103 protein-coding genes, 3 tRNA genes and 1 pseudogene are annotated in these 113871 nt (G+C 66.8%); 64 read left to right on the top strand and 43 right to left on the bottom strand.

The window, feature by feature from the left end:
- Positions 1-165: 165 nt before the first annotated feature.
- The 6 genes from QM682_RS08565 to QM682_RS08540 form a co-directional block, all read right to left on the bottom strand.
- The gene (locus tag QM682_RS08565) at positions 166-573 is read right to left on the bottom strand and encodes a plasmid mobilization protein (RefSeq protein WP_415128733.1); all 408 of its coding nucleotides are present in this window, start codon (positions 571-573) and stop codon (positions 166-168) included.
- Entirely contained in the window at positions 563-1330 is a 768-nt protein-coding gene (locus QM682_RS08560) for a helix-turn-helix domain-containing protein (protein ID WP_415128731.1), read from the bottom strand. Before QM682_RS08560 ends, QM682_RS08565 begins: the two co-directional genes overlap by 11 nt.
- Before the next feature lie 67 nt (positions 1331-1397).
- On the bottom strand, positions 1398-1613 hold the full coding sequence (locus QM682_RS08555; RefSeq protein WP_415128730.1) for a MerR family transcriptional regulator: 216 nt from the start codon (positions 1611-1613) through the stop codon (positions 1398-1400).
- 143 nt (positions 1614-1756) lie between these two features.
- The gene (locus QM682_RS08550; RefSeq protein WP_415128728.1) at positions 1757-2560 is read right to left on the bottom strand and encodes a hypothetical protein; all 804 of its coding nucleotides are present in this window, start codon (positions 2558-2560) and stop codon (positions 1757-1759) included.
- Positions 2520-3716 carry a tyrosine-type recombinase/integrase gene (locus tag QM682_RS08545; protein ID WP_415128726.1) on the bottom strand — a complete coding sequence of 399 codons (1197 nt, stop codon included), beginning with the start codon at positions 3714-3716 and terminating at the stop codon, positions 2520-2522. The genes QM682_RS08550 and QM682_RS08545 overlap by 41 nt, the downstream gene beginning before the upstream one ends.
- Before the next feature lie 155 nt (positions 3717-3871).
- Positions 3872-3961: transfer RNA gene (locus tag QM682_RS08540), tRNA-Ser, on the bottom strand.
- A gap of 141 nt (positions 3962-4102) precedes the next feature.
- Here QM682_RS08540 and QM682_RS08535 point away from each other — a divergent pair.
- The 3 genes from QM682_RS08535 (at position 4103) to QM682_RS08525 (ending at position 8761) form a co-directional block, all read left to right on the top strand.
- Positions 4103-5179 (top strand): NUDIX domain-containing protein, encoded by a 1077-nt coding sequence (locus QM682_RS08535; protein WP_415128724.1) that lies wholly within the window; start codon positions 4103-4105, stop codon positions 5177-5179.
- A gap of 78 nt (positions 5180-5257) precedes the next feature.
- Positions 5258-6289 carry a cysteine synthase A gene (locus tag QM682_RS08530; RefSeq protein WP_415128722.1) on the top strand — a complete coding sequence of 344 codons (1032 nt, stop codon included), beginning with the start codon at positions 5258-5260 and terminating at the stop codon, positions 6287-6289.
- Positions 6290-6298: 9 nt separating this feature from the next.
- Entirely contained in the window at positions 6299-8761 is a 2463-nt protein-coding gene (locus QM682_RS08525; protein ID WP_415128720.1) for a DUF3772 domain-containing protein, read from the top strand.
- A 24-nt stretch (positions 8762-8785) separates the two neighbouring features.
- Here QM682_RS08525 and QM682_RS08520 read toward each other — a convergent pair whose 3' ends face one another.
- From QM682_RS08520 to QM682_RS08505, 4 genes are all read right to left on the bottom strand, one after another.
- Positions 8786-9853 (bottom strand): AI-2E family transporter, encoded by a 1068-nt coding sequence (locus tag QM682_RS08520; protein ID WP_415128718.1) that lies wholly within the window; start codon positions 9851-9853, stop codon positions 8786-8788.
- A gap of 63 nt (positions 9854-9916) precedes the next feature.
- Positions 9917-12664 (bottom strand): DNA gyrase subunit A, encoded by a 2748-nt coding sequence (gene gyrA / locus QM682_RS08515; protein WP_415128716.1) that lies wholly within the window; start codon positions 12662-12664, stop codon positions 9917-9919.
- 106 nt (positions 12665-12770) lie between these two features.
- Complete coding sequence (locus QM682_RS08510; protein WP_415128714.1) at positions 12771-13256, bottom strand: disulfide bond formation protein B; 486 nt, start codon at positions 13254-13256, stop codon at positions 12771-12773.
- A gap of 61 nt (positions 13257-13317) precedes the next feature.
- Positions 13318-13914 (bottom strand): DedA family protein, encoded by a 597-nt coding sequence (locus tag QM682_RS08505; RefSeq protein ID WP_415128712.1) that lies wholly within the window; start codon positions 13912-13914, stop codon positions 13318-13320.
- A 143-nt stretch (positions 13915-14057) separates the two neighbouring features.
- Between QM682_RS08505 and QM682_RS08500 the strand changes: the two genes are divergently transcribed.
- On the top strand, positions 14058-14906 hold the full coding sequence (locus tag QM682_RS08500; RefSeq protein ID WP_415128710.1) for a neutral zinc metallopeptidase: 849 nt from the start codon (positions 14058-14060) through the stop codon (positions 14904-14906).
- Positions 14907-14942: 36 nt separating this feature from the next.
- On the opposite strand, the gene QM682_RS08495 is transcribed toward QM682_RS08500, so the two are convergent.
- The gene (locus tag QM682_RS08495) at positions 14943-15131 is read right to left on the bottom strand and encodes a hypothetical protein (protein WP_415128708.1); all 189 of its coding nucleotides are present in this window, start codon (positions 15129-15131) and stop codon (positions 14943-14945) included.
- Positions 15132-15187: 56 nt separating this feature from the next.
- Here QM682_RS08495 and QM682_RS08490 point away from each other — a divergent pair, with 56 nt between their 5' ends.
- Positions 15188-15646, top strand: a complete 459-nt coding sequence (locus tag QM682_RS08490) for a type II toxin-antitoxin system RatA family toxin (protein ID WP_415128706.1) — start codon at positions 15188-15190, stop codon at positions 15644-15646.
- A gap of 32 nt (positions 15647-15678) precedes the next feature.
- Here QM682_RS08490 and QM682_RS08485 read toward each other — a convergent pair whose 3' ends face one another.
- A complete protein-coding gene (locus QM682_RS08485) occupies positions 15679-16281 on the bottom strand; it encodes a gamma-glutamyl kinase (RefSeq protein ID WP_415128704.1) in 603 nt (200 codons plus the stop codon).
- 262 nt (positions 16282-16543) lie between these two features.
- Positions 16544-17833 (bottom strand): crotonyl-CoA carboxylase/reductase, encoded by a 1290-nt coding sequence (gene ccrA / locus QM682_RS08480; RefSeq protein WP_415128702.1) that lies wholly within the window; start codon positions 17831-17833, stop codon positions 16544-16546.
- Between the two features lie 244 nt (positions 17834-18077).
- On the opposite strand from ccrA, the gene QM682_RS08475 reads away from it, so the two are divergent.
- Positions 18078-19136, top strand: coding sequence for an acyltransferase family protein (locus tag QM682_RS08475; RefSeq protein WP_415128700.1), 1059 nt, complete (start codon positions 18078-18080; stop codon positions 19134-19136).
- Here QM682_RS08475 and QM682_RS08470 read toward each other — a convergent pair.
- Positions 19133-20023 carry an alpha/beta hydrolase fold domain-containing protein gene (locus QM682_RS08470; RefSeq protein ID WP_415128698.1) on the bottom strand — a complete coding sequence of 297 codons (891 nt, stop codon included), beginning with the start codon at positions 20021-20023 and terminating at the stop codon, positions 19133-19135. The genes QM682_RS08475 and QM682_RS08470 overlap by 4 nt on opposite strands.
- A 224-nt stretch (positions 20024-20247) precedes the next feature.
- Here QM682_RS08470 and QM682_RS08465 point away from each other — a divergent pair, with 224 nt between their 5' ends.
- Complete coding sequence (locus QM682_RS08465) at positions 20248-22206, top strand: methylmalonyl-CoA mutase family protein (RefSeq protein ID WP_415128696.1); 1959 nt, start codon at positions 20248-20250, stop codon at positions 22204-22206.
- A gap of 102 nt (positions 22207-22308) precedes the next feature.
- Here the strand turns inward: QM682_RS08465 and QM682_RS08460 are convergent, their stop codons facing one another.
- Both QM682_RS08460 and QM682_RS08455 read right to left on the bottom strand, forming a co-directional pair.
- Positions 22309-23154 (bottom strand): DMT family transporter, encoded by an 846-nt coding sequence (locus QM682_RS08460; protein WP_415128747.1) that lies wholly within the window; start codon positions 23152-23154, stop codon positions 22309-22311.
- Between the two features lie 74 nt (positions 23155-23228).
- Complete coding sequence (locus QM682_RS08455) at positions 23229-23798, bottom strand: peroxidase-related enzyme (RefSeq protein ID WP_415128694.1); 570 nt, start codon at positions 23796-23798, stop codon at positions 23229-23231.
- A 242-nt stretch (positions 23799-24040) separates the two neighbouring features.
- Here QM682_RS08455 and ffh point away from each other — a divergent pair, with 242 nt between their 5' ends.
- The 8 genes from ffh to rpmE all read left to right on the top strand — a co-directional run bounded on the left by ffh (position 24041) and on the right by rpmE (position 28833).
- Positions 24041-25537: a signal recognition particle protein gene (ffh, locus tag QM682_RS08450; protein ID WP_415128692.1), complete on the top strand. Its 1497-nt coding sequence runs from the start codon at positions 24041-24043 to the stop codon at positions 25535-25537.
- Positions 25537-26079, top strand: a complete 543-nt coding sequence (locus QM682_RS08445) for a GNAT family N-acetyltransferase (protein WP_415128690.1) — start codon at positions 25537-25539, stop codon at positions 26077-26079. Before ffh ends, QM682_RS08445 begins: the two co-directional genes overlap by 1 nt.
- Before the next feature lie 88 nt (positions 26080-26167).
- The gene (locus QM682_RS08440; protein ID WP_415128688.1) at positions 26168-26464 is read left to right on the top strand and encodes a chorismate mutase; all 297 of its coding nucleotides are present in this window, start codon (positions 26168-26170) and stop codon (positions 26462-26464) included.
- A gap of 37 nt (positions 26465-26501) precedes the next feature.
- Positions 26502-26864: a 30S ribosomal protein S16 gene (gene rpsP / locus QM682_RS08435; RefSeq protein WP_415128686.1), complete on the top strand. Its 363-nt coding sequence runs from the start codon at positions 26502-26504 to the stop codon at positions 26862-26864.
- A 6-nt stretch (positions 26865-26870) separates the two neighbouring features.
- Positions 26871-27377, top strand: a complete 507-nt coding sequence (rimM, locus tag QM682_RS08430; RefSeq protein WP_415128684.1) for a ribosome maturation factor RimM — start codon at positions 26871-26873, stop codon at positions 27375-27377.
- Complete coding sequence (gene trmD / locus QM682_RS08425) at positions 27374-28207, top strand: tRNA (guanosine(37)-N1)-methyltransferase TrmD (RefSeq protein ID WP_415128682.1); 834 nt, start codon at positions 27374-27376, stop codon at positions 28205-28207. The genes rimM and trmD overlap by 4 nt, the downstream gene beginning before the upstream one ends.
- Positions 28208-28219: 12 nt before the next feature.
- Positions 28220-28600: a 50S ribosomal protein L19 gene (gene rplS, locus QM682_RS08420; RefSeq protein ID WP_415128681.1), complete on the top strand. Its 381-nt coding sequence runs from the start codon at positions 28220-28222 to the stop codon at positions 28598-28600.
- 11 nt (positions 28601-28611) lie between these two features.
- On the top strand, positions 28612-28833 hold the full coding sequence (gene rpmE, locus QM682_RS08415; RefSeq protein WP_415128679.1) for a 50S ribosomal protein L31: 222 nt from the start codon (positions 28612-28614) through the stop codon (positions 28831-28833).
- A 125-nt stretch (positions 28834-28958) separates the two neighbouring features.
- Here rpmE and QM682_RS08410 read toward each other — a convergent pair whose 3' ends face one another.
- The gene (locus QM682_RS08410) at positions 28959-29186 is read right to left on the bottom strand and encodes a hypothetical protein (protein WP_415128677.1); all 228 of its coding nucleotides are present in this window, start codon (positions 29184-29186) and stop codon (positions 28959-28961) included.
- On the bottom strand, positions 29183-29407 hold the full coding sequence (locus QM682_RS08405; protein WP_415128675.1) for a hypothetical protein: 225 nt from the start codon (positions 29405-29407) through the stop codon (positions 29183-29185). Before QM682_RS08405 ends, QM682_RS08410 begins: the two co-directional genes overlap by 4 nt.
- A 236-nt stretch (positions 29408-29643) precedes the next feature.
- On the opposite strand from QM682_RS08405, the gene QM682_RS08400 reads away from it, so the two are divergent.
- The 3 genes from QM682_RS08400 (at position 29644) to QM682_RS08390 (ending at position 34727) form a co-directional block, all read left to right on the top strand.
- Entirely contained in the window at positions 29644-30420 is a 777-nt protein-coding gene (locus QM682_RS08400) for a division plane positioning ATPase MipZ (protein ID WP_415128674.1), read from the top strand.
- 63 nt (positions 30421-30483) lie between these two features.
- Positions 30484-31677 carry an efflux RND transporter periplasmic adaptor subunit gene (locus tag QM682_RS08395; RefSeq protein WP_415128672.1) on the top strand — a complete coding sequence of 398 codons (1194 nt, stop codon included), beginning with the start codon at positions 30484-30486 and terminating at the stop codon, positions 31675-31677.
- Positions 31674-34727 carry an efflux RND transporter permease subunit gene (locus QM682_RS08390; RefSeq protein ID WP_415128670.1) on the top strand — a complete coding sequence of 1018 codons (3054 nt, stop codon included), beginning with the start codon at positions 31674-31676 and terminating at the stop codon, positions 34725-34727. Before QM682_RS08395 ends, QM682_RS08390 begins: the two co-directional genes overlap by 4 nt.
- Positions 34728-34879: 152 nt before the next feature.
- Here the strand turns inward: QM682_RS08390 and QM682_RS08385 are convergent, their stop codons facing one another.
- The 4 genes from QM682_RS08385 to QM682_RS08370 all read right to left on the bottom strand — a co-directional run bounded on the left by QM682_RS08385 (position 34880) and on the right by QM682_RS08370 (position 39034).
- Positions 34880-36187: a pyruvate dehydrogenase complex dihydrolipoamide acetyltransferase gene (locus tag QM682_RS08385; protein ID WP_415128668.1), complete on the bottom strand. Its 1308-nt coding sequence runs from the start codon at positions 36185-36187 to the stop codon at positions 34880-34882.
- A gap of 12 nt (positions 36188-36199) precedes the next feature.
- Positions 36200-37570, bottom strand: a complete 1371-nt coding sequence (locus QM682_RS08380; RefSeq protein ID WP_415128667.1) for a pyruvate dehydrogenase complex E1 component subunit beta — start codon at positions 37568-37570, stop codon at positions 36200-36202.
- 14 nt (positions 37571-37584) lie between these two features.
- The gene (gene pdhA, locus QM682_RS08375) at positions 37585-38592 is read right to left on the bottom strand and encodes a pyruvate dehydrogenase (acetyl-transferring) E1 component subunit alpha (RefSeq protein WP_415128665.1); all 1008 of its coding nucleotides are present in this window, start codon (positions 38590-38592) and stop codon (positions 37585-37587) included.
- Between the two features lie 148 nt (positions 38593-38740).
- Positions 38741-39034, bottom strand: coding sequence for an FtsB family cell division protein (locus QM682_RS08370; RefSeq protein ID WP_415128663.1), 294 nt, complete (start codon positions 39032-39034; stop codon positions 38741-38743).
- A gap of 156 nt (positions 39035-39190) precedes the next feature.
- On the opposite strand from QM682_RS08370, the gene QM682_RS08365 reads away from it, so the two are divergent.
- Genes QM682_RS08365 through QM682_RS08350 form a run of 4 tightly spaced genes read left to right on the top strand, consistent with a single transcriptional unit; the run spans position 39191 to position 43494 of the window.
- Positions 39191-39472 (top strand): hypothetical protein, encoded by a 282-nt coding sequence (locus QM682_RS08365; RefSeq protein ID WP_415128661.1) that lies wholly within the window; start codon positions 39191-39193, stop codon positions 39470-39472.
- 9 nt (positions 39473-39481) lie between these two features.
- Positions 39482-40135: a DUF1523 family protein gene (locus QM682_RS08360; protein WP_415128659.1), complete on the top strand. Its 654-nt coding sequence runs from the start codon at positions 39482-39484 to the stop codon at positions 40133-40135.
- A 54-nt stretch (positions 40136-40189) separates the two neighbouring features.
- On the top strand, positions 40190-41152 hold the full coding sequence (deoC, locus tag QM682_RS08355) for a deoxyribose-phosphate aldolase (protein ID WP_415128657.1): 963 nt from the start codon (positions 40190-40192) through the stop codon (positions 41150-41152).
- 2 nt (positions 41153-41154) lie between these two features.
- Positions 41155-43494: an aldehyde dehydrogenase family protein gene (locus QM682_RS08350; RefSeq protein ID WP_415128655.1), complete on the top strand. Its 2340-nt coding sequence runs from the start codon at positions 41155-41157 to the stop codon at positions 43492-43494.
- A gap of 637 nt (positions 43495-44131) precedes the next feature.
- Here QM682_RS08350 and QM682_RS08345 read toward each other — a convergent pair.
- Together QM682_RS08345 and QM682_RS08340 are read right to left on the bottom strand one after the other, a co-directional pair.
- Entirely contained in the window at positions 44132-44887 is a 756-nt protein-coding gene (locus tag QM682_RS08345) for a hydroxypyruvate isomerase family protein (protein WP_415128653.1), read from the bottom strand.
- A 3-nt stretch (positions 44888-44890) separates the two neighbouring features.
- Positions 44891-45439 carry a DUF1285 domain-containing protein gene (locus QM682_RS08340; RefSeq protein ID WP_415128651.1) on the bottom strand — a complete coding sequence of 183 codons (549 nt, stop codon included), beginning with the start codon at positions 45437-45439 and terminating at the stop codon, positions 44891-44893.
- A gap of 63 nt (positions 45440-45502) precedes the next feature.
- Between QM682_RS08340 and QM682_RS08335 the strand changes: the two genes are divergently transcribed.
- The 9 genes from QM682_RS08335 (at position 45503) to lpxB (ending at position 55660) form a co-directional block, all read left to right on the top strand.
- A complete protein-coding gene (locus QM682_RS08335) occupies positions 45503-46504 on the top strand; it encodes an AAA family ATPase (RefSeq protein WP_415128649.1) in 1002 nt (333 codons plus the stop codon).
- Entirely contained in the window at positions 46501-47370 is an 870-nt protein-coding gene (locus QM682_RS08330; RefSeq protein ID WP_415128647.1) for a DUF58 domain-containing protein, read from the top strand. Before QM682_RS08335 ends, QM682_RS08330 begins: the two co-directional genes overlap by 4 nt.
- Entirely contained in the window at positions 47370-49352 is a 1983-nt protein-coding gene (locus tag QM682_RS08325; RefSeq protein WP_415128645.1) for a BatA domain-containing protein, read from the top strand. The genes QM682_RS08330 and QM682_RS08325 overlap by 1 nt, the downstream gene beginning before the upstream one ends.
- Positions 49349-50182, top strand: coding sequence for a DUF4159 domain-containing protein (locus QM682_RS08320; RefSeq protein ID WP_415128643.1), 834 nt, complete (start codon positions 49349-49351; stop codon positions 50180-50182). Before QM682_RS08325 ends, QM682_RS08320 begins: the two co-directional genes overlap by 4 nt.
- A complete protein-coding gene (locus QM682_RS08315) occupies positions 50179-52284 on the top strand; it encodes a hypothetical protein (RefSeq protein ID WP_415128641.1) in 2106 nt (701 codons plus the stop codon). Before QM682_RS08320 ends, QM682_RS08315 begins: the two co-directional genes overlap by 4 nt.
- A 93-nt stretch (positions 52285-52377) precedes the next feature.
- Positions 52378-52854 (top strand): 3-hydroxyacyl-ACP dehydratase FabZ, encoded by a 477-nt coding sequence (fabZ, locus tag QM682_RS08310; protein ID WP_415128639.1) that lies wholly within the window; start codon positions 52378-52380, stop codon positions 52852-52854.
- Positions 52847-53632, top strand: a complete 786-nt coding sequence (gene lpxA, locus QM682_RS08305) for an acyl-ACP--UDP-N-acetylglucosamine O-acyltransferase (protein WP_415128745.1) — start codon at positions 52847-52849, stop codon at positions 53630-53632. The genes fabZ and lpxA overlap by 8 nt, the downstream gene beginning before the upstream one ends.
- Positions 53629-54426, top strand: coding sequence for an LpxI family protein (locus tag QM682_RS08300; protein ID WP_415128637.1), 798 nt, complete (start codon positions 53629-53631; stop codon positions 54424-54426). Before lpxA ends, QM682_RS08300 begins: the two co-directional genes overlap by 4 nt.
- A 79-nt stretch (positions 54427-54505) precedes the next feature.
- Positions 54506-55660 carry a lipid-A-disaccharide synthase gene (gene lpxB / locus QM682_RS08295; RefSeq protein WP_415128635.1) on the top strand — a complete coding sequence of 385 codons (1155 nt, stop codon included), beginning with the start codon at positions 54506-54508 and terminating at the stop codon, positions 55658-55660.
- Here lpxB and QM682_RS08290 read toward each other — a convergent pair.
- Positions 55644-55991: a RidA family protein gene (locus tag QM682_RS08290; RefSeq protein ID WP_415128633.1), complete on the bottom strand. Its 348-nt coding sequence runs from the start codon at positions 55989-55991 to the stop codon at positions 55644-55646. The two genes, lpxB and QM682_RS08290, sit on opposite strands and share 17 nt — an antisense overlap.
- Positions 55992-56325: 334 nt before the next feature.
- Here QM682_RS08290 and QM682_RS08285 point away from each other — a divergent pair, with 334 nt between their 5' ends.
- The 3 genes from QM682_RS08285 (at position 56326) to zapE (ending at position 59471) form a co-directional block, all read left to right on the top strand.
- Complete coding sequence (locus QM682_RS08285; protein ID WP_415128632.1) at positions 56326-56721, top strand: hypothetical protein; 396 nt, start codon at positions 56326-56328, stop codon at positions 56719-56721.
- 232 nt (positions 56722-56953) lie between these two features.
- Positions 56954-58267, top strand: a complete 1314-nt coding sequence (locus QM682_RS08280) for an MFS transporter (protein WP_415128630.1) — start codon at positions 56954-56956, stop codon at positions 58265-58267.
- An 88-nt stretch (positions 58268-58355) separates the two neighbouring features.
- Positions 58356-59471: a cell division protein ZapE gene (zapE, locus tag QM682_RS08275; protein WP_415128628.1), complete on the top strand. Its 1116-nt coding sequence runs from the start codon at positions 58356-58358 to the stop codon at positions 59469-59471.
- On the opposite strand, the gene QM682_RS08270 is transcribed toward zapE, so the two are convergent.
- Entirely contained in the window at positions 59468-60739 is a 1272-nt protein-coding gene (locus QM682_RS08270; protein ID WP_415128626.1) for a bifunctional folylpolyglutamate synthase/dihydrofolate synthase, read from the bottom strand. The two genes, zapE and QM682_RS08270, sit on opposite strands and share 4 nt — an antisense overlap.
- 6 nt (positions 60740-60745) lie before the next feature.
- Entirely contained in the window at positions 60746-61681 is a 936-nt protein-coding gene (accD, locus tag QM682_RS08265; protein WP_415128624.1) for an acetyl-CoA carboxylase, carboxyltransferase subunit beta, read from the bottom strand.
- A gap of 44 nt (positions 61682-61725) precedes the next feature.
- Between accD and cls the strand changes: the two genes are divergently transcribed.
- The 4 genes from cls to QM682_RS08245 all read left to right on the top strand — a co-directional run bounded on the left by cls (position 61726) and on the right by QM682_RS08245 (position 64841).
- Positions 61726-63198, top strand: a complete 1473-nt coding sequence (gene cls / locus QM682_RS08260) for a cardiolipin synthase (RefSeq protein ID WP_415128622.1) — start codon at positions 61726-61728, stop codon at positions 63196-63198.
- Between the two features lie 18 nt (positions 63199-63216).
- Positions 63217-63534: a 4a-hydroxytetrahydrobiopterin dehydratase gene (locus QM682_RS08255; protein ID WP_415128620.1), complete on the top strand. Its 318-nt coding sequence runs from the start codon at positions 63217-63219 to the stop codon at positions 63532-63534.
- Positions 63535-63657: 123 nt separating this feature from the next.
- Positions 63658-64443 carry a DUF6478 family protein gene (locus QM682_RS08250; protein ID WP_415128618.1) on the top strand — a complete coding sequence of 262 codons (786 nt, stop codon included), beginning with the start codon at positions 63658-63660 and terminating at the stop codon, positions 64441-64443.
- 11 nt (positions 64444-64454) lie between these two features.
- Positions 64455-64841: a hypothetical protein gene (locus QM682_RS08245; RefSeq protein ID WP_415128616.1), complete on the top strand. Its 387-nt coding sequence runs from the start codon at positions 64455-64457 to the stop codon at positions 64839-64841.
- A gap of 72 nt (positions 64842-64913) precedes the next feature.
- Here QM682_RS08245 and QM682_RS08240 read toward each other — a convergent pair whose 3' ends face one another.
- Together QM682_RS08240 and QM682_RS08235 are read right to left on the bottom strand one after the other, a co-directional pair.
- Positions 64914-65630, bottom strand: a complete 717-nt coding sequence (locus QM682_RS08240) for a GNAT family N-acetyltransferase (RefSeq protein WP_415128614.1) — start codon at positions 65628-65630, stop codon at positions 64914-64916.
- Positions 65627-66367 carry a competence/damage-inducible protein A gene (locus tag QM682_RS08235; RefSeq protein WP_415128612.1) on the bottom strand — a complete coding sequence of 247 codons (741 nt, stop codon included), beginning with the start codon at positions 66365-66367 and terminating at the stop codon, positions 65627-65629. The genes QM682_RS08240 and QM682_RS08235 overlap by 4 nt, the downstream gene beginning before the upstream one ends.
- Before the next feature lie 143 nt (positions 66368-66510).
- Here QM682_RS08235 and map point away from each other — a divergent pair, with 143 nt between their 5' ends.
- Positions 66511-67314, top strand: a complete 804-nt coding sequence (map, locus tag QM682_RS08230) for a type I methionyl aminopeptidase (RefSeq protein WP_415128610.1) — start codon at positions 66511-66513, stop codon at positions 67312-67314.
- A 50-nt stretch (positions 67315-67364) separates the two neighbouring features.
- Here the strand turns inward: map and QM682_RS08225 are convergent, their stop codons facing one another.
- Entirely contained in the window at positions 67365-68384 is a 1020-nt protein-coding gene (locus tag QM682_RS08225) for a LacI family DNA-binding transcriptional regulator (protein WP_415128608.1), read from the bottom strand.
- Between the two features lie 145 nt (positions 68385-68529).
- Here QM682_RS08225 and QM682_RS08220 point away from each other — a divergent pair.
- Positions 68530-68606, top strand: a tRNA-Arg gene (locus tag QM682_RS08220).
- A gap of 18 nt (positions 68607-68624) precedes the next feature.
- On the opposite strand, the gene QM682_RS08215 is transcribed toward QM682_RS08220, so the two are convergent.
- A complete protein-coding gene (locus tag QM682_RS08215) occupies positions 68625-68978 on the bottom strand; it encodes a tyrosine-type recombinase/integrase (protein ID WP_415128743.1) in 354 nt (117 codons plus the stop codon).
- Between QM682_RS08215 and QM682_RS08210 the strand changes: the two genes are divergently transcribed.
- Positions 68922-69059 (top strand): DUF3768 domain-containing protein, encoded by a 138-nt coding sequence (locus tag QM682_RS08210; protein ID WP_415128741.1) that lies wholly within the window; start codon positions 68922-68924, stop codon positions 69057-69059. The two genes, QM682_RS08215 and QM682_RS08210, sit on opposite strands and share 57 nt — an antisense overlap.
- Positions 69060-69092: 33 nt before the next feature.
- Here QM682_RS08210 and QM682_RS08205 read toward each other — a convergent pair.
- Positions 69093-69206, bottom strand: a pseudogene (locus tag QM682_RS08205) (IS5/IS1182 family transposase); the annotation flags it as partial.
- Between the two features lie 36 nt (positions 69207-69242).
- On the opposite strand from QM682_RS08205, the gene QM682_RS08200 reads away from it, so the two are divergent.
- Positions 69243-69497 (top strand): addiction module antidote protein, encoded by a 255-nt coding sequence (locus QM682_RS08200; protein ID WP_415128606.1) that lies wholly within the window; start codon positions 69243-69245, stop codon positions 69495-69497.
- 184 nt (positions 69498-69681) lie between these two features.
- On the opposite strand, the gene QM682_RS08195 is transcribed toward QM682_RS08200, so the two are convergent.
- The 3 genes from QM682_RS08195 to QM682_RS08185 form a co-directional block, all read right to left on the bottom strand.
- Positions 69682-70224, bottom strand: coding sequence for a GNAT family N-acetyltransferase (locus QM682_RS08195; RefSeq protein ID WP_415128604.1), 543 nt, complete (start codon positions 70222-70224; stop codon positions 69682-69684).
- 138 nt (positions 70225-70362) lie between these two features.
- A tRNA-Arg gene (locus QM682_RS08190) sits at positions 70363-70439 on the bottom strand.
- A 92-nt stretch (positions 70440-70531) separates the two neighbouring features.
- A complete protein-coding gene (locus tag QM682_RS08185) occupies positions 70532-71962 on the bottom strand; it encodes a sensor histidine kinase (RefSeq protein ID WP_415128602.1) in 1431 nt (476 codons plus the stop codon).
- 261 nt (positions 71963-72223) lie between these two features.
- On the opposite strand from QM682_RS08185, the gene rpmH reads away from it, so the two are divergent.
- The 11 genes from rpmH to QM682_RS08130 all read left to right on the top strand — a co-directional run bounded on the left by rpmH (position 72224) and on the right by QM682_RS08130 (position 82705).
- A complete protein-coding gene (gene rpmH / locus QM682_RS08180) occupies positions 72224-72361 on the top strand; it encodes a 50S ribosomal protein L34 (RefSeq protein WP_036742148.1) in 138 nt (45 codons plus the stop codon).
- Positions 72362-72393: 32 nt separating this feature from the next.
- Positions 72394-72831, top strand: a complete 438-nt coding sequence (gene rnpA, locus QM682_RS08175) for a ribonuclease P protein component (RefSeq protein ID WP_415128599.1) — start codon at positions 72394-72396, stop codon at positions 72829-72831.
- Positions 72828-73055: a membrane protein insertion efficiency factor YidD gene (gene yidD, locus QM682_RS08170; protein ID WP_415128597.1), complete on the top strand. Its 228-nt coding sequence runs from the start codon at positions 72828-72830 to the stop codon at positions 73053-73055. The genes rnpA and yidD overlap by 4 nt, the downstream gene beginning before the upstream one ends.
- 54 nt (positions 73056-73109) lie before the next feature.
- Positions 73110-74009, top strand: a complete 900-nt coding sequence (gene ttcA / locus QM682_RS08165; RefSeq protein ID WP_415128595.1) for a tRNA 2-thiocytidine(32) synthetase TtcA — start codon at positions 73110-73112, stop codon at positions 74007-74009.
- Between the two features lie 60 nt (positions 74010-74069).
- Positions 74070-75353 carry an EAL domain-containing protein gene (locus QM682_RS08160; protein ID WP_415128593.1) on the top strand — a complete coding sequence of 428 codons (1284 nt, stop codon included), beginning with the start codon at positions 74070-74072 and terminating at the stop codon, positions 75351-75353.
- Positions 75354-76764: 1411 nt separating this feature from the next.
- The gene (gene yidC / locus QM682_RS08155) at positions 76765-78672 is read left to right on the top strand and encodes a membrane protein insertase YidC (RefSeq protein WP_415128591.1); all 1908 of its coding nucleotides are present in this window, start codon (positions 76765-76767) and stop codon (positions 78670-78672) included.
- Complete coding sequence (locus tag QM682_RS08150) at positions 78669-79433, top strand: MOSC domain-containing protein (protein ID WP_415128589.1); 765 nt, start codon at positions 78669-78671, stop codon at positions 79431-79433. Before yidC ends, QM682_RS08150 begins: the two co-directional genes overlap by 4 nt.
- A complete protein-coding gene (yihA, locus tag QM682_RS08145) occupies positions 79430-80080 on the top strand; it encodes a ribosome biogenesis GTP-binding protein YihA/YsxC (protein WP_415128587.1) in 651 nt (216 codons plus the stop codon). Before QM682_RS08150 ends, yihA begins: the two co-directional genes overlap by 4 nt.
- Positions 80081-80171: 91 nt before the next feature.
- Positions 80172-81071, top strand: a complete 900-nt coding sequence (argB, locus tag QM682_RS08140) for an acetylglutamate kinase (protein ID WP_415128739.1) — start codon at positions 80172-80174, stop codon at positions 81069-81071.
- An 87-nt stretch (positions 81072-81158) separates the two neighbouring features.
- Positions 81159-81677 carry a SixA phosphatase family protein gene (locus tag QM682_RS08135; RefSeq protein WP_415128585.1) on the top strand — a complete coding sequence of 173 codons (519 nt, stop codon included), beginning with the start codon at positions 81159-81161 and terminating at the stop codon, positions 81675-81677.
- A gap of 110 nt (positions 81678-81787) precedes the next feature.
- Positions 81788-82705, top strand: coding sequence for a class I SAM-dependent methyltransferase (locus QM682_RS08130; RefSeq protein ID WP_415128583.1), 918 nt, complete (start codon positions 81788-81790; stop codon positions 82703-82705).
- Between the two features lie 33 nt (positions 82706-82738).
- Here QM682_RS08130 and QM682_RS08125 read toward each other — a convergent pair whose 3' ends face one another.
- The 5 genes from QM682_RS08125 to glgB all read right to left on the bottom strand — a co-directional run bounded on the left by QM682_RS08125 (position 82739) and on the right by glgB (position 92431).
- Positions 82739-85129, bottom strand: a complete 2391-nt coding sequence (locus QM682_RS08125) for a glycogen/starch/alpha-glucan phosphorylase (RefSeq protein ID WP_415128581.1) — start codon at positions 85127-85129, stop codon at positions 82739-82741.
- A 226-nt stretch (positions 85130-85355) separates the two neighbouring features.
- Positions 85356-87431: a glycogen debranching protein GlgX gene (gene glgX / locus QM682_RS08120; RefSeq protein ID WP_415128579.1), complete on the bottom strand. Its 2076-nt coding sequence runs from the start codon at positions 87429-87431 to the stop codon at positions 85356-85358.
- Positions 87428-88858: a glycogen synthase GlgA gene (gene glgA / locus QM682_RS08115; protein ID WP_415128737.1), complete on the bottom strand. Its 1431-nt coding sequence runs from the start codon at positions 88856-88858 to the stop codon at positions 87428-87430. Before glgA ends, glgX begins: the two co-directional genes overlap by 4 nt.
- 100 nt (positions 88859-88958) lie before the next feature.
- Positions 88959-90218, bottom strand: coding sequence for a glucose-1-phosphate adenylyltransferase (gene glgC / locus QM682_RS08110; RefSeq protein ID WP_415128577.1), 1260 nt, complete (start codon positions 90216-90218; stop codon positions 88959-88961).
- Positions 90219-90244: 26 nt separating this feature from the next.
- Positions 90245-92431, bottom strand: coding sequence for a 1,4-alpha-glucan branching protein GlgB (gene glgB / locus QM682_RS08105; RefSeq protein WP_415128575.1), 2187 nt, complete (start codon positions 92429-92431; stop codon positions 90245-90247).
- 121 nt (positions 92432-92552) lie between these two features.
- Between glgB and QM682_RS08100 the strand changes: the two genes are divergently transcribed.
- Positions 92553-94160: an alpha-glucosidase gene (locus QM682_RS08100; RefSeq protein ID WP_415128573.1), complete on the top strand. Its 1608-nt coding sequence runs from the start codon at positions 92553-92555 to the stop codon at positions 94158-94160.
- A gap of 600 nt (positions 94161-94760) precedes the next feature.
- Here QM682_RS08100 and edd read toward each other — a convergent pair.
- Positions 94761-96563, bottom strand: a complete 1803-nt coding sequence (edd, locus tag QM682_RS08095) for a phosphogluconate dehydratase (RefSeq protein ID WP_415128571.1) — start codon at positions 96561-96563, stop codon at positions 94761-94763.
- Between the two features lie 117 nt (positions 96564-96680).
- Here edd and QM682_RS08090 point away from each other — a divergent pair, with 117 nt between their 5' ends.
- The 6 genes from QM682_RS08090 to QM682_RS08065 all read left to right on the top strand — a co-directional run bounded on the left by QM682_RS08090 (position 96681) and on the right by QM682_RS08065 (position 103951).
- Positions 96681-97877: an RSP_2647 family RNA methyltransferase gene (locus QM682_RS08090; protein WP_415128569.1), complete on the top strand. Its 1197-nt coding sequence runs from the start codon at positions 96681-96683 to the stop codon at positions 97875-97877.
- On the top strand, positions 97874-98419 hold the full coding sequence (locus QM682_RS08085) for an RSP_2648 family PIN domain-containing protein (protein ID WP_415128567.1): 546 nt from the start codon (positions 97874-97876) through the stop codon (positions 98417-98419). Before QM682_RS08090 ends, QM682_RS08085 begins: the two co-directional genes overlap by 4 nt.
- Positions 98420-98491: 72 nt before the next feature.
- Positions 98492-99943, top strand: coding sequence for a glucose-6-phosphate dehydrogenase (gene zwf, locus QM682_RS08080; protein WP_415128565.1), 1452 nt, complete (start codon positions 98492-98494; stop codon positions 99941-99943).
- Positions 99944-99945: 2 nt separating this feature from the next.
- Positions 99946-100617: a 6-phosphogluconolactonase gene (gene pgl, locus QM682_RS08075; protein ID WP_415128735.1), complete on the top strand. Its 672-nt coding sequence runs from the start codon at positions 99946-99948 to the stop codon at positions 100615-100617.
- A 5-nt stretch (positions 100618-100622) separates the two neighbouring features.
- Entirely contained in the window at positions 100623-102227 is a 1605-nt protein-coding gene (gene pgi, locus QM682_RS08070; RefSeq protein WP_415128563.1) for a glucose-6-phosphate isomerase, read from the top strand.
- Positions 102228-102664: 437 nt separating this feature from the next.
- Entirely contained in the window at positions 102665-103951 is a 1287-nt protein-coding gene (locus tag QM682_RS08065; protein WP_415128561.1) for an O-acetylhomoserine aminocarboxypropyltransferase/cysteine synthase family protein, read from the top strand.
- An 82-nt stretch (positions 103952-104033) separates the two neighbouring features.
- Here the strand turns inward: QM682_RS08065 and QM682_RS08060 are convergent, their stop codons facing one another.
- Positions 104034-104861, bottom strand: a complete 828-nt coding sequence (locus tag QM682_RS08060) for an SIMPL domain-containing protein (RefSeq protein ID WP_415128559.1) — start codon at positions 104859-104861, stop codon at positions 104034-104036.
- Positions 104862-105054: 193 nt separating this feature from the next.
- On the opposite strand from QM682_RS08060, the gene QM682_RS08055 reads away from it, so the two are divergent.
- From QM682_RS08055 to gatB, 3 genes are all read left to right on the top strand, one after another.
- A complete protein-coding gene (locus tag QM682_RS08055; protein WP_415128557.1) occupies positions 105055-108396 on the top strand; it encodes a hypothetical protein in 3342 nt (1113 codons plus the stop codon).
- A gap of 12 nt (positions 108397-108408) precedes the next feature.
- Positions 108409-110331, top strand: coding sequence for a cation:proton antiporter (locus QM682_RS08050; RefSeq protein WP_415128555.1), 1923 nt, complete (start codon positions 108409-108411; stop codon positions 110329-110331).
- Positions 110332-110483: 152 nt separating this feature from the next.
- On the top strand, positions 110484-111995 hold the full coding sequence (gene gatB, locus QM682_RS08045) for an Asp-tRNA(Asn)/Glu-tRNA(Gln) amidotransferase subunit GatB (RefSeq protein WP_415128553.1): 1512 nt from the start codon (positions 110484-110486) through the stop codon (positions 111993-111995).
- A gap of 170 nt (positions 111996-112165) precedes the next feature.
- Here the strand turns inward: gatB and QM682_RS08040 are convergent, their stop codons facing one another.
- Positions 112166-112927: an AraC family transcriptional regulator gene (locus QM682_RS08040; protein ID WP_415128551.1), complete on the bottom strand. Its 762-nt coding sequence runs from the start codon at positions 112925-112927 to the stop codon at positions 112166-112168.
- Positions 112928-113025: 98 nt separating this feature from the next.
- On the opposite strand from QM682_RS08040, the gene QM682_RS08035 reads away from it, so the two are divergent.
- Entirely contained in the window at positions 113026-113766 is a 741-nt protein-coding gene (locus QM682_RS08035) for a sulfite exporter TauE/SafE family protein (RefSeq protein WP_415128549.1), read from the top strand.
- The last annotated feature ends 105 nt before the right edge of the window (positions 113767-113871 follow it).

Raw genomic sequence — 113871 nt, 5'->3', positions numbered from 1 at the left:
TGGAGAAGGGCAAGGGCCTCAAGCTGGTCCCCAAGGTCATCCATGACCGCGTGGAACTGGTCTTGCCCCTGATCGAGCCTCGCAAGAAAGGAACCCGCAAATGAACGCCCAATCTCCCAACGTCGCCCTGCGGGCTGCCCTCTACCTGCGCGTCTCGACTGCCCGTCAGGCCTGCGCAACCCGAACCGCGTCGAACCCCTCAACCTCGCCCGCGAGGGCGTTGCGGTTCAACACGCGGGCGATCTGGTTGAGATTGCCACCGATGCGGCCAAGCTCACGGATCAGCGCCGGGTCGGCCTTTGGCACCGGCTTGCGGCGGCGGGCATCGGTCAGGCCAAGCGCCTCGCGCAGCAAGATGGCAGACGGCACACCGGCCAGCGCGGCCTGATCCCGCAGCCGGGCCTTCTCGGCGGTGGTGCAGCGGAAAACAAAGGTTTCCGAGCGGACTTCTTTGGCGCGGGCTTTGCCCGTGGCGGTGGGGTTCGAAGGGGAGGCTTGCCACCCCTCGCAAGGCTCCCGGTCAGAAGCGCCAGCGTATGACAGGGGTCGCCTTGCTCTTTCCTCAGAGCACATGACGGTCATCCGCTTTGCGCTGGCTTTCTTGGTATTGACTGCCCAATCTGGAAAGCTGTTCCTTCCATAGCGGGCTGTCCTTTCTGGCGGGCCAAAGGTTTGGCAGCAGGAATCCAGCTTTTCCGCCCGTGACATTGGGCGTCATCCAGCGCTCGATATGTGGCAGGCCGAAGTCTTCGAGACGTTCATTCCACATTTTCATGGGAAAGGACTTCAAAGCGACAAAGGCTGGCTCCCCGAGAGCCGCCCCCTGCGCCTTGCCGGATGGCCTTTCATCCGGAAATGACGGCATGGTGGCAGGTGTCGCATTCGCGCGCGCCTTCTTTTCTTTTATCTCATTTCTATAGAAAGCTCCGCGTTTTTGCGGGGTATTGCCGGGCAGATTTGCGGAATAATCGCCGCAGATTTGCGGGGTATCTTGTTCCGCAGATTTGCCGGGTGCTCGCCGCCGCGCTTGCGCAGCCTGCCATGCCTGCGCGGACATCGAATAATGGGTCGGACGTGACCAACGGCCACGTTTGACGCTTAGAAGGCCCGACTGCTCGATGCAGGCCACAGCGCGGCTTACTGTGTCGGCACTGCATCCCAAACTCGACGCAAGGGTGTTATCGTCAACATGGCATGTGCCATCTGCCCAGTTCAGGCGATGAACGATCAGGTGGATTAGAAGCCGAAACGCCTTGTCGCTAAGTCCGGCTTGCTCGGCTGCAAGCTCGATGACCTGCAGGCGCAGCTGTGCAAATCTGTAATTGGACATGCCGCCTCCGCGCGGCGTGACGCGAAGCGTCCGCCGGCTATCGGGGATCAAAATTTGGGAAGTTCGATCAGTGTGCGTTTGCCGGATATGTCACGACCCGGTTCGCCTCGATCCATGCATTGAGGTCCGCGCCGTGATATTTCACGCGGCGCCCCATTTTCAGATAATTCGGCCCGACACGCCTGTGACGCCATTGCGCCCGCTTGCCGCGCGGTGCGATCAGATCAAGTTCCGTATCCGCGTCGTCATAGATGCGTTCGCTTTCGAAGACTTCCGCTGCCATGCCTTCACCTCTCTATGCGTGTAGAAGTTTGCATAGAGCTCACGGAGTTCTCGCGGGGCCTGCAAGTTTTTAACCCATCCAAACTCGGTCAACACAAGCGGGTGCTGAGTTTGGTTGGTTGGATTTTCCTTTAACATCAATTTTTAGCGGTGCAGGTTGGAATCGTCGTCGGGGGTCTTGCGCGCCTTCGCCGCGTAATGGTGCAAGGTCGCATCGATCTCCAGCGCGCGGTAAACGCCATCGAGGGCACGCATGAACGGGGCTTTTGGCAAACCCGTGACGTCATAACGCGCCGTACTGACCTCATATTGTGGGAAGGAAAGTACCGGATCGCCTGGGCGCATCTGAGCAACCGTAATCGGATACTCCGTATAGTGTTCGACGACTGCACGCAGCGCCAGCGCAACATCGTAGGCCCGCCTGTTCTCGCGCGGCCGATGACGTGCCGCCGATAGTTCGATCTGGCGCTTGTAATCTTTCAGATAGGCTATCGCTTGAACCTGAGTTTCTGCTTCTAGGGCGTCTTTGATGCGATAATTAGCCAACTCAGGTAAGCGCCTGCGTGGCATTGAAATCTTTGGCGGCCACTGTTCTTCGGTCAGGTGGATGAGGGATTCAAGATCTTCAATAACTTCCGTGAGAAGCTTCGCGCCCTGCTTACCCTTGGCCACCGGCAGCACATCCCCCTCGTGATCGCACAGGACCCTCGCGGCACGCCATTCCTCGCCGTACGAGAAAAAGGTTTCTCCCGGAGTATAATCGCTCGGAGCCAGCGCCGCGCTCAACGCCTCCTCGACGTCATACCGCTGGACTGCAAGTCGTCGCCAGTATTGAGCGAATGGTCCGTCATCGAGGCTAAGGACGTCGAACAGAGTCAGCTCGTCCGCAGCCGAGCGGTTTTCTGGCTTAGGCTTCGGACGAAGCAGCCGCCATGTCGGATGCCACATAGTCAGACCACCTTTCCATCAGCCCACGCTGCTTCTCGATCAAATCCGAACGCGCATAGGCCCGCTCTACCTCGTTGCCGACTTTGTGGCCGAGGCTCAGCTCGGCGACCTCGCGCGAGACGTTGCCCTCCTCTGATGCCCAATCCCGGAAGGCCGAGCGGAATCCGTGCACGGTCACGTTATCGATGCCCATCCGGCGCAGAAGCATCAGCATCGACATGTTGGACAGGGGCTTGTGCCGTTGTTGCCCCTCGAACACCGCTTTGGAGCGCAGCGCTTTGAGTGGCTCAAGAACGGCCAGCATCTGATTGGTCAGGGGCACACGGTGGACGGTATCGGTTTTGGTGCGCTCGTCCGGGATCACCCAGAGGCGGGCGTCAAAATCGAACTCCTCCCAAACCGCTTGCAGCACCTCGCTCGTGCGGCATCCCGTCAGGCAGGTGAACATCAGCGCCTTCGACGCCATGCCGCTCTGATCGGCCAATTTGGCGTAGAAGGCGGGCACCTCGCGCCAATCCATCGCGTCATGGTGTTTGACCTTGGCCTTCACGCGCGGCAGCACGCGGGCGTTCTGCACGATAGCGACTGGATTTTCGCCTTCACGGTAGCCATGTGAGTGCGCAACATCGAGGACGGCTTTGATCCGCTGCGCCACGCGCCGCGCCGTTTCATGCTTGGTGGTCCAGATCGGTGAAAGGATCTGCATCACCTCGCGCTGACCGATATCCGAGACAGGCATCCGCCCGATCTTTGGGAAGGCATAGTCTTCGAGTGTGTTGATCCACTGCTGGCCGTGCTTGGGGTTCTTCCATGTCGGCATACGCTCAACATGGACCTGCCGCGCGATATCCTCGAAGCAGGGGATTTCCTGTTCGCGGTGAAACTTGGGATTCAGCCCTTGTCGCGCCATACGCTGATGCTCAAGCGCCCGATCCCGCGCTGTGGTCAGCGTGACGACATTCGCGCCGTCAAGGCCGAAGTCGGTGCGCAGCGGTTTGCCCTCGCGGTTGCGTTGCCCTCTTACAGTCACAGGCACAATCCAGCGCCTGGCACCCGAGGGATCAACAACAAGATAGAGGCCGCCGCCATCGCAGTGCCTGCCGGGGCCGAGCGTGCGAACAAGGTTCTTCGTCAGTTTTCCTGAAGCGTAGCCCATAGTTCGTACCACCGTTCATACCACAAAATGAACAGAGCCGGGCGCAATCGAAGCGAAACGAATGGAAACAGCGAACGCAAATCAGCGCATAAGTTCAGTGGCTTATACGCTAGGATGCGATGATTCGCAGGTCAACAAAAATGACAAATGACAAATGGCGGAGAGGGTGGGATTCGAACCCACGGAACCCGTGAAGGCTCAACGGTTTTCGAGACCGCCCCGTTCGACCACTCCGGCACCTCTCCGCGCTTTTTGGGTGGTGGCGGGGATTTAGACGGGCCGGGGTTGAAGCGCAAGGGGCTTTGCGTGAAAAAGCATCGAAAGTTTCGGATCGTCCCAATCCTGGCGGGTGGGGCGTCCGGGTCGCGAAGCGCAAGGGGATGCGAATGCCGTTCTTGATCGGGCCTCTGGCCCATGCCGGGCTGCGCGGGTTGCTGGTGCCCGAGGCTCGGCCCGCGCCGCCGCTAAGCGGGCGCCTGCTGGGCGGGGCCGGGGCCGGGGTGCTGCGCGACGGCTTTCCGATGCTGGCGCCGGGAAGCGAGGCGTTGCCCCTGTGGCAAGCCGATTGGACAGATGAACTGCGCCGCTATGCCGAAATCTTCGACCTGCATCCCGTCATGATCGATGGATGCGAGATCCTGGGCCTGGCCTTGGCGGCGACCGCTTCCGCGCAGCCCTGGCAGCCCGACCTGGCCATCGCCATGGCGCGCCACCTACTGACCTTGCCGCAGCATCCCGCGCAGATCCGGCAGCGCCTGCCTCAGATCGCGACATGGATCTCGGCCCGGCTGCGCGCGGCGCGGGATACGGCCGGCCTGCCCGGTCTTGGTCCCGAAGGTGCCGCGCGCTGGCGGCCGATCGCCCGGACCGAACCTTACGCCGGCTATTTCTCGGTCGAGGAAATCACGCTGCGTCACCGCCGCTATCGGGGTGGCTGGACCCCGGACGTGCTGCGCGCGGTCTTCGTCTCGGGCGATGCGACGGTGGTGCTGCCCTGGGACCCCCAGCGTGACCGGGTGCTGCTGATCGACCAGTTTCGCGCCGCCCCGGCTGCTCGGGACGACCGCCAGCCCTGGATATATGAGACCGTCGCGGGCCGCGTCGACGCGGACGAGACGCCCGAGCAGGCGGCGCGGCGCGAGGCGAGGGAAGAGGCCGGCCTGACCATCAGCCGGCTGATCCCCGGACCGCACCACTATCCCAGCCCCGGCGCGGTTGCCGAATTCCTATACCTTTACGTCGGCATCGCCGACCTGCCCGACGGGACGGCGGGTCTGGGCGGCCTTGACAGCGAGGACGAGGATATTCGCAGCCATGTGATCGCGCGCGAGGAGCTGACGCGGATGGCGCTCTCGGGTCAGATTCGCAACGGACCGCTTCTGAGCCTGGCGCTGTGGCTTGAACTCTCACAAGAAAAGATTCGTATGGAACTTGCGCTGGAAAGGAACGGTTTGATCCCCTGACCGGGCACCGGCCGGGGTTGCCGCCATCCGGCGCCCCCGTGTAGACCGGAGAGGATCCATTCGCGAAAGGCCACGCCCATGCGCATCTGCCCCGACCTTGCCTCTGCCATCGGAAACACGCCGCTGATCCGGCTCAAGCGCGCCTCTGAAGAGACCGGCTGCGAGATCCTGGGCAAGGCCGAGTTCATGAATCCCGGCCAGTCGGTCAAGGACCGGGCCGCGCTATATATCATCCGGGACGCGGTGGCGCGGGGCGCGCTGAAGCCCGGCGGCACCATCGTCGAGGGCACGGCGGGCAATACCGGGATCGGGCTGGCGCTGGTCGGGGCCTCGATGGGATTTCGCAGCGTGATCGTCATCCCCGAGACGCAGAGCCAGGAAAAGAAGGACATGCTGCGTCTGGCCGGGGCCGAACTGGTCGAGGTGCCGGCCGCGCCCTACAAGAATCCGAACAATTACGTCCGCTATTCCGGTCGCCTGGCCGAGGCGCTGGCCCGGACCGAGCCCAATGGCGCGATCTGGGCGAACCAGTTCGACAATGTGGCGAACCGCCAGGCCCATGTCGAGACCACCGGCCCCGAGATCTGGGAGCAGACCGGCGGCAAGGTGGACGGCTTCATCTGCGCGGTCGGCTCGGGCGGGACGCTGGCGGGCGTGGCCGAGGCGCTGCAACCCAAGGGCGTCAAGATCGGCCTGGCCGACCCCGAGGGCGCGGCGCTTTACAGCTTCTATACCGAAGGGACCTTCGACAGCCCCGGCTCGTCCATCACCGAAGGCATCGGCCAGGGCCGGATCACCGCGAACCTGGACGGCTTCACCCCCGATTTCGCCTATCGTATCCCGGATGCCGAGGCGCTGCCGGTGATCTTCGACCTGCTGGAGCATGAGGGGCTTTGCCTGGGCGGATCCTCGGGGGTCAATGTCGCCGGGGCGATCCGCATGGCGCGCGAACTGGGGCCTGGCCATACCATCGTCACCGTGCTTTGCGATTACGGCACGCGCTACCAGACCAAGCTTTTCAACCCGGAATTCCTGCGCGCCAAAGGTCTGCCGGTGCCGGCATGGATGGTGCGCAAGGCGGCCGAACTGCCCGAAGCCTACGAGGATTAAACGACCCGGATGTCACGCCTTACTGCCCTGATCGCGGCGTTTTTCGTCGTCCTGTCCCTGGCCTTCGCCGCGCCGGTCGCGGCCCAGGACCCTCAGGCCCCGAATTACGATTCCTGGACCAAGCTGGCCCAGCAGGCCGAGCAGATCCTGCAATCGAACGAGGCGAACGATGCCCGCCTGCAATCCATCCGCGAGCAGGTGGTCCGATGGCGCGACCAGTTCGAGGAGGCCGAGGGGACCAACAGCACCCGCATCGCGACGCTGAAGGACCAGATCGCGGCCCTTCCCACGGCTCTGCCCGACGGGCAGACCGAAAGCCAGGACATCGCCGACCGGCGCAAGGCGCTGAACGAGGAACTGTCCCAGGTCCAGGCGCCGGGGCTTCAGGCGGTCGAGGCATTCGGCCGCGCCGATGGCATCGTCCAGCAGATCGACCTGACCCTGCGGCAGCGCCAGACCTATGCGCTGATCCGCAAGACGCCGACGCCGCTGAACCCCGCGAACTGGGCGTCCGCTTTGGGCGAGGCGGCGGATGTGGGGGTCAATGTCTGGCACGAGGTGCGCGACCATTGGCGCGAATACGGCACCGGGCCTGACGCGGCCTCGCGTATTCTGGTGACGCTGGGGATCATCCTGGCGGGGATGCTGCTGCTGTCGCAGGGCCGGCGATGGGTCGATGGCATGCCGGGGCGGCTGTCGGCACGCGCCAGCGAGCGTTCCCGCGCGGCGCTGGTCTTCGGTGTCTCGCTGGGCCAGATCGCCATTCCCTTCATCGGCATCATGCTGGGGGTCGCCGCGCTGGTCGCGACCGATCTGTTCAGTAGCTGGGGCAGGCCGCTTCTGCTTTCGATCCCGCGGGCGGGGCTGTGCTTCTTTGGCGGGTTGTGGCTGACGCGGCGGGTTTTTCCTGGCACGGGTCCGGTATCCTCGCCGTTGCCGCTGACGCAAGTGCTGGCCGATCAGGCCGCCTTCCGCGCCAAGATGCTGGCGCTGGCGCTGGCGCTGCATCAGTTCTTCGCCCGCAGCGTGCTGCCGCTTTCGGGCTTTCATGCCCAGTCCTCGGCGCTGACCGACCCCCTTCCCGAGCCTTTGTCCGAGGCATCGGCGGGGGTCTGGCATTTCCCGATCATCCTGCTGGGCGCCTTCTTCCTGTTCCGATTGTGCAGCATCCTGCGCAGGCTGCGCCCCTCCGATGTCTCGGAGGCACCCGATTACCGCGTCCGCGTCGTGAGCTTCCTGGGAGGGGTCGGACGGCTGATCGCGCTGGCCGCGCCCATCGCGGCGGCGGGGGGGTATGTGACGCTGGCGAACGCGGTGCTCTGGGCCTATGTGCTGACGCTTGCGCTGGTCGGGTTGCTGATCGTCTTGCAGGATTTCATCGGCGATTTCTACGCCATGGCCAAGGGGGGCGATCAATCCGCGCGGGACGCGCTGATGCCGGTGCTGATCGGCTTTGCGCTGGTCGTGATGGCGCTGCCGCTGTTCGTGCTGATCTGGGGCGCGCGCGCCAGCGATCTGGTCGAGGCATGGAGCCGGGCGCAGCAGGGCTTCAGCCTGGGCGGCGTCACGCTGTCGCCGATGGCGGCCCTGACCTTCATCATCGTCTTCGCCCTTGGCTATTTCCTGACCAACTTCATCCAGGGCGCGCTGCGCAGCTCGATCCTGCCCAAGACGCGGATGGATGTGGGCGGCCAAAGCGCCGTCGCTTCGATGATCGGCTATGTGGGGATCGCGCTGGCGGCGGTCTTCGCGATCACGGCGGCGGGGATCAACCTTACCTCGCTTGCCTTCGTCGCCGGTGCCCTCTCGGTCGGCATCGGTTTCGGCATGCAGCAGGTCGTCTCGAACTTCGTCTCGGGGATCATCCTTCTGGTCGAGCGGCCGATCGCGGTCGGCGACTGGATCGAGGTCGGCGGTCAGCAGGGCATCGTCAAGAAGATGGCGGTGCGCGCGACGCAGATCCAGACCTTCGACCGCAATGACATCATCGTGCCGAACTCGAACCTGATCACGCAGCCGGTGACGAACTGGACGCGGGGCAGCCTGTCGGGGCGCATCATCGTGCCGCTGACAGTGGGCGTCACCGCCGACAGCCGCGAGGTGACGCGCATCCTCAAGGAGGTCGCCGAGGATCAGCCGACCGTGATGATCAGCCCCGCGCCGGTGGTATTCCTGCGCAACATCACCCCCACCGGATTGAATTTCGAACTGCGCGCCGTGGTCTCGGACATCAATGGCAGCACCGGCGTCGTCTCGGAGATCAACCACCAGATCCTGAAGCGCATGGCCGAGGCGGGGATCGGTCTGCCCGGCAGCGCCCGCGGGGCAAGCGATGTCTATCTGCACCGGGTCGATGACGCCCCCGCCGGTCCGCCCGCCAAGCCGCTCGCCGAGACCGCCGAACAGGAGGAACCCGCCTCGGGCACCGTCACCGTCGGGCCGGACGGGCCGGAGGGCACGCCCAGGGCCTGACGGACCCTCTGGCCTGATCCCGGCCTAGCCGCGCAGGCGGGTGCGCGGCTCCTGCTCGGGGATGCCTTCCTGCGACATCAGGATGGCGGCGGGGCGCAGCCAGTGGAACTGCGCGCAGACGATCATGATCGCGACCATGATCGGCACGGCAAGGAAGGTTCCGGCGATGCCCCAGACCGCGCCCCAGAAGGCCAGCGACAGCACGATCCCGAACGACGACAGACGCAGGGTCTGGCCCAGCAGCATCGGGTCCAGCACGTTGCCGATCAGGAAGTGGACGCCGGTGATGATGCCGCCCACGACCAGCGTGGTCGCGGGATCGCCGGTCTGCGCCAGTGCCACGGCCACCGCGATCACCGTCGCGATGATCGAACCCAGCGTCGGGATGAAGTTCAGGATGAAGGTCAGCATCGCTACCGCCCCGGCAAGCTCCAGCCCGCCGATGCGGAATATCATCCAGATCAGCGCGGCGGTGACGGCGCTGATCCCGGCCTTGACCACCAGATAGCGGTTTACCCGGCGCATGATGCTGTGGACGATAGCCAGCACCTCGGCCGCGCGCTCGGGGTCGCCGGTCAGCTTCTCGATCTTGATCGGAAACCACAGCCGTTCCGAGAACATGAAACCCACGAAGGTCAGCGTCAGCACCGTTCCCGAGATCAGGTTGGTCGTTTGTCCCGCGGCCGAGCGCAGCCAGCCCGCGAAATCGATATTGCCCAAGAAGGTGGTGATCGATTCCTGCACCTTCGGTCCCCATCGTTGGCTCAGGCTCGACAGCACCGCCTGCGCCCGGTCGGCATAGGCGATCGAGGTCGAGACGACCTCGTTCAACTGCGCGACGATGGTTGTCGCCGCCCAAAGCGATCCGATGGCGATGGCGATCAGCGCCAGCGTGGTTGCCAGCCAATTGGGCACCTTGAGCCGCGCAAAGGCAGAGATCGCATCGCTGGTCAGGGAAAAGATGATGATGGCGAAGGCAAGGCAGATCAGCATGAACCGGGCCTGGACCAACAGGAACAGAATCAGCGCGAAGGCGATGACGCCCAGAAAGCCGGTTTGCAGCCGCTCGCTCAGCGGATTACGCGACTCCAATCGACTTCCTCGCGCGGTTCGGGGCAGGGCGGGGCGGCGCCAGGCCGCCGCGCCCTGCCGGGATCAGGTTTCAGGCTCATCCTCGCCATTCTCGGCGATGCGGGCAACAGAAACCACCGTCTCGCCCGCGCCGGTGTTGAAGACGCGCACGCCCCCGGCGGAGCGCGAGCGGAAGCTGATGCCCTCGACCGGCACCCGGATCGACTGGCCGGTCGAGGTGGCCAGCATGATCTGGTCGTCGCGCTCGACCGGGAAGGACGCGACCAGTGGGCCGCCGCGCATCGCCTTGTCCATGGCGGTGACGCCCTGGCCGCCGCGCCCGCGCAGCGGATAGTCGAAGCTGGAACTGATCTTGCCCGAGCCCTTGGCGGTGATGGTCAGGATCAGATCCTCGGCCGCCGACATCTCGGCATAGCGTTCCTGGCTGATCGCGGCCTCGGCCCCGGCGGCATCCTCGTCCTCGTCGGCCTCGGCGCCGTCGTCCAGCGCCCCCTCGACGGCGCGGCGCATCTTCAGATAGGCGGCGCGCTCGTCCGAGTCGGTCTCGAAATGGCGGATGACGGACATGCCGACCACGCGGTCGCCCTGGTTCACCAGACGGATGCCGCGCACGCCGGTCGAATCGCGGCCCTTGAAGATCCGCACATCCGTCGTCTGGAAGCGGATCGCCCGGCCCGAGGCGGTGATCAGCATCACATCGTCGCTTTCGGTCGCCAGCCGCACCCCGATCAGTTCCACCCCCTCGGGCAGCTTCATCGCGATCTTGCCGTTCGACTTGATGTTGGTGAAGTCCGACAGCGCGTTGCGGCGCACATCGCCCTCGGATGTGGCGAAGACGACCTGGTAATCGTCCCAATCCTTTTCGGGGGCGTCCATGGGCAGCAGCGCCGCGATCGAGACGCCCTGCTGGATCGGCAGGATGTTGATGATGGCCTTGCCCTTGGCCGTCCGCCCGCCCAGCGGCAGGCGCCAGGTCTTCAGCCGATAGACCATGCCGTCCGTGGTGAAGAACAGCAGTTCCGTGTGGGTGTTGGCGACGAACAGCGTCGTCACCACATCGTCTTCCTTGGTGGCCATGCTGGACAGGCCCTTGCCGCCGCGCCGCTGGCTGCGGAACTCGGCCAGCGCGGTGCGCTTGATATAGCCGCCCGAGGTGATGGTGACGACCATATCCTCGCGCTCGATCAGGTCCTCGTCGTCCATGTCGCCGGCCCAGTCCGAAATCTCGGTGCGGCGGGGGACGGCGAACAGGGCGCGGATCTCGGCCAGTTCGGCCGAGATGATGCCCATGATCCGCTCGCGCGAGGCCAGGATCGCCAGAAGCTCGCGGATCGACTCGGCCAGGGATTTCAACTCGTCGGTGACTTCCTGCACGCCAAGCTGGGTCAGCCGTTGCAGGCGCAGTTCCAGGATGGCGCGGGCCTGGGTTTCGGACAGGTTATAGGTGCCGTCCTCGTTGACCGGGTGCAGCGGGTCGTCGATCAGGCGCAGGTATTCGACGATCTCATGCGCGGGCCAGCGCCGTTCCATCAGCCGCGCCCGCGCCTCGGCGGCATCGGCCGAACTGCGGATGGTCGCCACCACCTCATCGACGTTCGAGACGGCGACGGCCAGGCCGCACAGCACATGCGCGCGTTCGCGGGCCTTGCGCAACTCATAGGCGGTGCGGCGGGCGACGACCTCCTCGCGGAAGGTCAGGAAATGGGTCAGGAAGTCGCGCAGCGTCAGCTGTTCGGGGCGGCCGCCGTTCAGCGCCAGCATGTTGCAGCCGAAGCTGGTCTGCATGGGGGTAAAGCGGAAAAGCTGGTTCAGCACCACCTCGGCCGTCGCGTCGCGTTTCAGTTCCACCACCACGCGGACGCCCACGCGGTCGGATTCGTCCTGCACATGGGCGATGCCCTCGATCCGCTTTTCCTTGGCAAGCTCGGCGATCTTCTCGATCAGCGTGGCCTTGTTCACCTGATAGGGGATCTCGTCCAGCACGATCAACTGGCGCCCGTTGCGGCCTTCCTCGATCCGGGTCTTGGCGCGGATGATGACGCTGCCGCGCCCTTCCAGATAGGCTTTGCGCGCGCCCGAGCGGCCCAGGATGATGCCGCCGGTCGGAAAGTCGGGGCCGGGCACGATCTCCAGCAGCCGCTCGGTCGGCAGGTCGGGGTTCTCGATCAGGGCCAGGGTCGCGTCGATCACCTCGCCCAGGTTGTGGGGGGGGATGTTCGTCGCCATGCCGACGGCGATGCCGCCCGCGCCATTGACCAGCATGTTCGGGAAACGCGCGGGCAGGACGGTCGGCTCGCGGTCCTTGCCGTCGTAGTTGTCCTGAAACTCGACCGTATCCTTTTCGATGTCGGCCAGCAGATAGGCCGAGGGCTTGTCCATCCGCACCTCGGTATAGCGCATCGCCGCCGCGCTATCACCGTCCATGGACCCGAAATTGCCCTGGCCGTCCAGCAGCGGCAGCGACATGGAAAAGTCCTGCGCCATCCGCACCAGCGCGTCATAGATCGCCGCGTCGCCATGCGGGTGGTATTTCCCCATCACGTCGCCCACCGGCCGCGCCGATTTGCGATAGGGCTTGTCATGGGTGTTTCCGGTCTCGTGCATGGCGAACAGGATGCGCCGATGCACCGGCTTCAGCCCGTCGCGCAGGTCCGGGATCGCCCGGCTGACGATGACCGACATGGCATAGTCCAGATAGGACGAACGCATCTCGTGCGCGATGTCGATCACCGGGCCGTCATGGGCCATCACCGCGCGGGCCGCGCCGCCGTTCTCGGTTCCGTCATCGTCGTTTTCGGGGGTGTCAGCCACGGGGTTCGCCTCAACATCTTGTTGAGATGCGGTCTATCCCATACCAGCCGGGGGTGCAATCTTTAGGGGCCGAAAAGCCCCCGCCGCGCCCGTTTTCAGGCTGGTTTCAGGCCCTGCCCATGACCCGCGCGCGCCCCCGCGCCGAGGCCGCCCAAAGCGCCACCAGAACCGCCGAGCAGATCGCGTTCCAGCCCGCCATGGAAATTCCCATCAGCGACCAGACCACCGCGTCACAGCGCACCACCGGCGCCGCCTGGATCGCCGCCATAAGGTCCTGCGTCGACATCGAGGCCATCCCCGAGACCCCGCCCGAGCAATGCTGCGGCCCGGCCCAGATCTTCATCTCGACCCCGGCGTGATAGACGGCGAAGCCGAAGGCCGCGGCGGCCGCCAGCAGCCCCATCACCGCCAGCCAGCGCCGCCAGCCCAGGACGGCGATCAGGCCGCCCAGGATCGCGGCGGCGAGATGCGGCCAGCGTTGCAGGATGCAAAGCTCGCAAGGGGCATAGCCCATGGCCTGAAAGGACAGGGCCGCCGCCAGCAGCAGCCCCGAGCCGGCCCCGGCCAATACACCCAAACGCTTGTATGTCATCTGCATCATGGGCTTGGGTTAGGCCCGGCGACAAGGCGCGGCAAATGTCTTTTGCGTGATCCTAATGCGGCTTCCAGCGGATCACCCGCCACACATAGATCGCCACCACCGCCAGGATCACCAGCTTGGACAGCGGATCGACGTAATCGGCGACGCGGGCATAGTTCTCGTGCAGGATCAGGCCGGCGCAGGTCAGGACGCTGGTCCAGATCGCCGAGCCGAGCACGGTGAAGGCCAGGAATTTCCAGAAGGGCAGGTCCGACAGCCCCGCCGGGACCGAGATCAGCGTGCGGATCGCCGGGATCATCCGGCCGAAGAACACCGCCGCCGCGCCATGGCGGTTGAACCAGGTCCGCGCATTGTCGATATCCGAGGGCGAAAGCGTCAGGAGCCGCCCGTGCCGCGCCGCGATCCGCTTCAGCCGCGCTTCGCCGAAGGCGCGCCCGATCCAATACCAGATCATCGTCCCCAGGACCGAGCCGGCCGTGCCGATCAGGATGGTCAGCCACAGCGACAGATCGCCCCGCGCCGCCAGAAAGCCCGCCAGGGGCATGATCACCTCGGAGGGGATCGGCGGAAAGACATGCTCGGCCACCATCAGCAGGAACACCCCCAGATAGCCCCAGCTTTCGATTGTCGAGACCACCCAGTCGAACATTGCCAACCCTTCCCACTTTAACCGTATCGCAGCCGGACCTTGCTGGACAGCGGGTGGGGAACTGTCAACCCCGCGACATAGTTGCAGCCTGACGGATTTCGGACCATTCTGCTTGCAGTTTGGTTCTTCGCGAGGGTGGCTTCATGGAATGGCGCGGCAGGCGAGGCAGTCGCAACGTCGAGGATCGGCGCGGCATGGGACGGGCCGGGGCGGGGGGCGTGGGCGTCGTCGGCATGCTGGCGATCCTGGCGGTCGGGTATTTCTTCGGCATCGACATATCGCCCATCGTGGGCGCGCTGGATGGCGGCGGCCAGTCGGGCCAGAGCCGCGAACTGAGCCAGACCCAGAAGGACAGCGGGCAGTTCGTCTCGGTCGTGCTGGCCGATACCGAAGAAGTCTGGCGCCGGGTCCTGCCCGATCAGACGGGGGTGGCTTACGTCGACCCGAAGCTGGTGATGTTTTCGGGCGCGGTGCAATCGGCCTGCGGCGGGGCGCAATCGGCGATGGGGCCGTTCTATTGCCCGAACGACCAGAAGATCTATCTGGACACGGATTTCTTCGCCACCATGCAGCGGCAGATGGGGGCGGGGGGCGATTTCGCCTATGCCTATGTGATCGCGCATGAGGTCGGCCACCACGTCCAGAACGTTCTGGGCATCCTGGGCCAGACCATGCAGGCACGCCAGCGGACAAGCGAGGTGATGGCCAACCGCATCTCGGTCGCGACCGAGCTTCAGGCGGATTGCTTTGCCGGCGTCTGGGCGCGCCATGCCAGCCAGCAGTTCAACAGCATCGACGACCAGGACATCGCCGAGGCGATCAACGCCGCCGCCGCCGTGGGCGACGACACGCTGATGAAGAAGGCGGGCCGGGCGCCGATGCCCGATGCCTTCACCCATGGCTCATCGGCGGACCGCCAGACCTGGTTCAAGCGCGGCTTTGCCTCGGGCGAACTGGGGCAATGCGACACGTTCAAGGCGGCGGGGCTTTAGCCCCGGCAACCGGGTCGGGGCCAGATCAAGGCCAGATCAGGGGCGGGGCAGGTGCATGCCCCGGCCGCGCTCCAGCACCGCCCATTCCGGCCAAAGCCCGAAATGCTCCAGGCCGACCAGAAGCAGGCATAGCGCGACCACCGCCAGCACCAGCTTGACGCGGCCCGCGCTGGGCGGATTTTGCAGCCAGCGCCGCGCCCGGATCAGCCAGATGAGGTTGTTCATGTGCCCATTCCTTTGCTAGGGATCGCCGAAACGGAACTCCGCCTCGGGACCAAGTCTTGCCTCAGCACAGCGACAGCCGCATCCTGCCCTATACCGCCGACCAGATGTATGCGCTGGTGGCCGATGTCGAAAGCTATCCCGAGTTCCTGCCCTGGAACAGTGCCGCCCGCATCCGTGCGCGCCGCCCCGGACCGGCGCCCTGCTCGGAGGTGGTCGAGGCCGATCTGGTGATCAGCTTCAAGGTCTTTCGCGAACGCTTCGGCTCACGCGTGACGCTTTGGCCCGAGGCGCGGCGCATCGACACCGAATATCTGGACGGGCCGTTCAAATATCTGAAAAGCGGCTGGAGCTTCGCGGATATTCCCGGCACCGGCTGCAAGGTCGATTTCTTCGTCGATTTCGAGTTCCGCAACGCCATCCTGGGCAAGGTGATCGGCGTCGTCTTCGGCGAGGCCATGACCCGTATCGTCCGCGCCTTCGAGGAACGCGCCAAGATCCTTTACGGCCAGGGCTGAATTTTCCGGGAAGGGCTGGTTGTCGGTCGGGGCTAGGCGGTTCGCGCCGCTTCCCAGGCGGCATATTCCGCGGCCAGGGCGGCGCGGGCGCGGGTCTCGGCCTGGGGGGAAAGATCCGTGTCCTTGCGGGGCGATACATTCGCGCGGGGCAGTTCGATCCGCCTGTCCAGGCGCGCCTCCAGGAAGGCCAGCAGCGCCCCCATCGCCTCGTAGCGGAAGACGTGCTCGACGGCGGGCCTGCCTTCGGCGTCCAGCAAGAACTCGCTTTGCCGCCCCAGCCTCGCATGGGCCGGGCGCCGGCCCTGCGCGAGGTAATCGGTCAGGAACCGCTCGAAGCTGATGGCGGCGGTGCTGTTCGGGCGCCCGATCAACTCGTCGCGGGCGCGGAAACGATACCAGCTTCGCAGCCAGTCCAGCGGCTCGCGCAGAACCGCCACGCTTTCGAAGGGCGGCCCGCCCAGCGGCGCCAGCAGCGGCTTGATCCGGTTCATGTATTGGCGCTGGTTCAGATGCTTGATCTCGGGGCGCGAGCGGAAGACGATCTCGGCCTGGGGCGCGAGCGCCTGTTCCAGCGCCGTGGTCCCGGTCTTGGGGACCGAGAGCAGGACGAGGCGTGGGCGAAGAAAGATCAGCATGTCATTCCGGGCGGTCGGGCTTGGCAACGGCTTAGCCCGGCGCGGTGGCGTGGTTCAACCGGAAATGGAGGGGCCGGGCCGGACGAGGTATGCGGAACCGCCGCAGGCCCGAGGCGCGCGGGGGGCGAGTGCTGGGCCGGCGGCGGCGTTTTTTGGGTATTTGGGAAACGAAGAGGGCGCGCGGGCGCGGCTTTCCCTGGGCGGCGGGGGGTCCGGTCCCATGACGGGGCCGGGCGGTGACGGGGCTGCGCGCGGGCCGGGGCTAGGCTTGGCCGGCTTCGAGCGCGTCCTCGAAGGTGCGCAGGCCGGTCGTCGGGGACTGGACCAGGACCGCCATGTTGCCGGGCTTGTGCTGGTTGCGATACATCTTCATATGCGCGGCCGGGATTTCGGCCCAGGGGAAGACCTCGGACATGCAGGGGTCGATGCGGCGTTCCAGCATCAGCCTGTTCGCCGCCGCCGCTTGTTTCAGATGCGCGAAATGGCTGCCTTGCAGGCGCTTCTGGTGCATCCACATGTAGCGCACGTCGAAGGTGCAGTTGAAGCCCGTCGTGCCGGCGCAGATCACCACCATGCCGCCCTTTTTGCAGACCAGGGTGGAAACGGGAAAGGTCGCCTCGCCGGGATGTTCGAAGACGATGTCCACGTTGTTGCCCTTGCCGGTGATGTCCCAGATCGCCTTGCCGAAGCGGCGTGCCTCGGCGAACCATTCCTTGTATTCGGGCGTGTTCACCTTGGGTAGTTGCCCCCAGCATTTGAAGTCCTTGCGGTTGATGACCCCCTTGGCGCCCAGGGACATGACGAAATCGCGCTTGTCCTCTTCGGAGATGACGCCGATCGCATTGCCGCCCGCCGCGTTGATCAACTGGATCGCGAAGGACCCCAGCCCGCCCGAGGCGCCCCAGACCAGCACGTTCATGCCCGGCTTCAGCTCATGCGGCTCGTGCCCGAAAAGCATGCGGTAGGCGGTGGCCAGCGTCAGCGTGTAGCAGGCCGATTCCTCCCATGTCAGGTGCCGGGGGCGTTTCATCAACTGCTGGGCCTGGACGCGGGTGAACTGGGCGAAGCTGCCGTCCGGGGTCTCGTAGCCCCAGATGCGCTGGCTGGGCGAGAACATCGGATCGCCGCCGTTGCATTCCTCGTCATTGCCGTCGTCCTGGTTGCAGTGGATGACGACCTGATCGCCGACCTTCCAGTTCTTGACCCTGTCGCCGACCGCCCAGACGATCCCCGAGGCGTCCGAACCGGCGATGTGATATTCCGCGCCATGGCCGTCGAAGGGGCTGATCGGCACGCCGAGACCCGCCCAGATGCCGTTGTAGTTCACGCCGGCCGCCATCACCATCACCAGGACCTCGTTGCTGTCGATGGCCGGGGTATCCACCACCTCGACCTGCATGGCCTTGTCCGGCTCGCCGTGCCGTTCGCGACGGATCGCCCAAGCATACATCTGCTTGGGGACATGGCCCAGGGGCGGCATCTCGCCGATCTCGTAAAGATCCTTTTCCGGCGCGTCATAGGGCGCGATCTGGGTCGGTGCGTCGAGGGGCATCTGCGTCTCCTGCCTTGCCGCGCCGCAGAATCAGCGCGAAGTGATCGGCTATGGTTAGCATGGAAGAGTAACATTGCAATCAGTTTAACGTCGTATACGCAACAATATGTCTCGCCTTGTGGGGTGCTCCGCCGCCGCCTAGCCGCGGCGCAGAATAAAGGCGCTCAATTTGGAGGAATCGGAGGTTTTCCCCCGGTTCGCCTTCGCCTATGCTCGGGGTGTTTAAGATTGCCGAGGTTTCATCATGCCTTCCCTTTTTCGGGGCGCCGCGCCGCTTCGTCCGGGCCATCTGCCCATCGAGACGGTCCGCGCCATCGCCATCATTCTTTTGGTCAGCTTCCACGTCATCGGCGGTGCCGAGCAGCAGCGCGGGTTGGGCGTCTCATATCCGCATCCGCTGCGCTATTATGCCGATCTGCTGGTCGACCTGCGCATGCCGCTTTTCGCCTTCGTGGCGGGCGTGGTCTATGGGCTGAAGCCGGTCCAGCCCGAGAAGCTGGGTGCCTTCCTGAAGGGCAAGCTGCGCCGCCTGGCCCTGCCGGGTATTACGGCCATCACCGTCTTCATGCTGATGGCGCGCGCCATGGGCGCGCCCGACGGGCAGATCCTAAGCCATCCCTGGGATGCCTATCTGCGGCATTACACCATCTTCTGGTTCCTTCAGGTGATGCTGGTCATCTTCGCGACCTATGGCACGCTGGACGTGCTGACGCGGGGGCGCGTGCTGATGCCGGTGCTGGCGCTGTCGCTTCTGGCCGTGGCCATGGGCTGGGGTTTTGAAAGCGACATCATGGCACTGAACCGGATCACGCATCTTCTGGCCTATTTCCTGCTGGGCCTGGCCTTCATCCGGCATCTGGACTGGATCGGCGCCCATCGCGGCGCGGTGGCGCTGAGCGGGCTGGCGATGCTGGGCCTGGGCCTGGCGATGAACCTGCACATCCTGCACCAGACCGGGGCGTTCTCGGACCAGCGGCTGGACCTGCAAAGCCTGCTTTTCGGCGCGGGGGCGGCCATCGCGGGCTTTCTGCTGCTGCCTCGCCTGAGCTGGCTGCAATGGCTGGGGGCCTATTCGCTGACGATCTATCTTTACCATATCCTTGCGACCTCGATGTCGCGGCGGGTGCTGGAAAAGCTAGGGATCGAATCGCCCTGGCTGCTGGTCCTGGGCGGGACCGCGCTGGGGATAGGCCTGCCGGTCCTGCTGCATCTGCTGAGCAGCCGCTTCGCCCTGACCCGGCTGCTGGTGCTGGGCCTGCGCGACAAGTCCGCGCCGCGCCAAGGCGCCGCGGTCCCGGCCTAGCCCGCGACCGGCTTCAGGTGGCGCGTCAGGAACCGCGCCATGTCGCCCAGCACTTCCGCGCCGCCGAAGGCGCGGGTGCCGTGCCCTTCGGATTTCAGCAGCTTGAAATCGATCTCGGTCCTGGGGTCGACGCGGCGCCAGGCTCGGCGCAGATGCTCGGCCTGGCCCGCCGAGACGATGCTGTCCATCAGCCCGTGCCGGATCATCAGCGGCGGTAGCGCCAGGCCATCGGCCATCGCGTCCAGCCGGCCCACCGGCCCCATGGCGCTCGCCTCGTGCCGGCGCGCGCCCACGGCATAGCCGATCAGCAGCGATTCCACGCTTTGCGGCGAATCGGCCGGTGGGCGCTTGACCGGCATCCCCAGCCGCGCCATGTCGGCATCCATGCTGCCGAAATCCATCGGACCGTAGAAATCGACCACGGCGGCGGGGGCCTTGCCCTTTTGCACCATGCTCAGCGCGGCCGAGACCGCCAGGAAGGCGCCCGCCGAACGGCCCCCCAGCGCCAGCCGCCCCGGCACCAGCCCCAGTTCGCCCGCGCGCGATTGCAGGAAATGCGCGGCGGCCAGCACGTCCTCGTGCTGGGCGGGCCAGCGCGCCTGGTTCGACAGGCGGTAATTCATCCGCGCCACCGCGATCCCCGCCGCCAGCACCGGGGCGGGCACCGCCAGCTGGCGCTTGTCCCCGGACAGAAAGCCGCCGCCGTGGATGTCCAGCAGCACCGGAAAGGGACCGCGCCCCTCGGGCCGGTGGATGTCCAGCCGGTTGCGGGGCGAGGTGTCGTCATAGGCCAGTTCGGCCAGGTCGGAAGCCTTGCTTCCCTGGCCCAGGGCCGGCGTGGCCAGGGCGCTTGCCAGACCCGCAAGCGCGCCGCGGCGGGTGATCATGCCTGTCTCCTGCCTGTCGTTCGCTCGTTGCGGCCAAGCTAGCATTCCGATCCCCGCCGCGACAGCGGTGCGGCACGCGCGAGGGCCCGCAACCCTGCAAATCCCCTGTTTCCGCTGAAAACAAAGGCACAGGGCGCCCGGAATTTCTGCATCGCGGCGAATTGACGCCGCAGCAATGTTACGCTACCCATTGCACTGTAGTAATAAAGTTGCGAGGCACGGTCGTGGCGCAGAAAGACAAACCCTGGCTTTTTCGGACCTATGCGGGGCATTCCACTGCGGCAAAGTCGAATGAACTCTATCGCACGAATCTGGCAAAGGGCCAGACCGGCCTGTCGGTGGCCTTCGACCTGCCCACCCAGACTGGCTATGACAGCGACCACATCCTGGCGCGGGGCGAGGTGGGCAAGGTCGGCGTGCCCGTCAGCCATCTGGGCGACATGCGCGCGCTTTTTCAGCAGATCCCGCTGGAACAGATGAACACCTCGATGACGATCAACGCGACGGCGCCCTGGCTTTTGGCGCTGTATATCGCCGTGGCCGAGGAGCAGGGCGCCGACATCCGCCTGCTGCAAGGCACGGTGCAGAACGACATCATCAAGGAATACCTGTCGCGCGGCACCTATATCTGCCCGCCCAGGCCCTCGTTGAAGATGATCACCGATGTCGCGGCCTATACGGCCAAGCACCTGCCGAAATGGAACCCGATGAATGTCTGTTCCTATCACCTGCAAGAGGCCGGCGCGACGCCGGAACAGGAACTGGCCTATGCGCTGGCCACCGGCATCGCGGTGCTGGACGACCTGAAGGGCAAGGTCGAGCCGGCGGATTTCCCCAGCATGGTCGGGCGGATCAGCTTTTTCGTGAACGCGGGCATTCGTTTCGTGACCGAGCTGTGCAAGATGCGCGCCTTCACCGAGCTTTGGGACGAGATCTGCCGGGACCGCTACGGCATCGAGGATGAGAAGTTCCGCCGCTTCCGCTATGGCGTGCAGGTGAACAGCCTTGGCCTGACCGAGCAGCAGCCGGAAAACAACGTCTATCGCATCCTCCTGGAAATGCTGGCGGTCACGCTGTCCAGGAATGCCCGCGCCCGCGCCGTGCAGCTTCCGGCCTGGAACGAGGCTCTGGGCCTGCCGCGTCCCTGGGACCAGCAATGGTCCCTGCGGATGCAGCAGATCGTCGCCTATGAAACCGACCTTCTGGAATATGGCGACCTTTTCGACGGCAACCCCGTCATCGCCGCCAAGGTCGAGGAACTCAAGGCCGGCGCCCGCGCCGAACTCGATACGCTGGATCAGATGGGCGGCGCCATCGCCTGCATCGAATACATGAAATCCCGGCTTGTGGAATCCAACGCCGCCCGCCTGAACCGTATCGAGGCGAATGAAACCGTGGTGGTGGGCGTCAACCGCTGGCAGCAGGGCGAACCCTCGCCGCTGACGGCCGGGGATGGCGGCATCATGGTCGTCGATCCGGCGGTCGAACAGGAACAGATCGCCCGGCTCGGCGCCTGGCGCCAGGCCCGCGACGCGGCCGCCGTCCAGACCGCGCTGGCCGCGCTGCGCGAGGCGGCGCGCCAGGGGCGCAACGTGATGCCCTTTTCCATCGCTGCCGCCAAGGCCGGCGTCACGACCGGCGAATGGGCGCGGGTCATGCGCGAGGTCCATGGCGAATATCGCGGCCCCACCGGCGTCTCGCAAAGCCCCTCGAACCGGACCGAAGGGCTGGAGCCGATCCGCGAGGCGGTGGACGCCGCCAGCCAGCGCCTGGGCCGCCGGCTGAAATTCCTGGTCGGCAAGCCCGGCCTCGACGGCCATTCGAACGGCGCCGAGCAGATCGCCTTCCGCGCCCGCGACTGCGGCATGGACATCACCTATGAGGGCATCCGCCTGACGCCCCAGCAGATCGTCGCCCGCGCCGCCGAGGAGAACGCCCATATCGTCGGCCTCTCGATCCTCTCCGGCAGCCACCTGCCGCTGATCGAGGATCTGATGGAGCGCATGACCGCCGCCGGCCTGGCCCATGTGCCCGTCGTCGTCGGCGGCATCATCCCCGACGACGACGCCGCCCGGCTGCGGGCGATGGGCGTGGCGCGGGTCTATACGCCCAAGGATTTCGAACTGAACCGGATCATGCTGGACATTGTGGCGCTGGTCTCGCCCCAGGAGGCCGCCGCTTGATCCGGTGGCAGGCGCCTCGGGGGTATTTGGGAAACGAAGAAGGGCTGCCGCCTCCGCCAAAGGCGCTTCTTCGTTTTTCAAATACCCAATCCGGCGGTGCCGTCAGTCCCGAAGCAGCAGCAGGAGCGCGGCGATGGTGGCGAAAACTCCGGGCAGCAGGGCGCCGCCGGGCGTCCGGCCGGTCAACGCGCCTTCCAGCAGGATCACCCAGAGCGGCGTCAGATAGGTATAGGCCATGACCTTCGAGGCGGGCAGGCGCATGGCGGCATATTGCACCAGCAGCGTCGTCAGGGCGCTGGCGAAGACCGCGACATAGATCAGCGTGATCCAGACGATGGCCGGCAGATGCGCCCAATCCGTGTGCCAGATCGCCTGCCAGTCCCAGACCAGCAGCACCAGCGTTCCCGCGCAAAGCGTGGCCAGGGTCGAGGCGAGCGGGGTCTCGCCCCGGTTCAGGCGGCGGACCATCGGCGTGTAAAGCGCATGCGCCACGCAGCCGACCAGATAGATCGCCTCGCCCCGGCCCAGTTCCAGCCGCAGCAGGGCTCCGATGTCGCCGCGAAAGATCACCCACAGCGCGCCGGCCGCGCCCAGAAGCAGCGCCGCCGCGATGCGAGGGGTCATGCGCTGGCGTAGCAGCAGCCAGCCGAAGCCGGCCGAGATCAGAGGGGTCAGCGTGAAGACCGCAGCCGCCGAAACCGGGGCCGCGGTCTTCAATCCCTTGAACATCAGCACGAAATAGGCGGCGAAAAGGCCGCCCAGCACAAGATAGCGCCAGGGCGCGCGGAAGCTGCCGCGCCGGATGCCCGGCCCCGCCACCGCCACCCCGGCCACCACCCCCGCCGCGATGGCGAAGCGCGCGGCCGAGATCGCCGCCGGGTCGATCAGGTTCGCGGCCCGCGCGCCCAGCGAAAATGAGCCGGAGATGGCCAGAGGGAACAGCGACATGGCGGCATGGCCGTGCAGCGCTTCGCGCCTCCGGTCTTCGGGAGAGGCTGCGGGGGAGGCGGCGGCCTTGGCGCTCACGTTCGGCCCAGCATGTAGAACTCATCGTTGGGGCGGATGTCGCCGGCATTCACCAGCCGGTTCGACATGCCGAAGAAGGCGGCGATGGCGCCGATGTCCCATATCTCGTCCTGGGCGAAGCCGGCATCGCGCAGGGTCCTGTGATCTTGCTCGTCGATGTGCTGTGCCCGCAGCGCCACCTTTTCGGCATAGGTCAGCATCGCCCTTTCGCGCACCGAAAGATCTGCCTTGCGCCAGTTCACCGCCACCTGGTCGGCGATCAGCGGATGCCTGGCGCGGATGCGCAGGATCGCGCCATGCGCCACGACGCAATACTGGCACTGGTTCGCCCCCGAGGTGGCGACGACGATCATCTCGCGCTCGGCCTTGGTCAGCCCGCCCTCGCGCTCCATCAGCGCGTCGTGATAAGCGAAGAAGGCACGGAATTCGTCCGGCCGGTGCGCCAGCGCCAGGAAGATGTTCGGCACGAAGCCCGATTTCTCGGCGACTTTTCGGATATGGGCGGCGATGTCGGGGGGCATCTCGTCCAGGGACGGGACGGGGAAGCGGCTGATCGGATGGGTCATGGGTCCTCCTTCGCGCAGCTTTCGCCAAAGCGGGGGCGGGGTCAATCGGGCGGGCGCAGTTGACTCGGGCGCCGTTTCGGCCTATCCACCCCCGGATTCCCGGAAGGACCGTCCTTCCGGTCCCCTGCGTCAGCCGGGGATCGCCCCCCGTCAGCGCGTTGCGCCCACGGGGGCGTTACCGCTTATGCCGCCCTCATTCGGGCGGGTCCAGAACCGAACGGCAACCATCAGGAGGGCCGCCGATGTTTGAAAACCTGTCCGACCGCCTTGGCGGCGTCTTCGACCGGCTGACCAAGCAGGGCGCGCTGTCCGAGGATGATGTCGCTGCCGCCATGCGCGAGGTGCGCGTGGCCCTGCTTGAGGCCGACGTGTCTTTGCCCGTGGCGCGCGGCTTCGTCAAATCCGTGACCGGCAAGGCCACGGGTGCGGCGGTCACGAAATCCGTCACCCCCGGCCAGCAGGTCGTCAAGATCGTCCATGACGAGCTGATCAAGGTCTTGCAGGGCGAGGGCGCGCCGGATGCGCTGCGCATCGACAACCCTCCGGCGCCGATCCTGATGGTGGGCCTGCAAGGCTCGGGCAAGACCACGACCACGGCGAAGCTGGCCAAGCGCCTGAAGGACCGCGAGAAGAAGCGCGTGCTGATGGCGTCCTTGGACACCAACCGCCCGGCGGCCATGGAGCAGCTTGCGATCCTGGGCCAGCAGATCGGTGTCGACACCCTGCCCATCGTGCCGGGCGAGAACGCGGTCCAGATCGCGAAGCGCGCCAGGCAGCAGGCCACCCTGGGCGGCTATGACATCTATATGCTCGACACCGCCGGTCGGCTGCATATCGACCAGGTGCTGATGGACGAGGTTCAGGCCGTCCGCGACGTGGCCAACCCGCGCGAGACGCTGCTGGTCGTCGATGGCCTGACCGGCCAGGACGCGGTGAACGTCGCGACCGAGTTCGACGGCAAGGTCGGCATCTCGGGCGTGGTGCTGACGCGGATGGATGGCGACGGGCGCGGCGGTGCGGCGCTGTCGATGCGCGCTGTCACCGGCAAGCCGATCCGCTTCGTCGGCCTGGGCGAGAAGATGGACGCGATCGAGGTCTTCGACGCGCAGCGGATCGCGGGCCGCATCCTTGGCATGGGCGATATCGTCGCGCTGGTCGAAAAGGCCCAGGAGGTGCTGGAGGTCGAGCAGGCCGAGCGCATGATGAAGCGGTTCCAGAAGGGCCTCTTCAACATGAACGACCTGAAGAGCCAGCTTGAGCAGATGATGAAGATGGGCGGCATGCAGTCCATCATGGGCATGATGCCCGGCATGGGCAAGATGGCCAAGCAGGCCGAGGCTGCGGGCTTCGACGACAAGGCGATCAAGCGCCAGATCGCGCTGATCAACTCGATGACGAAAAAGGAACGCGCCAATCCCGACCTGTTGCAGGCCAGCCGCAAAAGGCGCATCGCCGCCGGCGCCGGCATGGAGGTGGCCGAGTTGAACAAGCTTCTGAAGATGCAGAAGCAGATGGCCGACACGATGAAGAAGCTGGGCAAGATGGGCAAGGGCGGCATGCTGAAACAGGCCATGCGCGCGATGACCGGCAAGGGCGGCGGGCTGCCCGACATGGCCAATGTCGATCCCGCCCAGATGGCCGAGGCGACCAAGATGCTGCAAGATCCCAAGGGTCTTGGCGGCCAGCTTGGCGGGCTGAACCTGCCCGGCGGGCTTTCGGGCCTGTTCGGGAAGAAGTGATGACGATGGCTCCGTCCCCGGCGCTGTTCAGCGTCTCCGTGCCGGTGACCCGCACGGAGCGGTTGATCCTGCGCGAGCCGAGGGCCGGCGATCTGGATGCGGTGGCCGAGTTCCTGGCCTCGCCCCGCGCGACATTCGTGGGTGGGCCGATGACCCGGTTCGAGTCCTGGCGCAATATCCTGATGGTCTGCGGGCATTGGATCATTCGCGGCCATGGCTACTGGACCATCGAAGAGGCCGCGACCGGCTGCGTTGTCGGCCGTATCGGGGTTCACAATCACGAAGAAAAATGGCCCGAGCCCGAACTGGGCTGGCAGATCTTCGACGGGTTCGAGGGGCTGGGTTACGCGCATGAGGCCGCCCTTGCTGCCCGCGCGCAGGCCGCCCGCATGGGGCTTGGCGCGCTGATCTCGCTGATCGCGCCGGACAATGCGCGCTCGCGCCGGCTGGCCGAGCGTATGGGCGCCTCGGTCGAGCGGGAAATCGATCTTCTGGGCAAGCATGTGCTCATGTATCGCCACCCGATGGAGGCCCTCGCATGAGAGATGCCCCGTGCATGCGCGGTGCATGCCCTGTGTCTGGGCCGTGCATCGCCACTTTCTTGAAAATCAATTGCCTGGAGTTTTCCGCGTGAGTGATGACGCCAACCGCGCCGCGCGGCTTCTGAAAGAGCATCGCGCCAGCATCGACCGGCTGGACGCGATCCTGGTCTATACGCTGGCCGAACGCTTCAAGCACACCCAGAATGTCGGCCGCCTCAAGGCCGAACACGACCTTCCTCCGTCCGATCCCGCCCGCGAGGCGAGTCAGATCGAGCGGCTGGAACGCCTCGCGCGCGAGGCCGATCTCGACCCGGAATTCGCGCGCAAATTCCTGAATTTCGTGATCGCCGAAGTGATCAGGCATCACGAGACCTTTCAATCCTAGGGGCATTCCCCCAAGCCATTTCCAAGGAGAAAACGCAATGGCAATGAAGATCCGTCTGGCCCGTGGTGGCTCGAAGAAACGCCCGCATTATTCGATCGTCGCGACCGATTCGCGCATGCCGCGCGACGGCCGTTTCCTGGAGAAGCTGGGCACCTACAACCCGCTGCTGCCGAAGGATTCGGAAGACCGCATCAAGATGGATGTCGAGCGCGTGCAATACTGGCTGGGTCAGGGCGCCCAGCCCACCGACCGCGTGGCGCGTTTCCTGGAAGCCTCTGGCGTGAAAGAGAAAACCGAGCGCAAGAACCTGAAGAAAGGCGAGCCGGGCAAGGCCGCGAAAGAGCGCGCCGCGAAACGCGCCGCCCGCGAAACCGCCGCCGCGGAAACCGCTTCGGAATAATCCCCGATGGCCGAGCGGATCTGTGTCGGCGCGGTCGCGGGCGCCTTCGGCGTCCGGGGCGAGGTGCGGCTGAAAAGCTTTACCTCGCGGCCCGATGACATCGCGTCCTATGGTCCGCTCTGGTCCGAGGATGGCAAGCGCAGCTTCAGCCTGCGCCTGACCCGCCCGGTGACGGGGGGGCTGGGCGCGCGGCTCTCGGGGGTCGAGACCCGCGAGCAGGCCGAGGCGCTGAAGGGCCTGACCCTTTGGGCGGACCGCGACAAGCTGCCCTCGCTGCCGGATGATGAGTTTTATCATACGGATCTGATTGGGCTTTCCGTCTATGATACGGGCGGTGCCCTGATCGGCGAGGTCCGCGCCATCTATGACCATGGCGCGGGCGACATCCTGGAAATCCATGGGCCGGGGCGCGGGCAGGCGCTGCTTTTGCCCTTTACCCGCGCCTTCGTGCCGACGGTGGACCTTTCCGCCGGGCGCATCATCGCCGACCCGCCCGAGGATTCCGAGGCATGAAATCCCATGGCCGGCTGTCGATCCGCGAAAGCCTGCAACCCCGCGACCTGATGGCCGAGCCGCAGGTCAAGGGCGCCTGGACCGCCCAGATCATCACGCTTTTCCCCGAGGCTTTTCCCGGTGTTCTGGGCCTTTCCTTGACGGGCAGGGCGCTGGCCCAGGGGCTTTGGAACCTGCGCACCACCGATCTGCGCCCCTTCGGCATCGGCAAGCATCGCAATGTCGACGACACGCCTGCCGGCGGCGGCGCGGGCATGGTGATCCGTCCCGACGTAATGGACGCGGCGCTGCGCGAGGCGGGGCCGGGCCTGCCGGTGATCTACCTGTCGCCGCGCGGCAAGCCCTTCACGCAAGAGCGCGCGCGGCAACTGGCGAACGGCCCGGGCATGACCCTGATCTGCGGCCGGTTCGAGGGCGTGGACCAGCGCGTGCTGGACGCCCATGCGGTCGAGGAAATCAGCATCGGCGATTATGTCCTGACCGGGGGCGAACTGGCCGCCCAGGTCTTGATCGACGCGACGGTTCGCCTTATACCGCGCGTGTTGGGGAATCAGGAATCGTTGGCCGAGGAATCCTTTTCCGAGGGCCTGCTTGAACATCCCCAGTATACGAAGCCCGCCCAATGGGAAGGCCGCGCGATACCCGAGGTTCTGCTTTCGGGAAATCACGCGGCTATTGCCACATGGCGGCGCGACATGGCCGAAAGGCTGACCAAGGAACGCCGCCCCGACCTGTGGCGGGCATATGAGGACACTCATGTGGACCCGGCAAAGGACCGACAGCTCTCGGGCGCATCAGACCAATCGCGGAACCACCGCGAGCAACCGTAAGGAACCAAAGCGATGAACCTGATCGCCCAGCTCGAAGCCGAGCAGATTGCCGAACTCGGCAAGGAAATTCCCGACTTCAAGGCCGGTGATACCGTCCGCGTCGGCTATAAAGTCACCGAGGGCACCCGCTCGCGCGTGCAGAACTATGAAGGCGTCGTGATCTCGCGCAAGGGCGGCGGCATCGGCGCCTCGTTCACGGTGCGCAAGATCTCGTTCGGCGAGGGCGTCGAGCGCGTCTTCCCGCTGTATTCGACCAATATCGAATCGATCACCGTGGTGCGCCGCGGCCGCGTCCGCCGCGCCAAGCTGTATTACCTGCGCGACCGTCGCGGTAAATCGGCCCGGATCGCCGAGATCACCAACTACAAGCCCAAAGCCGACGCCAAGGCTTAAGGAGACGCGCCATGAAAGCAGATACCCATCCCGACTATCACCTCATCACGGTCAAGATGATCGACGGCACCACCTATCAGGTGCGCTCGACCTGGGGCAAGGAAGGCGACACCATGTCGCTGGACATCGACCCGACCGTGCATCCCGCCTGGACCGGCGGTTCGGCCAAGCTGATGGATACCGGCGGCCGCGTGTCGAAGTTCAAGAACAAATATGCCGGCCTGGGTTTCTGATCCCGGACCTGAAGGCAGAAACGCGAAACGCCGCCCCGAAAGGGCGGCGTTTCTGTTTTATTGGCCGTGTGGCTCTGGTCCGGCCCGGTGGGCAATGCCGGGATCAGAGTGAAGGTGTTCGCGCCCTATACCAGTCCGGCGAAAAGCGGCGACCAGATCGGTTCCGACACGGGGCGGACGCCCATCGGAAGGCCCGTCAGCCTGCCCTGGCCGGTATCGATCACGACGCGGCCATCGCGATATTCCCGCAAGACCGGCCCCTGCGCACTTTGATGTGCCGAGACGGCGATGGTTGCGTAAGCACGAGGCGGCGCGATTTCAGGCGCCGCGCTCGGCAAGGCGAAACGGATCATTGGACCACTCCCTTGATGTCCATGCGCTCCAGAAAACTGTCCCAGCGGCCCTCGTCGCGGGGGCGCATCAATCCGGCCGCTGCGGCGGCGGGATGGCGTTCCGGCACGGCCATGGGAATCCCGGCAACCCGCCGTGTGCGGCCGTCAAGGCGGTCCAGGGCGGCGGCCGGGTGGCAAAGACCGCGCAAGGCTGCGGAAGTCGAATGAATCAGGTGGGTCATCCTCGGCTCCTTTCCGGGTCTGATTGCGTCTGTTCTGTGGCTATTACGACACAAGGCACCGCTTATTGCAAGAAAAATATCTATCAGAAAAGTCGTCATTAAATCCGCAGCCGGATCAGCCCCCTGGCCGAAACCGCCGACGGATTTCGCGGGCGGCAGGCCGATTGCCGGAGCTTTTCAAGCCGGGTCCGTGCGCCTAGTCTTCGCCGCGCAATGCCAGCCAGCCGGGAGGATTCGTGGCCCATCTCATCGTCGTCGGGAATGAAAAGGGCGGCTCGGGCAAGTCCACCACCTCAATGCATGTCGCGACCGCGCTGGCGCGGATGGGCCATTGCGTCGGCGCCCTGGACCTGGACGTGCGCCAGCGCAGTTTTGGCCGCTACCTTGAGAACCGTGCCCATTTCATCCGCAGCGCGGGGCTGGACCTGCCAAGCGCGCGGCTGGGCGTGCTGGACCCCGAGGCGGCTTCGGACCCGCTGTCCCATGCGGTCGAGGCGCTGGAGCCGGATTGCGATTTCATCCTGCTGGACTGTCCCGGCTCGCATACCAAGCTTAGCCAGATGGCGCATAGCCTGGCCGATACGCTGATCACGCCGATGAATGACAGCTTCATCGACTTTGACCTGCTGGCGCGCATGTCGCCCGATGGCAAGGTGCTTGGCCCCTCGATCTATGCCGAGATGGTCTGGGGCGCCCGGCAGATGCGCGGCCAGGCGGGTGCGGGGCCGATCGACTGGCTGGTGCTGCGCAATCGTCTGGGCACCCAGGCGATGCACAACAAGCGCAAGGTCGGCGGCGCGCTGGACACGCTTTCGAAGCGGATCGGTTTTCGCGTCGCGCCCGGCTTTTCCGAGCGGGTGATATTTCGCGAGTTGTTCCCGCGCGGCCTGACGCTGCTGGACCAGAAGGATATCGGGACCGAGCAGCTCAGCATGTCCAATATCGCCGCCCGGCAGGAGTTGCGCGACCTGATCACCGAATTGCGGCTGCCCGGCGTCATGGTGAATTTCTAGGCGCCATTGTTGCGGGTCGCCGCATTGCCTATTCTTGCGCGGATCTTGGGCAAGGAGAGCGAGATGAGGGGCATGGCGGAAATCGCCGCAGCGGTATTGGTGGCGGGCATGGCCCTGCTGCCCTGGGCCGCAGTGGCCGAGGAATCCGCAGCCGCAGCCCCGGTTGTGCCCACCGTCACCGTCGCGCCCGTGCTGCGCCATGAGGTCCGGGCGCGGGTGCCGATATCCGGCTCGCTGGTGGCGCGGGTGCCGGTGCAGGTCCATGCCAATGTGCAGGGCCACGAGATCCGCGAGATCCGGGCCGAGGCGGGCGCGCGCGTGAAGGCGGGCGATGTCCTGGCGCTGCTGGCCGATGACAGCCTGAAGGCCCAGCTTGCCCAGGCCGAGGCCGAACAGCAGCGCGCCGAGGCCGGAATCCGCCAGGCCGAAAGCCAGATCGTCAGCGCGGATGCCGCGCTGACCCAGGCCGCCGCCGCGCTGGCGCGCACCCGCGCGCTGCGTCAGGGCGGCAATGCCAGCCAGGCGGTGCTGGATCAGGCCGTGGCGACCGAAGCTTCGGCGCGGGCGGCGGCGGCTTCCGCCTCGGACGGGCTGAGGGTGGCGCGCGCGGCGTTGACCCAGGCCCAGGCGGCGCGGAGGATCGCGGAATTGAACCTGGGCTATGCCAGGATCACCGCCCCCGTGGACGGTATAGTCACGGCCCGCAATGCCCAGATCGGCGCCATTTCCGGCACGGGCGCCGATCCCCTGTTCACCATGATCGGCGGCGGCGAGGTCGAGCTTGCCGCCGATGTGATCGAGACGGCTCTGGACCAGTTGAAGCCCGAAGATCCGGCCGAGATCGAGGTTGCGGGGATAGGCACTGTCGCGGGCAGGCTGCGGCTGGTGCCCGCCGCCGTGGATCCCGCGACCCGGCTTGGACAGGCGCGGATCACGCTGGATTCCGATCCGCGCCTGCGCCCCGGCCTTTTCGCGCGGGGCTGGATCACCACCGACCGGCACGAGGCGCTGACGGTGCCCGCCGGCGCCGTGCTGGCCGATGCCGAGGGCGCGCGCGTGCAGGTCGTCCGCGACGGCAAGATCCAGACGCGCCCGGTGCAGGCCGGGCTTTTGTGGCAGGACCGGCGCGAGATCCTGGAGGGGCTGGACGAGGGCGAAACCGTCCTTGCCCGCGCGGGGGCTTTCTTTGGCAATGGCGACGCGGTGCGCCCTGTGCCCATGGCGCGGGGGATGGCGACCCAGGGGGAGAAGGAATGAATTTCTCGACCCTCTCGATCCGCCACCCGGTGCCGCCCATCGCGCTTTTCCTGGTGCTGCTTCTGGTCGGGCTTTACAGCTTCAGCCGGCTCGCGGTCACGGCGATGCCGAATATCGACCTGCCGCTGGTGCAGGTCACGGTCAGCCAGCCCGGCGCCGCGCCTTCCGAGCTGACGCGGCAGGTGGTCCAGCCAATCGAGGATTCGCTGTCTTCGATCACCGGCGTGCGCCATATCACCGCCGCCGCCACCGACAGCGCGGCCCATATCTATGTCGAGTTCGAGCTTGAGACCGATACCGACCGTGCGGTGAACGATGTCAAGGACGCGGTTGCCAATGTCCGCGCCGACCTGCCCGACTCGGTGCAAGAGCCGCTGGTCCGGCGGCTGGACGTGACCGGCCAGGCGATCCTGACCTATGCCGTCAGCGATCCGACGAAATCCATCGAGGAAATCTCGAAATTCGTCGATGACGTGCTTGCGCGTGAGCTTTCGACGGTCGAGGGCGTGGCCAGCATCACCCGGATCGGAGGCGCCGACCGGCAGATCAATGTCGAACTGGACGCCGGCCGCATCCAGGCCATGGGACTGACGGCGGCCGGGATTTCGGATCAGTTGCGCGCGAAGAACATCGACCTTGGCGGCGGCCGGGGCGATCTGGCGGGGCGGGAATATTCGATCCGCGCGCTGGGATCGGCACCCGATGTCGCGCGGCTGGCAGCGATGCCGATCCTGATCGAGGGCGCGCGCACGGTGCGGCTGGACCAGCTTGGCCGCGTGACCGACGGCCCCAGCGAGGAACGCAAGTTCGCGTTGGTGGACGGCCAGCCGGTGGTGGGCTTCGGGGTGTTTCGCGGCTCGGGCCAGTCCGACCTGGTGGCGGGGGACGGGGCCAAGGCGCGGCTGGCCCAGATCATGACCCAGAATCCGGGCATGCGCATCCAGTTGATCGACGACGCGACCACGCACACGCTGTCAAGCTACCGGCACACGATGAACACCCTGTTCGAGGGTGCGGCCCTGGCGGTGGTGGTGGTCTTTCTGTTCCTGCGCAACTGGCGGGCCACGCTGGTCGCGGCGGTGGCGCTGCCCCTGTCGATCATCCCGACCTTCTTCGTGATGTCCTGGCTGGGCTTCACGCTGAACGGCATCAGCCTGCTGGGGATCACGCTGGTCACCGGCATCCTGGTCGATGACGCCATCGTCGAGATCGAGAACATCGTGCGGCATATCCATATGGGCCGCCCCGCCTACGAGGCCAGCATGGAGGCCGCGAACGAGATCGGCCTGACCGTGATCGCGATCAGCTTCTCGATCGTCGCGGTTTTCGCGCCGGTCAGCTTCATGGGCGGGATCCCGGGGCAGTATTTCAAGCAGTTCGGGCTGACCGTCGCGGTCTCGGTCCTGTTCTCGCTGCTGGTGGCGCGGCTGATCACGCCGATGATGGCGGCCTATCTGCTGCGCAGCGGCATGCACGAGGGCGAAGCGCGGGATGGCCCGTTCCTGTCGGCTCTGATGCGGGTGCTGGACTGGACGTTGCACCATCGCGGAGTGACGCTGCTTCTGGGGGCGGCAGTCTTTGCGGCGTCGATCTTTTCGGCGACGCTGATCCCGACCGAGTTCATCCCCTCGCAGGATGTGGGCCGCAGCCAGATCACGGTCGAACTGCCCCCCGGATCGACCATCGCCGAGACCGAGGCTGTCGCCCGCCGCATCTCGGCGCGTATCCTTGAAGAGGGAGAGGCGCGTTCGGTCTTTGTCAACGGCGGTGATGGCGAGGTGACCAAGGCGCAGATCCTGGTGAATTACGGCCCGAAGGACGCGCGGGAACGATCCTCGTTCCAGATCGAGGACGTTCTGAAGCGCGACCTGGCGCGGATCCCGGATCTGCGCATCACCTTTCAGAACGAGGCCGGCGAAAGCGATTTCGAAGTCTCGGTCCTGGGCCAGACCGAGGCGGGCGCGACCGAGGCGGCCGAGCGGCTGATGGCGGCGATGAAGACCCTGCCGACGCTGGAGGGCGTGACTTCATCCGCCGCCTTGCAGCGCCCCGAGATCCAGATCCGCCCGCGCGACGAGGTGGCTTCGGAACTGGGGGTGACGGCCAGCGCGCTGGCGACCACATTGCGCGTGGCGACCATCGGCGACATCGATTCGAACCTGGCGAAGTTCAACACCGGAGAGGAGCAGATCTCGATCATGGTGCGGCTTGACGCGGCCGCGCGGCGCGACCTGAGCCTGTTGCGCGACCTGCGCGTGCCGGGCTCGGCCGGGCAGGTGCCGCTGGAGGCCGTGGCGGATCTGTCGCTTTCGGCGGGCGCGACCGAGATAGGCCGCTATGACCGGCGCTATCGGACCTCGGTCTCGGCGAACCTGGCCGATGGCGCGCTGCTGGGGCCGGTCAGCGCCCAGGTTGCCCGCTTGCAGGCCGATGTCGACCTGCCGCCCGGCACGCAGATCCAGGCTGCGGGCGATGCCGAGATCATGGGCGAGGTGTTTCAGGCATTTGCCGTGGCGATGATTTCGGGCGTGATGCTGACCTATGTGGTGCTGGTGCTGCTGTTTCATAATTTCGTCACGCCGGTCTCGATCCTGATGTCGCTGCCACTGGCCATCGGAGGCGCGATCCTGGCGCTGTTCCTGACCGGGAATTCGATCAGCATGGCGGTGGTGATCGGTTTTCTGATGCTGATGGGGATCGTGACCAAGAACGCCATCATGCTGGTCGAATTCGCGCTGAGCGCCATCGATAACGGGGTCGACAAGCGCGCCGCGATCCTGGATGCTGCGCATAAGCGCGCGCGTCCCATCGTGATGACCACCATCGCGATGACGGCGGGCATGGTGCCTTCGGCCTTGGGGCGGGGCGAGGGGGCCGAGTTCAGTGCTCCCATGGCCATCGCGGTGATCGGCGGGCTGATCCTGTCCACGCTGCTGTCGCTGCTGTTCGTGCCGTCGCTGTTTTCGCTGATCCATGGCGGGCAGGTGCGGATCGGGCGGTGGCTGAAGCGCTGGATCGGTTTGAACACGCGATCCGAACGGGCCGAATAGGTGTCGGTGGTCGAGGGGGGCGGGGGCTTTGCCCCCACGTTTTACGGCCCCCTAAATGGGGGCCGTAAAACGTTCCCCCAGGATATTTGGGCAAGAAAGAAACAAGGGGGCCGCGATGGCCCCCTTTCCTGGTTCCGAGGATTTCGGCCGGGTCAGGCCAACATGCCCATCGGATTTTCCAGATGCTTGACGATGGCTTCCAGCAGTTGCGCGCCGAGCGCCCCGTCGATCACCCGGTGATCGACCGACAGGGTCATGGACATGACATTGCGCACCACCACCTCGCCATTCTCGACCACGGGGGTCTGGATGCCAGCACCCACCGCCAGGATCGCGCCATGCGGCGGGTTGATCACCGCGTCGAAATTCTCGACGCCGAACATGCCGAGGTTCGAGATCGCGAAGCTGCCGCCCTGGTATTCGTGGGGGGCGAGCTTCTTGGTCTTGGCGCGGTTGGCCAGGTCCTTCATCTCGGCCGAAAGGGCCGACAGCGTCTTTTGCTGCGCGTCCTTCAGAACCGGGGTGAACAACCCACCCTCAATGGCCACGGCGACCGCCACGTCCGAGGGTTTCAGCTTGAGGATCCGGTCGCCCGCCCAGACGGCATTGGCATCCGGCACCTCTTGCAGCGCCAGCGCGCAGGCCTTGATGATGAAGTCGTTGACCGAAAGCTTGACCTTTCGCGCTTCGAGCTGCTTGTTCAGCATGGCGCGGAACTTCATCAGCTCGTCCAGCTTGGCCGAGCGGCGCAGGTAGAAATGCGGGATGGTCTGCTTGGCCTCGGAAAGGCGCGCGGCGATGGTGCGGCGCATGCCGTCCAGGGCCACCTCGGTCGTCTCGCGGTCGGCATACATCTTGAGGATGGTTTCCGCCGACGGGCCGCTGGGCGCCGCAGCGGCCGGTTTCGCGGGTGCCGCCGCCGCCGGGGCGCTGGCCGCAGTCGCCGCGGGTTTCGCCGCGCCGGGCTTGGCGTTTTCGACATCCGCCTTGACGATGCGGCCATGCGGACCCGAGCCGGTCAGCGCGGTCAGGTCGAGACCCTTTTCCGCGGCGATCCGCCGTGCCAGGGGCGAGGCGAAGACCCGCCCGCCATCCGCCGCCTTGGGCGCCGCCGGTGCCGGTGCCGCCGCCGCGGGGGCGGGGGCTTCTGCCTTGGGCGCCTCGGCCTTGGCTTCGGCTTTCGGCGCGGGTGCCGCGCCGATGTCGGCGGCGGATTCGCCCTCTTCGAGCAGCACGGCGATGGGGGTGTTCACCTTGACCCCCGCCGAGCCTTCCGCGATCAGCAGCTTGCCGATCTTGCCCTCGTCGACGGCCTCGAACTCCATCGTGGCCTTGTCGGTCTCGATCTCGGCGATGATGTCGCCGGATTTCACGGTGTCACCCTCTTTGACCAGCCATTTGGCCAGCGTGCCCTCCTCCATGGTGGGGGACAGGGCGGGCATCAGGATTTCGGTCGGCATTCTGATTACCCCTTACTTGTAGGTGACTTTTTTGACCGCCTCGACCACCTCGGCGGCGGTGATCAGGGCCAGCTTTTCAAGGTTCGCGGCATAGGGCATGGGCACGTCCTTGCCGGTGCAGTTGATCACCGGCGCGTCGAGATAGTCGAACGCGTTTTCCATGACATAGGCCGAGATGTGGTTGCCGATCGCGCCGACCGGGAAGCCTTCCTCGACGGTCACCAGGCGGTTGGTTTTCTGGACCGAGGCGATGATGCTGTCATAATCGAGCGGGCGCAGGGTGCGCAGGTCGATCACCTCGGCCTCGATCCCGTCGGCGGCGAGCTTGTCGGCTGCCTCCAGCGCATGGGCCACGCCGATGCCGAAGCTGACGATGGTGACATCGCTGCCCTGGCGGGCGATGCGGGCCTTGCCGAAGGGGATGGTGAAATCCTCAAGATCCGGCACCTCGAACGAGCGGCCATAGAGGATTTCGTTTTCCAGGAAGACGACCGGGTTCGGGTCGCGGATCGCCTGCTTCATCAGACCTTTGGCATCGGCCGCGGTATAGGGCATCACCACCTTCAGGCCGGGGATCGCGGCATACCAGGCGGCATAGTCCTGGCTGTGCTGCGCGCCCACGCGGGCGGCGGCGCCGTTCGGGCCGCGGAACACGATGGGACAGCCCATCTGGCCGCCGGACATGTAAAGCGTCTTCGCCGCCGAGTTGATGATATGGTCCATGCCCTGCATGGCGAAGTTGAAGGTCATGAACTCGACGATGGGGCGCAGGCCGGCCAGCGCGGCGCCGGTGCCGATGCCGGCGAAGCCGATTTCCGAGATCGGCGTGTCCACCACGCGGCGTGGGCCGAATTTTTCCAGCAGGCCCTGCGAGATCTTGTAGGCGCCCTGGTATTCGCCGACTTCCTCGCCCATCAGGAACACGGTCTCGTCGCGCTCCATCTCTTCGGACATGGCCTCGCGCAGGGCTTCCCGCACGGTCATGGTCTTCATCTTGGTGCCTTCCGGCCAGTCGGGCGACAGGTCGGGCTGCGGCGCCTTGACCGCCGCGACGGCGGGGGCCGGCGCGTCCGGCGCCTTCGCCTGGGCGGGCGCGGCTTCGGCCTTGGGCGCCTCGGCGGGGATGTCGTCGGCCGATTCGCCCTCTTCGATCAGGATCGCGATGGGGGTGTTGACCTTGACGCCCTGGGCGCCCTCGCCGATCAGGATCTTGCCGAGGATGCCCTCATCCACGGCCTCGAATTCCATCGTGGCCTTGTCGGTTTCGATTTCGGCGATGATGTCGCCGGCCTTGACCGCGTCGCCTTCCTTCTTCAGCCATTTCGCCAGAGTGCCTTCCTCCATGGTCGGAGACAGGGCGGGCATCAGGATTTCGGTTGCCATCTTGTCGTCCCCCCTCAGGCTTTCTCGTCGGCGTAGATGTCGGTCCAAAGCGCATCCAGCGACGGCTCGGGGCTTTCCTTGGCGAATTCGGCGGATTCGTTCACGATATCCTTGATTTCCTTGTCGATGGCCTTGAGGTCATCTTCGCTGGCATGGGCGCCGGTCAGCAGCAGGTCGCGCACATGCTCGATGGCGTCGCGCTCGTCGCGCATCTTCTGCACTTCCTCGCGGGTGCGGTATTTCGCCGGGTCGGACATCGAGTGCCCGCGATAGCGATAGGTCATGACTTCCAGGATGTAGGGGCCCTTGCCCGCGCGGCAATGCGCCACGGCCTTTTCGCCCGCGGCCTTCACCGCCAGCACGTCCATGCCGTCCACCCGCTCGCCGGGGATGCCGAAAGCCTCGCCGCGACCGAAAAGCGTCGTCGACTTGGTCGAACGCTGCATCGAGGTGCCCATGGCGTATTGGTTGTTCTCGATCACGAAGATGACCGGCAATTCCCAAAGCTCGGCCATGTTGTAGGTCTCATAGACCTGGCCCTGGTTGGCCGCGCCGTCGCCGAAATAGGCGAAGGTCACATTGTCGTTGCCCCGATACTTGTCGGCGAAGGCCAGGCCCGCGCCCAGCGGCACCTGTGCCGCGACGATGCCGTGCCCGCCGTAGAAATGCTTTTCGCGGCTGAACATGTGCATCGAGCCGCCCTTGCCCTTGGAGTAGCCCCCCTCGCGGCCCGTCAACTCGGCCATCACGCCGTTCGCGGACATGCCGCAGGCCAGCATATGGCCGTGGTCGCGATACGAGGTGATGCGCTTGTCGCCTTCCTTGGTCGTGGCCTCCAGGCCGACCACCACGGCCTCCTGGCCGATATAGAGGTGACAGAAGCCCCCGATCAGGCCCATGCCGTAAAGCTGGCCCGCCTTCTCCTCGAATCGGCGGATCAACAGCATGTCGCGGTAATATTTGAGAAGCTCGTCCTTCGAGACGTTGGACGTGCTATCCTTGGCTGTGGGCTTTTTGACCATACGGGCCTCCTCCTCGGCGCAGGAATAGTTCAGCGTTAAACTACTTCTAGGACGGAGTTCACGGGAATGTAAACCTGCGATCTGCGGGGCGTGGGCAAATCTCGGCGTGCCCCCGCGCAAGCCCGCCGATAGCTCCTGACGCGGGGTTTCAGCGGATGATGATCTCGTCCGGGCGGATATAGCCCAGCACGTCGCGGGCGCGTTCGTCCAGCAGGTCCAGGTCCAGGAATTTGTCCGAAAGCCGGCGCGTCAGGTTGTGCATCCGGTCAACCTCGGCCTGAAGCCTCTCGCGCTGAGCGATCAATTCGCGCGTATCGGCCTTGAGTTGCTCGCGCCGCAGCACGCCCGAAGGGCCCTGCACGGCGGCGAAGGCGAAATAGGCCCCCAGAAGCGCCATGATCGCGAAAAACACCAGGCTGCTGATCGAAAAGCGTTCGGACACGGGAGTTTCCTTGCAAATCTTATTGCACGCGATCATGCCACAGCCGGGGGGCGGGGGGAATCCCCGGCGCGCGTGCCGGTCATTGACAGTCCCGGCGGCAGGCCGTTCCATGGGCCGCATGAAGCTGACACCCGCCCTTTTTGAAAGCATCCCCGCATGTTGGCGCTGATCCGGCTGATCGGCATGGTCCTGCTGATCGAGCTGCTTTTCTATGTCCTGCTGACCATCTATCTGCGCAGCACGCGGCGCGAGGCGCTTGAAAAGGAATGGGACCGGCGCCATCCGCTGCGGGCGGGCGATTCCCCGGAACGGCAAGAGTTCATCCGGCGTTGCATGGTCGGTTTCAAGAAAAGCCTGAAGGCCCGGCTGGCGCTTCTGGTGCTGGTGCTGCCGGTGGTCGCGATCGTCGCGATCATCATCCTTGTGAATTACGACTGAGAGGGCGTCATGCGCTGGTTCCTGACCGTCTTGGGGGTGCTTTTCGGCATTCTCGTGTTCCTGTTTCTGGACTATGCTCTGCCGTCTCGGCAGACGGTGCGGATCACCAACACCTACAACCGCCTGACCGAGATCAGCGCCAGCAACGCCATCTTCTTCGCCTCGCCCGATACGGGGACGGTGCAGAACGCCCAGGGCCAGCGCGACGTGCGCTTCATCGACACGGTGCGCCCGAACGGCAAGCCCTATGTCTATCGCAACGAGGATACCGGCTGGATCTGGCCGCCTTATTTCAAATACGACAGTTCGAACCTGCATGCGAAGGCCACGGACCTGCGCTCAAGCTCGGGGCAACCGCAATGGGTCAGCGTGACCTCTTACGGCTGGCGGCTGTCCTGGTTGTCGATCTATCCCAACGCCATTTCGGTCCGGCCGGTGGCGGGGCCGGAGGCGCGGTCCTTCAACTGGCCCGCCGTGCTGATTCTTTTGGTGCTTGGCGCGTTTCTGGGGCTGATCTGGCGGATGTGGAACCAGTTCCGCGAGCGCAGCATAGACCCGGCCATCGCCTCGGCTGATCGGGCCTGGGACCGGCTGGACGCGCGGGCGGATGCGGCGCGGGACCGGGCGCGCAGCCGCTGGGCACGCTGGTGGACGCGCCGCTGAGCTTGCCTGCCGCCGCGCCGGCGTCTAGCTTGGCCCGGCTGAGCGGAGGGATGCATGAAGGATCATGAGAAGGTGCGCCGCAATCCCGGCACGGGCCGCTTGCGCCCCGAGCTTTTCGAGGCGTTGCAGGTCAATACCCCCGCCGCCGAGCGCCGGGCGGCCAGCCTGCCCGCGCGCCGCAGCCTCAAGAAGGAATGGCAGGCCGCCTGGCTTCTGAACGCGGTGCGTTGCATCGACCTGACCACGCTTTCGGGCGACGACACCGCCGACCGCGTGGCGCGGCTTTGTGCCAAGGCGCGCCAGCCTGTCGACGCGGGGCAGCTTCGGGCGCTTGGCGTCGAGCGGCTGACCACTGGCGCCGTCTGCGTCTATCCCACCATGGTCGCGGCGGCAAAGCGCGCTCTGGCGGGCTCGGGCGTCCCCGTCGCCTCGGTCGCGACGGGCTTTCCGGCGGGGCTGATGCCTCTGGACCTGCGCCTGGCCGAGATCCGCTATGCGCTGGACATGGGCGCGGACGAGATCGACATCGTGATCTCGCGCGGCCTTGCCCTGCGCGGGGAATGGAACGCGCTTTACGACGAGCTTTGCGCCATGCGCGAGGCGTGCGGGCCCGCGCTGATGAAGGCGATCCTGGCCACGGGCGAGTTGAAGACCCTGACCAATGTGGCCAGGGCCAGCCATGTCGCGATGCAGGCGGGCGCGGATTTCATCAAGACCTCGACCGGGAAAGAGCCGGTGAACGCCACGCTTCCCGTCAGCCTGACCATGCTGCGCGCGATCCGCGACTATCGCGACGCGACCGGCCATGTCGTGGGCTTCAAGCCGGCCGGGGGCCTGCGCACCGCCAGGGACGCGCTGAACTGGCAGGTGCTGATGCTTGAGGAACTGGGCCGCGACTGGCTGCGCCCCGATCTGTTCCGCATCGGCGCCAGCTCGTTGCTGGCCGACATCGAGCGGCAGATTTCCCATTATGTGACGGGGCGCTACGCTGCCTCGCACCGGCTGGCGGCGGGGTGAACATGCCGAATGTGAGCGAGATCATGGAAAGCATGGAATACGGCCCTGCGGCCGAGGATGCCTCGGCCGTGCGCGGCTGGCTGCGCGAACGCGGCACCTTTGGCCATTTCATCGCCGGCCGCTTCACCCGCCCCGGCGACACATTCGAGACCGTGGACCCCGCCACCGGCGAGATCCTGGCCCAGGTCAGCCAAGGCACCGCCCGCGACGTGGCGAAGGCCGTGCGGGCCGCGCGCCGCGCGCAACGCGGCTGGGGCGCGATGCCGGGCCACGACCGGGCGCGCTTTCTATATGCCATCGCCCGCACCATCCAGAAGCGCGAGCGGTTCCTGGCCGTGCTGGAGACGCTGGACAACGGCAAGCCGATCCGCGAAAGCCGCGACATCGACATCCCCCTGGTCGTGCGCCATTTCTATCATCACGCCGGCTGGGCCGAGATCGCCGAGACCGAGTTTCCCGGCCACGGCCCCCTGGGCGTCTGCGGCCAGATCATCCCCTGGAATTTTCCGCTGCTGATGCTGGCCTGGAAGGTGGCCCCCGCCTTGGCCGCCGGCAATACGGTGGTGCTGAAGCCCGCCGAATACACCCCCCTGACCGCCCTGGCCTTCGCCGAGATCTGCGCTCATGTCGGCCTGCCGGCGGGCGTCGTGAACATCGTGACGGGCGACGGTGCGGCCGGGCAGGCGCTGGTTTCGGCTCCGGTGGACAAGATCGCCTTCACCGGCTCGACCGAGGTAGGCCGCCAGATCGCCGCCGCGGTCGCAGGCTCGGGCAAGCGGCTGACGCTGGAACTGGGCGGCAAGTCGCCCTTTGTGGTGATGGAGGACGCCGATCTGGATGCCGCCGTCGAGGGGGTGGTCGATTCGATCTGGTTCAACCAGGGCCAGGTCTGCTGCGCCGGCTCGCGCATCCTGGTCGCCGAAAGCGTGGCGGATCGGTTCGAGGCGCTGCTGAGGCGCCGCATGGACCGCCTGCGCGTCGGCCCGCCGCTGGACAAGTCCACCGACGTGGGCGCCATCGTCCATCCGGTGCAAAAGGCCCGCATCCTCGCCATCCTTGACCGCGCCACCGCCGAGGGGGCCGAACTGGTCGGCGGCGCGGCGGGGCAGGGCTGCTTCGTCGCGCCGGGCTATCTGCGCAACATCGCCCCCGCCAATCCCGGCATGATCGAGGAGATCTTCGGCCCCATCGCCACGCTTTCGACCTTCCGCACCCCGGACGAGGCGGTGGATCTGGCCAACAACACCGCCTATGGCCTTGCCGCCTCGGTCTGGTCGGAAAGCGCGACCGTGGCGACGGATCTGGCCGCGCGCATCAGGGCGGGCGTGGTCTGGGTGAACTGCGCCAATCTTTTCGATGCCGCCGCCCCCTTCGGCGGGGTCCGCGACAGCGGTTACGGCCGCGAGGGCGGGCGCGAGGGGATGCTGGACTATCTGGCGCCGCCGGTCCTGCGGCCCGCCCGCGATCCCGCTCCGGCCGCGCTGACCCCGGTGCCGGACGGGCTGGCGCATGAGGAAAAGGGCATCGACCGCACCGTGAAGCTTTATATCGGCGGCGCGCAGAAGCGCCCCGATGGCGGCGCAAGCTATGAGGCCCAGGACGAGTTGGTGCCCCTGGGCGGTCGCAAGGACATCCGCAACGCGGTCGAGGCCGCGCAGGGCGCGCTGGGGAAATGGCAGGCGCTTGGCGGCCATGGCCGGGCGCAGGTGCTGTATTTCCTGGCCGAGAACCTGGCGCTGCGCCGCTCGGAGTTCGCGGGCTTCGCCACGCTTGAGGAAACCGAGGCCGCGATCCGCCGCTGCTTCTTCTATGCCGGTTTCGCCGACAAGTTCGACGGGGCGACGGTTTCGGCCCGGCCGGGGCATCTTTGCCATGTCCAGCACGAGCCGCAGGGCGTGATGGGGATCGTCGCGCCCAATGCCGCGCCGCTGGCCGGGTTCATGTCGCTGGTGCTGCCGGCGCTGGCGATGGGGAACGCGGTGGTCGCGGTGCCGTCGCAGGACCGGCCCATGGCGGCTTTGACCTTGGCGCAGGTGCTGGCCTGCTCGGACGTGCCGGGGGGCGTGGTCAATATCGTCTCGGGTCCACGCGAAGGGTTGGCCCAGGCGCTGGCCGGGCATGACGGGGTCGGTGCGATCTGGCATGCGGGGCAGGGCGAGGGGCTGGCCGAGATCCAGCGCGCCGCCGCCCGGACCCTGATCCCGGTCTGGTCCCCCGAGCCGAGGGATTGGGCCTCGCCCGCCGGGCAGGGCCGCGAGTTCCTGCGCCGGGCGACGCGGGCCAAGACCATCTGGCTGCCCTATGGCGCGCTTCCCGCCGGCACCGGCAGCGCGGCATATTGAGTGCGCGGGAATATGGGCCGGAACTGGGTGTCGCCCGGACCCGAGCGCTGTGACGCGGCGGTGGTTGCCATGCCGGAGCAGCGGGCGCACAGGCGGATGCCCTGATCGTCGGCTGTCCTTGCTGTCGCAAAGAGGTGGTTGGCTTGGGCGGTCGTGGATCGTAATCGCTACGTCCCGCTCGGCTGGGCGGCCTTGCGTTCAGGGGCCTTGCGTTCAGGTGGCGCGCTGAAGGACTCTCGGCTTGTCCAGCCCCCGCTGGCCGGCAGATTGTTCGGATGCCCGCGTTTTTATCTGGCCCCAAGCGGGTAAGGTCCGCCGCGTCGCTTCCGCTCGCCCGTCCGGGTGCTGCTGCGGCCATGTTTCAAGGCAGCACCTGCTGCGACGGGGCGGCGGTGGATCCCGATCCTTGGGCGCACCTGCGGCATCGATGATGCGTGGGGACACGGCCGCATGCCGAAAGGACCGCCGGGGAATCGCGTGGCTTGGGGGTGGCCGGACGGAGAGCGTCGCGGCAAGCTGACATGTGGGAAAGCGGTTACATCGCGTGAAAGTCTTGCGGCAAGCAGGCACGGGGGGCGTCAGCCGCTCTTTCGCGCCTGCCGGGCGCGCAGGCGCCCGATGCCACGCTCCCCTGGGATCAGGCGCGGCGCAACCAGCGCAGGCCGGCCTCGGTCGAGGTCAGGGGGATGTATTCCGCCCCGATCCAGCCCTCATAGCCCGAGGCGTCCAGCGCGCGGAAGAAGGCCGGATAGTCGATCCCGCCCTGGCGCGGTTCGTGCCTGCCCGGATAGCCCGCGATCTGGACATGCCGGGTGATCGGCGCGAAACGCTCCCACATGGCGACCACGTCGCCGTGGATCATCTGCGCCTGATAGGCGTCGAATTGCAGCCCCAGATTGGGCGCGCAGACCTCTGAGATGATCTCGGCGGTCATGTCGAAATTGCACAGGAAATAGCCCGGCATGTCCTGGCGGTTGATCGGCTCGATCGTCAGGCTCATCTCGGGGGCGTGGGCGGCGGCCCAGCGCAGGTTCTCGATCAGGGTCCGATGCGCCTCGGCGCCCTGGGCTTTACCCGACATCACATGCAGATGCCGCGTCCCCAGCGCCTCGGCGACCCGCAGCGCGCGGTCGAAATCTTTGCGAAAGCGCGCCTCGTTGCCCGGCTCGGCGGCAAAACCGCGCGGGCCGCCCGCCCAGTTCGGCGGTGGTGAGTTGATCAGCACGAATTCCAGCCCCGCCGCCTGGGCCGCGCGGGTCAGCACCGGCACGGCAAGGTCATAGGGAAACAGGATCTCGACCCCCTGGAAGCCCGCGCGCTTGGCCGCGGCAAATCGCTGGGGCATGGGAAGTTCGGTGAATAGATAGGTCAAGTTCGCGGCGAAACGCGCCATGCTTCACGGCTCCAGAGGGAAGGTCGCCCCACCCGAATGCAATACGGGACACCCGGTCGAATCCGGCTCCGCCGCCTCGACCAGCCGATAAAATGTCTTTCGGTCGATCAGCGCCCAAAGGCCGTGACGGACATGCAGATAGGGCCGGGGCGCATCCGCACTCCCCCGAATTTGAACCGGATGGTTCAGATCTGCAACCACAATGTCACCTACGTTCGTGGTGAAGGTCAGCCTGCCTTCGTCGATCTGCGCATCGACAGCCAGGAAGGGCGCATCGACGACGCGGATGCCCAGTTTTTCGACGGGGGTGACAAGGAAGTAGTCATCCCCCTCACGCTTGAGGATCGAGGCGAAAAGCCGCACCAGCGCGGGTCGCCCGATGGGCGTGCCCTCATGGATCCAGGTCCCGTCGGCGCGGATTTCCAGATCCATATCGCCGCAATAGGGCGGATTCCACAGATGCACGGGTGGCGGGCCCTTTTTTGAGGCAGCCGTCGCGGCGGCGATCATGCCCGCCGCGCCGCTCACAGGATTGTCAGTGTCTTGACCCATTACCAGTGGAGCCCCGTCTTCGCTCATCTTATGCTATGGATAGATCAGAAATGAGGCATTGTCATGGTCGAGGATGAGAAGCTGGTTTCGGAAGTCCTGGCGCTGACCGACAGGCTGGCCCGCGCCCGTGCCAGCGTCGAACAAAGGTTCGTCGGACAACATGCTGTCGTGGAACAGGTTTTCGCCGCGATCCTTTCGGGCGGACATGCCCTTCTGGTGGGCCAGCCGGGTCTTGGGAAGACCATGCTGGTCGATACGCTTTCAACCGTTCTGGGCCTTGCCAGCGCCCGCGTGCAGTTCACGCCGGACCTGATGCCCGCCGATATTCTGGGTTCGGAAGTCCTTGATCTGCGCGCCGATGGCAGCCGCGCCTTCCGCTTCATTCCGGGGCCGGTCTTCACCCAGCTTCTGATGGCCGATGAGATCAACCGCGCCAGCCCGCGCACGCAGTCGGCGCTGCTGCAAGCCATGCAAGAGGGCGAGGTCACCATCGGCGGCGCGCATCGTCCGCTGGGCCGGCCCTTCCATGTGCTGGCGACCCAGAACCCGATCGAGCAGGAAGGCACCTATCCGCTGCCCGAGGCGCAGCTTGACCGTTTCCTGTTGCAGATCGATGTGGACTATCCCGACCGCGAGACCGAGCGGGCGATCCTTGTCGCCACCACCGGCACCGGCCAGGGCGCCGCGCATGAGGTCTTCGATGCCGAGGGGCTTCTGGCCGCGCAGGCGCTGATCCGTCGCATGCCGGTGGGCGAGACGGTGCTGAACGCGATCCTGGATCTGGTCCGCGCGGCCCGCCCCGGCGCGCCCGAGGCGCCGGCCTGGATGGCGGAAACGCTGGTCTGGGGGCCCGGTCCGCGCGCCGCGCAGGCGCTGACGCTGGTGGCCCGCGCCCGCGCCGCGCTGAACGGGCGCTTTGCCCCCACGCTTGACGATGTCGAGGCCATGGCCGCCCCGGTCCTGCGTCACCGCATGGCGCTGAGCTTTGCCGCCCGCGCGCGCGGCGAGACGGTGGAAGGGGTTATCGCGCGGCTGGCGGACGGCCGGTTGCAGGCGGCGGCGTGACGGCCAGCCCCGACCAGTTGCGCGCCCGCGCCCAGGCGGCGGTGGCGGGGCTGCCGGCGCTGCTTCTTTCGGCCGAACGGCTGGCGGCCAGCCTGGCCCCCGGCGCCCATGGCCGCCGCCGGGCCGGGCCGGGAGAGGATTTCTGGCAATACCGCCCAGTCGGCCAGGGTGATACGGCGCGCAGCATCGACTGGCGCCGCTCGGCCCGTTCGGACGGGCAGTTCGTCCGCGACCGCGAGGCCCAGGTGGCGCAGTCCGCCTCGATCTGGGTTTCGGCGGCGGCGGGCATGGATTTCAGCGCCGCGCCGGACCGCCCGACCAAGCGCGACCGTGCCGCGCTGCTGGCCCTGGCGCTGGCCATCGCGCTTCTGAACGGAGGCGAGCGGGTGGCGCTGGCGGGCCAGCCGCCGCGCGCGGGCCGCATCCAGGCCGACCGCATGGCCGAGGCGCTGGTCGCCCGCGCGGCGCTGGCCGAGGATGAGGACGCGCCGCCGCTTCAGGCCCTGCGGCCCGGCCAGCGCGCGCTGCTGCTGGACGATTTTCTGGGAGATCCGGCCCCGGTCCTGGCCTATCTGGAGCGTGCCGCGAGCCTGGGCGTGCAGGGCGTGTTGCTGCAAATCCTGGACCCCGAGGAGGAAAGCTTTCCCTATGCCGGCGCGGTGCTCTTCCGCTCGGGCTCGGGGGCGCTGCGGCATGACACGCGGGACGCGGCGGGGCTGCGGGCGGCCTATCTGGCGCGGCTGGCCGCGCGGCGCGAGGTGCTGGGCCGCGCGGCGCTGCAAGCGGGCTGGCATTTCGGCACGCATGACACCGGGGCCACGCCCGCGCAGGCGGCGCTGTGGCTTTGGTCGGCATTGGAGGGGTGATGCTGGTCCTTGGCCCCCTGGGCTTCGCGGCCCCCTGGATCCTGGCCGCGCTGACGGTGCTTCCGGTGCTTTGGCTGATCCTGCGCGCCATGCCGCCCGCACCGCGCCCGCTGCGCTTTCCGGGCACGCGCCTGCTACTGGGCCTCACGGACCCGCAATCCGTGGCGCGGCACACGCCCTGGTGGCTGCTGCTGATCCGGGTGCTGGCCATCGGCGCGCTGATCCTGGGCTTTGCCGGCCCGGTCTGGAGGCCCGCGCCCGCGCCGGGTGGGCAGGGGGGCGGGCAGGGGCCGCTGCTGATCGTGATGGATGCGGGCTGGGCTGCCGCGCCCGACTGGGCGCAGCGGCAGGCGCGGGCCTTGCGCGCGCTTGAGGCGGCGGGCCGACAGGGCCAGCCCGTGGCGCTGCTGCTGGCGGATGGCGGCGCGGGCGGGCCGGGGCGGGACGCGCTGCCCTTCCAGCCCGCGACCCTGCTTTCCCAGCAATTGCGCGCGGCCAGTCCCCAGCCCTGGGAGACGCGCTATCCCGCCGACCCCGCCAGCCTGCTGGCCGAGGCGCCGGAGCAGGGGCTTTCGACGCTTTGGCTCAGTGACGGGCTGGATCATCCGGACCGGGCGGCGCTGCTGGCGGCGCTGGTCGCGCGCGGCGAGGTCGGCGTGGTGCCGCCCGCGACCCCGCGCCTGTCGCTGCAACTGGTGCCGGGGGATCGGCCGGGGCTGCGGCTTTACACCACCGGCGCGACCCCGCCCGAGGTTCTGGCCCTGGGCCTGGACCCGCAGGGCCGGCCGCGCGAACTGGCCCGGCTGCGCGCTTCGGCGCCCGAGGGCCGGGGCGACCTGACTGGCCATGACGTGACTGGCCATGACGTGATTGGCTATCCGGTGGCCATCGACCTGCCCTCGGAACTGCGCAACCGCATCACCCGTTTCCAGATCGAGGGGCAGGACAGCGCCGGGGCGGTGGTGTTGGCCGACGATTCGGTCCGCCGACGCAAGGTGGCGCTGGTCGGTGACGACCGTGCGCGCGAGGGGCAGCAGCTTCTGTCTCCGCTGCATTACCTGCGCCGCGCCCTGGCCCCCACGACCGACCTGATCGAGGGGGACCTGGGCGATATGCTGCAAGCCTCGCCCGATGTCATCGTGCTGGCCGACCGGATCGCCCTGCCCGAGGCCCCCGCGCTTAGCGATTGGGTCGAACGGGGCGGGCTGCTGATCCGTTTCGCGGGACCGCGCATGGCCGCCTCCGAGCGGCTGGCGGACGAGCCGCTTTTGCCGGTGCGCCTGCGCGCGGGCGGCCGCGACATCGGCGGCGCGCTCAGTTGGGGCGATCCGCGCGGCATCGCGCCCTTTCCGCCCGAGGGGGTTTTCGCGGGCCTCGTGGCGCCGCCCGACGCCCAGATCCGCGCCCAGCTTCTGGCCGAGCCTTCGCCCGACCTGGCCGGCCGGATCCTGGCGCAGCTTACGGACGGCACGCCGCTGGTCACGCGCGCGCCCTTGGGCCAGGGGCAGGTGGTGCTGTTTCACAGCAGCGCGAACGCGGAATGGTCGAACCTGGCGCTGTCGGGGCTTTTCGTGCAAATGATGAACCGCCTGGTCCAGACCGCGCGGGCAAGCTCTCCCCAGACCCCGCCCGACGAACAGGACCAGACCTTCTGGACGCCCGTGCAGGTGCTGGACGGCTTTGGTCGCGCCATGCGACCCCAGGACCCGGTGCCGGTCCCTGCCGCCGAGTTCGGCAAGGGTCCCGGTCCCGCCGCGCCCGCCGGTCTTTATCAGGCCGGCCCGCGCAGCGCCGCGCTGAATGCGGGCGGTCCCATCGCCGCCGCCACCTGGCCCGGCGCAAGGATCGAGGCGCGGAACGTCGCGCCCGGCACCGATCTGCGCGGCTGGCTGATCCTGCTGGCGGCGATGCTGCTGGCATTGGATGCGCTGGCCAGTGCCCGGCTGACGCGCGGCCTTGGAAAAAGGGCCTCCGCCGCATGATGATCCGGGTCCTGATCATGCTGATGCTCTGGCCCCTGGCCCTGCGCGCGCAGGACGCCCCCGATCCCCGGTTGGTCCGCGCGGCGGATGAGGTGGCGCTGGCCTATGTCGCGACCGGCGATGCCGAGATCGACCGCGCCTCGCAGGCCGGGCTGCGTGGGCTGTCCCGGATCCTGGCGCAGCGCAGCACGGTCGAGCCGGGCGCGCCCATCGCCGTCGACCTGGAGCAGGACGATCTGTCGTTGTTGACCTTTCTTTACTGGCCCGTCAGCGATGACCAGCCCTCTCCTCCGCCTCTCGCCTATGTCCGCCTGAACCATTTCCTGAAATCCGGCGGCGTGATCCTGTTCGACACCCGCGACGGCGATATCGCCGGATTGGGCGGGCCGGACGGCTCGGCCGCGCTGCAAAGGCTGGCCGCGCCGCTGGAGATCCCGCCGCTGGCGCCGGTGCCGCAGGACCATGTGCTGACCCGCAGCTTTTATCTGCTGGACGATTTCCCCGGCCGCTATCAGGGCCAGCGGCTTTGGGCCGAGGCCCCGCCCCCGGATGCCAAGGCCAGCGAGGGCGTGCCTTTCCGCACCCTCAACGATGGGGTTTCCCCGGTGCTGATCGGCGGCAATGACTGGGCCGAGGCTTGGGCCGTGGACGATGCCGACCTGCCCATGTTCAGCGTCGGCGCGGGCTATGAGGGCGAGCGCCAGCGCGAGATGGCCTATCGCTTCGGGGTGAACCTGATCATGTATGTGCTGACCGGGAACTACAAATCCGACCAAGTGCATGTGCCCGCCCTGCTGGACCGGCTGCGCCGGGAAGAGGCGCTGCGATGACCGGGCTGACCTTCGATCCGCCGCTGCCCTGGGCCTTGGTTGCCTGTGTGGCGGCCCTTGCCCTGCTGGTGGCGGGGTGGTCGCTGTGGCGGGGCCTTCGCGGCTGGTTCTGGCGCGGTCTGGCGGGGCTGGCGGCGGCGGCGGCGCTGGCGGGACCGGCGCTGGAAACCGGCATCCGCGACCGGCTTGCGGATATCGTGCTGCTTCTGGACGACCGCAGCGCCAGCCAGGATCTACCGGGCCGTGCCGCCCAGGCCGATGCCGCGCTGAACGAACTGACCGCGAAGCTTGCCCTGCGCCCCGATACGCAGATCCGCCGCGTCACGGTGGGCGACGATCCCGACGGCTCGCTTCTGGGCGCGGCCCTGACCCGCGCGCTGGGGGCCGAGCCTGCGACCCGCGTGGCGGGCGTCATCGCCGTGACCGACGGGCTGGCCCATGACCGCGCGCAGATCCCCGCCGACGCGCCCGCGCCGGTGCATGTGCTGCTGACCGGCAGGCCCGACGACTGGGACCGCCGCCTGGTGATCGAGGAAGCCCCGGCCTATGGCCTGATCGGCCAGCCCGTCACCATCCGCCTGCGCATCGAGGATCAGGGCGCCGTGCCCGCCCAGGTGGCCGCCCGCCCGTCCCGGCTGGCGGTGATGGTGGACGGCGAGCCGCTGCGGGGGGTGGACCTGCCGCCGGGCGTGACGCTGGACCTGCCCGTGGTGCCGCGGCATGCGGGCCAGAACGTGGTCTCGATCGGCTTCGAGGCGCCGGCGGCGGCGGTGCCGGAACTGACCGACCGCAACAATGGCGCGATCCTGCAAGTCCAAGGTGTGCATGACCGGCTGCGGGTTCTGTTGATCTCGGGGCAGCCGCACGCGGGTGAAAGAACCTGGCGCAACCTTCTGAAATCGGATGCGAATGTGGATCTGATCCATTTCACCATCCTGCGTCCGCCGGACAAGATGGACGGCATTCCCGTCGACGAGCTTTCGCTGATCGCCTTTCCGACGCATGAGCTGTTCATGGAGCGGATCCGCGATTTCGACCTGATCATCTTCGACCGCGACCGGGTGCGCGGCATCCTCTCGCCGCTGTATTACGACAGCATCCGCCGCTATGTCGAAGAGGGGGGGGCGGTGCTGGTCTCGGCCGGTCCCGAGATGTCCACGGTCGAAAGCCTGAACCTGTCGCCGATGGGCCGCATCCTGCCCGGCCGTCCGACGGGCCGCGTCTATGACCAGCCCTTCCTGCCGCGATTGACCGAGGAGGGCCGGCGCCATCCGGTCACGGCGGGCCTGACCGGCGCGCCGGAGCCCGGTCACGCGGACCATTGGGGCCGTTGGCTGCGCATGTCCCAGGTGATCCCCGACCCGGACGCCCAGGTGGTGATGACCGGGGCCGAGGACCAGCCGCTTCTGATCCTGAACCGCGTGGGCAAGGGGCGGGTGGCGCTGATGACCTCGGATCAGGTCTGGCTTTGGGGGCGCGGCTTCGAGGGCGGGGGGCCGCAACTGGAACTGCTGCGCCGCATCGCCCATTGGTCGATGAAGGAGCCCGAGCTTGAGGAAGAGGCCCTGACCGCCGATGTCTCGGCCGGGCTTTCGGTCCAGATCACCCGCCGCACCATGGCCCCGGCTGCCAGGCCCGTGCGCATTGCCGGTCCCGACGGTGCCGAACAGGTCCTGGAACTGGCCCCGGCCGGGCCGGGCCGCTTCGCCGCGCGCTGGACCGCGCCGGGTCCGGGCCTTTACCGGCTGAGCGATGGCGAGATCGCCCGCGTCCTGGCCCTTGGCCCAAGCGCGCCCCGCGAGTTCGAGGAAACCGTGGCCTCGGGCGCGGCGCTGGGTCCGCTTGCCGAGGCCACGCGCGGGGCGGTCCTGCGTCTTTCGGACGGCATCCCGGACCTGCGCGAGGTGCGCCAGGGGCGGCCAGCGCATGGGCGCGGCGTCGCGGGCGACTGGATCGGCCTTACGCCCAGGGATGCGGCCTCGGTCTCGGGGGTGACGCATCGGCCGCTGCTGCCGGGCTGGGCCTGGCTGGCGCTGGCCGCGGGGCTGGCGCTTCTGGGCTGGCTGGCCGAGGGGCGGGGCTGGCGGCGACGCCCCGGCTGATCCCCGCCGGGACAACCCCTCGCGGGGCTTCGCCGAACTTGCCAAGCCGCCGCCCCGTTGCTAGGCAAATCGAAACGAATTCAAGAGGACCCCATGGCCGACGAGACCGCCTATATCCCGCCGACCGAAGCCGATCTCGGCTTGATCAAACAGATCCTGCCGCATCGCTACCCGTTCCTGCTGGTGGACCGGGTGCGCGACATCGTGCCGTTGGAAAGCTGCGTCGGCGTCAAGAACGTCACCTCGAACGAGCCGCATTTCGAGGGGCACTTCCCGCAGGAACCCGTCATGCCCGGCGTTCTCATCATTGAGGCCATGGCCCAATCCGCCGCCGTCCTCGTGGGCGTCAGCCTGGACCTGGCGGGCAAGGGCATGGGCACCTACTTCATGTCCATCGACAAATGCCGCTTTCGTGCCAAGGTCGTGCCCGGAGATGTCCTGGAACTGCACATGAAGACCCTGCGCGGTGGCGGCAAGGTCTGGAAATTCGAGGGGCGCGCCATGGTGAACGGCAAGCTTGCCGCCGAGGCCGAGGTGATGGCCATGCTGAACCGTGGCGACAATGGCTGAGGCGCGGGTCCACCCCACGGCGGTGGTCGACCCCGGCGCGGTGATCGGCGCGGATTGCGAGATCGGGCCGTTCTGCGTCCTTGGGCCTCAGGTCCGCCTTGGCCGGGGCGTGGTGCTGAAATCCCATGTCGTCGTCGCGGGCGAGACCTCGATCGGCGACGAAACGACGGTCTTTCCCTTCGCCTCGATCGGCGAGGTGCCGCAGGACCTGAAATTCCGGGGCGAGCAGGTGCGGCTGGAAATCGGCGTCCGCAACCGCATCCGCGAATATGTCACCATGAATCCGGGGACCGAGGGCGGAGGCGGCGTCACCCGTGTCGGCGATGACGGCCTGTTCATGGCGGGCAGCCATGTCGCGCATGATTGCATGATCGGCGACCGGGTGATCCTGGTCAACAATGCCTCGGTCGCGGGCCATTGCCACCTTGAGGACGATGTGATCGTCGGCGGCCTTTCCGGCGTGCATCAATGGGTCCGCATCGGACGCGGCGCGATGATCGGGGCGGTCTGCATGGTCACGGCCGACGTGATCCCCTTTGGCCTGGTGCAGGGGCCGCGCGGGCATCTGGACGGGCTGAACCTGGTGGGCCTCAAGCGCCGCGGCGCCTCGCGCGATGAAATCCACGCCCTGCGCGACATGCTGGGGCGGCTGGGGCGGGGCAGCTTCCGCGACACCGCCCGCCAGATGGCCGAAGGGCCGAACGGCCCCATGGTGCAAGAGGTGCTGGACTTCATCCTTGGCCCCTCGGACCGCAGCTTCCTGGCCCCGCACCCATGAGCCGCACCGCATTGATCGCGGGCGAGGGCAGCCTGGCCCCCGCCATCGCCGCCGCGCTGGACCAGCCGCTGGTCTATGCGCTGGACCATCTTTCGCCCCAGGTCGCCGCCCAGCCCTTTCGGCTGGAACGGCTGGTGCCCTTCCTGGACCAGTTGACCCGGCAGGGCGTGACGCAGGTGGTCTTCGCCGGTGCCATCCGCCGCCCCCGGATCGAGCCGGACCTGTTCGATCCCGGCACGCTCGCCATCCTGCCCAAGATCCTGATGGGGATGCAATCGGGCGACGACGCCGCCTTGCGCGCGGTGCTCGACGTGTTCGAGGAGGCCGGCATCGCCATCCGTTCGGTCGATCAGATCCTGCCCGATCTTGTCCCGCAGGAAGGGATCCTGACCGGAAGCCCCTCGCCCCGCGACGAAAAGGACGCCGCCCGCGCGGCCGAGATCGTCCAGGGCCTGGGTGCTTTGGACATCGGGCAGGGGGCGGTCGTGGCCCAGGGCCTTTGCCTTGCGGTCGAGGCGCTGCCGGGCACTCAGGCGATGTTGGATTTCGTCCGGCTGCATGCGGGGCTGAAGCCCGATCCCAAGGGCGCGGGCGGGGTGCTTTACAAGGCCCCGAAGCCCGGTCAGGACCGCCGCATCGACCTGCCGACCATCGGCCCCGAGACCGTGCGCCAGGCGGGCGAGGCGGGGCTTGCGGGCATCGCCTGGCAGGCCGGCTCGGTCATCGTGCTGGACCGCGCCCAGGCGGTCGCCTGCGCTCGGGATTTGGGCCTGTTCCTTTGGGCCAGGGGTTGAGCGCGGCAACCAATTCCCGGCCTTCGGGCCTTGCATTGTTCAAATGCCCGATCTTCGACCCAGCGAATGGAGCCGCCCGATGAAGTTCTTCCTGATCGCGGGCGAGCCATCGGGCGACAATCTGGGCGGCCCGTTGATGGCCGGGCTGAAGACCCTGGACCCGCTGGCCCGGTTCCAGGGCGTCGGCGGCCCCGCGATGCAGGCCGAGGGGCTTGAAAGCCTGTTCCCTATGGAAGAGCTTTCCGTCATGGGTCTGGTCGAGATCCTGCCGAAATACCGCCAGCTCAGGGCCCGCATCCGCCAGACCGCCCAGGCCGTGGCCGAGGCGCGGCCCGATGTGCTGATCACCATCGACAGCCCCGATTTCTGCCTGCGCGTCGCCCGCCAGGCCCGCGCGCTGCTGCCTGATCTGCGCACGGTGCATTATGTCGCGCCTTCGGTCTGGGCCTGGCGGGCGGGGCGCGCGGCCAGGATGGCGCAGGTCGTCGATCATGTTCTGGCGATCCTGCCCTTCGAGCCGCCCTATATGCAGGCGGCGGGAATAAGCTGCGATTTCGTCGGCCACCCCATCGCCGCCGCGCCGGTCGCGGATGCGGCGCAGGCGGCGGCGTTTCGCGCGGCCAACGGCATCGAGGCAGCCGCGCCCCTGGTCCTTTGCCTGCCCGGATCGCGCCGGGGCGAGGTCGCGCGCCTTGGTCCCCGCTTCGACGAGGCGCTGATGCGGCTGCGCGACCGCGTGCCCGAACTGCGCGTGGTGATCCCGACGGTGCGCGGCGTCGCGGCGCTGGTGCGGGACATGGCGCGGCGCTGGCCCACGGCGCCGGTGGTGGTCGAGGATGGTGCGGAGAAGCGCGCGGCCTTCGCCGCAGCCGATCTGGCGCTGGCGGCCTCGGGCACGGTCAGCCTGGACCTGGCCGCCAATGACGTGCCCATGGTGATCGGCTATGACGTGGCGCCGCTTAGCCGGATGATCATCGGGCTGATGCTGAAGACCGACACCGTGACGCTGGTGAATCTGGTCACCCAGACCCGCGCGGTCCCCGAATTCCTGGGCCGCGCTTGCCAGCCCGGCCCGATGTCCCAGGCCCTGCTGCGCCTGATCGAGGATCCCCAGGCCAGGGCCGCGCAGCGGGCCGCGATGGAACTGACCATGCAGCGGCTGGGGCGCGGCGGCGAGGCACCCGGCCTGCGCGCCGCGCGCTCGGTCATGGCGGCGGTTACTGCGCCGCGATGACGATGACCTCGACCTTGTAATCGGGCGTCGCCAGTTTCGATTCGCCGGTGGCGCGGGCGGGGGTATGGCCCTGCGGCACCCAGGCGTCCCAGACGGCGTTCATCTCGGCGAAGTCGGCCATGTCGGCCAGCCAGATCTGCGCCGACAGGATACGGGTCTTGTCCGAGCCGCATGCGGCCAGCAGGCGGTCGACCTCGGCCAGCGCGCCCTTGGTCTGCTCGGTGACCGAGGTGCCGGGCGCCGCGACCTGGCCCGCAAGATAGATGGTGCCGTTATGGGTGACGGCGGCGCTCATGCGGGGGCCGGTCTCGATGCGCGTGATCTCGGACATGCTAATCCTTTCCAGGTTTGGGCCGGCGCGCTGGAACAGGCGCCGGAAGAACAGTGCCGTCATGCCAAAGCCCAGGGCGGCAATCAATGCCCGCATGAACGGCACGGGCCGACACCGGGCCGGAAATGTGCCCGGGCCGGTCCCGATGTCATGATCTGGGCGGGCATACGGTGGCGGGCATCCGGTGGCGGGCAGCAGGCGATACCCGGCCTCTCGCCCCCTTGGCGCGAACCTGCCCATGTGCGGGACGCAGGGGGCCAGCGCGCGCCCGGAGGTTGACGCGGGTGGCGCAAACGGCTCAGATAGGGACGATTTTTCCGCGAGGGGCAAGACCATGCGACCGTTGACGATCCTTCTGGGCGGCGCCCTTCTGATGTCGGCCTGCTCGACCGCCGAGGATTACGCCGATGTCATCGCGCGCTCGCAGCCGCCTGGCGCGGCGCTGAAGGCCCAGCTTGTCGCCGGGGCCAAGGAACTGGCCTATGATCCCGGCTCGATCCGCGATGCGCAGATCTCGAACGTGGCGACCTTCCGCGACGGTTTGCAGGGGGTGTGCGTGCGTGCCGACAGCAAGAACGTGCATGGCGTCTATGTCGGCGTGCAGAACATGGGCATCGCGCTGCGCGATGGGAAGCCTGCCTATGGCGAGCTGAACCACCCGATCTGCAATCGGCCCGATATTCCCTGGCAGCCCTTCCCGGAATTGCAGGCGCTGTCGAGGTCGCGCTGACCGGCCCCAACTCGCCTTGATGTCCATTGCCGGCGCCTGGTCGTGCAACAGGACGATCAGGTGCCCGCGCCCTGAATGTTCGCCGGCTTTCCAATACCGTCAGCGTGAACGCCCGCTTGCGCGGCGCTTGTCCAGGGCTTCGGCGCGACGCGCGTGCCTTGGGCGATGCCGCTGGATATTTTTCCGGCGATGGCACAAGAATGCCCCGCAGATTCCCGCAACGGAGATCCCCATGCAGTTCACCATAGACGAGGCGCTGAGCCAGGGCGGCGCCGGACGGTTCCAGAAGAACCTTCTGGGCATCTTCGGGCTGGTCTGGGCGGCGGATGCGATGCAGGTCATCGCCATCGGCTTCACGGCGGCCTCGATCGCGGCCAGTTTCGGGCTGACCGTGCCGCAGGCGCTTCAGACCGGGACGCTGTTCTTTCTGGGCATGTTCGCGGGCGCCACGCTGTTCGGGCGGCTGGCCGACCGCATCGGACGCCGCCGCGTGCTGCTGCTGACGGTGACCTGCGATGCGATCTTTGGCCTTGCCTCGGTCTTTGCGCCGAACTTCGCGGTGCTGCTGGGCCTGCGCTTCCTGACCGGCATGGCGGTGGGCGGCACGCTGCCCGTCGATTACGCCATGATGGCCGAGTTCCTGCCGCCGCGAAACCGGGGCCGCTGGCTGGTCTGGCTGGAGGGCTTCTGGGCCGTCGGCACCATCGTCATCGCGCTGACCGCCTGGATCGCGCATCTGGCCGGCGCGGCCGAGCCCTGGCGCTGGATCTTCGCCATTGCTTCCCTGCCGGCGCTGATCGGGATCGGGCTGCGTTTCTGGGTGCCCGAATCGCCGATGTATCTGATGCGCCGGGGCGATGCGGCGGGCGCGAAGGCGGTCGTGGACCGGGTGCTGACCGCGAATGGCGCGCGCGCGCTTGCGGCGGATGCGCGGCTGGTCGCGCCGCCGCTTTCGGGGACGGATCTGCGGCTGTTCGGGCCAGAGCTGAAATCCAGCAGCATCGCCATCTTCGCGACCTGGTTCCTGGTCTCGCTGTCCTATTATGGCGTGTTCGTCTGGCTGCCGGCCGAGCTTGCCAAGGGCGGGTTCGGCTTTGTGCGCGGCTATGGCTTCCTGGTCCTGCTGGCGCTTGCGCAGATCCCCGGCTATGCGCTGGCTGCCCACGGGGTCGAGGCTTGGGGCCGCAAGCGCACGCTGCAAATCTTCCTGCTGCTCAGCGCGGGGGGGTGCCTGCTGTTCACGCTGGCGGCCAGCCCCTGGATCATCGCCGCCTCGCTTCTGCTGATGAGCTTCGCGCTGCTGGGCACCTGGGGCGCGCTTTACGCCTATACGCCCGAGCTTTATCCGACCGGGTTGCGCGCGACCGGAATGGGGCTTGCCAGCGCCATGGCGCGGGTCGGGGGCCTGCTGGCGCCTTCGCTGATGGGGCTGGTCGTCGCACGGGGCTTTGGCGTCGCCATCGGCGCCTTCGCGGTGCTTTTGCTGGTCGCGGCGGGCGTCACCCTGCTGATCCGGGCCGAGACGCGCAACGCTTCGATCACCTAGCCTCCGCCGCCGCGCAGAACTGCCGCAGGCCCGCGCAAATACGACGCGGGGACTTGCGGGCGCGCCGGTTCTTTGGCAGGGGCGAGGGATGGCCAAGGTATCCGAACTTTACGAGGCCCGCGTCCGCGCCGGCCAGCTTGATCCCGATCCGGCACAGCGGGGCGTGCTGCCCGTGCTGGACCGCCTGGTGCGCGACCTTGCCGCCGGCCGGCCCGCGCCGCCGCCGGCGCAGAAAGCCGGCTGGCTCTCGCGGTTGGTGGGCGGCGGCCAGGCCCAGACGCCCATGCCCACGGCGAAGGGCATCTATCTTTGGGGCGGGGTCGGTCGCGGCAAGTCCATGTTGATGGACATGGTGATGGACGCCGCGCCCCTGCCGCAAAAGCGCCGGGTGCATTTCCACGAATTCATGCAAGAGATCCAGGCCGGGTTGAACGCCGCGCGCCAGGCGGGCCAGCAGGATGCCGTGCGTCCCGTGGCCATGGGCGTCGCCGCCACGACCCGGCTTCTGTGCTTCGACGAGATGCAGATCACCGACATCGCCGATGCCATGATCGTGGGCCGGCTGTTCCAGATCCTGTTCGAGCAGGGCGTCACCATCGTCACCACATCGAACCGCGTCCCCGAGGATCTTTATAAGAACGGGTTGAACCGCCAGCTTTTCCTGCCCTTCATCGCGCTGATCCGCGAGCGGTTGGAGGTGATCGAACTGTCCAGCGTCACCGACCATCGCCAGGACCGGGACGAGGGCGAGCAGGTCTGGTTCAGCCCCGCCGATGCTGATGCCCGCGCCGCGATGGATGCGATCTGGACGCGTGAGACCGCCGGCCTTCCCGCCACGCCCCTGGTCCTGGAAATCCAGGCCCGCAAGGTCGAGATCCCGCGGCATGTCGGCCGCGCGGGCCGCGCCACCTTCTGGGATCTTTGCGCCCGCCCGCTTGGTCCCGCCGATTATCTGGCCCTGGCCCAGGCGCTGGATGTGCTGCTGATCGACGGGATTCCCCGGCTTAGCCAGTCGAACTACAACGAGGCCAAGCGTTTCGTCACCCTGATCGACGCGCTTTACGAAGCCAAGGTCCGCCTGATCGCCAGCGGTGCCGACGCGCCCGAAAAGCTTTATTCCGAGGGCGCGGGCGCCTTTGAGTTCGAGCGCACCGCCAGCCGCCTGCGCGAGATGCGGGACGCCGCCTGGGGCAAGCGCGCCTAGCCGTTTTCCCGCAGCACCCGGCCCGCCAGATAAAGCGAGCCGCAGATCAGGATACGCGCGCCGGGATGGGCGGCGGCGATCACCCGCACCGCCGCCAGCACGTCCGGCGCGGTGTCGCTTGGGATGCCCGCGCGGGCCGCGACGGCGGCGGTCTGGGGGGCGGGCAGGGTGTTCGGCTCGCCCGGAATGGCCACGGCGGTCAGCGCGCGCACATGCGGCGCCAAGGGCCGCATATAGCCCGTCACGTCCTTGGTGTTCAGCATGCCGCAGACCAGAAAGACCGGGCGCGGCGGCATCGCGGCCAGGGTGGCGGCCAGCGCCTCGCCTCCGGCCGGGTTATGGCCGCCGTCCAGCCACAATTCGCAATCCCCCGCCGCCTGGACCAGCGGGCCGCGCCGCAGCCGCTGCATTCGGGCGGGCCATTCCGCGCGGGTCACGGCTGCCTCGGGATCGCCCGTGCCAAGCTCGCGTAGCGCGGCCAGCGCCGCCCCGGCATTCTGGATCTGGTGCGGGCCGGGCAGGTTCGGCAAGGGCAGGTCCAGAAGCCCGCGCTGGTCGAAATAGGTCATCCGCCCGCGCTCGGCATAGCAGTCCCAGTCCTGGCGGGCGACGTGCAGGGGGGCGCCCAAAGCCTGGGCGCGGGCCTCGATCACCTCGCGCGCGGCGGGTTGCTGCGGGCCGACGATGCAGGGCACGCCGCGCTTCAGGATGCCGGCTTTCTCGCCGGCGATCTCGGGCAGGGTCTCGCCCAGATACTGGGTATGGTCGATGCTGACCGGGGTGATCACCGTCAGGCGCGGCCGGTCGATCACATTCGTCGCGTCCAGCCGCCCGCCCAGCCCGACCTCAAGCAGGGTGTAATCGGCGGGCATGCGCGAGAATGCCAGGAAAGCCGCCGCCGTGGTGATCTCGAAGAAGGTGATCGGATGGCCGGCATTGGCGGCCTCGCATTCCTCAAGCGCGGCGGCCAGCGCGTCTTCGTCGATCAGCCCGCCGGCAAGCCGGATGCGTTCATGAAAGCGCGCCAGATGCGGCGAGGTATAGGCATGGACGCGCTTGCCCGCCGCTTCCAGCCCGGCGCGGATCATCGCCTGGGTCGATCCCTTGCCGTTGGTGCCCGCGATATGGATTACCGGCGGGATCCGCTTTTGCGGATCGCCAAGCGCGGCCAGCAGGCGGTGCATCCGCTCCAGCGACAGGTCGATGACCTTGGGATGCAGCCCCATCAGCCGGGCAAGGATGGTGTCCGAATTCATCGGCCAGTCCATCGCGGATCAGGCGGGCTTCTGTTCGGGCACCGCCTGCTCGGGCAGGGCCGAGGCGATCTGTCCCGGCGCGGGCAGGTCCGCCACCACCGGCGCGGGCAGGCCGCGCAGCATGCGCAGGACCGAGATCAGTTCCTCGCGCAGCTTCTTGCGATGGGTCACGCGGTCCAGCATGCCGTGGTCCAGCAGGTATTCCGCGCGCTGGAAGCCCTCGGGCAGTTTCTCGCGGATGGTCTGCTCGATCACGCGCGGCCCGGCAAAGCAGATCAGCGCGTTCGGCTCGGCGATCTGGATGTCGCCCAGCATGGCATAGCTGGCCGTCACGCCTCCGGTGGTCGGATGGGTCAGCACCACGACATAGGGCAGCTTCGCCTCTTTCAGCATCTCGACCGCGACGGTGGTGCGCGGCATCTGCATCAGCGACAGGATGCCTTCCTGCATCCGCGCGCCTCCTGCGGCGGAGAACAGCACCAGCGGCCTCTTCAGCTTCACCGCGCGTTCGGCCGCTGCGATGATCGCGTTGCCGACATACATGCCCATGGATCCGGCCATGAAGGAAAAATCCTGCGCGGCGGCGACGATGGGGGTGCGCCCGATCTCGCCCTCGGCGACCAGCATGGCCTCTTTCTCGCCGGTGGATTTCTGCGCGGCCTTCATCCGCTCGGGATATTTTTTCTGGTCGCGGAATTGCAGCGGGTCGGCGACCGGCTCGGGGATCTTGACCTCGTTGAAGACGCCGCCGTCGAACAGCGCCGCGAAACGCGCGCGGGGCGTGATCGCCAGGTGGTGGTCGCAATGCGTGCAGACGTTCAGATTGTCCGAAAGCTCTCGGTGAAACAGCATGTTGCTGCATTCGGGGCATTTGGTCCAAAGATTCTCGGGCACTTCGCGGCGCGAGAACAGTGAGTTGATGCGCGGACGCACATAGTTGGTGATCCAGTTCATCGAGAGCCCCTTGCGCTGCGGTCTGGCCGCTGACTTAGGCAAATATGCATCGAATTGCAATTCCGCGCTGGCTGGGCTTTCATGCGGGCATGTGGACCCAGGGGCTAGTCGTTCTTCACTATGCGGTCGCTTTGGCGGTTTCCGTGCGGGTGCTTCTGCGGCCCCGGCTGGAACCCAGCGTGCGGCTGAGCTGGATCCTGGTGATCGAACTGGTGCCGCTGGCGGGCATCATTGCCTATATCCTGTTCGGCGAGATCCGCATGCGCGGCGCCGAGGTCGAGACGATGGCCAATGTCCGCTCGCGCCTGTCGGGCCTTTGGCGGCCAAGCGCGTCGCTTGTGACCGATCCGCCCTATTTCGCCGCCCCCGTCATCGCCGCGAATCGTGCCACCACCGGCTTTGGCGCGGTGGCGGGCAATCACGCCCGGCTTCTGCCCGAGGATGACGACGCCATCGACGATCTGGTCCTGGCCATCGACGGCGCGCGCGAGCATCTGCATATGCTTTTCTATATCTGGCTGGACGATGCGTCGGGCCGCAAGATCGCGGATGCGGCGATCCGGGCCGCGGACCGGGGGGTCAAGGTGCGCGCGGTGATAGATGCCTTCGGCTCGCGCGCCTTCGGGGCCTCGGAAAGCTGGCGGGCCATGCGGGCGGCGGGATGCGAATGCGTCGAGGCGCTGCCCTTGGGCCTGCCGCTGCTGGGCGGGCTGACCCAGCGCATGGATCTGCGCAATCACCGCAAGATCGTGGTGATCGACCATTCCCTGGGCTTTACCGGCAGCCGCAACTGCGCGGACACGGCCTTCGCCGTGAAACCTCGTTATGCGCCCTGGATCGATATTCTTCTGCGCATCGAGGGGCCGGTGGTGCGCCAGATGCAGGCGATCTTTCTTCAGGATTGGATGAGCTATAGCGGCGAGGATCTGGGCGATATGCTGGCCATGGTTCCCGCCGCGGCCGAGCCGGGCGAGATCGCGCAGGTGGTGGCGACCGGGCCGGACGACCGGCAAAGCTCGCTTTCGGATTGCATGGCCTCGATGATCCATGCCGCGCGCGACAAGCTGGTGATCACGACGCCTTATTATGTGCCCGATGCCTCGCTGGATGCCGCGATCCGCACAGCCGCACGGCGCGGAGTCGATGTGACCATGATCCTGCCCGCAAGGAACGACTCTCTGGTGGTTCAGGCCACTTCCGAGGGGCTGTATTACGGCCTTGTCGCCGCGGGGGTGAAGCTGATGCTGTTTCAGGATGGGCTGCTGCACGCCAAGATCATCTCGGCCGATGGCCGCATGGCGATGATCGGCAGCGCCAACATGGACCGCCGCAGCTTCGAATTGAACTATGAGATGAACATGCTTTTCGTGGGCGAGGACCTGACCCGCACCCTTGAGCAGCGGCAAGAGACCTATATCCAGCGCTCCGAGCAGATCACCCTGCCCGAGATCCGCGCCTGGTCGGTCTGGCGGCGCCTGCGCAACAATCTGCTGGCGCTGGCAGCGCCGATCCTGTGAGAAGAAGGAGAGCGGCCGATGGACCCTGACCAGCCGATCCGACAGGGCGTCCCGGCGCTGGATGCGCAGGCGCTGGCCCAGGGCCTGGTGGCTCTGCCGCTGTGGCGGCTTTCCCAGGATGGCCGCGCGATCCGGCGCGACTGGAAGCTGCGCGATTTCGCCCAGGCCGCGCAACTGGCCGCCCTGGCCGCCTGGCAGGCCGAGGCCGCGAACCATCACCCGGATATCGCCTTCGGCTGGGGCCATCTGCGTGTCAGTTTCACCACCCATTCCGCCGGAGGGGTGACGATGAACGACCTGATCATGGCGGCGCGGCTGGACCGGGCGGCGGAATGAACCGGCGGGTTGTGGCTTTCATCCCCCGCTTGCGTCCGGATCGGCGCCAAATCCGCTGCCGGCCCCTTGCCGGCGCGCGGGGCTGGCCCTATCCGATGGGCATGTGATCGGAGAGGCTCGGCTATGGCGATGCGCCCGCGCAAGTGGTTGGAACGCAGGACACGCGAGGCGGCGGCGCGGCAATGGGCCGCCATGGCCGAGGATGTCGAATTCATGAGCCGGGGCCGCATCCGCGGCCTGACCGATGAGGCGCTGTCGCTGCGCTCCAGTCTGAACCGCTTCCTGATGCGCGGCGACCGCAAGGCCACGCTTTCGCGCGCGGCGCTGGCGGCGCTGCCTTTGCCGGGCGGCACGGATTGGCGCTGGCGCCCCGGTTTCATGGCCGGCAAGATCACCCCGCGCGGCATCGCCGCCCCGCAGTCGGGCACTCGCCTGGGCGACCGCGCCGCCGTCTGGCACGATTGCGCCGAACGGGCGCTGATCCTGGAACAGGTGCAAAACCCGCGCGCCACCGATCTGTCGCCCTATGGGCTGCGGCTGGAGGTGTTCGGCTTTTCGGGCAGCTTCCTGTCGCTCTCGATCGACCTGCCGGCCGAGGCGCTGGACGGGCTGACCAGGAACCATGTCCTGCGCCTGGAGGCCATGTTTCTGGTCGAGCGCCCGATCAACGTCTATGCCCGGCTCAACATCGGCCACGGCCCCAATACCGAAGAGATGCTGCAACTGCTGCGCGGGATGGAGGAGGGCCTGCAAAGTCAGCAGGTGGTCGAGTTCGACCTTGCCTATACCGAGATGAACGAGAAGCGGCTGGAAAAGATCTGGCTGGACCTGATCTTCGAGGCCCCGCGCATGTCCGCCGTCGAGACGCGTGAACTGTTCTTTTCCCGCCATTTGCGGGCGGATTTCTGATGGAGGACCGGATGGAGTTCGAATCCCTGGGGTTGAAGAGCGGCATCTGGCAGGGCGTGCTGCGGCGCGAGGTCGCGCCCGGCCGGCTGCTTCTGGTGCATCTGGGCAGCCGCGTGGCCGATGCCCGCGCCGCCGCGCAAGCGGATGGCTCGTGGCGTATCGCCGCCGCCATCCCCGCGCTCAAGCTTTCGGACGGGGTGCAGACCTTCCTGCTGCTGGAGGACCAGGGCGAGGGAACCGAGCAGCCCCAGCCCGGCGCGCTGCACCTGGCCAGCCTCAGCATCGTTGCGGGCGCGCCCCTGGAAGAGGACATGCGCGCCGAACTGGATCTGATCCGCAGCGAGCTTGATCTGCTCAAGAAGGAATTGCGCCGTCTGGCCTCGAACCGCGCGGGTTGATCCCGGTCCGCGTGCGTCCCGGCCCTTGCGTCCACCCGGATCAGCGGTCCCGGCCCATCCCTGCCTGGTTGTTCAGTCCCGCACCCAATAGGCGTAGCTGCCCATTTCGGCAAAGCCCATCCGGTCGTAAAGCGCCCGTGCCCCGGTATTCGCCCGGCTGACCGCCAGGCCCAGCCGGCTGGCGCCCTGTTCGGCCCCCCATTGCGCGGCGCTGCGCAGCATCCAGCCGGCAAGGCCGCGGCGGCGGAATTCCGGTGCGACCTCGATGGCGTGAATCATCGCCACCGGCCCGTCCAGCGCGACGAAGGCCGAGCCGGCGGCGCGATCCTCGATCCGGGCCAGGATCGAGGTCTTGGCCAGGGCCACGCGCGGCATGACCGCCTGCCGGGCCGGGCCGATATTGCCCGCCGCCCAAAGATCGGTCTGGATCGCCAGCGGCGGCCAGATGCGGAAGGTCCCCATGCGCGGCACCGCTTCCGAAAGCCGGGCGCAGTCGATGGCCATGACGCTTGTGGGATTGGTGGGCGCATAGCCGCGCGCGGCCAGCGCCGCGCCAAGCCGGGCGTCCTGGTCCCAGACGCGGAACATCGGGCGCTGGTCCCAGCGGCGATGCGCCGCCTCGGCCTCGGCGATGCCCGCCTCGCTCCAATCCGGTCCCAGCGCAAGGCTTGAACTGACCCGTCCGCCCGCGCCAAGGCCCCGGCCGCTGCGAAAGCCGCCCGCCTCGAAGCTTTCGGCGGCGGGCCAACTGGTTTCGAATGCGCGGAAAAGATCGGGATCGCCGATCACAGACCCAGCCTTTGCTTCAGTGCCGCCATCGCTTCGGCGACGCGCGCGGCGTCAAGCCCGCGAACGACCAGATTGGTCCCCCAGCCCGATTGGTCCTGATAGGGATATGAGCCGAGCGACAGGTCGGGAAACGCCTCGGCCACGGATTTCAGATCCTCGGCCACTTCGCTTTCGCCCCGCCGCACCTCTACCGTCTGGCTTTGTGTCGGCCGCCCGCCCGGCAGGCGCGGGATCAGCCAGGCGACCATGGCGCGGAACACCTCGGGGACTCCGGCCATGACATGGGTATGGCCGATGGAAAAGCCCGGCGCGGCGGAAAAGGCATTGTCGATCAGCGTCGCGCCGACCGGGATGCGCGCCATGCGCAGCCGGTTCGGGGTCAGCTCCGTGCCCATCCGGTCGCAGCGCGCTTGCAGCAGCGCGCGAGCTTCGGGGTCGATCTGGACCGTGGTGCCATGGGCGTCGGCGACGGCATCGGCGGTGATGTCGTCATGCGTCGGCCCGATCCCGCCCGAGGTGAAGACCAGATCATAGGCCCCGCCCAGGCTTTTGTCGAAGGCACGCAGGGCGGCCACGATCTGGGCATGGTCGTCGGCGACCACGCGGATTTCGCGCAGGTCGAAGCCGGTGGCGGACAGCACGCCCGCCAGGTGATGGGCATTACCCTCGCGGGTGCGGCCGGACAGGATCTCGTCCCCGATGACCAGGATGGAGGCGGTGGGATTGTCGGATTGCATGGCTGGCTCTCCTGGCGGCGCTCGGTGATGGTGCGGGGGCAGGCCCCCGCGCGGATGTCGGGCGAAGATATATGCCCTTCCGCGGGACTGGAACAAGTGGCGTTCCGGGGCTATCTGTGAGGACGAGCAAAGATGAGGACCCGATGAACGACGCACGCCAGACCCGCGAGGGTATCCGTATCCACGAACCGCAGGATTTCGCGGGGATGCGCGCGGCGGGCCGCGTCGCCGCGCAGATCCTGGACGAGGTCGGGCCGCTGGTCGTGCCGGGCGTGACCACGGCGGCGCTGGACGATTTCATCGGGGGCCGCGTGACCGAGCTTGGCACCGTCAGCGCCACGATCGGCTATCGCGGCTATCGGCATGCCAGTTGCATCAGCGTCAATCATGTCGTCTGCCACGGCATTCCCGGCGACAAGATCCTGGCCGAGGGCGATATCCTCAACATCGACGTGACGGTGATCCTGGACGGCTGGTATGGCGACAGTTCGCGCATGTATGTCGCGGGCAAGCCCAATGTGAAGGCGCGCCGGCTGATCCAGGTCACGCATGACGCGCTGATGAGGGGGATCGAGGCCGTCCGCCCCGGCGCCACCTTCGGCGATATCGGCTGGGCGATCCAGTCCCATGTCGAGGGCAATCGCATGTCGGTGGTGCGCGATTTCTGCGGCCACGGCCTGGGCCGCACCTTCCACGCGCCGCCGAACGTGCTGCATTTCGGTCGCCCCGGCAAGGGCCCCGTCCTTGAGGAGGGCATGTTCTTCACCATCGAGCCGATGGTGAACCTGGGCCGCCCAGAGACCAAGGTGCTGGCCGATGACTGGACCGCCGTGACCCGCGACAAGTCGCTTTCAGCCCAGTTCGAGCATTCGATCGGGGTGACCGCCGACGGGGCCGAGATCTTTACCCTTTCCCCCGCCGGCTGCTTCTATCCCGAGACGGACTGACACAGGCCGGTCCTTTCAAGGTCCGCGCGGCTTGCCGGCGATCCGCGCGGTCAGGGTTTGCGGATCGTCTCGCCCGGCAGGAAGGTGGGGGACAGGGCCACGACGCCGTTCTCGGGGGGCTGCTCCTTGCCGGCGACGATACGCGCCGCGCGCCGCCCGATGTCGATGCGCCGGGCATCCGTGGTGGTCAGCCGCATCGGCAGCCCGTCCAGAAGCTCGACCCCGTTGAAGCCGGCAAGGCCCAGTTGGCCGGGGATGTCATAGCCCCGCTCAAGGCACCACAAAAGCCCGCCCGCGCCGATCATGTCGTTCGAGAAATAAAGGAAATCCAGACCGGGCTCGCGCGTCAGGATGCGCTCGGTCAGTTCGCGGCCTTTATGCAGCGACGAGCCGCCCTGGTAATATTCGCGCGCGGCAAGCTGGATGCCCTCCTGGCCCAGCCGCTCCTCGAAGCCGGCGAGCCGTTTGCGGGCGCGGTGATCCTCGGGCATGTGGGTGCCGATGAAGCCGATGCGGCGATAGCCCGCCCTCAGGATTTCCTCGGCCATCTCGATCCCGGCCCGGCGATGCGAGATTCCGACCGAAGTGTCGATGGGCTCGCCGTCTATATCCATGATCTCGACGACCGGCAGCCCGGCATTGTCCAGCATCGCCCGCGCCGCCTTGCTGTGTTCCAGCCCCGCCAGGATCACCCCCGAGGGGCGCCAGCTCAGCATGTCGTAAAGCACCACATCCTCGCGCGAGGGGCTGTAGTTCGTGACCCCCACCACGGGTTGCAGCCCGGTATCGTCCAATTCGGCCGAGATCCCGCCCAGCACGTCGGGAAAGACCATGTTCGACAGGGACGGGATCACCACCGCGACCAGGTTCACCCGTTGGCTGGCCAGCCCCCCCGCGATCTTGTTCGGCACATAGCCCAGCGTGCGCGCCGCCGTCAGCACCTTCTCGCGCGTGGCCGCCGACACGTCGCCCCGGTTGCGCAGCACCCGGCTGACGGTCATCTCCGAGACGCCTGAAGCTTCGGAGACATCGCGCAGGGTCAGTGGACGGCGGGGCTTATTCGTGTTCATGACCATTCCCGGACGCAATGATATGACCGTTAGCAATTCTGCGCCTTCGCGGCAAGCATGGCCATGTTTACCTGCCCTCAGTTGTGAGAGCGGAGCGGATGCGGCTTCTTGCCAATGTCCTTGCGGCAGGGCAAAAGGGTGCCGTGGCCCCGTGGCTCAACTGGATAGAGCAGCCCCCTCCTAAGGGGCAGGTTACAGGTTCAAGTCCTGTCGGGGTCACCACCATATAAAAATATTGTTTTATAGTAAATAATTAGCGCATCGGTTTTCATTCTGGGCCTTGGCGGGTTCCAATTTCTGTTCCTGATCCGTGCCAGACAGGATGCGCTTGCGGTCCGCCGCCTTGCTGTATCCTTGGACCTCGGACAGGCTTTCGTGGCCGGTCCAGGTGGCGATCTGATGTGATGTCGCGCCCGCCTCGGCTAGCGCCATAGCGCGGGATTTCCTCAAGCCATGGCCTGATTTCTCGGCAATCCCGGCCGCCGTCGCCGCTTCGGCGAACCAGCTACTGAAGGCTTTCTCCGAGCGCGGCTTGGCGTGGTTGAAGCCTGCGGCCCTCGTGTTCTGTGGAAGATCGACCTTTACGACGAACAATATACGTTCGGTGCAAGCATCCCCGAGAGTCCGGAAAAAACCCGCTGCGTCCTGACCATGCTGCTGCCGTCCGAATACTGAACAGGTCAGCCCCCGCGCCCCGTGCGGGGGCTTTATCAACCCAGCTCCGCGACAACGAGAATCGACACGAGGCTTGCCATGGCTATTGGGAAAGAAGGGCTGTAGCCGTGCCATCTGCGTGTCCGTCAGCCAGAAAAGGTTGCTCATCAGTCCTCTCCTTGCGGAGCCTGAATCACACCGAAAGTGGAAGATCAATGGGTCCTGACCCTGGTAGGAGCCTTTGAAACGGGCGAAGATGCCTTAATCCGCAAAGCTCTCGCGAATGTTGCGCGAGCGCGCGGCATGGCCGCCGTCGCAGCCGATGCGGACCTGTCGCGTCAGTCGATTTACAAAAGCCTGTCCGAGAAGGGCGCCCCGAAATTTTCGACCCTCAAGAACATCCTTGATGCTCTTGGCATGGAGTTCACCGTAAAACTGAAAGATGCGAAGGCCGCATGATGCCGCGCCTTTATCATCGCGCCTATCTGGCCGGGCACGCCGGCCAACAGCCGTTCGATCTTGCATAGCTTGTGGCCCTGCTCAGGAAATGCAATTTATCCTGACAGACTCAAACAAAATGAGAACAAATATTTACCGAAAAGCAGGCCTGATCGCCCAAATGGGTTCTTCGCGGACGAAGCGGTCATGCGCCAATAGCAGAGACTCGTCGCGAAAGAGCTTCGCGTTGCTTCGGGTCCAGATAAGTTCCCTGTCTTTCTATGATCGCGGCCAGTTGAGGGCCTATCGCGACTTCAGGAATCGGCAGAAATTCAAACTGGCGAAACCATGGGCCATTCCAAGGCGGCGAGCGGAATGTAGTGAGAGCCACCGTGTCAAAGCCATCCTTAGCCGCGCCCACCAGAAACCTTTCCAGGAGTTTCTTGCCAATGCCCATGCCCTTGGCTTCAGGTTGCGTAGAAATATTATCCAAGAACAAAAGGTTATCGACAGGCTTCGACAGAGCGTAGCCCAGAATCCCGCCCTCGCTTTCTGCGACCCATCCTGACCCCGACTCGAACCGTTCAAGCGCGACGGGCGGCGTATCTGCAACATGTGCGAGTATTAGGAATAGTCCGGTATCTCTCTCGGGCTTCGGCAGAAATACGTTGCAGGATCGGAGCGTCACCCAAGAAAAGCGGGCGTATAATGGCTTCCCGGAACATGGGGGCTGTCGGATAGGGATCATCTGTGGAGACACTACCGGGGCGGAGCGACCGTCCACAATGGGCTCAAAGCGTCGATGATCTGATCTGGCTGGAACGCCGTTCGGGTCAGAAATCTGACGGAAAGCCAGAAATCTCTGACAGGTGACAAATTGATTTAATGGCGGACCCGGAGCGATTCGAACGCCCGACCCCCAGATTCGTAGTCTGGTGCTCTATCCAGCTGAGCTACGGGTCCGCTGTGAGGCCGTTATCTAGAGGCACCGCCGGGGGGGCGCAAGGGCGAAAATGAAGTTTTTCGCCCTTGCCGCGGGAAACTTCGCAAAGCTTTCATTTCGCTGCGAATTCCTGTGCGAAAAGCGCGGTGGAAAGCTCGCGCGGCAGATGCAGGCGGAATTGCGTGCCTTCGGCGTCGCTGCGCAGAAGTTCAAGCCGGCCGCCATGATTGCGCACCAGATCGGCGGCGATGGCGAGGCCCAGGCCGGTCCCGCCCTTGCGCGAGCCGCCCGAGAAGGGCTGGAACAGATAGTCCCGCGCCTTTTGCGGCAGGCCGGGGCCGGTATCGCCGACCCGGATGAACCATTCGTGCTCATCCTCGCCGGCGCCGATCTCGATGGTGCCGGGCTGGCGGGTGGCTTCGATGGCCTGGCGGGCGTTGCGCGCCAGGTTCGACAGCACGCGGAAAAGCTGGTCGCGGTCGGCGCGGATCATCATGCCGGCGGGAATGTCGGTCAGGAACTCGATCATGCCCGGCTGCGGGCCGCTTTCGGCGGCCAGGGCCTCGGCCTCGGTCACTTCGGTCACCAGCGCGGCCAGGTTGAAGCGCGAAAGCGAGGGCGCCGGTTCCTCGGCCTTGCCGAAGGCCAGCGTCGTCTCGCAGAGGTTCACCGCCCGGCTGATCGAGTTCACCAGCTTCGGCGCGGCGCGGCGCACGGCCGGATCCTCGCTGGTCTCAAGCCGGTCGGCGAAGATCTGCGCGGTGGTCAGCACGTTGCGCAGGTCGTGGCTGATCCGCGCCACGGCCTGGCCCAGTTGCGCCAGTCGCGCCTGCTGCTTCAGCGACGAGGTGACGGTGCGCTGCATCGCCGCCAGCGCCGTCTCGGCCTCGTGCAACTCGGTCAGCCGCGCGGTCGGGACGATGATCGCGCGCGCATCCTCGGGCGCGCTGGCATAGGCGCTCATGTGGCTGATCACGCGCCGGATCGGCACCAGCAGCAGGCGCAGCGCCGCAATGTTCAGCAGCAGCGCCGTCAGGACCGAGAAGGCCGCCGAGATAAGCAGAAGCCGCAGCCCGTAATCGATCATCTCGGTGCGCAGCCGCGCGGTGTCCATGGTGATCTCGATCAACTGGCCTGCCTGGTTCACCGGCGCGCCGATCACCCGGATCACCCGGTTCTGGCGGTCGGCAAGCTGTGCCAGCGCGTCATGGGCCGAGGTCAGGAAACGCTGGTCGCGCAGGTCGTAGGTCTCGGCGATGGGGCCGGGGATGGGCGAGGACAGCACAAGCTGGCGCACGTCGTTGCGACGCAGCACGACGTTGAACACCCCGGCATTGTCCAGCAACTCGGATTCCAGGTCCGAGGCGATGGATTCATCCGTCGCCAGCAGCGCGAGGCTTGCGATCTGCGCGCGTTCCAGCCGCGATTCCAGATAGTCCAGACGATAGTTCGCCAATGAGGGCAGCAGGATCAGAATTTCGGCCAGAAGCACGAAGATCCCTGTCAGAAGCGCGAATCGCCCAGAGAGCGTATTCAGGGACATGTCGACCTTTGTATTCCACCTAGTTTGCGGCGCCTTGCAGCCCACATAATCCTTTGGCGCCCGCAGTTCAAACCTGCGTGACCGCATATGGGTTCCTGCAAGCCGGTCGGCGGCGCGAAAGTCACAGGAAAAGCATGCCGGGCCGTCTGGGACAGTTGACTCGCGCAGGAGGGGCGACTATGCAGCGGGCCTCGAATGACCGGCGCGTCTTGCGTGGGCTCCTTGCCCATACCCTGGCCCGCCCTGACCCGGAGTTACAAGATGTCGAAACGCACCTTCCAGCCGTCGAACCTCGTTCGCGCCCGCCGTCACGGCTTCCGCGCCCGGATGGCGACCAAAGGCGGCCGTCGCGTGCTGAACGCGCGTCGCGCCAAGGGCCGCAAATCCCTCAGCGCATAAGGCTTGGGGCCGAAAGGCCGCAGGCGAAAGCGATGAGCAGAGCAGCCGAAGCCGCCGCCGCTGGCCCGGATGATCCCGAAGGGGTGCCGGGCAGGGCGGCTTCAGGCGTTTCCAGCGCCGCCGGATTTTCTACCTTGCGCCAACGCGCGGATTTCCTGCGCGCGGCCTCGGCCCGGCGGCAGGGGGCGGGCAGCTTCCTGCTGCAAGCCCGCAGGCGCGCCGAAGGCGAGGCCGCGGGGGTGCGGCTGGGCTTCACCTGCTCGAAGAAGATCGGCAATGCCGTCGCCCGCAACCGTGCCAAGCGCCGCTTGCGTGCCTTGGCGCGCGAGGTGATGCCGGGTCTGGCGCATGAGGGTTGGGATTATGTCCTGGTCGGCCGCCCCGGCGCCACCATCGAGCGCGATTTCGCCGGGATGAAGCGCGACCTCGTGCAGGCCTTGGCCCGCATCCATGACGAGTCGCGCGCATGACCCCCCTGGCTCGGGTCATCGCCCTGCCGGTCCGGGCTTATCGCCTGATCGCCAGTCCCTGGGTCGGGCATGGCTGTCGGTTTCAGCCGACCTGCTCGGCCTATGCGCTTGAAGCGTTGGAGAGGCACGGGCCATTGCGCGGCACCTGGCTGGGCGCGCGGCGGATCTGCCGCTGCCACCCCTGGGGCGGGCATGGCTTTGATCCGGTCCCGCCCAGGGACTGACGGGGCGCCCCAATCCATGATATGACCGCGCAAGCAGCGCAGACAGGACAGGCCATGCGGGACGAAATCGACAGCCCTGACGATTCCACCGACGAGATCCACCCGCTGTTTCGCGGCGCCCCCTCATCGACCGAGTTTCGCAAGTTGCGCAAGCGCCTTGTGCGCGAGACCCGCGCCGCCATCGAGACCTATGACATGATCCGCCCCGGCGAACGCTGGCTGGTCTGCCTTTCTGGCGGCAAGGACAGCTATACGCTGCTGGCCGTGCTGCATGAGCTGAAATGGCGCGGGCTGTTGCCGGTCGAGCTTCTGGCCTGCAATCTCGACCAGGGCCAGCCGGGTTTTCCCGCGACCGTGCTGCCCGAATTCCTGACCGAGCGGCAGGTGGCGCATCGGATCGAATATCAGGACACTTATTCCATCGTGAAGGAAAAGGTGCCCGCGGGACGGACCTATTGCGCGCTGTGCTCGCGGCTGCGGCGGGGCAATCTGTATCGCATCGCCCGCGAAGAGGGCTGCCGCGCCGTGGTCCTGGGCCATCACCGCGACGACATCCTTGAGACCTTCTTCATGAACCTGTTCCATGGCGGCCGGCTGGCCTCGATGCCGCCGAAGCTGCTGAACGAAGAGGGCGATCTGAACGTGCTGCGTCCGTTGGCCTTCGTCGCCGAGGCGGATTGCGACCGTTTCGCGCGCGCGATGAACTATCCGGTGATTCCCTGCGATCTTTGCGGCAGTCAGGAGGGCTTGCAGCGCATGCAGGTCAAGAAGCTGCTGGACGAATGGGAGACCCGCTCGCCCGGCCGCCGTCAGGTCATGTTCCGGGCGCTGATGAATGTCCGCCCCTCGCATCTGCCGGATCCGAAGCTGTTCGACTTCACCAGTCTTGATCCCGATGCGAAGGATTTTAGCGAAAATTCCGCTGCGGATGTGCCGATTCTGCGCGAACATTAACTGACCGAACACCCTCCTGCCTTAGCGTCCGGGTCAGGCAAACGGATTCGGATCGGAATGATGGCAAAGGGAATCGCGGCAAGGCTGAACGGGCTGATCTGGGGCAAGGGCGCCGCCGCGCGGGCGCGGCCCAAGGCAGTCGTTCTGCTGCGGCTGGAAAATGCGGGCATCCTGCGGGCCTCGCTGGGTCCGGCGATGATCGAACGGATGCTTCAGGAGATTTCGCTGCGGCTGACGGCGGAACTGCGCTTTCTGCCGCAAGGCCGCGCGCCCGGCGCGGTCGAGCTTTGCGGGATGCTGGCCGACCGCCGCACCGGCTCTCTGCCCGGTCATCTGGCGCGGCTGGGGACGATCTGCCGGGCCAGCCTGGATCTGGGCGAAATCCGCGTGATCCCGGTGGTCAACGCCGTCATCGTCAGCGACGAGACCGGGGACAGGGACGTGGCAGCGCTTTACGCTTTCGGCCGCGAGGCGCTGGCCTCGTGCAGCCCGCTGCTGCCTTCGGGCCAGGTCCGCTTCGTGGAATTCCCCGTCACGCCCGGCGAGGCGGTTGGCACGGCCGAACCGCATTTCTCGCCCGATCAGATCCATGCGGGCTTCCTGCCGCAGACCTGCTGCGATACCGGCCGACTTGTCGCGTTGCGTGCCGTGGCCAGGGTCGCGCATCCTGTTCTGGGCCTGCTTGAGCTTGAGGATTTCCGCGCCCGGCTTTCCGACGAGGCGCTGGCGGCCGCTTCGCTGAGCCTGCTGCGCCAAAGCCTTGAGGCGCTGCGGGGCTGGGACAGGCTGGGCCGCGCCGTGCCTTTCGTGACCTTGCCCCTGATGGATCGCGAATTGGCCGATCCGGCGCAGGCCGATGCCATCCTGTGGGAGCTTGACCGCCAGAACCTGCCCGCGAACCGTCTTGAGATCGAGATCTGCGAGCCGATCGGGCGCGAAGCCGGGCGGATGCCCGCGACCGCGAACCTGCGGCGGCTTGCGCAGGCGGGATGCCGCATCGCCATGGGCAATTTCGGCGCGGGCAGCGCGGGGCTGGACGATCTGCGCAGCTTCGGTGTTTCGCGCGTGCGGATCGACCGCAGCTTCGTCGCCGGCTGCGACCACCGCCCCGACCAGCAACGCATGATCCTGGCGATCTTGGCTCTGGCCGAGCATCTGCGGCTGGAAATTCTGGGCGATGGTGTCCTGACCAACGAGGAGCGCTCGTTCCTGTCGCAGATCGGCTTCAACGCGGTGCAGGGCAAGGCGGTCTCGGAACTGCTGGATGCGGCGCAGGTCGATCAATACCTGCTGGACGTGGAGCAGTCGCTGCCGCCGCTCTATAGCCTCAGGCGCGGTGCCTGAAACCGATGCCGCATGCCGTCTTTTGGTGAACGAGTGGCATGGGTCGGCGCAATGCGTTGGTGTCGTATCGAGTATCGAGTATCGAGTATCGAGTATCGGCGATGGCATGGCCAGCACCGATCAGCCTGTCGATCAGCCTCATTGATCTGTGGGCTGTCGGTCCGATGACTGGGGGTGATGACGAGCAGGCCCCGCGGGCGGCGCGCAGCCTCAACCGCATGGTTCCGGTCGGCGATCCGTCGTGGGACCGCGAGACGGCTTGAGCGCCCCTTTTTTGCGAGGCTGTATCGGCATGGGCCTTGGGGATCATGGTGTCGGCGAGCATGTTCCAAACTTGCGATCGGCGCTCAACCCCGTTGAACGGCGCTGCCAGACCCCGGTTCGCGACCCGTGCCGAACCGGGTGTAGACGCTTTTCCCACGGTTTGGTTTCGATTCCTTGATTTCAGTGCTTGGTTTTGGCGCTTGGTTTCGGTGCTTGGTTTTGGCGGCGGATCGCGCCGGGGCGAAGCGTCCCGCGCCAACCATGGCACCGCGTCGATGAACAGCCGGCTGTCATCTTGTCGTGGCACCGATCCATGCCTTGCCGGGCGGAAGCGGTCAGATCCGTGCCCATTGCTTCTTCGGTTAGGGTCCGCCTGCCCAAGCTTGCCTCTGTTCGGGATCCTGAGGTGGAAATGGGCGGATAGGGGAAACCTGGAATGAAGACGCCCCCTGGGCGCCAGGCGATTCTTTGTCGCGGCATGATCTGTGCAGGGGAGGGGGCAGATGGCATGGGATTCTTGGCAGCCTTGCCGAGGATCGGCGGAAGCGGACTGGGAGCTGGCGCGCGGTGTCGATGATGCGGCGGGCTGTCCCGGCCCGGTTGGCGGTCGGGTCCTTGAAACGCGGTGCAGGTCGTCTGCGGCGGGGGCGCTGCCGGGGGTTTCACACCCCCGGACCCCCGTGGGATATTTGGGCAAGAAAGAATGAGGGGGCGGGCACGGCATCGCGATTGCGGCAGCCCTGGTCTGGTGGAGAGGCCCGCGTCGAGAAGAGGCTGGCGCATAGCGTTTTTGCAGGGCATGCGCGGGAAGAGGGCCGGACCGGCGCGGGGGATCGGAGCATGCAGGCGGCGTCAGGGGACGGCCTGGATCTGAACGGCGCGTTTTAAGCCCGTCCGCGCGGAGCGGGGTGTCCATGATCGCCACGCCAGCCCGTGACTGGAAACCGCCCATGCGAGAGGGGGGCGATTTCCGTGGTCCTGGGAAGGCGGGGATCCCAGCGTCGTGGGGCGGCGGGACGCTTGGTCCGGGGCGATCTGGGCCTTTGCGGCCAAATTCCCTTGACCTTTGGCGGGCGCTTCTGTTGAAGCGGCGCGAACCCCACCCCGAACCCCATGGGGTCCCAAGACGACAAAGGGCAGGTCCGGCATGGAAGACAACAACCGCAACCTCATTCTGGCGATGGTGCTTTCGGCCCTCGTCATCCTTGTCTGGTCCGTCTTCCTCGCGCCCGAGCCGGTCCCGCCGGCCCCGGAAACCGCGCAGGGCCAGACGGTCGATGGCCAGCCCGCGACCCCGGCGGCGACAGGGGCGTCGCAGGGCGCGGCACCGGCCCTGGCCGATGCGGCCAGCGCAGATCCTTCGGCGGCGGCGCAGCGTCTGACCATCGAATCGCCCTCGCTCAAGGGGTCGATCTCGCTTGCCGGGGGGCGGATCGACGATCTGGAACTGACCGGATACCATGAGACGCTGGACGATAGCTCGCCCTATGTCCGCCTGCTGTCGCCCACGACGCAGACCGAACTCAAGGCCGACGGTTCGCCCGTAGCGCCCGGCGGCAACCTGACGGCGGTGCCGCAAAAGCCCTATTACGCGGTCTATGGCTGGATGCCGGCGGCGGGGACCGATCCGAAGCTGGTGCCGAATCCTGCCACCATCTGGCAGATCGAGTCGGGCGATGTGCTGTCGCCGGGCAAGCCCGTCACGCTGCGCTGGGACAATGGCGCGGGCCAGATCTTCCGCCGCACCTATGCGCTGGACACGAAATTCCTGTTCACCGTGACCCAATCGCTGGAAAATACTGGCGCCGCGCCCTTCGCTGCCGCGCCCTATGGCATCTTGGCGCGCCACGGCAAACCCGACACGCAGAATTTCTTCGTCCTGCACGAGGGCGCCGTCGGCATGACCGACGGAAAGCTTCTGGAAGAAAAATACAAGAAGATGACCGAGCTTAGCCCCAACGGGGCCGAGGGGCCGGCGCAACTGATCGAGGTCAAGGAAAACGGCTGGATCGGGTTCACCGACAAATATTGGATGACGACGCTGGCGCCGGCGCCCGGCCAGCCCTTCACGGCGGTGGTGAAATACGCCCCCGGCGCCGACATCTACCAGACCGAGACCCGCATGCCCGTCCAGACCGTCGCCCCAGGCGCGACCGGCACCAGCGCCAGCTATCTGTTCGCCGGCGCCAAGGTCTGGGAGACGATCCGCGACTATCAGCGCGATCCGGGCATCCAGGGCTTTGTCGATTCGATCGACTGGGGGTGGTTCTATTTCCTGACCAAGCCGATCTTCCAGCTTCTGCATTGGCTGCACGGCTTCATCGGGAATATGGGCTGGTCGATCATCGCTCTGACCTTCATCCTGAAGCTGCTGGTCTTTCCGCTGGCGCGCAAATCCTACATCTCGATGGCCAAGATGAAGGAAATGCAGCCGCAGATGGAGGCGATCAAGGAGCGCACCGGCGACGACCGGATGAAATACCAAAAAGAGGTCATGGAGCTTTACAAGCGCGAGAAGGTGAACCCCGCCGCGGGCTGCCTTCCGGTGCTGTTGCAGGTGCCGATCTTCTTCTCGCTCTACAAGGTGATCTTCGTCACCATCGAGTTGCGGCACGCGCCCTGGATCGGCTGGATCCATGACCTTTCCGCGCCCGATCCGACCAGCCTGTGGAACCTGTTCGGGCTTCTGCCCTGGGCCACGCCCGGCGCGGGCAGCCTTCTGCACAGCTTCACCCTGCCGATCCTGGCGATTATCCTGGGCATCTCGATGTGGATGCAGCAGAAGCTGAACCCGGCCCCCGCCGACCCGGCGCAGAAGATGATCTTTGCCTGGATGCCCTGGATCTTCATGTTCATGCTTGGGGGGTTCGCCTCGGGGCTGGTGCTGTATTGGATCACCAACAACACCATCACCATCATCCAGCAGTATACGATCATGTCGATGCATGGCCACCGCCCGGATTTCTTCGGCAATATCAAGTCCAGCCTGCCCTCGCGCGCCAAGCAGGACGCCGCCAAGGCCGAGGTCAAGTCCGACCGCAAGGGCAAGAAGTGACCGCGCGGATCGCCCGGATCCGCCGCCACCCGATCAAGTCGATCGGGGGCGAGGATTTGCCGCGAAGCCCGCTTGAGGCGGCGCGGCGGCTTCCGGGCGATCGGCTTTGGGCGGTGTTGACCGAAGGGGGCGAGCGTCACGCGGGCGATGGTCCCCGGCCTGGGCGCTGGCTGCCCAAGTCCTGCTTCATGCGCGGCGCGGCCTCGGCCGCGCTGCAAGCCGTTCAGGGCGGCTGGGGCGAGGGGGCACCGCAAGGCCCGATCACCCTGACCCATCCCGACCTGCCCGCCTTGTCCTTCGATCCCGAAACCGAAGGGCAGCGCCTGATCGACTGGCTGGCGCCGCTTTGGCCCAAGGACAAGCCCGCGCCGACGCGGCTGGTGCAAGGGCCGACCGGCTGGACCGATGTGAACCAGCCCTGGCTTTCGATCCTGTCGCTGTCCAGCCTGGCCGATCTGGAAACCCGCCTGGGCCGTCCCTTGGGCATCGAGCGCTGGCGCGGCAATGTCTGGGTCGAGGGCTGGGCACCCTATGCCGAGCGTGATCTGATCGGCCGGACCCTGTTTCTGGGCGGGGCCGAGCTTCGCGTGACCCAAACCATCGGGCGCTGCCCCGCGACCAGCGCCGATACCGCAACCGGCCATCTGGACAGCGACATGCCCGAGGCGCTGCGCCAGCAATTCGGCCATTCCGATTTCGGCATCTATGCCGAGGTCGTCACCGGGGGCGAGATCGCCCTGAAGGACGAGATCCGCGCATGAAAGTCAAATTTCCCCTGGCCCCCGAACCCGATCAGGAAACCGCCGAAGCCGCGCGCAAGCTGTTCGCCGGCCCGGTCGATTTCCTGAAGGGCGTCGTCGCCATGGATGGGCTGCCCCCCGCCGACCGCCCCGAGGTCTGCTTCGCCGGCCGCTCGAACGTGGGAAAGTCCAGCCTGATCAACGCGCTGACCGGGCGGCACGGCCTGGCGCGGGCCTCGAATACGCCGGGCCGCACCCAGGAGATCAACTATTTCAAGCTGGGCGAGCAGTCGTTTCTGGTCGATCTGCCGGGCTATGGCTTCGCCAAGGCGCCGGTCGCTGTGGTCGCGAAATGGCAGGCGCTGCTGAAAAGCTATCTTTCGGGGCGCCCGACCCTGCGCCGCGCCTTCGCGTTGATCGACGCGCGCCATGGCGTCAAGGATGTCGATCACGAAATCATGAAGTTGCTGGACCGCGCCGCCGTGCCCTTCCAGGTGGTGCTGACCAAGACCGACAAGATCGGCAGGCAGGCGCTGGTCGAAACCATCGCCCAGGTCGAGGATGCGCTGCAAAAGCACCCGGCCGCCTATCCCGAACTGATCGCGACCAGCTCGGACAAGGGCGAAGGCATCGCCACCTTGCGGGCCATCATCGCGGGACTTGAATAACCCGCGAGCGCGAAGGCCGGGACTGGACCTTGCGCGGATGTGGTCCTAGGGTCCGTGCCGTGAACAGGGGCCTCTGATGAGAAAGCAGAACATGAACCGTGACTGGATCGCCACCGCTCGCACCCTTTCGGAGGCGCTGCCCTATATGCAGCGATATTCCGGGGCCGTGGTCGTGGTGAAGTTCGGCGGTAACGCGATGGGCGACGACGAGGCCATGGCTGAATTCGCCCGCGACATCGTGCTGATGCGGCAGGTGGGGATCCACCCGGTCGTGGTCCATGGCGGCGGCCCGATGATCAACGAACTGTTGGCGAAGCTGGGCATCGAAAGCCGTTTCGTGCGCGGCAAGCGCGTCACCACCCGCGAGGCGGTCGAGGTGGTCGAGATGGTGCTGTCGGGCCTGGTCAACAAGCGTATCGTCCAGGCGATCAACGACGCCGGCGGCCGGGCCGTGGGCATTTCGGGCAAGGATGACGACCTGATGGTCTGCGAACCCGACGACCCCGAACTGGGCTTCGTCGGTCGCCCGGTCGAGATGAACGTGCAGATCATCCGCGACCTTTATAATGCCGGGCTGATCCCGGTGATCGCCCCGGTCGCCACGGGCATGGAGGATAACGAGACCTTCAACGTCAATGGCGACACCGCCGCCGGCGCCATCGCCGGGGCGCTGAAGGCCGATCGACTGCTGCTGTTGACCGATGTTTCGGGCGTCAAGAACGCGGCGGGCGAGGTGATGACCGCGATGAACCCCGAACAGGTTCGGGCGATGATCGCGGATGGCACCATTGCTGGCGGCATGATTCCCAAGACCGAAACCGCGCTGAAGGCGGTCGATGAGGGTGTGCGCGCCGTGGTCATCCTGGACGGGCGGGTCCCCAATGCCTGCCTGCTTGAGCTTTTCACCGAGCATGGCGCCGGCTCTTTGATTCGTGCGACCAAGCCGGGGGCTAAGCCGCGCGGGCTGCGCCAGGGCGGGGGCGGGTTGTAATCCCCTGAAAACGAGAGCTTGCCGCGCTTGGGAAAGCTGTGGCAGGTTCGGTGGCAGCTCCCCTGGCTCTCTTTGAAGGCCCTTTGAATGACCACTCTTGGACACTGCCGGCTGATTCTGACCCGCCATGCCAAATCCTCCTGGGACGATCCTGCCCAGGACGATCACGACCGGCCGCTGAACCAACGCGGGCGTCGCTCGGCGCGGGCGCTTGGCGATTGGCTTGCCAGCCGTGGTTATGAGCCGGAAGAGGTGCTGTGCTCGACCGCGAAGCGCACCCGCGAGACCTGGGAGCGCGTGGCGCTTGCCCCCCTGGAGGTGCGCCCGCGTCTGCGATTCGAGCCGGCGCTTTATCAGGCCACGGCCGAGACGATGCTGGGCATCCTGCGCACAGCTCATGCGCCGACGGTGATGATGTTGGGCCACAATCCGGGGATCGCGCAATTCGCGGCGATGCTGCCTGCCCGCGTCCCGGTCGATCCAGATTTCCGCCGCTATCCCACCGCCGCCACTCTGGTCGTGGACTTCCAGACCGACGACTGGGCCAATGTGACGCCGGGCCAGGGCAGCGTGCTGGATTTCGTCCGAATCGACGGCCGGGACTGACCCCAGGGGCGGTTGAACGGGAAGCGCGGCTGACCGGGTGCCCACGCTCTGGACAGTTGCCGGCCGAGGCCGCAATCTTGACCCGTGCAGATCCAAGATCGAGACCGAATGTGAGACATTTCCTGTCGCGCCTGGCCAGGCCCTGGTCCAATCTCCGCCACCGCGAATTGCTGGCCGCCATCGCCACCTTGCGCGAAGAGGCAGGCCGGGCGGATGAGCGGATCTTGCGCCTGGAGGAGCAATTGCGCCAAGGCGTGGCCGAGATCGCGCAGGGTCAGGACCACGACCGGCAGCGGCTGCTGGAATTGCGCGATCTGGCGCGGGTCATGCAGACCGAAAGGCGCGACCGCGACGGCCATATCGACCATTACTTGCCGGGGCGGCGCTACGAATCCTTCGACCTGGGCTTTTTCTCGCGCATTCAGGCGGCGCAGGCTTCGGCCGAGTATTTCAACCGCCATCTGTTCGACAAGCCGGTCTTTCCGACCTCGGAGGCGCTGATCCTGCATTGCCTGGGACTTCTGGGCAGCCGGATCAGCCTGCCGCTGGAATTCGGCGTCTTCAGCGGCCGCACGGTCAACCTGATCGCGGATGCGGTCGGCCCGGATGTGATCGTCTACGGCTTCGACAGTTTCGAGGGGCTGCCCGAGGCATGGCGCTCGGATTTCCGCGAGGGGCATTTCGCCCGGCCCGACCTGCCCGAGGTCCGCGCCAATGTCCGCCTGATCAAGGGCTGGTTCGACGAGACCCTGCCCGCCTTCCGCAGCGATGTGATCGGCGAGGGCCTGGTCAATTTCGTTCACATGGATTGCGATCTGTATTCCTCGACCGCGACGGTTCTTGCCGAGCTTGAGGCGCATCTGGCGCCCGATGCCATCGTGGTCTTCGACGAGTTCTTCAACTATCCCGGCTGGGAACGGCACGAGGTCAGGGCCTTCGACGAATTCCTGGCGCGAAGCGGCCGGCGCTTCGAATTCATCGGCTGCGTGCCCATCCACCAGCAGGTGGCGATCCGTTTCCTGCCCTAAAGGAAAGGGCGGCCCTTGGGCCGCCCTTTCGGATCAAAGCCCCGGCGCGGGCGTGATGTGCCAGATGTCCTTCATATAGCCTTGGATCGTGCGGTCGGACGAGAAGAAGCCCGAGCGCGCGATGTTCAGCGCGGCCATCCGGTCCCAGCCGGCAGTGTCGCGATAGGCCCGGTCCACCTTGCGCTGGCAGGTATAGTAATCCTCGAAATCCGAGGCGACCAGGAAAGGATCGTCGTTCCAGGTCCGGTCCAGGACCGAGAACCAATGCTCCGCCCGCCCGAAACGCCCCTCGGCGATCAGTTGAAGCGCGATCTTCATGTTCTCGCTTTTCTCGATCGCGGCGCGGGCATGGCCGGGCTTGGCCTTTTCGGCGGCGGCCTCCTCGGCGGTCAGGCCGAACAGGAAGAAATTCTCGGCGCCGACCAATTCGCGGATCTCGACATTGGCGCCGTCCAGCGTGCCGATGGTCAGGGCACCGTTCATGGTGAATTTCATGTTGCCGGTGCCCGACGCCTCTTTGCCCGCGGTCGAGATCTGTTCGGACAGGTCCGCCGCCGGGATCAGCTTTTCGGCCATCGAGACGTTGTAATTCGCCGGATAGGCGATTTGCAGATATTTCGAGGTGACGGGATCGTTGTTGATCGCCGCCGCCACGTCGTTGATCAGGTGGATCACCGATTTCGCCAGCCAATAGCCCGGCGCCGCCTTGCCGCCGAAGATCTTCAGGCGCGGCGTCCAATCGGCGTTCGGGCTTTCATGGATGCTGTGCCAAAGCGCGATGGTTTCCAGGATGTTCAGAAGCTGGCGCTTGTATTCGTGCATGCGTTTGACCTGCACGTCGAACAGCGCATCCGGGTCGGCCTTGATGCCGATATCGGCCATCAGCCCATTCGACAGCGCGACCTTGTTCTGGCGCTTGGCGGCGCGCAGCTTGGCCAGGAAGGTGGGATCCGTGGCGTGGGGTTCCAGCTTGGTCAACTGGTCCAGGTCGCCGGTCCAGCCGTCGCCGATGGTCGCGTCCAGAAGCTTCGCCAGCGGCGGGTTCGCCATGCGCAGCCAGCGGCGGGGGGTCACGCCGTTGGTCTGGTTGACGATGCGGTCCGGGTGCAGCTTGTGCAGGTCCGAGAAAACGGTCGAGCGGACCAGATCCGTATGCAGCGCCGAGACGCCGTTGACCTTGCCCGCCATGATGAAGGCCAGTTCCCCCATCAGCACCTGATCGTGCTGGAAGATGCTGACCCCGGCCGGGCGGTTGGTCGTGGCGCGATGCTCGGCGTCGATCATCTCGATGATTTGCAGGTGCCGCGGCAGGACATGGCCCATCAGCCAGACCGACCAGCGCTCCAGCGCCTCGGGCAGCAGGGTGTGGTTGGTATAGTTCAGCGTTGCCCGCGCGATCTTCAGCGCCTCGGCGAAGCCATAGCGATGCTCGTCCATCAGCAGGCGGATCAGTTCCGGCCCGGCGATGGCGGGGTGGGTGTCGTTAAGCTGGATCGCGACCTTTTCTGGCAGCAGGTCCAGGTTCTCGCCATGCTCGGTCACGAAGCGGCGGATAATGTCCTGAAGCGCGGCCGAGGTCAGGAAATACTCCTGTTTCAGCCGCAACTCCTTGCCCTGCTCGGTCGTGTCGTCGGGATAGAGGACGCGCGACAGGGTCCGGGCCAGGGCTTCGGGCTTGGCCGCTTCGGCGTGGTCGCCGGCGTTGAAGCGGTGCAGGTCGAACAGATTCGTCGGCTGCGCGCCCCAAAGCCGCAGCGTATTGGCCCATTTGCCCTTCCAGCCGATGACCGGGGTGTCATAGGCGCGCGCGATCACGCTTTCGCCGGGATGCCAGACCGCACCCTCGGCGGTGTCTTCGACATGGCCCTTGAAGCCGATCTCATAGCTGTAATCGATGCGGGCGAATTCCCAGGGATGGGGCTGGTTCAGCCAGTCCTCGGGCGCCTCGACCTGTTGACCGCCCTCGAACCGCTGGCGAAACAGGCCATGCTCATAGCGGATGCCATAGCCAAAGGCCGGCACGCCCAGGCTGGAGAGCGATTCCATGAAGCAGGCGGCCAGGCGGCCAAGGCCGCCATTCCCCAGCGCGGCGTCCGGTTCGTCGCCCAGGATCTGGTCCTTGTCGAGGCCCAGCTTGTCCAGCGCCTCTTCCACCTGCTGGTCCAGGCCCAGATTGATGATCGCATCGCCCAGGATGCGGCCGATCAGGAACTCCATCGACAGGTAATAGACCCGCTTCAGCCCCAGATCGCGGGCGCTGCGGTGCTTTTTCATCCAGGGCGTCACGATCAGATCGCGGATGGTATAGCTGATCGCCAGGCGCCAGTCGAAGATCGTGGCGAATTCCGGGCCGCGCCCTTGGGTGAACGTCAGGTGGTGCAGGATCTGGTCAAGCACGGTCTGCGTCGAGGGAAGCTGGGTCAATGCAATGCCTCTTCGGCTGAAATCATGGGAAGTGAACGCCTGGCGACGGTCGACCGCTTTCCTCTGGACCCTGGGCCAAGGGGAAGCGGTCGACCGTCGCCGCCTTCCAGTTGCCATTATTTAAGCAGGATGGAAAGATGCCCGAAATCGCGGCGGGTGGCGGTTGTTGCCGGAATGCCGGATTTTGGCCTATGGTGGCGGGCTGTGCCGGCTTTTCGGGCGAGGGCTATTCCGGCAGGGTAAAGGCCACCACGCTTTCCGCCGCGATCATCTCGCTGCGGCCGGCAAGCTGGTCCACCACGCCGTGGCGGCTGGTATCGAACTGTCGCCGCCAGCGGGTCCGTCCCGGCGTGCTGGGCAGGCGCACCTGGGTCTCGGGTCCGGCATTCAGCACCAGGAAGACCGCGCCGTGCAGCGCCGCATAGCCTGGCGTTCCCGAGGCCATGCGCATCTCGGCCGCGAGCAGGCGCAGATCGGGATCGACCCAATCCGCGGCCTCCATCGGATGGCCGTCGGCACGGCGCCAGAAAAGATCGGGAATGCCGTCCTCGTCCCGGTTCAGGCTGTGCAGGAACCGCTTTTGCCGCAGGATCGGATGGGTGCGGCGGAAGGCGATGACGCGGCGGCAGAAATCCAGGAAATCGGGATCGGCCTGGTCCCAGTCGATCCAGCCGATGGGATTGTCCTGGCAATAGGCGTTGTTGTTGCCCTGCTGGCTGTTGCCCAGTTCGTCCCCGCCCAGAATCATCGGCGTGCCCTGTGACAGAAGCAGCGTCGCCATCAGGTTGCGGCGGCGGCGGGCGCGATGGGCCAGGATCTCGGGGTCGTCGCTGGGGCCTTCGGCGCCGCAATTGTCCGAGATGTTGTGGTCATGGCCGTCGCGATTGCCCTCGCCATTGGCTTCATTGTGCTTGTGGCTGTAGCTGACCGCATCCATCAGCGTGAAGCCGTCATGCGACGAGATGAAGTTGACCGAGGCCGTCGCCGCCCGTCCGTCATGGTCAAAGCGCGCGGCCGAGCCGGCCAGCCGTTTGGCCAGCTTGCCGATCAATCCCCGGTCCCCGCGCCAGAAGCCGCGGATCTGGTCGCGGAAACGGTCGTTCCATTCGGCGAAGGGCGCCGGGTAGGAGCCTAGCTGATAGCCGCCATCGCCCAGATCCCAGGGTTCGGCGATCAGTTTGACACGGTTCAGGACCGGGTCCTGCCGCACGGCGCGGAAGAACGAGCCTTCGCGGTCGAACACCCCGCGCGAGCGGCCCAGCACCGAACAGAGGTCGAAGCGGAAGCCGTCCACATGCATCACCTCGACCCAGTAGCGCAGGCTGTCCATCACCATGCGCAGCGCGAAGGGATGATCCAGATCCAGCACGTTTCCGGTGCCCGCGTCGTTGACGTAATAGCGTGGATCCTCGGCAAGGCGATAGTATGAGGCATTGTCGATGCCGCGCAGGTTCAGCGTCGGGCCAAGCTCGTTGCCTTCGGCGGTGTGGTTATAGACCACATCCAGAATCACCTCGATCCCGGCCTGGTGAAAGCGCGAGACCATCTGTTGAAACTCGGCGATCTCGCCGTCGCGCATATAGCGCGGCTCGGGCGCGAAGAAGCCATAGGACATATAGCCCCAGTAATTGCGCAGCCGCTTCTCGACCAGAAAGGCGTCGTCGATGAAGGCATGGACAGGCAAAAGCTCGATCGCGGTGACGCCGAGCCTGTTCAAATGCTCAAGGATCGGGTCCGAGGCCGCCGCCAGATAGGTGCCGCGATCCAGGATGTCGCGCCGGCCCGCAGTCAGGCCCTTCACATGCGCCTCGTAGATGACGCTGTCGATCAGCGGAATCTGGGGCGGGTGGTCGGTGCCCCACGAAAAGCTGGGATCGACCACGACAGAACGGGGCATATAGGGCGCGCTGTCGCGGGGGTCGAAGCTGAGATCGGCCAGCGGATCGCTGCTGCGATAGCCGCAGATTGCCGGATGCTGGATCGGCGTGCCCGTCAGCCGCTTGGCATAGGGATCCATCAGCAGCTTGTTATGGTTGAAGCGATGTCCCTGTTGCGGCGCATAGGGGCCATGGACACGGTAGCCATAGCGATGGCCGGGGCGCAGGCCGGGGACATAGCCATGCCAGACATGGCCGTCGCGCTCGGGCAGATCCAGGCGCAGCTCGGTGCCCTTGCCGTCGAACAGGCAAAGCTGCACCCGCGTGGCGTGCTGCGAGAACAGGGCGAAATTCACGCCGGCCCCATCGAAAGTCGCCCCCAGGGGCGCGGGGTGTCCGGCGGTGATCAGAGGATGAAGGGTCATTCCGGGGCGGTCAGCCTGTCATAGAGTTGCGCATAGGCCAGTGCCGACTGGCTCCACCCCACGGGTTGGGCCATGGCGTTGCGCTGCAAACGGGACCAGGTTTTGCCGTCGCTGTGAAGCTTGCAAAGCGTGACCAGGGCATTGCGCAGTGCCTCGGCGGTGATGGGCGCGAATTGCACGCCTGTCGCCACATTTCGCGTCAGCGCGGCGGGCGAGGCGTTGATCACCGTATCGGCCAGCCCGCCGGTCAGCGCGACCAGCGGGACGGTGCCGTAGCGCAGCGCGTAAAGCTGCGTCAGGCCGCATGGCTCGAACCGCGAGGGGACCAGGATCGCATCCGCCCCGGCCATCATGCGATGGGACAGCGCCTCGTCATAGCCGATGCGGACCGAGACCTGGGGGTGATGGGCGGCCAGATCGCGGAACGCCTGTTCCAGTCCCCGGTCGCCCGCACCCAGAAGCGCAAGCTGCCCGCCCCGGTCCAGAAGCTCGGGCAGGGCTTCAAGCACCAGGTCCAGCCCCTTCTGATGCGTCATCCGCGAGATGATGACGCAAAGCGGGCCGGGCGCTTCGGGCAGGCCGAATTCAGCGCGCAGGGCGGCCTTGTTGGCGCGCTTGCCCTGGGGCGTCTGATAGGGGGTGATCTGGGGATCGGTCGCGGGGTTCCAGACCTGATCGTCGATGCCGTTCAGGATGCCAGTCAGCGCGTCGCGGCGGTCGCGCATCACCCCGTCCAGGCCCATGCCGAAATCGGGCGTCATCAGTTCCTCGGCATAGCGCGACGAGACGGTTGTTAGCGCGTCCGCCCCGATCAGCCCGGCCTTGAGCGCCGAGACCGCGCCCCAATATTCGTAGCCGCCGCTGTGGAAGCGGCCGGGGTCCAGCCGCAGGCTCCAGATCCGCCCGGCATCGGTGATGCCGTGGAAGGCGATATTGTGGATGGTCAGCACGGTGCGGATGTCATGTCCGCCCAGGATGCGCAGATATTCCGTCATGAAACCGGCTTGCCAGTCATGGCCATGCAGCACCTGGGGCCGCCAGCCGCCCGCGCCATGGGTCGCCAGATGGGCGCCGACCCATGAAAGCGCCGCGAAACGTTCCGGATTGTCGGGCCAGTCATGCCCTTCGGGGGTCAGGTAGGGGCCGCCGGGCCGGGCATAAAGATGCGGTGCGTCGATCACCAGCAGGTCCAGCCCCGCCGCCGTGCCCGCCAGCACGCGTGCCGGGCCGCCGAAAAGGTCGTCGAAACGGGCCAGTTCCTGCGGCTCGGGAAGCGCGGCCATCACCGCCGGATAGCCGGGCAGCAATGTGCGCATCCGCACCCCGTGCTGGGCAAGCGCGCCGGGCAGGGCACCGGCGACATCGGCGAGCCCCCCGGTCTTGATCAGCGGCGCGCATTCCGAGGTGACCGAAAGAACCTGCATCAGGATCAATCCCGTGTTGTAAGCGGCAAGCCAAGGCCATGAAGCCGCGGAAAGTTTAATGTCGGATGAACGGCGCCCGGTCGGGGCGCCGTCCGTTCACGTCCTAAAGGCTCTCTGCGCGGCGGTCCAGCATGGACTGCGTGATCAGCGTCACGCCGCGTTCGCTGACGCGGAACCATTTCGCGTCCTCGACGGGATCCTCACCCACGATCAGGCCCTCGGGGATGGTCACGCCGCGGTCGATCACCACATTGCGCAGATGCGCGCTGCGGTGAACGGTCACATAGGGCAGCACCACGGCATGATCCAGCACCGCATAGCTGTTCGTATGCACCTGGGTGAATAGAAGCGAGTTGCGGATCTCGGTCCCGGAAACGATGCAGCCGCCCGAGACCATCGAGGAAATCGCGACGCCGCGCCGCCCGGTCTCATCATGGATGAACTTGGCCGGCGGGGTGATGGTCGAGTTGCTCCAGATCGGCCAGTCATTGTCCCAGAGGTTCAGGTCGGGGGTGAAATCGGTCAGGTCGATATTGGCCTGCCAGAAGGCATCCACCGTGCCCACGTCCTTCCAATAGGTCGGCGCTCCTTCCTGACGCACGCAGGAGGTATCGAAGCGATGCGCCATCGCCTTGCCGTTCTTGACGATCTCGGGGATCAGGTCATTGCCGAAATCGTGGCTGGAATTCGGATCCTCTGCATCCTTCAGCAGCAATTCGCGCAGGAAGGTCCAGTTGAAGACATAGATCCCCATCGAGGCCAGGGACTTGTCCGGCGAGCCGGGCATCAGCGGCGGATCCTTGGGCTTTTCCAGGAACGAGGTGATGCGGCCCGTGCCGTCCACGGCCATGACGCCGAAGGCGCTGGCCTCGGCCTGGGGCACGGTCAGGCAGCCGACGGTCACGTCCGCGCCGCTTTCGACATGCTCGCGCAGCATGATCTCGTAATCCATCTTGTAGATGTGGTCGCCCGCCAGGATCACGATGTAATCGACATCATAGCTGTCCACGATGTCGATGTTCTGGGTGACGGCATCCGCCGTGCCGCGATACCAATGCTCTTCGGACAGGCGCTGGCTGGCGGGCAGGATGTCCATGAACTCGTTGCGCTCGGGGCGGAAGAAGTTCCAGCCGCGATGGACATGCCGGATCAGGCTATGCGCCTTGTATTGGGTCGCGATGGCGATCTTGCGGATGTCGGAGTTCAGCGCGTTCGACAGCGCGAAGTCGATGATCCGTGTTTTGCCGCCGAAATAGACCGCAGGCTTGACGCGCCGGTCGGTCAGTTCCTTCAGCCTGCTGCCGCGTCCTCCGGCCAGGACGAATGCCATCGCCCTGCGGGTCAGCCGCCTGTTATCCGTCATGTGTTCAACCTCCTCCGAAATATGTCCTAGTCCTGGGCGATCAGCACGACCACCGAAAGCGGCGGCAGCGTGATCTCGGCCGAGGCGGGTTGCCCATCCATGGGCTGCGCCTTGGCCTGGACTTCGCCCAGATTGCCCTGTCCGCTGCCGCCGTAAAGCGTGGCATCGGTGTTGATCGCCTCCAGCCAAGCCCCCTCCCGAGGCAGGCCGATGCGGAAGCCGTGCCGGGGCACGGGCGTCATGTTGCAGATCACCGCGACCGGCGGATCGTCCGCGTCGCCCTTGCGCAGATAGGCCAGGATCGACTGGTCCGGGTCGTTGCGCAGCCAGGCGAAACCGTCCGGCTCGGCATCCTTGACATGCAGCGCGGGCGTCGCCGTGTAAAGCCGGTTCAGGTCGCGCACCAGATCGCGCAGCCCCGAGTTCAGCGGCTTGGCGGCGGCCTGCCAGTTCAGTTCCCCGTTATGGTTCCATTCCTCGGGCTGGCCGAATTCGCAGCCCATGAAGATCAGCTTCTTGCCCGGATGGGTCCACATGAAGCCGTAATAGGCGCGCAGATTGGCGAATTGCTGCCATTCGTCGCCCGGCATCTTGTGCAGCATCGAGCCCTTGCCATGGACCACCTCGTCATGGCTGATCGGCAGGATGAAGTTTTCCGAGAAGGCGTAGACCAGGCCGAAGGTCATCTGATCATGGTGGTATTTGCGATGGATCGGCCCGCGCGCGATATAGCGCAGCGTGTCGTTCATCCAGCCCATGTTCCACTTGTAGCCGAAGCCCAGGCCCCCCGCGTCGACCGGCGCCGAGACCTTGGGAAAGCTGGTGCTTTCCTCGGCCACTGTCATGATCCCCGGCACCTCGCCATAGGTGGCGATGTTCATCTGCTGCATGAAGGCGATGGCCTCGTAATTCTCGCGCCCGCCATCCTTGTTCGGCACCCATTCGCCTTCCTTGCGCGAATAGTCGCGGTAAAGCATCGAGGCCACCGCATCCACCCGCAGCCCGTCGACGTGATATTCCTTGAGCCAGTAAAGCGCGTTGGCGATCAGGAAGTTCTGCACCTCGGTCCGGCCGTAATTGTAGATCAGGGTGTTCCAGTCCTGGTGGAACCCCTCGCGCGGGTCGGCATGCTCGTAAAGCGCGGTGCCGTCGAAATGCGCCAGCCCGTGGGCGTCGGTCGGGAAATGGCCCGGCACCCAGTCGAGAATCACCCCAAGCCCCGCCTGATGCGCGGCATCCACCAGGTCGCGGAATTCGTGCGGCGGCCCGAAGCGGATCGTCGGCGCGTAAAGCCCGACCGGCTGATAGCCCCACGAGCCGTCAAAGGGGAACTCGCTGACCGGCATCAGTTCCAGATGGGTAAAGCCCATGTCCTTGGCATAGGCGACCAGATCCCGCGCCAGTTCCTTGTAGGACAGGGGCCGCCCGCCCTGGTCCCAGCGCCGCCGCCAGCTTCCCAGATGCACCTCATAGATCGAGATCGGCGCGCGCCTGTCCTGCGCCGCCGCCCGCTTGTCGAGCCAGGCCGCGTCGTGCCAGCCATAGCCTGCGATGTCGCGCACCATGCTGGCCTTTTCCGGCGGGTGCTGGCTGCCGAAGCCCAGCGGATCGGCTTTCAGCACCAGATCGCCCTGAGCGTCCAGGATCTCGTATTTGTAAAGCGCGCCCTCGGCGATGGCGGGCAGGAAAATCTCCCACACGCCGCTGGAGCCCAGCCGCCGCATCGGATGCACGCGCCCGTCCCAGCGGTTGAAGTCGCCCACGACCGAGACGCGGCGGGCATTGGGCGCCCAGACCGCGAAATGCGTGCCCTGCACGCCCTCATGCGTGATCACATGCGCGCCGAGCGCCTGCCAAAGCCGGCGATGCGTGCCTTCTCCCATCAGGTGCAGGTCCATCTCGCCCAGGACGGGACCGAAGCGATAGGGATCCTCGAACTCCTGCGTGCTGCCATCGGCGCGCGTGGCTTTCAGGTGATAGCGGCCGGCGGGCACCTTGCCGGCGAAAAAATCACCATCGATTCGGGGCAGAGGGGTCTCCTTGCCCTTGGTCAGCGCCGAAAGCGACACGAGGTCGGGCTGGAACGCCACCACCTGCCGGCCGCGGCCCTGCGGATGTGGTCCCAGGATGTCGAATGGGTGATCGCAGCGGCCCTCACGCAAGTCCTGAAGGTCGCGATCATTGCCAGGCGGAGGCGTTTTCAAATGTCCCATCTCCCTCACTCTAGCTTGCCCAAAGATTTGGACAATGCTTCGTTTTTCGCGATTAGGCCCTTTTGCCGGCCCTCGTGTCATGCTTGATGAGGAAAATCGGGTTCTGCAAGAGGTGTTTGGCATGCGGGAATGGTGGCGCGACGCGGTAATCTATCAAATCTACCCCCGGAGCTTTCAGGATAGCGACGGCGACGGGATCGGGGATCTGCCCGGTATCACGCGGCGATTGGACCATGTGGCGGCCCTGGGGGCGGATGCGATCTGGCTGTCGCCGATCTTCACCTCGCCGCAAAAGGACATGGGCTATGACGTGTCGGACTATACCGACATCGACCCGCTGTTCGGCACGATCGAGGATTTCGACGCCTTGGTCGCCCGCGCCCATGACCTGGGGTTGAAGGTGATCATCGACCAGGTGATCAGCCATTCCAGCGACAAGCATCCCTGGTTCGCCGAAAGCCGGCGCGACCGCACGAATCCCAAGGCCGACTGGTATGTCTGGGCCGATCCCAAGCCGGACGGCACGCCCCCGAACAACTGGCCCTCGGTCTTCGGCGGCCCGGCTTGGGAATGGGAGCCGCGGCGGCGCCAGTATTATCTGCACAATTTCCTGGCCGAGCAGCCCGACCTGAACATCTGGCACCCCGAGGTGCAGGAGGCGCTGCTGGAAACCATGCGCTTCTGGCTGGAACGCGGCGTGGACGGCTTCCGGCTGGATACGGTGAACTACTATTTCCACGACCGTCACCTGCGGGACAATCCCTTCAACCCCGATCATACCGGCCCCGACACCTATGGTTTCCAGTTGCCGTTCTTTTCCAAGAACCAGCCGGAAAACGTCGCCTTTCTCAAGCGGCTGCGGGCGCTGACCGACCAGTTCGACGCGCGCATGATGGTGGGCGAGGTGGGCGATGGCGGGCAGGGCGCCATCGACATCATGGCCGCCTATACCGAGGGGCCGGACCGGCTGCACATGTGCTATTCGTTCGAGATGCTCAGCCCCGATTTCACCGCCGGACATTTCCGCAAGGTGATCGAGGGCGTGCGCGCGGGCGCGCCGCATGGTCATAGTTGCTGGAGCTTTTCCAACCATGACGTGATCCGCCACGTCACGCGCTGGCTTCCGCATGCCCAGGACCGCGACGTGCTGGCGCGGCAGGCCATCGGGATGCTGGCCTCGTTTCCCGGCACGATCTGCCTTTATCAGGGCGAGGAGCTTGGCCAGACCGAGACCACGCTGGTCTATGAGGAACTGACCGATCCTCCGGCCCTGCGCTTCTGGCCCGAGATCAAGGGCCGCGATGGTTGCCGCACGCCGATGGTCTGGGAAAAGGACGCGCCGAACGCGGGCTTTTCGGACGGCACGCCCTGGCTGCCGGTCAAGCCCGAGCAGGCGGCCCGCGCCGTCGATGCCGAGGCCGCGCGCAAGGACGGCGTGCTGGCGGGCTACAAGGCGGTGCTGGCCTTGCGCAAGCAGCATCCGGCGCTGCGCTGGGGCGATATCGAATTCATCGACCTGCCCGAGCCGTTGCTGGCCTTTACCCGCACCGACCCCGAGGGCAACGTGACCTGTGTTTTCAACCTCTCGCGCCGGCCCTTGGAGTTGCGGGTTTCCGGCGATGCCGAACTGGCGGGTCCCTCGCTTGCCAAGCTGGACAAGGGGCGGCTCGGCCTGCCCGCGAACGGTTATGCCTGGCTGCTGGGCGGTGAACTGACCCTGGCGCTTTAGCGGCGCGGGGGGCGGGGCGGCTTGTCGCATTGCTCGCGGCGTCCGTCGCGACCGCGCCAGTCGTGAAAGCCGAAGGCGCCCGTGGCCGGGACCGCGCGGCACATCGGCCTGTGCCAGGCCATGGCGCGCGGTGAGCCGCGATCTGGTTCCGGTCCTCGGGCCGGATCACCGCCCATGTGATGGGGAGCGCCCCAGCCGCCTTCGGATCCGGTCCGGTCGACCCGCACGGCCTCCGCGTTTTGCATGCGGCTTTCCGCCTTGTTCGTGCCGTCGCCGGCGCGGAGGCGCAACCGCGCCTTAGCGACAGGGCGGCGTATAGAAAGGAAAGGGCCTGTCGCGCGGACGCCGGGACGGGCACGGCGATTCTTGTTCCGACGGAAAATCCCAGCCGGCCGAGGGGGCGGGTTACCCGTCATGGTGACGGCGCGAAGCGACACATACCGCCGCCTCGCCCCGCCTCGCCGAAGCCGAGCCAGGGTTCGCGTCATGCGGGCTGGCCACGCCAGATCTCCTAAAGGCGCGAGGCCCTTTTCCAAGGCGGCCCGTCCGTGAGCCGGGACCGCATGCCATCCCGCCAGGCAAGCGGCACGGGTCCCGCCGTCACACCACTACGGCGGCGCCTTCGGTTGCCGGGCCGACATGCGCGCGGAAGGCGGCGAACAATTCGCGGCCCATGCCTTCGGCGGAGCCCGAGAGGTCATGCGTCACCGGGGTGCGGCTGTCGAAATCCTCGGCCAGGCATTCCAGCGTGCCGGCCACGGCGTCCAGCCGCACCAGATCGCCGTCCCGCAGCCGCGCCAGCGGACCGCCATTCGCCGCCTCGGGCGAGATATGGATCGCCGCCGGCACCTTGCCCGAGGCGCCCGACATGCGCCCATCGGTGACCAGCGCCACCCGCAGGCCGCGATCCTGCAATACCGAAAGCGTGGGCGTCAGCGAATGCAGCTCGGGCATGCCATTGGCGCGCGGACCCTGGAAGCGGACGACCACCACCGTATCGGCGGTGAACTCGCCCCGCTTGAAAGCGGCCTTGACCTCTTCCTGGTCGGCGAAGACGCGGGCCGGGGCCTCGATCACATGCCGCTCGGGTGCTACGGCCGAGACCTTGATCACCCCGCGCCCCAGATTGCCGGACAATTGCTTCAACCCGCCGATCGGGGCGAAGGGGTCGCCGACCGGGCGCAGGATCTTGTCGTTCAGCGATTCGCGGGCGCCGTCCTCCCATTCGATCCGGCCGCCGCGCAGCTTCGGCTCCTGCGCGTAAAGGTCGAGGCCCCCGCCGGCGATGGTCTTCACGTCGCCGTGCAGCAGCCCGGATTCCAGCAGGCGGCCGATCATGAAGCCGAGGCCCCCTGCGGCATGGAAATGGTTCACATCGGCCAGCCCGTTCGGATAGACCCGCGCCATCAGCGGCACGCTTTCGGACAGGTCGTGGAAATCCTGAAGGTCCAGTTCGACCCCCGCGGCACGGGCCATGGCGGGCAGGTGCAGGATCAGGTTGGTCGAGCCGCCCGTCGCCATCAGCCCGACGATGCCGTTGACGAAGGCGCGCTCATCCAGCACCTCGCCGGCGGGCAGGTAGTCGTTGCCGAGCCGGGTGATGGCGGCCGCGCGCTCGACCGCCGCCGTGGTCAGGGCGTCGCGCAGGGGGGTGTTCGGGTTCACGAAGCTGGAGCCGGGCAGGTGCAGGCCCATGAACTCCATCAGCATCTGGTTGGTGTTGGCGGTGCCGTAGAAGGTGCAGGTGCCCGGCGCGTGATAGCTGGCCATCTCGGCCGCCATCAGCGCGTCGCGGCCCACCTCTCCGGTTGCGAACTGGTTGCGCACCTTGGACTTTTCGTCGTTCGGCAGGCCCGAGGGCATCGGCCCCGCCGGCACGAATACGGCCGGGACATGCCCGAAGGTGCCCGCCGCCATGATCAGGCCCGGCACGATCTTGTCGCAGACGCCCAGATAAAGCGCCGCGTCGAAAGTGTCATGCGACAGTGCCACGGCCGAGGCGAGCGCGATCACATCGCGCGAGAACAGCGACAGTTCCATCCCGGCACGGCCCTGGGTCACCCCGTCGCACATCGCGGGCACCCCCCCCGCGACCTGGACGGTCGCGCCCGCCGCGTGGGCCGCCTGCCGGATCAGGTCGGGATAACGCTCATAGGGCTGATGCGCCGAGAGCATGTCGTTATAGGCGGTGACGATGCCGATATTCGGCTTGCGGGTCGTCGCCATCACTTCCTTGTCGGGCATGGCGGCATAGGCATGCGCCTGGTTGCCGCAGGACAGATGCGCGCGGCGGGGGCCTTCCTCGGCGGCGCGGGCGATCTTCGCCAGATAGGCGGCGCGGCGGATATGCGAACGTTCGCGGATGCGGTCGGTGACGCGGTCGATGGTGGCGTGCAGGATCATGGCTGGCTCCCTTCCATTTGCTCCAGGATACGCCGTTAGCGGTAACAATGCAACTGCCTCGGGCTTGCTCCCCGGCTTTGGGCGTGGCAATCCTGCCCAAGTCTATGCGAGGCCCCCATGACTGTCGATCTGCCCATCGTCCGCCTGCGTCCGAAATCCAAGCCGCAGGCGATCCGCCATGGCTTTCCCTGGGTTTTCGCCGATGAACTGGTGGTGGATCGCCGCACCCGCGCGATCCCCGCTGGCGGCTTTGCCGTGCTTGAGGACGCCGAAAGAAAACCCCTGGGGCTGGTCACGGTGAATGCCGAATCAAAGATCATCGCGCGGATGATGGATGCCGATCCCCAGGCGCGGATCGGCCGCGACTGGCTGGCGGCGCGGATCGCGCGGGCGCAGGCGCTGCGCGAGCGGCTGTTCGACCAGCCCTTTTACCGCCTTGTCCATGCCGAGGCCGACGGGCTGCCCGGCACCATCATCGACCGTTTCGGCGATGCCGCCGTGATCCAGCCCAATGCCGCCTGGGCCGAGCGCATGGCGTCCGAGATCGCCGAGGCGCTGCGCGAGGTGACGGGGGTTGGCACGGTGATCCTGAACGGCCAGGGCAGGGCGCGCGGCCTGGAAGGTCTGCCCGAGCGGATGGAGGTGCTTTCGGGCGGCGTCGACGCCCCGGTGCAGGTGCCGATGAACGGCGCGATCTATCTGGCCGATCTGATGGGGGGGCAGAAGACGGGCCTTTTCTACGACCAGCGCCCGAACCATGCTTTTGCCCAGCGGCTTTGCCGGGGCGCGCGGGTGCTGGACGTGTTCTCGCATGTGGGCGGTTTCGGCCTGGCCGCGCTGGCCGCCGGGGCGGCGGAGGCCACTTGCGTCGATGGCTCGGCCGCCGCGCTGGCGCTGGCGCAGGGCGGGGCAAGGGCCATGGGTGCCGGGGATCGGCTGCGGACGCGCCAGGGCGATGCCTTCGCCCAGTTGGAGGCGCTGGCCGCCGAGGGCGCGCGCTTCGACGTGGTGATCTGCGACCCGCCCGCCTTTGCCCCCTCGAAGCCCGCGCTTGAGGCGGGCTTGCGCGCCTATGAGCGTGTGGCGAGGCTTGCGGCGCCTTTGGTCGCGCCGGGCGGTTATCTGGGGCTGTGCTCGTGCAGCCACGCCGCCGACCTGAACGCCTTCCGCAATGCCAGCGCGCGCGGCATCGGCCGGGGCGGGCGGCGGATGCAGCTTCTGCATACCGGCCAGGCCGGGCCGGACCATCCGGTGCTGCCGCAACTGGCCGAATCGGGCTATCTCAAGGCGCTGTTCTTTCGGTTGGACGGATGAGGCTGGTCCTGGACGCCTGTGTCCTTTACCCGACGGTCCTGCGCGAGATCCTGGCGGATCTGGCCGCCGAGGGGCTGTTCCGGCCGGTCTGGTCCCAGCGCATCCTGGGGGAATGGCGCCTTGCCGCCGAGCGCAACGGCCTTTCCGCCGGGGTCGAGATCGCCCTTCTGGCCGACCGCTTTCCCAAGGCGTGCCAGCCCGAGGCGAACGATGCGCGCGCCGAGGGCCTGGATCTGCCCGATCCCGCCGACCGCCATGTGGTCGAGACCGCGCTCACCTCGGGCGCGGATGCGATCCTGACCGCGAATCTGCGCGATTTTCCGCCCCGCGCGCTGGCGGCGGTGGGGCTGCGCGCGATCCATCCCGACGAATTCCTGCACGGGCTTTATCTGAACGCCCCGGATTCCGTCGCCCGCGCGGTCGCCATGGCGTGCCGGCGCGCGGTCCAGGCGGGCGGGGCGATCACCCGCAAGGACCTGCTGCGACGCGCCCGATTGCCGCGCCTGGCCAAGGCACTGGCGCGTTTCGACGATGCCGAATAGGCTTGGACAAGGCCAGAGTTGATGTTAACGCTAACAATGGATAATGCCCATCCAGGCGAAGAGGAGAGATTGATGGTATCGCGCATCATTCCTGTGGACGATTTCGATCTGGCGATTTTTGGGGCGACTGGCGATCTTGCCCGCCGCAAGATCCTGCCGGGGCTTTATCGGCGCTTCGTGGCGGGTCAGATCCCGCCCTCGGCGCAGATCATCGGCGCTGCCCGCACCAAGCAGGACGACGCGGCCTTTCGCGACGAGGTGCGCGCGGCGATCAACGAATTCGCTGGCAAGGGCGACGATCTTTCGCAGCTTGACGACTTCCTGAACCATCTGGGCTATGTCGCCATCGACGCGCGCGGCACCGATGGCTGGGACGAGCTGAAAGCCCGCATCCGGCCCGGCAGCGTGCATGCCTTTTATTTCTCGGTCGCGCCGTCGCTGTTCGGCGACATCGCCAAGCGCCTGGCCGAGAACGGCATCGCGGATGACGAAAGCCGCATCGTGGTCGAAAAGCCCTTTGGCCGCGATCTGGCCACCGCGCGCGAATTGAACGCGGTCCTGGCGCAGCATTTCTCGGAACGCCAGATCTATCGGATCGACCACTACCTGGGCAAGGAAACGGTCCAGAACCTGATGGCGGTGCGCTTCGCCAATATGCTCTTCGAGCCGCTCTGGAACGCGCAATATGTCGATCACGTCCAGATCACCGTGGCCGAGACGGTGGGCGTCGGCGGGCGCGGCGAATATTACGACCAGTCCGGCGCCATTCGCGACATGGTTCAGAACCACATGATGCAGCTTCTGTGCCTGATCGCGATGGAGCCGCCCTATCACTTCGACCCGGACGCGGTGCGGGACGAAAAGCTGAAGGTGATCCGCGCGCTTGAGCCGCTTCAGCCGGGCGATATCGTGCGCGGCCAGTATCAGGGCGATGGCGCCGCGCCAGGCTATCTTCAGGATTCGGGCAACCCGACCTCGCGCACGGAAAGCTTCGTCGCGCTCAAGGTCAGGATCGCGAACTGGCGTTGGACCGGGACGCCCTTTTATCTGCGCACCGGCAAGAAGATGCGCGCCCGCACCAGCGAAATCGTCGTGACCTTCAAGTCGCCCCCGCATTCGATCTTCGACGAGGTGGACGAGCCGCGCTCGAATCAGCTTGTCATCAAACTGCAACCGGACGAGGGCATGGTCCTGACCGTGATGATCAAGGAGCCGGGGCCGGGCGGCATGCGGCTGATGCAGGTGCCGCTGGACATGAGCTTCGCAGACGCCCTGGGCGCTAGCGCCACGGACATGCCCGACGCCTATGAGCGGCTGATCATGGACGTGATCCGAGGCAACCAGACGCTGTTCATGCGCGGCGACGAGGTCGAGGCCGCCTGGGCCTGGACCGATCCCATCATCCGCGAATGGGAGGCTGGCACCAAGCGCCCCGAGCCTTATGATGCGGGCTCAAGCGGTCCCGAGGAAGCCTTGCGGCTTCTGCACCGCGATAACCGCCGGTGGAGAGAGATCCGGTCATGAGCCTGGAATTCGTCGAATATCCCGACCGCGAGATGATGGCCCTGTCGCTTGCCGACAAGATCGCCGGCCAATTGGCCCAGCATCTGCGCGGCAATGACAGCGCGAGCCTTTGCGTGCCGGGCGGCACCACGCCCGGCCCGGTCTTCGACACGCTTTCCGGGACCGGGCAACTGGACTGGTCCCGCGTCACCGTCCTCCTGAACGACGAGCGTTGGGTCGATGGCGAGCATCACCGCTCGAACAGTCGCCTGCTGCGCCGCCACCTGCTGACCGGCAAGGCCGCAGAGGCGGATTACCTGGACCTTTATACAGGCGCCGCGCGTCCCGAAGAGGCCGCCGAGGGCCTGGCCGGGCGCATCCGCCCGCATCTGCCGATCACCGTGCTTCTGCTGGGCATGGGCCAGGACATGCATACAGCCAGCCTCTTTCCCGGCGCGCCCGAGACGGAACTGGCGCTGGCCTCGGACGCGCCGCTGGTCATGGCCGTGCGCAGCGTCCCCGACGAGCCGCGCATCACCCTGACCGCGCCCGCGCTGCAAAAGGCCATCCATAGCCATCTGATGATCACCGGCGCCGACAAGCGCCAGGCGCTTGAGCGCGCGCAGCTGCTCGACCCCCGGCAGGCGCCGATCCGCGCCTTCCTAGGCGATATTACCGTGCATTGGGCGGAGTGAACGACATGAGCGATATCTGGAATCGGCTGAAGGCGCATCGCCACAGCCAGGGCGACTTGCGGATCGGGGAGCTTTTCGAGGCTCAACCCGACCGGGCCGGCGCCTTCACGACCTCGGCGGATGGCATGCTGCTGGACTGGTCCAAGACCACCATCGACGCCACCGCGCGCGAACTGCTGCTGGAACTGGCCCAGCCCGCGATGGCCCGCCGCGATGCCATGTTCGCCGGCGCCCGCATCAATGAGACCGAGGATCGCGCCGTGCTGCACACCGCGCTACGCAATCTGGAAGGCTCGGTCCTGGTGGATGGAAAGGACGTGATGCCCGAGGTCCGCGCGACCCATGCGCGCATGCGCGCCTTCGCCGATCTGGTGCGTGGCGGCGGCTTCACGGGGCAGGGCGGCAAGATCACCGATGTGATCAATATCGGCATCGGCGGCTCGGATCTCGGCCCGGCCATGGCGACGTTGGCGCTGTCGCCCTGGCATGACGGGCCGCGGCTGCATTTCGTCTCGAACGTGGACGGCGCGGACATCGCCGACACGCTCCAGGGTCTGGATCCGGCGACCACGCTGGTCATCGTGGCCTCGAAGACCTTCACCACCATCGAGACGATGACCAATGCCCAGACCGCCCGGACCTGGATGGCCCGCACGGTCCAGAACCCGGCGGCGCAATTCGCGGCGCTCTCCTCGGCCCAGGAAAAGACGGCAGGCTGGGGTATCGACGGCGATCGCGTCTTCGGCTTCGAGGATTGGGTCGGCGGGCGCTACTCGATGTGGGGACCGATCGGGCTGTCCCTGATGATCGCCATCGGACCGGACAATTTCGAACGTTTCCTGGCCGGCGGCCTGGCGATGGACAGCCATTTCCGCAACGCGTCCCTGGATGCGAACCTGCCGGTGATGCTGGCCCTGGTCGGGATCTGGCATCATCAGGTCTGCGGCTACGGCACCCGCGCGGTGCTGCCCTATGACAACCGCCTGGCGCGCCTGCCCGCCTATCTGCAACAGCTTGAGATGGAATCGAACGGCAAAGGCGTGGCGATGGACGGCTCCAGCCTGACCGTTCCCTCGGGACCCGTGGTCTGGGGCGAGCCGGGCACCAATGGCCAGCACGCCTTCTATCAGCTGATCCACCAGGGCACGGCTGTCATCCCCTGCGAGTTCATGATCGCCGCGCGGGGCCAGGAGGCGGATCTGTCGAACCACCACCTGCTGCTGATCGCCAACTGCCTGGCGCAGTCCGAGGCGCTGATGCGCGGCCGCTCTCTGGACGAGGCGCGGGGGCTGATGGCGGCCAAGGGTCTGGCCGGGGCCGAACTGGAACGCCAGGCCCGCCATCGCGTTTTTCCGGGCAACCGTCCCTCGACGACGCTCGTCTATGCCGAACTCTCGCCCTATACGCTGGGCCAGATCGTCGCCCTCTACGAGCACCGCGTCTTTGTCGAAGGCGCGATCCTGGGCATCAACAGCTTCGACCAATGGGGCGTGGAACTGGGCAAGGAACTGGCCCTGAAGGTAGCGCCGCTTCTTGATGGCCAGGATGCGCCGGGGCACGATCCCTCGACCCTGCGTCTGGCCCAAGTGATCCGCGAATTGCGGGATTGACGGCAAGACCGCCGTCCCGCCCGGTTCCTCGGGTCGGGCGGCGGCACCATCCGGGTATTCGGAAAACGGGAAACGCTCAAGGTCGGGATCGGGCCGACCAAGGTCGCGGCATTGAGGCGGCGCATTCCCCTTCGCCTTTCTCCGCTTCACAAATACCCATCTTCGCGTAACGCCGCGCCACGGGTCCGGGCGGCAAGTGCTTCCCCCGCCGTAAACCGGATCAAGATCATGCTTGGCCGCCTGAGGGCGTATCCGTCGTGACGCTACCCGCCGCGACGGATGCGCCCAGGTCTTCTGTCCCTGCATGTTCTGGATTTGACGGATCGGTAAGGCGGCTGGCCGGGAACGCGTATTCCCAAATGATTGGTCGCGCCTCGGCCGTTGTAAAATAAGGTCGTCTGTCTCACTCTTCGCCGCAGCAGCAGGAGGAGTGCAGCATGAGCAACGAATGGGGTTTTGGCACCACCGCGATCCATGCGGGGGCGGCGCCCGATCCGGCTACGGGCGCGCGGCAGGTGCCGATCTATCAGACCACGGCCTATGTGTTCCGGGATGCCGAGCATGCCGCGCGGCTCTTCGGCCTTCAGGAGGTCGGCTATATCTACTCGCGTCTGACCAATCCCACCGTCTCGGCCTTGCAGGCGCGGGTGGCGGCGCTTGAGGGGGGCGCGGGCGCGGTCTGCTGTTCCTCGGGCCATGCGGCGCAGATCCTGGCGCTGTTTCCGCTGATGGGGCCGGGCTGCAATATCATCGCCTCGACAAGGCTTTACGGCGGCACCGTCACCCAGTTCAGCCAGACCGTCCGCCGCTTCGGCTGGGGTGCGAAATTCGTCGATCTGGACGATCTGGAGGCCCTGCGCGCGGCGGCGGATGAAAATACGCGCGCGATCTTCTGCGAATCGATCAGCAATCCCGGCGGCTATGTCACCGACATTCCCGCCGTGGCCAAGGTGGCCGGGGAACTGGGCCTGCCGCTGATCGTGGACAATACCCTGGCCACGCCCTATCTGTGCAAGCCCATCGAGATGGGCGCCACCCTGGTCGTCCACAGCCTGACGAAATACATGACCGGGAACGGCACCGTCACCGGCGGGGTGGTGGTCGATTCGGGACGCTTCGATTGGTCCGCCTCGGGGCGTTTCCCCAGCCTGTCGCAGCCCGAGCCGGCCTATCACGGGCTGAACTTTCACCAGACCTTCGGCAATCTCGCCTATACCTTTCACGGCATCGCCATCGGCCTGCGCGACCTTGGCATGACCATGAATCCGCAGGCCGCGCATTACACGCTGATGGGGATCGAGACCCTGGGCCTGCGCATGGAGCGCCATGTCGAGAACGCCCGCAAGGTCGCGGAATGGCTGGAAAAGGATCCCCGCGTGGCGTCCGTGACCTATGCCGGGCTGGCGTCATCGCCCTGGAACGGGACGGCGCAGCGGGTCTATCCCAAGGGGGCGGGGGCGCTTTTCACCTTCTCGATCCGGGGCGGCTATGAGGCGGCGGTGAAGCTGGTCGATGCGCTGAAGCTGTTCAGCCATGTGGCGAATCTGGGGGATTCGCGCTCGTTGGTCATTCATTCCGCCTCGACCACGCATAGCCAGTTGACCGATGCGCAGAAGATCGCGGCGGGGGCGGGGCCGGATGTGGTCCGCCTGTCCATCGGGATCGAGGATGCGCAGGATCTGATCGCGGATCTGGACCAGGCGCTGGCCGTCGCGACCGCCTGAAGGCGCGATGAGTGAGGCGCGGGGCGCGGGGCGGGCGGTGGGCGCGCGCCCGCCGCCCGTCGGCCCGGATCAGTTCGCCGGATCAGTTCGCCGGGGCAGGGGAGGGGGGCGGCGCGCCGTCCTCGGGCTTGCCCGCAGCCGGCTCGGGATGGGCGGGCAGCAGGTCGAAAACCGCCGTCACCTGCGCCGTGACGTTCAACTCTCCCGCCTCGATCGGGGTGTGCTCAGCCATCCTGGCATCGGCGGCCATCGCCATCATCGGGCGCGGCCCCTCGACCACCGGGCTGTCCGAAAGCGCCCGCAGCGCCCCCAGCCGCATATCCGCCGCGGCCGCCATCCGTTCGGCCTTGCGGCGGGCGTCGCGCACGGCTTCGGTTCGGGCTTCGTCCTGCGCTTCGACCATGTCGTCGCGGCCAAAGCTGATCCCGTTGACCTCATTCGCGCCGGTGGCGACCAGCTTGTCAAGCACCGCGCCCAGCCCGTCCAGCTTGCGCACCCGCAGGCTGATCGTGTTCTGCACCGCATAGCCCACCAGTTTCGGCGCCTGGTTTTCGGCATATTCCATGCGCGGCGACAGGCTGAGGCCCGATGTCTGGATGTCGCGCGCCTCGATCCCGTCGGCCTTCAGCGCCTCGATCACCGCCTTCTGGCGGCTGGCGTTCTGGGCCATCGCCTCCTGGGCGGTTTCGGCCTGGGTGCTGACGCCCACGGTGATCTGGGCCATGTCGGGGGGCGCGCTGGCCTGGCCTTGCCCCGAGACGCTTAGCCTGGCGGGCTGCGGCTGCTTGCCGGCATGGGCGTGGGCGCCCGGTGCCCGGCCGGGGTCGGGCGTGGGGGGCTGGGCCAGGACGGGGCTGGCCATGGCGGCCATGAGCATGGCGGCCGTCAGGGCGGTGCGGATGCGGGGCATATGGTTCCTCCTTGACCGGGCGGGGGCCGATCCGCCACGGCATGTTGCAGTCAAGACGATATAACGTCGAGGCAACGCTTTGGGTGCCTCACAATGAGGTGTCCGGCTTTTCACGGGTTACGTTCTGCGATAGTTCATAAGATACAAAACGAAGACGCGCGAATGCGCCCGGACTGCAAGGCAAATCCTGCTGATGACGCTTGATTCCGTTACCGAATACGCCCTCTCCTTCAGCGGTGAGGCGGTGCATCTGCAAAGCCGCCGCAGGCCGACGGCGGATCGGCTTGGCGCGCGTCAGCCGGCCTGGCGGCATCTGGGTTCGGTCGATTTCGACGAGCCGCAGTTTCGCGACGCGTTGCGCGGCTTGCGGCGGATGGCGACCGGCGCGCCCGACGATGTGGCCCTGCCGGTGACGCTGATCATTCCCGACGACCAGATCCTTTATACCACGCTGACGGTGGTGCCCTCGGCGGATCGCGAAAGCGCGGTCGGGCGGGCGCTGGACGGGCTGACCCCTTATCCGATCGATCAGCTTGCTTTCGATTGGGACGGCGATGGCGACACCGTGCGGGTGGCGGCGGTGGCGCGCCAGACCCTGCGCGAGGCATGCGACTTTGCCGCGCAATACGGGTTTCGGGGCCAGGGCTATTGCGCCGATCCACAAGAGGGGCAGTTCCCGAACGAGCCGATCTTCGTGCTGGATCCGCCCGCGCGCGGGCCGCTGCGGGTCAATCCGGCGGCGGCGGCGGTAACCGCTCCGGCGCTGATGATCGAGGCGGATGAGGCGACAGGCGACACTGCCGGGGATGATGCGGATCCGCTTCCGGGTGGCGAATATGAACTGCCCGGCGATGTCTCGTCGCGCGAAGAGGCCTGTGGCGCCGACCCCGGCCTTGCGGCGGTCCCCGACGTTGCCACGGTGCCTGAGGTTCAGGCCGCGCCGACCCCCGAACCCGAGCCTGGGCCTGGGCCTGGGCCCGAGACGGTCAAGCTCAAGCCCGAGATTGCCGAACCCAAGGCCCAGCCCGATCCCGCGCCGCAGGAGGCTGGCACCGACGAGCCAGTTGCCTTGCCGGTGCCGGTTGCCGTGCCCGATTCCGATCCTGCGCCCGCCCATGACGCCGCGAAGACGGCCGAGGTCGCGGCGAAGACCACGCCTGGGGGTGATGTTCCGAAAGCGGCCCCTGCCGCTCCGGTGCCGGATGCGAAGGCCGTGCCGGTGGTGCGCCATGCCCCGGCCCGCCCGACTGTCGCTGCGCCGCCGCGTCCGCAGCCCTCTTCGGCCGGGAAGATCAGCCCGCGTGCCCAGGCCATGCATGAGCGCGCCGCCGAGGCGCGCCAGGTCCGGTCCGCCGCCGCGCCCGCCGTGTCCGCAGGGGCAAGGCCCGTGGTCAATCACCGGGGAGGCATCAATGGGCTTTTGATCATGCTGGGGCTGCTGATGGCCGGGCTGGTGGTGATCTGGTCCTTCGCCGCGCCGGGTGACCGGCCCGTGCAGGTCGTGACCAGCGCCGAGCCGGAGCCTCCGGCGCAGCAGCCCCAGCCGACTGCCGACGCCGCTTCGGGTCAAGGCGCGGTTCAGCAGCCCGTGCCTGAAGCTCCGGCCCCGCAGGCCGAGGCCGCGCGGCCCCAGCCGACCGCGACCGCTCCGGCCCCCGAGGTCCAGCCCGAGGAAGAGGTCGGGGACGATTCCGCCGTGCCGCAGCTTCGCGGATCCGAGCCGGACCCGGTGCCGCCGATCTCGGCCCTGACGCAGGACGAGCAGCGCCGCGTCATCGTCGCCGCCGCTGCGGTTGCGGCTGCGGTGGTGCCGCCGCCGCAGGCCCGTGCCGCCGGGATGCCCCCCGCGGATGTCGCCGTCGATGTGCTGGCTGCCCCGGCTTCTGCTGCGGATCCGGCCGCGCCGCTTCGCGCGGCCTCTGCTCCCGCCCCCGCCGCTGTCCAGCCGCGTGCCCAGGCGGCGGTCCCGCGCGTGCAGGCCGGCAATGTCGCGCCTGTCAGCAGTTCTCGTCCGAACGCGGCGCGGCCGCAGCGCGCGGCGGCCAACGCGCCGACCGTGGATGAGGCCCGCCTGACCAGTTCGGCCCGGCCGCAGCTTGCTCCGCGCCGCGCGACGCCGCGCACTTCGGTTCCCCGCGTGGATACCGCGCCGGTGCTGCCGTCCGCTCCGCCGCCCCTCTCGGCTTCTTCATCCGGCGTGCCCAAGGCCAGCGCCCGTCCACCGCAGCGCCCGCGCGACCGTTCGGCCCTGCCTCAGCCCGCCGCCGCGACGCGACTGGCCGCCGGGCAACCTGTCGCGGCCCAGGCCGCCCCCCGCGCCGTCCCGACCGGCGCCGCGCGTCCGCCGCAGCGTCCCGAGGGCGCCGCCCCGGAACCGGCGGTCCAGCCCGGCGTGGCTGGCGACGATCTGGCGCTTCTGACCCCGGAAGAGCGGAACCAGCTTGCCGCCCTGATCCGCGACATGGACCGGCACGGCCTGACCTTGCCCCGCGCCGTCTTTCCCCGCGTGGCCATGCCGGCTGACCCGGCAAGCCGGTTGGCCGACGCCCGCCCCTTGCGCAAGCCGGGCCACCATGGCGCGGCGGCCTCGGCCAGCGATGCGGTTACCTCCTCGGCGGTCGAGGCGGCCTTGCGTTCCGCCAACGCGCCGCCCGGAAAGCAGGCGACAGGCGCGGCCGACAGGACGCCCGCCCGCGATTCGGGCGGGCTTTTGCATGGCTCGGCGCGTCCCTCGGCCCGGCCGGCCGACCGGGCTACGGCTTCGGCCCCCGCCAGGGGCGTTTCGGAAAAGGCGGTCGAGGCCGCCATTGCCTCGGCGGTCACGACCTCGCCCGCGACTCCGGGCGGGGTGGGGCTGGCCGCGCTGCGATCCTCGCCCCTTCCACCGCGCCGGGTTGAAGATGGCCCGGCCCCCGCCACCTCGACGGCCCGCCCGGCGATCCCCGAGAGCAAGCCCGAAACCCCCGCGAGCAAGCCCGCCGCGCCTGCTGCCACCCCCCTCGCGCCGGTCGCGGCGGTGCCCGCCGCGCCATCGCCTTCCGAGGCCGAGATGGCTGCCCGCCGCGCGCTGGACGAGCAATTGCAGGCCCAGGCCGAGGCCCGCATCCGTGCCCGCGCGCAGGCCGATGCGGCGGCCGAGGCCCAGGCGCGCGCCCAGGCCGAGGCCCGTGCCCGCGCCCAGGCCGCCGCCGAAGAGCGCGCCGCCCGTGCCAGCAATCGCAGCTACAAGCCGCCGGAAGTCGACGATGAGCCGGATGTCGCCGGGGGCGCGGTTCGGGGCGGCGTGACGACCGCGAGCGTCGCCAAGGCGGCGACCCAGCGGCGCGGCATGGACATGGGCCGCACCACGATCATCGGCATCATCGGCGCGGGCCAGGCGAGCCGCGCACTGATCCGGCTGCGCAGCGGCAAGGTGGTGACGGTGCGGCTGGGCGACCGGATCGACGGGGGCACGATCAACTCGATCGGCGATGGGCGGCTGACCTATGTGAAGGGTGGCCAGGTGCGCGAGCTTCGGCTCCTGGATGGTCGCTAGGGGTCGGCGCGGATGGAATCCTTTCTGCTGATCGCTACGGTCTATCTGACGACGATGGTGGTCGCGGTGCCGCTTTCGGCGCGGATGGGGCTCGGCTCGGTGCTGGGCTATCTGATTTCGGGCATCCTGATCGGTCCGGTCCTGGGCCTTGCCGGCTCCGAGGGCGAGATGGCGGATTTGCAGCATTTCGCCGAATTCGGCGTGGTGATGATGCTGTTCCTGATCGGGCTGGAGCTTGAGCCGCGCGCGTTGTGGCAGATGCGCCAGCGCCTGATCGGGCTGGCGGGGATGCAGATCCTGGGCACCATCGCGCTTCTGATGCCTCTGGCCATGCTCATGCAGCAAACCTGGCAGGTGGCGCTGGCGCTGGCGATGATCCTGTCGCTTAGCTCGACCGCCATCGTGCTGCAAACCCTGTCCGAGAAGTCGCTGATGCAGACCGGCGGCGGGCGCAGCGCCTTCGCGGTGCTGCTGACCCAGGACATCGCGGTGATCCCGATGATCGCGTTGATGCCGCTTCTGGCCAGTCAAGCCGTTTCCGGGGGCGAGGACCACGGCGGCGCCGCCTTCATGCACATGCTGCCCGGCTGGGCCGCGGCGCTGGTGACGCTGGGCGCGGTCGCGGCGGTGATCGGGATCGGGCAATATCTGATCCGCCCCGTCTTCCGCTACGTCTATTCCGCGCGGTTGACGGAGCTCGACACCGCGCTGGCGCTGCTGATCGTGGTGGGCATCGCCTCGCTGATGGAGGTGGTGGGCCTTTCCCCCGCGCTTGGCACCTTCCTGGCCGGCGTCATGCTGGCCGGGTCCGAGTTCCGCCACGAGCTTGAAGGCCAGATCGCCCCCTTCAAGGGCCTGCTGCTGGGGCTGTTCTTCATCACCGTCGGCGCGGGGATGAACTTCAAGATGCTTTTCGACATGCCGGTGCTGGTGCTGGGCGTGACCTTCCTGGTCATCGCCGTCAAGGCGCTGGTCCTGCATCTGATCGCGCGCGTGACCGGCCTTCGGGCGCGCGACCGCACCCTTTTCACCCTGTCGCTGGCCCAGGCGGGCGAGTTCGGCTTTGTCCTGATCTCATATGCGGTGTCGCTGGCGATCCTGCCCCGGCCGCTGGCCCAGGGGATGCTGCTGGTCATCGCGCTGTCCATGCTGGCGACGCCGCTGCTTTTCATCCTGGCGGAATACATCTCGCGCCGCCTGGCCGAAGAGCGTGCCATCCTGCCCGCCGACGAGATTGCCGAGCAGCAGCCGGTGATCATCGCGGGCGTCGGCCGCTTCGGTCAGGTGGTGAACAGCCTCGTCACCATGTCGGGCTTTCAGACCACGGTGCTGGACACCGATCTTGAGGTGATCCAGCTTATGCGCCGCTTCGGCTTCAAGGGCTATTTCGGCGATCCGACCCGCCCCGAGATCCTGGCGGCGGCGGGCCTGGACAAGGCGCGCATCCTGGTGGCGGCGCTGGACGATCCCGACGCGAACCTGCGCCTGATCCGCTATGCCAAGGAAAAGCGCCCCGATCTGGTGGTGATCGCCCGCGCCCGCGACCGGGTGAACGTGTTCCAGCTTTACGAGGCCAAGGCCGACCATATCGTGCGCGAGACCTTCGACAGTTCGCTGCGCGCGGGACGCTATGTGCTGGAACATGCAGGGCTTTCCGAATACGAGGCGGCCGAGCTTGAGAAGATCTTCTACAAGTTGGACCGCGCCGGGATGCGCGATCTGGCCGAGGTCTGGAAGCCCGGCGTGCCGCTTCAGGACAATCCCGAATATGTCAAGCGCTCGCGCGAATTGAACGGCCAGATGGAGGTGGCCCTGGCCGAGCGTTTCTCGCACGGTCCCAGCGCCGCCCCGATCAAGGACGATGACGATGACGACGAGACCCCCGAGCCCGCCCCGGCGAGGCCGTCGCGGCGGCAGCCGCGCCACCCAAGATAAATCATGGCGGCAGCCGCGTCACCCAAGATAGCGGTGGCAGCCGCGCCATCCCGGCGAAGGGGGCGGCCTAAGTCGCCCGCCGATCCGTCCAAGCGCCTTGCGAGGCGCGCCCCAAGCGCCTAGAAGTTCCGGCAAATGCCAAGGGAAACGCCATGCTCGACCATCTGACCTATACCTCGCCCGAACCCAAAGTGATCGCGGGCGCGAAACAGGATTGGGAACTGGTCATCGGTCTGGAAGTCCACGCCCAGGTCGCCTCGAACGCCAAGCTGTTCTCGGGCGCCTCGACCGGCTTCGGGGCCGAGCCGAACAGCCATGTGGCCTTCGTCGATGCCGCCATGCCGGGGATGCTGCCGGTCATCAACGAATTCTGCGTAGCCCAGGCGGTCCGCACCGGGCTTGGCCTGAAAGCGGGGATCAACCTGCGCTCGGCCTTCGACCGCAAGAACTATTTCTATCCCGACCTGCCGCAGGGCTACCAGATCAGCCAGCTTTACCACCCCATCGTGGGCGAGGGCGAGGTGATCGTGGACATGGGACCGGGCGTCGCCCGCCGCGTCAGGATCGAGCGTATCCACCTGGAACAGGACGCCGGCAAGTCGATCCACGACATGGACCCGAACATGTCCTTCGTGGACCTGAACCGCACCGGCGTCGCGCTGATGGAGATCGTCAGCCGCCCCGACATCCGCGGCCCCGAGGAAGCCGCCGCCTATGTCGCCAAGCTGCGCCAGATCATGCGCTATCTGGGCACCTGCGACGGCAACATGCAGAACGGCAACCTGCGCGCCGACGTGAACGTCAGCGTCTGCCCGCCCGGCGCCTATGAGCGTTACCAGGAGACCCAGGATTTCAGCCATCTGGGCACCCGCTGCGAAATCAAGAACATGAACTCGCTGCGGTTTATCCAAGCCGCCATCGACTATGAGGCCCGCCGCCAGATCGCCATCATCGAGGATGGCGGCAAGGTGGTGCAGGAAACCCGCCTGTATGATCCCGACAAGGGCGAGACGCGCTCGATGCGCTCCAAGGAAGAAGCGCACGATTACCGCTATTTCCCCGATCCCGACCTGCTGCCGCTGGAAATCGAGCAGGCATGGGTGGACGCCATCGCCGGTGCCATGCCGGAACTGCCGGACGCCAAGAAGGCGCGTTTCGTGGGTGATCTGGGCCTGTCGGAATATGACGCCGGCGTGCTGACCGCCGAGGTCGAAAGCGCCGATTACTTCGAGGCGGTGGCGCGGGGCCGCGACGGCAAGATGGCCGCGAACTGGGTCATCAACGAGCTGTTCGGCCGGCTGAACAAAGAGGGGCTGACGGTCGAGACCTCGCCCGTTTCGGCGGCCCAGCTTGGCGGCGTGATCGACCTGATCGGCTCGGGTGACATCTCGGGCAAGATCGCCAAGGACCTGTTCGAGATCCTGTGGACCGAAGGCGGCGACCCGGCGCGGATCGTGGAAGCGCGCGGCATGAAACAGGTCACCGACCTTGGCGCCATCGAGGCCGCCGTGGATCAGATCATCGCGGCCAACCCGGCGCAGGTCGAAAAGGCCAAGGCCAATCCGAAACTGGCGGGCTGGTTCGTGGGCCAGGTGCTGAAGGCGACGGGCGGCAAGGCCAACCCGGCGGCGGTGCAGGATCTGGTGGCGAAGAAGCTGGGGTAGGTGCCGGGGCGGTTTGGGCCCTTGGCGTTCCGAAGACCATGGCGGACATGATCCCACTGCACGGTGCGGCAGAGCAGGCTGTCGCGGGTTTCGGGAATTCTGAGAATCCGCGCTTGATGACGCAACGGTCAGTCCGACAGACAGTCGCCGTTCGCGCCAGGGGCATATCGTCAGGTATCGATCTTTCGCTGCATCTCGCCGGGGGTGATGCCGTAGCAGGCGCGGAAAGCCGCGACGAAGCCGCTGGCTGTCGCATAGCCGGCGGAATGGGCTGCCTCTTGCACGCTCTGCCCTTCCATCAAGGGGGTGACGGCAAGGCCAAGGCGAAGCTCGCGCATCCAGCCGCGCCAGCTTTTCCCGGTTTCGCGCGTAACCAGCCGTTGCAGACTGCGGCGTGAGAGGGCCAGGATATCGGCCCAGCCATCGAGCGTCTTGCCATCCTGCCCTTCGATCTGCGCCAGGACGATCCGGCGCAATTTGGGATGAGAGGGGAGCGTCAGGCCGGGCGTTCCCGCCGGCACCCGGAGGCGGTCCCAAAGCACCGACGCAAGACGTTCAAAAGCTGCCTCGCATCGGTCGCTACGCGAGGCGCCGGCCATGGTCAGCATCAGTTCACGTTCCAGTGCTCCCAATGCGAAGGGAACGATCCTGTCGGGCAGGGGTGTCGCGCCCGGCAGGGTATAGAGGTTCACCGATTGCCGCGCTGCGCGCGACGTGATGCGGTGGGTTTGGCCCGGCGGTAGCCAGATTGCGGCGCTTGGCGACATCAAATGCAGTTTTGCGTCTGCAAGGACCATCACCGCGCGATTCGGGCACCAGGCAAGCTGCCCACGCGCATGGGCATGGGCATCCGGCATCGCCTCTGGGGCGAAATATGTCGTGGTGCCGATGACGGGGCTGCCGTCCTCGGCAAAGCCGCCGATGCTGTCCATGCGTGCTCTGGCACCTCCACGATACCATCTGGCGCCTCGGCGACATCTTTTCCAGCCCATTTGCGATAGTCATGCTGAGGAAAGCGCAAGGAGGCCGGATGCTGATTCAGGACATGGGGCTGCTGGTGGGCGCCGGGCTGCTTGGGGGGCTGTGCAATGCGATTGCCGGCGGCGGCACATTCTTCACCTTCCCCGCGCTTCTGGCCGCCGGCCTGCCCCCGATCAGCGCGGGGGCGACCAGTGCCGTGTCGATATGGCCTGGCCATGCCGCAAGCCTTCTGGGCGAAGGCAAGGTGCTGCGCGAGGAATTGGGCGCGCGGCCGGGCAGGACGGCGATCTTTGCGCTGGGGTCGGCCGTGGGTGCCGGCCTGCTGCTGGCCTCGGGTGATGCGCTGTTCCGGCAACTCATCCCCTGGCTCTTGCTGTTTGCGACTACGCTTTTCGCGGCGGGTCCCGCGCTGAACCGCTGGCTTGTGCGCCACGACAGGCAGGTGGGTGCGGGGCCGGCTACGCTGGCCGAAGGGGCTGTCGCGATCTACGGCGGCTATTTCGGCGCGGGCCTGGGCGTCATGCTGCTGGCCTTGCTGACCGTGACGGAAAAAGACGAGCTTACGCGCCAGAACGTGGTGAAGAATGCCCTGGCGACGCTGGCGACCACCATCGCGGTTCTGATCTTCGCCTTCGGGGGCGAAGTGGCCTGGGGTCCGGGTGCGCTGGTCTTTCTTGGGGCGATCGCGGGCGGCGTCATAGGCAGCCTACTGGCGCGGAGGGTCAAGTCGCAGGTGCTGCGCATCGTCGTGGTCTGCCTGGGGCTGGTCCTGGCTTGGTATTATAGATGAAGCCAGCCCCACTTGCGCAGGGCGCACCTTTTGGCTGTCTCGCACAAATCCTGCAGACCGTCCCAAAACTCGACCAAAGATTCCAGCGGATAGCTGACTGTGCTA

Origin of the sequence: Paracoccus sp. (in: a-proteobacteria), from assembly GCF_047605025.1 — a bacterium.
Taxonomy (GTDB): domain Bacteria; phylum Pseudomonadota; class Alphaproteobacteria; order Rhodobacterales; family Rhodobacteraceae; genus Paracoccus.
This window is presented reverse-complemented; position numbering and strand designations above follow the sequence as displayed.

What these genes read in the sequence shown, in the direction of transcription:
- QM682_RS08335 (WP_415128649.1), top strand. Translation starts at nt 45,503, where the DNA reads ATGGTCGAGGATGAGAAGCTGGTTTCGGAAGTCCTGGCGCTGACCGAC.
- QM682_RS08090 (WP_415128569.1), top strand. Translation starts at nt 96,681, where the DNA reads ATGACTGTCGATCTGCCCATCGTCCGCCTGCGTCCGAAATCCAAGCCG.
- QM682_RS08495 (WP_415128708.1), bottom strand. Translation starts at nt 15,131, where the DNA reads ATGAACAACCTCATCTGGCTGATCCGGGCGCGGCGCTGGCTGCAAAAT.
- glgX (WP_415128579.1), bottom strand. Translation starts at nt 87,431, where the DNA reads ATGACCCTTCATCCTCTGATCACCGCCGGACACCCCGCGCCCCTGGGG.
- QM682_RS08060 (WP_415128559.1), bottom strand. Translation starts at nt 104,861, where the DNA reads ATGCCCCGCATCCGCACCGCCCTGACGGCCGCCATGCTCATGGCCGCC.
- QM682_RS08065 (WP_415128561.1), top strand. Translation starts at nt 102,665, where the DNA reads ATGAGCAACGAATGGGGTTTTGGCACCACCGCGATCCATGCGGGGGCG.
- edd (WP_415128571.1), bottom strand. Translation starts at nt 96,563, where the DNA reads ATGATCCTGCACGCCACCATCGACCGCGTCACCGACCGCATCCGCGAA.
- map (WP_415128610.1), top strand. Translation starts at nt 66,511, where the DNA reads ATGAACGACGCACGCCAGACCCGCGAGGGTATCCGTATCCACGAACCG.
- QM682_RS08380 (WP_415128667.1), bottom strand. Translation starts at nt 37,570, where the DNA reads ATGGCAACCGAAATCCTGATGCCCGCCCTGTCTCCGACCATGGAGGAA.
- QM682_RS08245 (WP_415128616.1), top strand. Translation starts at nt 64,455, where the DNA reads ATGGAGTTCGAATCCCTGGGGTTGAAGAGCGGCATCTGGCAGGGCGTG.
- glgC (WP_415128577.1), bottom strand. Translation starts at nt 90,218, where the DNA reads ATGACGGATAACAGGCGGCTGACCCGCAGGGCGATGGCATTCGTCCTG.
- QM682_RS08525 (WP_415128720.1), top strand. Translation starts at nt 6,299, where the DNA reads ATGTCACGCCTTACTGCCCTGATCGCGGCGTTTTTCGTCGTCCTGTCC.
- lpxA (WP_415128745.1), top strand. Translation starts at nt 52,847, where the DNA reads ATGGCTGAGGCGCGGGTCCACCCCACGGCGGTGGTCGACCCCGGCGCG.
- QM682_RS08385 (WP_415128668.1), bottom strand. Translation starts at nt 36,187, where the DNA reads ATGCCGACCGAAATCCTGATGCCCGCCCTGTCCCCCACCATGGAGGAG.
- QM682_RS08135 (WP_415128585.1), top strand. Translation starts at nt 81,159, where the DNA reads ATGACCACTCTTGGACACTGCCGGCTGATTCTGACCCGCCATGCCAAA.
- deoC (WP_415128657.1), top strand. Translation starts at nt 40,190, where the DNA reads ATGAAGGATCATGAGAAGGTGCGCCGCAATCCCGGCACGGGCCGCTTG.
- QM682_RS08535 (WP_415128724.1), top strand. Translation starts at nt 4,103, where the DNA reads ATGCCGTTCTTGATCGGGCCTCTGGCCCATGCCGGGCTGCGCGGGTTG.
- lpxB (WP_415128635.1), top strand. Translation starts at nt 54,506, where the DNA reads ATGAAGTTCTTCCTGATCGCGGGCGAGCCATCGGGCGACAATCTGGGC.
- QM682_RS08280 (WP_415128630.1), top strand. Translation starts at nt 56,954, where the DNA reads ATGCAGTTCACCATAGACGAGGCGCTGAGCCAGGGCGGCGCCGGACGG.
- QM682_RS08395 (WP_415128672.1), top strand. Translation starts at nt 30,484, where the DNA reads ATGAGGGGCATGGCGGAAATCGCCGCAGCGGTATTGGTGGCGGGCATG.
- rpmE (WP_415128679.1), top strand. Translation starts at nt 28,612, where the DNA reads ATGAAAGCAGATACCCATCCCGACTATCACCTCATCACGGTCAAGATG.
- QM682_RS08350 (WP_415128655.1), top strand. Translation starts at nt 41,155, where the DNA reads ATGCCGAATGTGAGCGAGATCATGGAAAGCATGGAATACGGCCCTGCG.
- QM682_RS08085 (WP_415128567.1), top strand. Translation starts at nt 97,874, where the DNA reads ATGAGGCTGGTCCTGGACGCCTGTGTCCTTTACCCGACGGTCCTGCGC.
- yihA (WP_415128587.1), top strand. Translation starts at nt 79,430, where the DNA reads ATGAAAGTCAAATTTCCCCTGGCCCCCGAACCCGATCAGGAAACCGCC.
- pgi (WP_415128563.1), top strand. Translation starts at nt 100,623, where the DNA reads ATGAGCGATATCTGGAATCGGCTGAAGGCGCATCGCCACAGCCAGGGC.
- glgB (WP_415128575.1), bottom strand. Translation starts at nt 92,431, where the DNA reads ATGGGACATTTGAAAACGCCTCCGCCTGGCAATGATCGCGACCTTCAG.
- QM682_RS08530 (WP_415128722.1), top strand. Translation starts at nt 5,258, where the DNA reads ATGCGCATCTGCCCCGACCTTGCCTCTGCCATCGGAAACACGCCGCTG.
- gatB (WP_415128553.1), top strand. Translation starts at nt 110,484, where the DNA reads ATGCTCGACCATCTGACCTATACCTCGCCCGAACCCAAAGTGATCGCG.
- QM682_RS08325 (WP_415128645.1), top strand. Translation starts at nt 47,370, where the DNA reads ATGCTGGTCCTTGGCCCCCTGGGCTTCGCGGCCCCCTGGATCCTGGCC.
- rplS (WP_415128681.1), top strand. Translation starts at nt 28,220, where the DNA reads ATGAACCTGATCGCCCAGCTCGAAGCCGAGCAGATTGCCGAACTCGGC.
- QM682_RS08225 (WP_415128608.1), bottom strand. Translation starts at nt 68,384, where the DNA reads ATGAACACGAATAAGCCCCGCCGTCCACTGACCCTGCGCGATGTCTCC.
- QM682_RS08560 (WP_415128731.1), bottom strand. Translation starts at nt 1,330, where the DNA reads ATGTCCAATTACAGATTTGCACAGCTGCGCCTGCAGGTCATCGAGCTT.
- QM682_RS08255 (WP_415128620.1), top strand. Translation starts at nt 63,217, where the DNA reads ATGGACCCTGACCAGCCGATCCGACAGGGCGTCCCGGCGCTGGATGCG.
- QM682_RS08565 (WP_415128733.1), bottom strand. Translation starts at nt 573, where the DNA reads ATGTGCTCTGAGGAAAGAGCAAGGCGACCCCTGTCATACGCTGGCGCT.
- QM682_RS08410 (WP_415128677.1), bottom strand. Translation starts at nt 29,186, where the DNA reads ATGATCCGTTTCGCCTTGCCGAGCGCGGCGCCTGAAATCGCGCCGCCT.
- QM682_RS08300 (WP_415128637.1), top strand. Translation starts at nt 53,629, where the DNA reads ATGAGCCGCACCGCATTGATCGCGGGCGAGGGCAGCCTGGCCCCCGCC.
- QM682_RS08455 (WP_415128694.1), bottom strand. Translation starts at nt 23,798, where the DNA reads ATGACCCATCCGATCAGCCGCTTCCCCGTCCCGTCCCTGGACGAGATG.
- QM682_RS08470 (WP_415128698.1), bottom strand. Translation starts at nt 20,023, where the DNA reads ATGATCACCCGCCGCGGCGCGCTTGCGGGTCTGGCAAGCGCCCTGGCC.
- QM682_RS08555 (WP_415128730.1), bottom strand. Translation starts at nt 1,613, where the DNA reads ATGGCAGCGGAAGTCTTCGAAAGCGAACGCATCTATGACGACGCGGAT.
- QM682_RS08195 (WP_415128604.1), bottom strand. Translation starts at nt 70,224, where the DNA reads ATGATCCCTATCCGACAGCCCCCATGTTCCGGGAAGCCATTATACGCC.
- QM682_RS08345 (WP_415128653.1), bottom strand. Translation starts at nt 44,887, where the DNA reads ATGGCGCGTTTCGCCGCGAACTTGACCTATCTATTCACCGAACTTCCC.
- QM682_RS08500 (WP_415128710.1), top strand. Translation starts at nt 14,058, where the DNA reads ATGGAATGGCGCGGCAGGCGAGGCAGTCGCAACGTCGAGGATCGGCGC.
- ccrA (WP_415128702.1), bottom strand. Translation starts at nt 17,833, where the DNA reads ATGCCCCTCGACGCACCGACCCAGATCGCGCCCTATGACGCGCCGGAA.
- rpsP (WP_415128686.1), top strand. Translation starts at nt 26,502, where the DNA reads ATGGCAATGAAGATCCGTCTGGCCCGTGGTGGCTCGAAGAAACGCCCG.
- QM682_RS08360 (WP_415128659.1), top strand. Translation starts at nt 39,482, where the DNA reads ATGCGCTGGTTCCTGACCGTCTTGGGGGTGCTTTTCGGCATTCTCGTG.
- zwf (WP_415128565.1), top strand. Translation starts at nt 98,492, where the DNA reads ATGGTATCGCGCATCATTCCTGTGGACGATTTCGATCTGGCGATTTTT.
- trmD (WP_415128682.1), top strand. Translation starts at nt 27,374, where the DNA reads ATGAAATCCCATGGCCGGCTGTCGATCCGCGAAAGCCTGCAACCCCGC.
- QM682_RS08545 (WP_415128726.1), bottom strand. Translation starts at nt 3,716, where the DNA reads ATGGGCTACGCTTCAGGAAAACTGACGAAGAACCTTGTTCGCACGCTC.
- QM682_RS08285 (WP_415128632.1), top strand. Translation starts at nt 56,326, where the DNA reads ATGCGACCGTTGACGATCCTTCTGGGCGGCGCCCTTCTGATGTCGGCC.
- yidD (WP_415128597.1), top strand. Translation starts at nt 72,828, where the DNA reads ATGACCCCCCTGGCTCGGGTCATCGCCCTGCCGGTCCGGGCTTATCGC.
- QM682_RS08315 (WP_415128641.1), top strand. Translation starts at nt 50,179, where the DNA reads ATGACCGGGCTGACCTTCGATCCGCCGCTGCCCTGGGCCTTGGTTGCC.
- QM682_RS08505 (WP_415128712.1), bottom strand. Translation starts at nt 13,914, where the DNA reads ATGTTCGACTGGGTGGTCTCGACAATCGAAAGCTGGGGCTATCTGGGG.
- QM682_RS08390 (WP_415128670.1), top strand. Translation starts at nt 31,674, where the DNA reads ATGAATTTCTCGACCCTCTCGATCCGCCACCCGGTGCCGCCCATCGCG.
- QM682_RS08270 (WP_415128626.1), bottom strand. Translation starts at nt 60,739, where the DNA reads ATGGACTGGCCGATGAATTCGGACACCATCCTTGCCCGGCTGATGGGG.
- QM682_RS08340 (WP_415128651.1), bottom strand. Translation starts at nt 45,439, where the DNA reads ATGGGTCAAGACACTGACAATCCTGTGAGCGGCGCGGCGGGCATGATC.
- QM682_RS08050 (WP_415128555.1), top strand. Translation starts at nt 108,409, where the DNA reads ATGGAATCCTTTCTGCTGATCGCTACGGTCTATCTGACGACGATGGTG.
- QM682_RS08055 (WP_415128557.1), top strand. Translation starts at nt 105,055, where the DNA reads ATGACGCTTGATTCCGTTACCGAATACGCCCTCTCCTTCAGCGGTGAG.
- yidC (WP_415128591.1), top strand. Translation starts at nt 76,765, where the DNA reads ATGGAAGACAACAACCGCAACCTCATTCTGGCGATGGTGCTTTCGGCC.
- ffh (WP_415128692.1), top strand. Translation starts at nt 24,041, where the DNA reads ATGTTTGAAAACCTGTCCGACCGCCTTGGCGGCGTCTTCGACCGGCTG.
- QM682_RS08405 (WP_415128675.1), bottom strand. Translation starts at nt 29,407, where the DNA reads ATGACCCACCTGATTCATTCGACTTCCGCAGCCTTGCGCGGTCTTTGC.
- QM682_RS08485 (WP_415128704.1), bottom strand. Translation starts at nt 16,281, where the DNA reads ATGCTGATCTTTCTTCGCCCACGCCTCGTCCTGCTCTCGGTCCCCAAG.
- QM682_RS08510 (WP_415128714.1), bottom strand. Translation starts at nt 13,256, where the DNA reads ATGACATACAAGCGTTTGGGTGTATTGGCCGGGGCCGGCTCGGGGCTG.
- rnpA (WP_415128599.1), top strand. Translation starts at nt 72,394, where the DNA reads ATGAGCAGAGCAGCCGAAGCCGCCGCCGCTGGCCCGGATGATCCCGAA.
- pdhA (WP_415128665.1), bottom strand. Translation starts at nt 38,592, where the DNA reads ATGGTCAAAAAGCCCACAGCCAAGGATAGCACGTCCAACGTCTCGAAG.
- QM682_RS08550 (WP_415128728.1), bottom strand. Translation starts at nt 2,560, where the DNA reads ATGTGGCATCCGACATGGCGGCTGCTTCGTCCGAAGCCTAAGCCAGAA.
- QM682_RS08290 (WP_415128633.1), bottom strand. Translation starts at nt 55,991, where the DNA reads ATGTCCGAGATCACGCGCATCGAGACCGGCCCCCGCATGAGCGCCGCC.
- zapE (WP_415128628.1), top strand. Translation starts at nt 58,356, where the DNA reads ATGGCCAAGGTATCCGAACTTTACGAGGCCCGCGTCCGCGCCGGCCAG.
- QM682_RS08040 (WP_415128551.1), bottom strand. Translation starts at nt 112,927, where the DNA reads ATGGACAGCATCGGCGGCTTTGCCGAGGACGGCAGCCCCGTCATCGGC.
- ttcA (WP_415128595.1), top strand. Translation starts at nt 73,110, where the DNA reads ATGCGGGACGAAATCGACAGCCCTGACGATTCCACCGACGAGATCCAC.
- QM682_RS08185 (WP_415128602.1), bottom strand. Translation starts at nt 71,962, where the DNA reads ATGTCCCTGAATACGCTCTCTGGGCGATTCGCGCTTCTGACAGGGATC.
- QM682_RS08235 (WP_415128612.1), bottom strand. Translation starts at nt 66,367, where the DNA reads ATGCAATCCGACAATCCCACCGCCTCCATCCTGGTCATCGGGGACGAG.
- rpmH (WP_036742148.1), top strand. Translation starts at nt 72,224, where the DNA reads ATGTCGAAACGCACCTTCCAGCCGTCGAACCTCGTTCGCGCCCGCCGT.
- QM682_RS08160 (WP_415128593.1), top strand. Translation starts at nt 74,070, where the DNA reads ATGGCAAAGGGAATCGCGGCAAGGCTGAACGGGCTGATCTGGGGCAAG.
- argB (WP_415128739.1), top strand. Translation starts at nt 80,172, where the DNA reads ATGAACCGTGACTGGATCGCCACCGCTCGCACCCTTTCGGAGGCGCTG.
- QM682_RS08320 (WP_415128643.1), top strand. Translation starts at nt 49,349, where the DNA reads ATGATGATCCGGGTCCTGATCATGCTGATGCTCTGGCCCCTGGCCCTG.
- QM682_RS08365 (WP_415128661.1), top strand. Translation starts at nt 39,191, where the DNA reads ATGTTGGCGCTGATCCGGCTGATCGGCATGGTCCTGCTGATCGAGCTG.
- QM682_RS08250 (WP_415128618.1), top strand. Translation starts at nt 63,658, where the DNA reads ATGGCGATGCGCCCGCGCAAGTGGTTGGAACGCAGGACACGCGAGGCG.
- accD (WP_415128624.1), bottom strand. Translation starts at nt 61,681, where the DNA reads ATGAACTGGATCACCAACTATGTGCGTCCGCGCATCAACTCACTGTTC.
- rimM (WP_415128684.1), top strand. Translation starts at nt 26,871, where the DNA reads ATGGCCGAGCGGATCTGTGTCGGCGCGGTCGCGGGCGCCTTCGGCGTC.
- QM682_RS08460 (WP_415128747.1), bottom strand. Translation starts at nt 23,154, where the DNA reads ATGTCGCTGTTCCCTCTGGCCATCTCCGGCTCATTTTCGCTGGGCGCG.
- QM682_RS08035 (WP_415128549.1), top strand. Translation starts at nt 113,026, where the DNA reads ATGCTGATTCAGGACATGGGGCTGCTGGTGGGCGCCGGGCTGCTTGGG.
- fabZ (WP_415128639.1), top strand. Translation starts at nt 52,378, where the DNA reads ATGGCCGACGAGACCGCCTATATCCCGCCGACCGAAGCCGATCTCGGC.
- QM682_RS08445 (WP_415128690.1), top strand. Translation starts at nt 25,537, where the DNA reads ATGACGATGGCTCCGTCCCCGGCGCTGTTCAGCGTCTCCGTGCCGGTG.
- QM682_RS08100 (WP_415128573.1), top strand. Translation starts at nt 92,553, where the DNA reads ATGCGGGAATGGTGGCGCGACGCGGTAATCTATCAAATCTACCCCCGG.
- cls (WP_415128622.1), top strand. Translation starts at nt 61,726, where the DNA reads ATGCATCGAATTGCAATTCCGCGCTGGCTGGGCTTTCATGCGGGCATG.
- QM682_RS08475 (WP_415128700.1), top strand. Translation starts at nt 18,078, where the DNA reads ATGCCTTCCCTTTTTCGGGGCGCCGCGCCGCTTCGTCCGGGCCATCTG.